Source organism: Amycolatopsis thailandensis (assembly GCF_002234405.1).
Lineage (GTDB): Bacteria > Actinomycetota > Actinomycetes > Mycobacteriales > Pseudonocardiaceae > Amycolatopsis > Amycolatopsis thailandensis.
In genome coordinates this window covers 1-85,524 of sequence record NZ_NMQT01000025.1, presented here as the reverse complement: position 1 = coordinate 85,524, position 85,524 = coordinate 1, and the positions used below count along the sequence as shown (strand labels likewise).

At 68.9% G+C, this 85,524-nt stretch carries 88 protein-coding genes and 1 pseudogene; 45 read left to right on the top strand and 44 right to left on the bottom strand.

Annotated features, from left to right (window positions below):
• The 3 genes from CFP71_RS08445 to CFP71_RS08435 all read left to right on the top strand — a co-directional run.
• Positions 1–1,598, top strand: a 1,598-nt coding sequence (locus CFP71_RS08445) for a TIGR03767 family metallophosphoesterase (protein WP_093933266.1), incomplete at its 5' end; no start/stop codon positions are given.
• Positions 1,599–1,725: 127 nt separating this feature from the next.
• Positions 1,726–2,988, top strand: coding sequence for a C39 family peptidase (locus CFP71_RS08440; RefSeq protein WP_208635908.1), 1,263 nt, complete (start codon positions 1,726–1,728; stop codon positions 2,986–2,988).
• Between the two features lie 97 nt (positions 2,989–3,085).
• Positions 3,086–3,733, top strand: a complete 648-nt coding sequence (locus tag CFP71_RS08435; RefSeq protein ID WP_093933265.1) for a gamma-glutamylcyclotransferase family protein — start codon at positions 3,086–3,088, stop codon at positions 3,731–3,733.
• Here the strand turns inward: CFP71_RS08435 and CFP71_RS08430 are convergent.
• Positions 3,711–5,330 carry an FAD-binding oxidoreductase gene (locus CFP71_RS08430; protein WP_208635907.1) on the bottom strand — a complete coding sequence of 540 codons (1,620 nt, stop codon included), beginning with the start codon at positions 5,328–5,330 and terminating at the stop codon, positions 3,711–3,713. The two genes, CFP71_RS08435 and CFP71_RS08430, sit on opposite strands and share 23 nt — an antisense overlap.
• A 97-nt stretch (positions 5,331–5,427) precedes the next feature.
• Between CFP71_RS08430 and CFP71_RS08425 the strand changes: the two genes are divergently transcribed.
• The 8 genes from CFP71_RS08425 to CFP71_RS08390 all read left to right on the top strand — a co-directional run bounded on the left by CFP71_RS08425 (position 5,428) and on the right by CFP71_RS08390 (position 11,249).
• Positions 5,428–5,991, top strand: coding sequence for a TetR/AcrR family transcriptional regulator (locus CFP71_RS08425; RefSeq protein ID WP_093933264.1), 564 nt, complete (start codon positions 5,428–5,430; stop codon positions 5,989–5,991).
• Positions 5,988–7,529 (top strand): glycerol-3-phosphate dehydrogenase/oxidase, encoded by a 1,542-nt coding sequence (locus CFP71_RS08420; protein ID WP_093933263.1) that lies wholly within the window; start codon positions 5,988–5,990, stop codon positions 7,527–7,529. Before CFP71_RS08425 ends, CFP71_RS08420 begins: the two co-directional genes overlap by 4 nt.
• A 119-nt stretch (positions 7,530–7,648) precedes the next feature.
• Positions 7,649–7,918 carry a helix-turn-helix transcriptional regulator gene (locus CFP71_RS08415; RefSeq protein ID WP_005155992.1) on the top strand — a complete coding sequence of 90 codons (270 nt, stop codon included), beginning with the start codon at positions 7,649–7,651 and terminating at the stop codon, positions 7,916–7,918.
• The gene (locus tag CFP71_RS08410; RefSeq protein WP_093933262.1) at positions 7,915–8,460 is read left to right on the top strand and encodes a hypothetical protein; all 546 of its coding nucleotides are present in this window, start codon (positions 7,915–7,917) and stop codon (positions 8,458–8,460) included. The genes CFP71_RS08415 and CFP71_RS08410 overlap by 4 nt, the downstream gene beginning before the upstream one ends.
• Positions 8,457–8,912 (top strand): hypothetical protein, encoded by a 456-nt coding sequence (locus tag CFP71_RS08405; RefSeq protein WP_093933261.1) that lies wholly within the window; start codon positions 8,457–8,459, stop codon positions 8,910–8,912. The genes CFP71_RS08410 and CFP71_RS08405 overlap by 4 nt, the downstream gene beginning before the upstream one ends.
• The gene (locus CFP71_RS08400) at positions 8,909–9,139 is read left to right on the top strand and encodes a hypothetical protein (RefSeq protein WP_093933260.1); all 231 of its coding nucleotides are present in this window, start codon (positions 8,909–8,911) and stop codon (positions 9,137–9,139) included. Before CFP71_RS08405 ends, CFP71_RS08400 begins: the two co-directional genes overlap by 4 nt.
• Positions 9,136–10,062, top strand: a complete 927-nt coding sequence (locus CFP71_RS08395; protein WP_093933259.1) for an ABC transporter ATP-binding protein — start codon at positions 9,136–9,138, stop codon at positions 10,060–10,062. Before CFP71_RS08400 ends, CFP71_RS08395 begins: the two co-directional genes overlap by 4 nt.
• Positions 10,059–11,249, top strand: a complete 1,191-nt coding sequence (locus CFP71_RS08390) for an ABC transporter permease (protein WP_093933258.1) — start codon at positions 10,059–10,061, stop codon at positions 11,247–11,249. Before CFP71_RS08395 ends, CFP71_RS08390 begins: the two co-directional genes overlap by 4 nt.
• Positions 11,250–11,303: 54 nt before the next feature.
• Here CFP71_RS08390 and CFP71_RS08385 read toward each other — a convergent pair whose 3' ends face one another.
• The 4 genes from CFP71_RS08385 to CFP71_RS08370 form a co-directional block, all read right to left on the bottom strand.
• Entirely contained in the window at positions 11,304–12,653 is a 1,350-nt protein-coding gene (locus CFP71_RS08385; protein ID WP_093933257.1) for a cryptochrome/photolyase family protein, read from the bottom strand.
• Between the two features lie 120 nt (positions 12,654–12,773).
• Positions 12,774–14,090 (bottom strand): citrate synthase, encoded by a 1,317-nt coding sequence (locus CFP71_RS08380; protein ID WP_093933256.1) that lies wholly within the window; start codon positions 14,088–14,090, stop codon positions 12,774–12,776.
• 192 nt (positions 14,091–14,282) lie between these two features.
• Positions 14,283–15,224: a carbohydrate kinase family protein gene (locus CFP71_RS08375; RefSeq protein ID WP_093933255.1), complete on the bottom strand. Its 942-nt coding sequence runs from the start codon at positions 15,222–15,224 to the stop codon at positions 14,283–14,285.
• A gap of 43 nt (positions 15,225–15,267) precedes the next feature.
• Entirely contained in the window at positions 15,268–15,870 is a 603-nt protein-coding gene (locus CFP71_RS08370; protein WP_093933254.1) for a TetR/AcrR family transcriptional regulator, read from the bottom strand.
• Between the two features lie 103 nt (positions 15,871–15,973).
• Here CFP71_RS08370 and CFP71_RS08365 point away from each other — a divergent pair, with 103 nt between their 5' ends.
• Positions 15,974–17,119, top strand: a complete 1,146-nt coding sequence (locus tag CFP71_RS08365) for an acyl-CoA dehydrogenase family protein (RefSeq protein WP_093933253.1) — start codon at positions 15,974–15,976, stop codon at positions 17,117–17,119.
• A 73-nt stretch (positions 17,120–17,192) separates the two neighbouring features.
• Positions 17,193–17,810, top strand: coding sequence for a Uma2 family endonuclease (locus tag CFP71_RS08360; RefSeq protein WP_093933252.1), 618 nt, complete (start codon positions 17,193–17,195; stop codon positions 17,808–17,810).
• Between the two features lie 177 nt (positions 17,811–17,987).
• Here CFP71_RS08360 and CFP71_RS08355 read toward each other — a convergent pair whose 3' ends face one another.
• The 3 genes from CFP71_RS08355 to CFP71_RS08345 are packed head-to-tail and all read right to left on the bottom strand — an operon-like array spanning position 17,988 to position 20,631.
• Positions 17,988–19,217 carry an amidohydrolase gene (locus tag CFP71_RS08355; RefSeq protein WP_093933251.1) on the bottom strand — a complete coding sequence of 410 codons (1,230 nt, stop codon included), beginning with the start codon at positions 19,215–19,217 and terminating at the stop codon, positions 17,988–17,990.
• Between the two features lie 11 nt (positions 19,218–19,228).
• Complete coding sequence (locus CFP71_RS08350) at positions 19,229–19,726, bottom strand: GNAT family N-acetyltransferase (RefSeq protein WP_093933272.1); 498 nt, start codon at positions 19,724–19,726, stop codon at positions 19,229–19,231.
• Entirely contained in the window at positions 19,726–20,631 is a 906-nt protein-coding gene (locus tag CFP71_RS08345) for an aldose 1-epimerase family protein (protein WP_093933250.1), read from the bottom strand. The genes CFP71_RS08350 and CFP71_RS08345 overlap by 1 nt, the downstream gene beginning before the upstream one ends.
• A 52-nt stretch (positions 20,632–20,683) precedes the next feature.
• Between CFP71_RS08345 and CFP71_RS08340 the strand changes: the two genes are divergently transcribed.
• A complete protein-coding gene (locus CFP71_RS08340; RefSeq protein ID WP_093933249.1) occupies positions 20,684–22,192 on the top strand; it encodes a fatty acyl-CoA synthetase in 1,509 nt (502 codons plus the stop codon).
• Between the two features lie 111 nt (positions 22,193–22,303).
• Here CFP71_RS08340 and CFP71_RS08335 read toward each other — a convergent pair whose 3' ends face one another.
• Positions 22,304–23,005, bottom strand: a complete 702-nt coding sequence (locus CFP71_RS08335) for a helix-turn-helix domain-containing protein (protein ID WP_093933248.1) — start codon at positions 23,003–23,005, stop codon at positions 22,304–22,306.
• Between the two features lie 123 nt (positions 23,006–23,128).
• Between CFP71_RS08335 and CFP71_RS08330 the strand changes: the two genes are divergently transcribed.
• From CFP71_RS08330 to CFP71_RS08320, 3 genes are read left to right on the top strand one after another with little or no spacing between them, the layout of a single operon-like run.
• Positions 23,129–23,692 (top strand): TetR/AcrR family transcriptional regulator, encoded by a 564-nt coding sequence (locus CFP71_RS08330; protein ID WP_093933247.1) that lies wholly within the window; start codon positions 23,129–23,131, stop codon positions 23,690–23,692.
• Positions 23,692–24,522, top strand: coding sequence for an MBL fold metallo-hydrolase (locus CFP71_RS08325; RefSeq protein WP_093933246.1), 831 nt, complete (start codon positions 23,692–23,694; stop codon positions 24,520–24,522). The genes CFP71_RS08330 and CFP71_RS08325 overlap by 1 nt, the downstream gene beginning before the upstream one ends.
• The gene (locus CFP71_RS08320) at positions 24,519–25,346 is read left to right on the top strand and encodes an MBL fold metallo-hydrolase (protein ID WP_093933245.1); all 828 of its coding nucleotides are present in this window, start codon (positions 24,519–24,521) and stop codon (positions 25,344–25,346) included. Before CFP71_RS08325 ends, CFP71_RS08320 begins: the two co-directional genes overlap by 4 nt.
• A 3-nt stretch (positions 25,347–25,349) precedes the next feature.
• Here CFP71_RS08320 and CFP71_RS08315 read toward each other — a convergent pair whose 3' ends face one another.
• The 5 genes from CFP71_RS08315 to CFP71_RS08295 form a co-directional block, all read right to left on the bottom strand.
• On the bottom strand, positions 25,350–26,735 hold the full coding sequence (locus tag CFP71_RS08315; RefSeq protein ID WP_093933244.1) for an APC family permease: 1,386 nt from the start codon (positions 26,733–26,735) through the stop codon (positions 25,350–25,352).
• A gap of 89 nt (positions 26,736–26,824) precedes the next feature.
• Positions 26,825–27,415, bottom strand: a complete 591-nt coding sequence (locus tag CFP71_RS08310) for a DUF3558 family protein (protein WP_093933243.1) — start codon at positions 27,413–27,415, stop codon at positions 26,825–26,827.
• A gap of 24 nt (positions 27,416–27,439) precedes the next feature.
• Positions 27,440–28,723: an MFS transporter gene (locus CFP71_RS08305; RefSeq protein ID WP_093933242.1), complete on the bottom strand. Its 1,284-nt coding sequence runs from the start codon at positions 28,721–28,723 to the stop codon at positions 27,440–27,442.
• A 403-nt stretch (positions 28,724–29,126) separates the two neighbouring features.
• Positions 29,127–29,813 carry a pyridoxamine 5'-phosphate oxidase gene (gene pdxH / locus CFP71_RS08300; RefSeq protein ID WP_093933241.1) on the bottom strand — a complete coding sequence of 229 codons (687 nt, stop codon included), beginning with the start codon at positions 29,811–29,813 and terminating at the stop codon, positions 29,127–29,129.
• A 582-nt stretch (positions 29,814–30,395) separates the two neighbouring features.
• A complete protein-coding gene (locus CFP71_RS08295; RefSeq protein WP_093933240.1) occupies positions 30,396–30,767 on the bottom strand; it encodes a hypothetical protein in 372 nt (123 codons plus the stop codon).
• A gap of 413 nt (positions 30,768–31,180) precedes the next feature.
• On the opposite strand from CFP71_RS08295, the gene CFP71_RS08290 reads away from it, so the two are divergent.
• From CFP71_RS08290 to CFP71_RS08260, 7 genes are read left to right on the top strand one after another with little or no spacing between them, the layout of a single operon-like run.
• Positions 31,181–32,161 carry an ABC transporter substrate-binding protein gene (locus CFP71_RS08290; protein WP_093933239.1) on the top strand — a complete coding sequence of 327 codons (981 nt, stop codon included), beginning with the start codon at positions 31,181–31,183 and terminating at the stop codon, positions 32,159–32,161.
• Positions 32,158–33,117 carry an ABC transporter permease gene (locus CFP71_RS08285; protein WP_093933238.1) on the top strand — a complete coding sequence of 320 codons (960 nt, stop codon included), beginning with the start codon at positions 32,158–32,160 and terminating at the stop codon, positions 33,115–33,117. Before CFP71_RS08290 ends, CFP71_RS08285 begins: the two co-directional genes overlap by 4 nt.
• Positions 33,114–33,902: an ABC transporter ATP-binding protein gene (locus tag CFP71_RS08280; RefSeq protein ID WP_093933271.1), complete on the top strand. Its 789-nt coding sequence runs from the start codon at positions 33,114–33,116 to the stop codon at positions 33,900–33,902. The genes CFP71_RS08285 and CFP71_RS08280 overlap by 4 nt, the downstream gene beginning before the upstream one ends.
• 2 nt (positions 33,903–33,904) lie before the next feature.
• Positions 33,905–36,589 (top strand): sensor histidine kinase, encoded by a 2,685-nt coding sequence (locus CFP71_RS08275; RefSeq protein WP_093933237.1) that lies wholly within the window; start codon positions 33,905–33,907, stop codon positions 36,587–36,589.
• Positions 36,586–37,011: a roadblock/LC7 domain-containing protein gene (locus CFP71_RS08270; RefSeq protein ID WP_005156032.1), complete on the top strand. Its 426-nt coding sequence runs from the start codon at positions 36,586–36,588 to the stop codon at positions 37,009–37,011. Before CFP71_RS08275 ends, CFP71_RS08270 begins: the two co-directional genes overlap by 4 nt.
• A gap of 19 nt (positions 37,012–37,030) precedes the next feature.
• Positions 37,031–37,411: a DUF742 domain-containing protein gene (locus tag CFP71_RS08265; protein WP_005156033.1), complete on the top strand. Its 381-nt coding sequence runs from the start codon at positions 37,031–37,033 to the stop codon at positions 37,409–37,411.
• Entirely contained in the window at positions 37,389–37,982 is a 594-nt protein-coding gene (locus tag CFP71_RS08260; RefSeq protein WP_093933236.1) for a GTP-binding protein, read from the top strand. Before CFP71_RS08265 ends, CFP71_RS08260 begins: the two co-directional genes overlap by 23 nt.
• Positions 37,983–38,049: 67 nt before the next feature.
• On the opposite strand, the gene CFP71_RS08255 is transcribed toward CFP71_RS08260, so the two are convergent.
• On the bottom strand, positions 38,050–38,670 hold the full coding sequence (locus CFP71_RS08255; protein ID WP_093933235.1) for a TetR/AcrR family transcriptional regulator: 621 nt from the start codon (positions 38,668–38,670) through the stop codon (positions 38,050–38,052).
• A gap of 91 nt (positions 38,671–38,761) precedes the next feature.
• Between CFP71_RS08255 and CFP71_RS08250 the strand changes: the two genes are divergently transcribed.
• The gene (locus CFP71_RS08250; protein WP_093933234.1) at positions 38,762–39,856 is read left to right on the top strand and encodes a lipase family protein; all 1,095 of its coding nucleotides are present in this window, start codon (positions 38,762–38,764) and stop codon (positions 39,854–39,856) included.
• A 68-nt stretch (positions 39,857–39,924) separates the two neighbouring features.
• Here CFP71_RS08250 and CFP71_RS08245 read toward each other — a convergent pair whose 3' ends face one another.
• From CFP71_RS08245 to CFP71_RS08220, 6 genes are read right to left on the bottom strand one after another with little or no spacing between them, the layout of a single operon-like run.
• Positions 39,925–40,638 carry an urease accessory protein UreD gene (locus tag CFP71_RS08245; protein WP_093933233.1) on the bottom strand — a complete coding sequence of 238 codons (714 nt, stop codon included), beginning with the start codon at positions 40,636–40,638 and terminating at the stop codon, positions 39,925–39,927.
• Positions 40,635–41,342: an urease accessory protein UreG gene (ureG, locus tag CFP71_RS08240; RefSeq protein ID WP_093933232.1), complete on the bottom strand. Its 708-nt coding sequence runs from the start codon at positions 41,340–41,342 to the stop codon at positions 40,635–40,637. The genes CFP71_RS08245 and ureG overlap by 4 nt, the downstream gene beginning before the upstream one ends.
• Positions 41,332–42,006, bottom strand: coding sequence for an urease accessory protein UreF (locus tag CFP71_RS08235; protein ID WP_093933231.1), 675 nt, complete (start codon positions 42,004–42,006; stop codon positions 41,332–41,334). The genes ureG and CFP71_RS08235 overlap by 11 nt, the downstream gene beginning before the upstream one ends.
• On the bottom strand, positions 42,006–43,727 hold the full coding sequence (locus CFP71_RS08230) for an urease subunit alpha (RefSeq protein WP_093933230.1): 1,722 nt from the start codon (positions 43,725–43,727) through the stop codon (positions 42,006–42,008). The genes CFP71_RS08235 and CFP71_RS08230 overlap by 1 nt, the downstream gene beginning before the upstream one ends.
• The gene (locus CFP71_RS08225; protein ID WP_093933229.1) at positions 43,727–44,020 is read right to left on the bottom strand and encodes an urease subunit beta; all 294 of its coding nucleotides are present in this window, start codon (positions 44,018–44,020) and stop codon (positions 43,727–43,729) included. Before CFP71_RS08225 ends, CFP71_RS08230 begins: the two co-directional genes overlap by 1 nt.
• A gap of 12 nt (positions 44,021–44,032) precedes the next feature.
• Positions 44,033–44,335, bottom strand: coding sequence for an urease subunit gamma (locus CFP71_RS08220; protein WP_093933228.1), 303 nt, complete (start codon positions 44,333–44,335; stop codon positions 44,033–44,035).
• Between the two features lie 291 nt (positions 44,336–44,626).
• Between CFP71_RS08220 and CFP71_RS08215 the strand changes: the two genes are divergently transcribed.
• A complete protein-coding gene (locus tag CFP71_RS08215; RefSeq protein ID WP_093933227.1) occupies positions 44,627–45,778 on the top strand; it encodes a citrate synthase 2 in 1,152 nt (383 codons plus the stop codon).
• A gap of 51 nt (positions 45,779–45,829) precedes the next feature.
• On the opposite strand, the gene CFP71_RS08210 is transcribed toward CFP71_RS08215, so the two are convergent.
• From CFP71_RS08210 to CFP71_RS08200, 3 genes are read right to left on the bottom strand one after another with little or no spacing between them, the layout of a single operon-like run.
• A complete protein-coding gene (locus tag CFP71_RS08210) occupies positions 45,830–46,420 on the bottom strand; it encodes a TetR/AcrR family transcriptional regulator (RefSeq protein WP_093933226.1) in 591 nt (196 codons plus the stop codon).
• Between the two features lie 23 nt (positions 46,421–46,443).
• On the bottom strand, positions 46,444–48,135 hold the full coding sequence (locus CFP71_RS08205) for an SDR family oxidoreductase (protein ID WP_093933225.1): 1,692 nt from the start codon (positions 48,133–48,135) through the stop codon (positions 46,444–46,446).
• A gap of 36 nt (positions 48,136–48,171) precedes the next feature.
• Positions 48,172–49,671 (bottom strand): MFS transporter, encoded by a 1,500-nt coding sequence (locus CFP71_RS08200; protein ID WP_093933224.1) that lies wholly within the window; start codon positions 49,669–49,671, stop codon positions 48,172–48,174.
• 254 nt (positions 49,672–49,925) lie between these two features.
• Between CFP71_RS08200 and CFP71_RS08195 the strand changes: the two genes are divergently transcribed.
• From CFP71_RS08195 to CFP71_RS08170, 6 genes are all read left to right on the top strand, one after another.
• Complete coding sequence (locus tag CFP71_RS08195) at positions 49,926–50,516, top strand: TetR/AcrR family transcriptional regulator (protein WP_093933223.1); 591 nt, start codon at positions 49,926–49,928, stop codon at positions 50,514–50,516.
• Positions 50,517–50,678: 162 nt separating this feature from the next.
• Positions 50,679–51,506: an ABC transporter ATP-binding protein gene (locus CFP71_RS08190; RefSeq protein ID WP_167406045.1), complete on the top strand. Its 828-nt coding sequence runs from the start codon at positions 50,679–50,681 to the stop codon at positions 51,504–51,506.
• Positions 51,503–52,336 (top strand): ABC transporter permease, encoded by an 834-nt coding sequence (locus CFP71_RS08185; RefSeq protein WP_244199599.1) that lies wholly within the window; start codon positions 51,503–51,505, stop codon positions 52,334–52,336. The genes CFP71_RS08190 and CFP71_RS08185 overlap by 4 nt, the downstream gene beginning before the upstream one ends.
• Positions 52,333–53,493, top strand: coding sequence for a sensor histidine kinase (locus CFP71_RS08180; RefSeq protein ID WP_093933221.1), 1,161 nt, complete (start codon positions 52,333–52,335; stop codon positions 53,491–53,493). Before CFP71_RS08185 ends, CFP71_RS08180 begins: the two co-directional genes overlap by 4 nt.
• On the top strand, positions 53,490–54,110 hold the full coding sequence (locus tag CFP71_RS08175; protein ID WP_005156061.1) for a response regulator: 621 nt from the start codon (positions 53,490–53,492) through the stop codon (positions 54,108–54,110). The genes CFP71_RS08180 and CFP71_RS08175 overlap by 4 nt, the downstream gene beginning before the upstream one ends.
• A gap of 14 nt (positions 54,111–54,124) precedes the next feature.
• Entirely contained in the window at positions 54,125–55,471 is a 1,347-nt protein-coding gene (locus tag CFP71_RS08170; protein WP_093933269.1) for a serine hydrolase domain-containing protein, read from the top strand.
• Here the strand turns inward: CFP71_RS08170 and CFP71_RS08165 are convergent.
• Complete coding sequence (locus CFP71_RS08165; RefSeq protein WP_093933220.1) at positions 55,468–55,977, bottom strand: hypothetical protein; 510 nt, start codon at positions 55,975–55,977, stop codon at positions 55,468–55,470. The genes CFP71_RS08170 and CFP71_RS08165 overlap by 4 nt on opposite strands.
• Positions 55,977–56,294 carry a hypothetical protein gene (locus tag CFP71_RS08160; RefSeq protein WP_093933219.1) on the bottom strand — a complete coding sequence of 106 codons (318 nt, stop codon included), beginning with the start codon at positions 56,292–56,294 and terminating at the stop codon, positions 55,977–55,979. The genes CFP71_RS08165 and CFP71_RS08160 overlap by 1 nt, the downstream gene beginning before the upstream one ends.
• Before the next feature lie 115 nt (positions 56,295–56,409).
• Between CFP71_RS08160 and serC the strand changes: the two genes are divergently transcribed.
• A complete protein-coding gene (gene serC / locus CFP71_RS08155) occupies positions 56,410–57,537 on the top strand; it encodes a phosphoserine transaminase (RefSeq protein WP_093933218.1) in 1,128 nt (375 codons plus the stop codon).
• Between the two features lies 1 nt (position 57,538).
• Here the strand turns inward: serC and CFP71_RS08150 are convergent, their stop codons facing one another.
• The 5 genes from CFP71_RS08150 to CFP71_RS08130 form a co-directional block, all read right to left on the bottom strand.
• Positions 57,539–58,738 (bottom strand): glycosyltransferase 87 family protein, encoded by a 1,200-nt coding sequence (locus tag CFP71_RS08150; RefSeq protein WP_093933217.1) that lies wholly within the window; start codon positions 58,736–58,738, stop codon positions 57,539–57,541.
• A gap of 92 nt (positions 58,739–58,830) precedes the next feature.
• Positions 58,831–60,045: an ABC transporter permease gene (locus tag CFP71_RS08145; protein ID WP_093933216.1), complete on the bottom strand. Its 1,215-nt coding sequence runs from the start codon at positions 60,043–60,045 to the stop codon at positions 58,831–58,833.
• Complete coding sequence (locus CFP71_RS08140; protein WP_093933215.1) at positions 60,042–60,728, bottom strand: ABC transporter ATP-binding protein; 687 nt, start codon at positions 60,726–60,728, stop codon at positions 60,042–60,044. The genes CFP71_RS08145 and CFP71_RS08140 overlap by 4 nt, the downstream gene beginning before the upstream one ends.
• On the bottom strand, positions 60,725–61,825 hold the full coding sequence (locus tag CFP71_RS08135; RefSeq protein WP_093933214.1) for a peptidoglycan-binding protein: 1,101 nt from the start codon (positions 61,823–61,825) through the stop codon (positions 60,725–60,727). The genes CFP71_RS08140 and CFP71_RS08135 overlap by 4 nt, the downstream gene beginning before the upstream one ends.
• Positions 61,822–62,373, bottom strand: coding sequence for a hypothetical protein (locus tag CFP71_RS08130; RefSeq protein ID WP_093933213.1), 552 nt, complete (start codon positions 62,371–62,373; stop codon positions 61,822–61,824). The genes CFP71_RS08135 and CFP71_RS08130 overlap by 4 nt, the downstream gene beginning before the upstream one ends.
• 673 nt (positions 62,374–63,046) lie before the next feature.
• Between CFP71_RS08130 and CFP71_RS08125 the strand changes: the two genes are divergently transcribed.
• The 3 genes from CFP71_RS08125 to sepH all read left to right on the top strand — a co-directional run bounded on the left by CFP71_RS08125 (position 63,047) and on the right by sepH (position 65,901).
• Complete coding sequence (locus CFP71_RS08125) at positions 63,047–63,706, top strand: response regulator transcription factor (RefSeq protein WP_093933212.1); 660 nt, start codon at positions 63,047–63,049, stop codon at positions 63,704–63,706.
• Positions 63,703–64,866: an ATP-binding protein gene (locus CFP71_RS08120; protein WP_093933211.1), complete on the top strand. Its 1,164-nt coding sequence runs from the start codon at positions 63,703–63,705 to the stop codon at positions 64,864–64,866. Before CFP71_RS08125 ends, CFP71_RS08120 begins: the two co-directional genes overlap by 4 nt.
• Positions 64,867–65,055: 189 nt before the next feature.
• Positions 65,056–65,901, top strand: coding sequence for a septation protein SepH (gene sepH, locus CFP71_RS08115; protein WP_093933210.1), 846 nt, complete (start codon positions 65,056–65,058; stop codon positions 65,899–65,901).
• 36 nt (positions 65,902–65,937) lie between these two features.
• Here the strand turns inward: sepH and CFP71_RS08110 are convergent, their stop codons facing one another.
• Positions 65,938–66,303 (bottom strand): MmcQ/YjbR family DNA-binding protein, encoded by a 366-nt coding sequence (locus tag CFP71_RS08110; RefSeq protein ID WP_093933209.1) that lies wholly within the window; start codon positions 66,301–66,303, stop codon positions 65,938–65,940.
• A gap of 33 nt (positions 66,304–66,336) precedes the next feature.
• Here CFP71_RS08110 and CFP71_RS08105 point away from each other — a divergent pair, with 33 nt between their 5' ends.
• Entirely contained in the window at positions 66,337–67,155 is an 819-nt protein-coding gene (locus CFP71_RS08105; protein WP_093933208.1) for a hypothetical protein, read from the top strand.
• Here the strand turns inward: CFP71_RS08105 and CFP71_RS08100 are convergent.
• Entirely contained in the window at positions 67,152–67,793 is a 642-nt protein-coding gene (locus tag CFP71_RS08100; RefSeq protein ID WP_093933207.1) for a DUF2537 domain-containing protein, read from the bottom strand. The two genes, CFP71_RS08105 and CFP71_RS08100, sit on opposite strands and share 4 nt — an antisense overlap.
• A gap of 27 nt (positions 67,794–67,820) precedes the next feature.
• Positions 67,821–68,636, bottom strand: coding sequence for a TrmH family RNA methyltransferase (locus tag CFP71_RS08095; RefSeq protein WP_093933206.1), 816 nt, complete (start codon positions 68,634–68,636; stop codon positions 67,821–67,823).
• Between the two features lie 217 nt (positions 68,637–68,853).
• Here CFP71_RS08095 and CFP71_RS08090 point away from each other — a divergent pair, with 217 nt between their 5' ends.
• The 3 genes from CFP71_RS08090 (at position 68,854) to CFP71_RS08080 (ending at position 71,712) form a co-directional block, all read left to right on the top strand.
• On the top strand, positions 68,854–70,353 hold the full coding sequence (locus CFP71_RS08090) for a glutamate-cysteine ligase family protein (RefSeq protein WP_093933205.1): 1,500 nt from the start codon (positions 68,854–68,856) through the stop codon (positions 70,351–70,353).
• A 23-nt stretch (positions 70,354–70,376) separates the two neighbouring features.
• A complete protein-coding gene (locus CFP71_RS08085; protein WP_093933204.1) occupies positions 70,377–70,970 on the top strand; it encodes a TetR/AcrR family transcriptional regulator in 594 nt (197 codons plus the stop codon).
• A gap of 73 nt (positions 70,971–71,043) precedes the next feature.
• Positions 71,044–71,712 (top strand): biliverdin-producing heme oxygenase, encoded by a 669-nt coding sequence (locus CFP71_RS08080; RefSeq protein ID WP_093933203.1) that lies wholly within the window; start codon positions 71,044–71,046, stop codon positions 71,710–71,712.
• 469 nt (positions 71,713–72,181) lie between these two features.
• On the opposite strand, the gene CFP71_RS08075 is transcribed toward CFP71_RS08080, so the two are convergent.
• Genes CFP71_RS08075 through CFP71_RS08055 form a run of 5 tightly spaced genes read right to left on the bottom strand, consistent with a single transcriptional unit; the run spans position 72,182 to position 77,834 of the window.
• Entirely contained in the window at positions 72,182–74,062 is a 1,881-nt protein-coding gene (locus CFP71_RS08075) for an HtaA domain-containing protein (RefSeq protein WP_167406042.1), read from the bottom strand.
• Between the two features lies 1 nt (position 74,063).
• The gene (locus CFP71_RS08070) at positions 74,064–74,888 is read right to left on the bottom strand and encodes a hypothetical protein (RefSeq protein ID WP_244199598.1); all 825 of its coding nucleotides are present in this window, start codon (positions 74,886–74,888) and stop codon (positions 74,064–74,066) included.
• Positions 74,885–75,715: a heme ABC transporter ATP-binding protein gene (locus CFP71_RS08065; protein WP_093933201.1), complete on the bottom strand. Its 831-nt coding sequence runs from the start codon at positions 75,713–75,715 to the stop codon at positions 74,885–74,887. Before CFP71_RS08065 ends, CFP71_RS08070 begins: the two co-directional genes overlap by 4 nt.
• Positions 75,712–76,746: a FecCD family ABC transporter permease gene (locus tag CFP71_RS08060; RefSeq protein WP_093933200.1), complete on the bottom strand. Its 1,035-nt coding sequence runs from the start codon at positions 76,744–76,746 to the stop codon at positions 75,712–75,714. Before CFP71_RS08060 ends, CFP71_RS08065 begins: the two co-directional genes overlap by 4 nt.
• Positions 76,743–77,834 carry a heme/hemin ABC transporter substrate-binding protein gene (locus CFP71_RS08055; protein ID WP_167406041.1) on the bottom strand — a complete coding sequence of 364 codons (1,092 nt, stop codon included), beginning with the start codon at positions 77,832–77,834 and terminating at the stop codon, positions 76,743–76,745. The genes CFP71_RS08060 and CFP71_RS08055 overlap by 4 nt, the downstream gene beginning before the upstream one ends.
• Before the next feature lie 83 nt (positions 77,835–77,917).
• Here CFP71_RS08055 and CFP71_RS08050 point away from each other — a divergent pair, with 83 nt between their 5' ends.
• The 4 genes from CFP71_RS08050 to CFP71_RS08035 all read left to right on the top strand — a co-directional run bounded on the left by CFP71_RS08050 (position 77,918) and on the right by CFP71_RS08035 (position 81,181).
• The gene (locus tag CFP71_RS08050; protein ID WP_093933198.1) at positions 77,918–78,430 is read left to right on the top strand and encodes a hypothetical protein; all 513 of its coding nucleotides are present in this window, start codon (positions 77,918–77,920) and stop codon (positions 78,428–78,430) included.
• A 225-nt stretch (positions 78,431–78,655) separates the two neighbouring features.
• Entirely contained in the window at positions 78,656–79,279 is a 624-nt protein-coding gene (locus CFP71_RS08045; RefSeq protein WP_093933197.1) for a superoxide dismutase, read from the top strand.
• Between the two features lie 86 nt (positions 79,280–79,365).
• Positions 79,366–80,124 (top strand): arylamine N-acetyltransferase family protein, encoded by a 759-nt coding sequence (locus tag CFP71_RS08040; RefSeq protein WP_093933196.1) that lies wholly within the window; start codon positions 79,366–79,368, stop codon positions 80,122–80,124.
• Positions 80,125–80,341: 217 nt separating this feature from the next.
• Entirely contained in the window at positions 80,342–81,181 is an 840-nt protein-coding gene (locus tag CFP71_RS08035) for an SDR family NAD(P)-dependent oxidoreductase (protein ID WP_093933195.1), read from the top strand.
• Positions 81,182–81,193: 12 nt separating this feature from the next.
• Here the strand turns inward: CFP71_RS08035 and CFP71_RS08030 are convergent, their stop codons facing one another.
• Positions 81,194–81,718 carry a hypothetical protein gene (locus tag CFP71_RS08030; RefSeq protein ID WP_244199597.1) on the bottom strand — a complete coding sequence of 175 codons (525 nt, stop codon included), beginning with the start codon at positions 81,716–81,718 and terminating at the stop codon, positions 81,194–81,196.
• A 210-nt stretch (positions 81,719–81,928) separates the two neighbouring features.
• Between CFP71_RS08030 and CFP71_RS08025 the strand changes: the two genes are divergently transcribed.
• The gene (locus CFP71_RS08025) at positions 81,929–82,945 is read left to right on the top strand and encodes a hypothetical protein (RefSeq protein WP_093933194.1); all 1,017 of its coding nucleotides are present in this window, start codon (positions 81,929–81,931) and stop codon (positions 82,943–82,945) included.
• Here the strand turns inward: CFP71_RS08025 and CFP71_RS08020 are convergent.
• The 4 genes and pseudogenes from CFP71_RS08020 to CFP71_RS08005 form a co-directional block, all read right to left on the bottom strand.
• Positions 82,942–83,379: a hypothetical protein gene (locus CFP71_RS08020; protein ID WP_093933193.1), complete on the bottom strand. Its 438-nt coding sequence runs from the start codon at positions 83,377–83,379 to the stop codon at positions 82,942–82,944. The two genes, CFP71_RS08025 and CFP71_RS08020, sit on opposite strands and share 4 nt — an antisense overlap.
• Complete coding sequence (locus CFP71_RS08015) at positions 83,376–84,635, bottom strand: MFS transporter (protein ID WP_093933192.1); 1,260 nt, start codon at positions 84,633–84,635, stop codon at positions 83,376–83,378. The genes CFP71_RS08020 and CFP71_RS08015 overlap by 4 nt, the downstream gene beginning before the upstream one ends.
• A 110-nt stretch (positions 84,636–84,745) precedes the next feature.
• Positions 84,746–85,177 carry a MarR family winged helix-turn-helix transcriptional regulator gene (locus tag CFP71_RS08010; protein ID WP_093933191.1) on the bottom strand — a complete coding sequence of 144 codons (432 nt, stop codon included), beginning with the start codon at positions 85,175–85,177 and terminating at the stop codon, positions 84,746–84,748.
• Positions 85,178–85,244: 67 nt separating this feature from the next.
• Positions 85,245–85,524 (bottom strand): annotated as a pseudogene (locus tag CFP71_RS08005) (NCS2 family permease); the annotation flags it as partial.

Sequence of the window (85,524 nt, the reverse complement as noted above, 5' to 3'; positions counted from 1 at the left end):
GCACCGCGGGCACCACGCTGGAATCCGCGGCGGCCCCGCTGAAGAGCGGTCCGAACTACACGCGGCTGACCGCGGGCCCCGGCTGGCCGCTCGTGGTCCGGGGCGATCTCGCCGCGCCGAAGTCCGGCCGCGACGACCGGCGCCGCGCGATGGCCTCGTTCGCGCAGTTCACCGACCTGCACTTCACCGACGCCGAAAGCCCGGCGCGGTTCGAGTACCTGCACCCGTTCGTCGGCTCGGCGCACCGGCCGCAGGAGACGCTCGGCCCGGTCGCGACGACGGCGCTGGTGGAGCGCGTGAACAGCCTCAAGGCGGGCCCGTTCACCGGACGGGCGATCGATTTCATGGTCACCACCGGCGACAACACCGACAACCACGAGCTGATCGAGCTCGAATGGTTCCTCAAGGTGCTCAACGGCGGCACGGTGAACCCCACGTCCGGCGACCCGAACACGCACGAAGGCGTCCAGACGTCCGGGTCTTCGCACTACTGGAATCCCGGCAAGCCGCTGGACGACGCGTACACGAAAAAGGGCTTCCCGCAGCTACCCGGCCTGCTCGGCGCGGCGTCGAACACCTTCACCTCGCCCGGTCTCGACGTCCCGTGGTTCTGCACCTTCGGCAACCACGACGACAGCATCGTCGGCACCGTGCCGGATCTGCCGGGGATGGACGCCTGGTACACCGGCCGCTTCAAGGTGATCGGCAAGGACGAGACGACGTCGCGGAAGCTCGCCAAGGCGATCGGCTCTGGCTCCGGCGTCCCGATCACGGAACTGTTCGGCGGTTCGGGCACGATCCGCGAGATCACCCCGGACGAGCGACGGCGGCCGTTCAGCACCGCGGAGTTCGTGCAGCATCACCTCGACACCGCCAACACCGGACCCGGCCCGGTCGGCCACGGGTTCAGCGGGAACAACGCCGACGGACGGAACGTGTACTACACCTTCCGCATCGCGCCGGGCGTCGTCGGCATCAGCCTCGACACCACGACGATGGCCGGTCTCGCCGACGGGTCGATCGGGCTCGGGCAGTTCACCTGGGTGGAGAACACGCTCAAGCGCAACAGCTCGACGTACTACGACTTCTTCGGGCGCAAGGTCACGAAGAACGTGACGGACGAGCTGTTCATCCTGTTCAGCCACCACACCAGCGACACCATGGGCAACGTCCTCCCGGACGCGCGGCACCCGCTGGAGCCGCGGCTCAACGGCGACACGTTCGTCTCGCTGCTGAACCGGTTCCCGAACGTGCTGGCGTGGGTCAACGGGCACACGCACCACAACAAGATCACCCCGCACCCGGGCAAGACGGCGAAGCAGGGCTTCTGGGAGATCAACACCGCGTCGCACATCGACTTCCCGCAGCACGCGCGGATCATCGAGGTCGCCGACAACGCCGACGGCACGCTTTCGCTGTTCACGACGCTGATCGAGGCGGAGGCACCGTACGAGGCGTCGTACTCGGACACCTCGACGCAAGCGCTTGCGTCGCTGTACCGGGAGTTCTCGTACAACGACATCCACGCCTCGCTCGGCGCCGTCGGTACCGCCCAAGACCAGAACACCGAACTCCTGCTGCCCCACCCCCTCGCCTGACACCCGGCGCCCCGCTGGTCGCGAAAGCGACACAAGCTCGGGCCGTCTTGCAGACAACTGTTTACATACCTCGCGCGACCGGCGAAAATCCCTTCCCTACTGGGTGGAACCGAGGGATGGAGCCGGGATGCGCATACGAGGGCTGGTCACGATGCTGACGATCGCGACGCTGACCGCGGTGACGGCACAGACGGCGGAGGCGGGCCCCGGCCGCGGAGACGACGAGTCGATCGACCACCACGAATGGTCCGGTCGACACGGTTTCCGTGACGGCAGACTGGAGGGGCTCGACCTCGACCGCGGCGCGCTGCGCATCGACCGCCCGATCGGCACCGTCGAGCACACGGAACCGGCACTCGGCACCACGAAAACCTACGAATACGGCCAATGGACGTCGAGGAGTCGCAAGCAGGGCTTCGACGCCTCCCAGCTGGTCGCGTCGTGGAACGCGAAGACACCGGCCAAGACCTGGATCAAGATCGAGGCGAAGGGCCGCACCGCGTCGGGCGCCGAAACCGCCTGGTACGTCATGGGGCGGTGGGCCGCCGGGGACGCCGACATCAAGCGCACCAGCGTCGACGGCCAGAGCGACGCCAACGCCGCGGTCGACGTCGACACGCTCGTCATGAAGGCGGGAGTCGCGCTCAGGTCGTATCAGCTGCGGGTGAGCCTTTATCGCGAGGCCGGTTCCCGCGCCACGCCGTCGGTGACGTCGGTCGGCGCCATGACGTCGCTGGTCCCGGACCGGTTCGAGGTCCGGGCGACGAAACCGGGCCGCGCCACCGGCATCGAGCTCAAGGTGCCCGCCTACGCCCAGAACCTCCACAAAGGACAGTTCCCGGAATACGGGGGCGGCGGGGAGAACTGGTGCAGCCCCACGTCCACCGAAATGGTGGCCGAGTACTGGGGCAAACGGCCCAAGGCCGAGGACATGGCGTGGATCCCGGAGGGTTACGTCGATCCGACAGTCGCGTACGCGGCCCGTTACACGTTCGACTACGCCTACGACGGAACCGGCAACTGGCCGTTCAACACCGCGTACGCCGCTTCACTCGGACTGCGTGGGCACATCACCCGTTTGCACTCCTTGAACGAACTCGAAAACTACATCGCGCGCGGCATCCCGGTGATCACGTCGCAGTCGTTCAAGGCCGAGGAACTCGACGGCGCGGGCTACGGCACCGCCGGGCACATCATGGTCGTCGTCGGCTTCACGAAGGACGGCGACGTGATCGCGAACGACCCGGCCGCCAGCAGCAACGACCGCGTCCGGAACGTCTACAAGCGACACCAGTTCGAGACGATCTGGCAGCGCACCAAGCGATACAACACCACGGGCGGCGTTTCCAGCGGCCCGGGAGGGGTCGCTTACATCATCACGCCCAACTGAATCGGTTCCCCACCCGAGCGGATCTCGCGGCCGGAGTCGATTCCGTGGCAAGCTACGGAGTCGACTACTCGGAGGTGGGTATGCCGTACGAGGTGACGTGGTGAAACTCTTCACCGACGCCGATTTCCCCGCCGACCCGTACCCGGGAGCGCGGCCAGGTCATTCGTTCGTCCACTTCGACGGCGCCGGGCACAGTCTCGACACCGCGCCGGAAGGCTGGCGCGAGCGCCAAGCCGTGCTGGCCTACGGCTCGAACGCGTGCCCGTCGAAGATCACCTGGCTGCGGGAGAACATGGGCCTGACGGGCCCGGTCGTCGTCTGTAACGCCCGCTGCACCGACCTGGCCGCGGTCTGGGCGTCCGGCCTGCGGTTCCGGGACGGGCAGCGGCCCGCCACGCTCGCCGCCGCCCCGGGCATCGTCGAGGAGCACGCCGTCTGGTTCGCGACCCCGGAGCAGATCGCCGTCCTCGACGAATGCGAGGGCAACGGGCAGCGCTACCGCCTGGTGCGGCTGACCGCACCGGCCATCACCCTCGACGACGGCACCGTGCTCGACGACGTGGTGGCCTACGTCGGCGCCGCGGACATCCGCCTGCCGATCCTGGTGGACGGCAGGCACATCCGCGTCGCCGACCTCGAACAGCGCCGGGCCGCGGCGCTGGAAGGAATCCCCGCCGAGACGCACGGCCTGGACTGCACGCTGGTCGAGGCCGGGACGCTGGTCAAAGAAGCTTCCCGGGATTGAGGATCCCGGCCGGATCCACGACCTTTTTCGCCGCCCGCAACACTTCGACGCCGATTTCACCGATCTCCGCCGACAGGTACCGCGCGTGGTCGACACCGACGGCGTGGTGGTGCGAAATGGTGCCGATCCCGGTGATCGCCTCCGACGCCGCCGCCTTCGCCCGCTGCCATTGGCCGATCGGATCGGCCTCGTCGCGCGCGGTGAGCACGGTGAAGTACAGCGAAGCGCCCGTTTCGTACGCGTGCGAGACGTGGCACATGATGACGGCCCGGCCGAGCGTGGCCGTGAGCGCGGCGCGGACGGCGTCGCGCAAGTCGCTCAGTTCCGCCCAGTACGCGGCGGTTTCCAGGGTTTCGACGCAGACACCGTTGTCCAGCAAGGCGTCCCGCTGCCGGGGTCCGGAAAACCGGCCGCGGCGCCAGGATTCGCCGAGCGCGGCGCCGATGCGGACGGCGCCGAACGGCTCCAGCACCCGCGTGGTCTCCTGGCGTCGCCGGGCGACCTCGCGTTTCGACGCGCCTTCCCAGCCGACGATCAGCAGGCAGGGCGCGTGGACTCCGCGCGCCTTGAGATACCGTCGCAGCGCCTTGGTCTTCCAGTTGTCGTTGAGCGCGAGCGAAACCTCGCTTTCGTCCACATCGGACAGTCGTGTGACGTCCGCGAGCACGTGCCGCTGGGCGAGTTCGCGGACCGCCGCCGTGCCGTTCTCCCAGCCGTCGAGGACGTAGCCCTCGTAGCGGCGGACTTCCGGGACGGGGCGGACGCGGAGGGCGACCTCGGTGATCACGCCGAGCGCGCCCTCGCTGCCGACGGCGAGGTGCCGCAGATCGGGTCCGGCGGCCGACGCCGGCGCGACGCCGAGTTTCCATTCGCCGCGCGGGGTCGCGAGCCGGACGCCCTTGACCATGTCCTCGAACCGGCCGTAACCCGAAGAGGCCTGCCCGGCGGACCGGGTCGCGGCGTAGCCGCCGATCGTGGCGCGTTCGTAGGACTGGGGCACGTGCCCGAGGGTGAAACCGTGCCCGGCGAGCAGCCGATCGGCCTCCGGGCCGGTGACCCCCGCCTGCAGGACCGCGATCCGGGAGACCGGGTCGACGGAGACCAGGCCGTCGAGCCTGGTGAGGTCGAGCGCGATCACCGCGCTCTTGTCCCCGCGCAGCGCCGAGACCCCGCCGACCACCGACGTCCCGCCGCCGAACGGGACGACGCCGACGTCGTGCCGTGCGCAGATTTCCAGCACCGACTGGACTTCGCCGGGATTGCCCGGCAGGACGACGGCGTCCGGCACCGGAAAATCACCGAACCCGCGGCGCCGCACCAAGTCCAGATAGGACAGGCCGCTCGCCCGCGCGAGCCGTTCCCCCGGCGTCGCCAGAACGTGTTCGGCGCCGACGAGGTCTTCGAGGTCTCGCTTCGGCTGTTCGTCCAGTCGCGGTTCGGGAACGGACAGCGCCGATTCGGGTGCGAACGGCGCCGCGGCGGCCAGCGGGCCGATACGCTGGACGAGCCACCGCAGCGCCTTCGCCGGAAGGTGTGCCGCGTCACCCGCCTCGGGCGTCCAGGATCGTCTTAACCGGTGGTCAATAAGCTCGGTCACGACTACAGTGTTACATATGGACGTAAAACGTCACTCACCTGCGGAAACAGGCGTCTCGGCACTGGCGGACACCCGATCCCGCCAGGCCTCGACACGCGTGTCCGACGACGTTCTGCTCGACGCGGCGAAGAAGTGCGTGCTCGCCGTCGGCGTGCGGCGAACCACGCTCGCCGAGATAGCGCGGACGGCGAAGGTCAGCCGGATGACCGTCTACCGCCGGTTCCCGGACGTGCGCAGCGTGCTCGCCACCCTCATGACCCGGGAATTCGGCGGCCTGCTGCAAGGCGCCGCCGAACCGGAGGTCGAACCGGCCCACTTCCGCGAGAAGCTCGTCCAGAGTTCGACGGCCGCCGTCGCCGCGCTGTCGGGCGACCCGTTGTTCCGCACGCTGCTGGACCTCGACCCCGAGCTGGTCCTGCCCTACATCGTCGAGCGGCTCGGGAAGACCCAGCGCTTCGCCGAGGGCGTGATCCTGCACCTGCTGCGAGGCGGCCACGAAGACGGCTCGATCCGCAAGGGCGACCTGCCCTCGCAGGCGCGCACCCTGTTGCTGCTCATCCAGTCCTTCACGTTCTCCTACCGGCCCGCCACCGCGGACGTGAACGAGAAAGCCCTGATGGCGGAGTTCGCCCACGTGCTCGACGCGGCGTTGCGACCGTGACGCCGGGCTCGCTGAACGCTCTGCGACGTGAGCGGGAGCTCGCGGCGCTGGCCGGCGGCGAGCGGGTCGACCTGGTGGTGGTCGGCGGCGGTGTCACCGGCACGGGGATCGCGCTGGACGCGGCCGCGCGCGGGCTCTCGGTGGCGCTGATCGAGGCGTACGACCTGGCGTACGGCACGTCGCGCTGGTCCAGCAAGCTGGTCCACGGCGGGCTTCGGTACCTCGCCAAGGGCGATCTGGCGCTGGCGCACGAAAGCGCGGTCGAACGCGGGATCCTGATGACCCGCACCGCCCCGCATCTCACCCGGGCGATCCCGCAGCTGTTCCCGCTGTATCCCGAGACTTCCCGCGGTCAGCAGGCGTTCATCATGACCGGCCTCGTCGCCGGTGACGGGCTCCGCCGGGCGGCCAGGACCCCGGCGTCGGTGCTGCCCCGGCCGCGGTCGATCCCGGCCGCGGAGGCGCTCGCGCTCACGCCCGGCCTGTCGCCCCAAGGCCTGCGCGGCGCGCTGCTGGCCTACGACGGCGCGCTGACCGACGACGCGCGGCTCGTGGTGAGCCTGGCGCGCACGGCGGCGTCACGCGGCGCGAAGATCCTCACGCGGGTCGAAGCCCTCCGGCTCGACGCCGATTCCGTGCTGGCCCGCGACCGGCTCACCGGGCAGGAGATCGAGATCCGCGCCGGTCAGGTCGTCAACGCGACGGGCGTCTGGGCGGGCGAGCTGGCGGAGTCGGTGCGGCTTCGGCCGTCCCGCGGTTCCCATCTCATCCTGGCTTCGGGGGCGGCACGGATCGGCGCGACGTCGGTCAACGTCCCCGTCCCCGGTGAGAACAACCGGTTCGTCTTCCTGCTGCCGCAACCCGACGGCCGCGTGTTCGTCGGGGTCACCGACGAACCGACGGACGGCCCGGTCCCGCGCGTGCCGATCGTGCCGGAGTCCGATGTGGACTTCCTGCTCGAAGTGGCGTCGAAGGCGTTCACCCGCCCGCTGACCCGCGCCGACGTCGCGGGCTCGTTCGCCGGACTGCGGCCACTGGTCGAAGGCGGCGGCGGACGCAGCGCGGATCTCTCGCGCAAACACGCGGTGGTGACCGGCTCCGACGGCGTGCTCACCGTCGTCGGCGGCAAGCTGACGACGTACCGGAAGATGGCCGAGGACGCCGTCGATGCGGCGTTGAAGCGGTCCGGGCTGCGTGCCGGGCCGTCGACCACGCCCCGGCTCCCTTTGCTCGGCGCGACTCCGCGCCATCGTCTGTCCTCTGTGGACGCACCGGCCCGGCTGGTCGCCAAGTACGGCACCGAAGCGCCGCGTGTCGCGGCGCTCGGCGAGGTCGATCCGGAACTGGGCCTGCCGCTGTCCGCCGGCACCGAGATCAGCGCGGCGGAGGTCGTCTGGGCCGTGCGGCACGAGGGCGCGCTCGACGTCGAGGACGTCCTGGAGCGCCGCACCCGGCTCAGCCTGGTCACCTCCGACGCCGAGGCCGCCCGCGCCCGCGTCCAGGAACTCGTCGACAAGTCGCTCGCCGGCCTCGCCTGACTGCGTTTCGTCCTCTGAATGCGGTACTTGCGTGCGCAACTACCGCATTTAGTCCTCTAGATGCGGTGAAGCGCGCCCTCAACTTGACGAGTCGTTGGGTTTTTGCAACAGTATGTTCCATGAGCCCGGTCAGACGCGGCAAAGAGCTGCCGATCTACAACCGGCTTCCCGTACTTCGCGCCGAGCGCGGACTGAGCCGGGCCGCCCTCGCGACGGCGGTCGAGGTCAATCCGCAGACCATCGGCGCACTCGAACGAGGCGACCACTACCCGAGCCTCGACCTGGCGTTTCGCATCTGCGCGGTGTTCGACCTCCCGGTCGAGGCCGTATTCAGCCGCGAACCGTTCACGCCACTGTCCACTCAGGTCTACCGGGAGGGGGGAACATGAGTGAGGAACGAGGCCGTCTCGCGACGTACTGGGAGCGCCAGCAGGAGCGCTGGGAGGCACTGGAACGCAAGCGAGCCCAGCGGCTTCCGTCCTGGCGGACGAGGAAACGGCGGCGGACGTTGAGCGTGTTCGTGGTGGCGGGCAACCTGGTGCTCATCACCGGCGCCGCCCTGTTCCACAAGGCGCCCGAAGTGGTCTTCTTCGTGTGCTGGTTCGGCGGCAGCATCGTCGCGGGCGGCGCGCACTACCTGCTGCGGATCCTGACCGGCAAGATGAGCAATGGCTTCTCCATCCGGCTCGACGAGCGCGAGCGGGAATGGCGCCACCGTGCCACGTTCATCAGCTACCAGGTCCTGGTCGCGCTGATGATCGTCGCGGTGTTCTACGGCCTGCTCGTCTCCGGCACCGAGGACGGCGGCGCGCGCGGCGCGATGATGGGCTGCGCGCTCCTGGTCGCCGGCACCACGCTGTCCGGCGTCATCCTGGGCTGGTCGCTGCCGGACGACGATCCCGAGGACTTCGAGGAGGTGACCCCCGCATGACCGTCACCAGGACCCGTTCGGATCGGCGGCGGCTCGCCGTCGCCGCGGTGATCGGTCACCTCGTGGTCATCGCCGGAGCCGCGTTGCTGCGCGAACCGACGTTGTGGTTCGCCGTCGGCATGATGGGCCCCGGGCTGTGCCTGTGCGTCGGCGCCGCGGCCGTGTTGCGCCGTTCGGTCGGCAGACCCGGCTCCGCGGCGAAGGACCTCGACGAGCGCGAACTGCTGCTGCGCGACCGCGCGCACTACGCGGCGTTCCAAGGGATCTGCCTGCTGATGCTGGTGGACCTCGCCTACGGGCTCTACGCGGCCGAGCAGCCGGATTCAGGCTCGTTGCTTTCTTCGATGACAGCGGCGTTGTTCGTCTTCGGTACGTCGCTGCCGGCGCTCTGGCTCGCCTGGAAGCTGCCGGACGACGATCCAGAGGACTTCGACGAGGGGATTCCGGCATGACCGGCCACAAGCGGCGCCACAAGGTGTCGATCGGGGTGATCGCCGTCGCTTTGGTGGCGGGCGGGGTGTTCGGCGGCGCGGTCAGGGCCGTATTGGTTTACCGGGCCACTTCGGTGGTGAGCAACGTCAAGCTGGACGGCTTGATCCAGCGCAACCGCACGGTTTCCGGCGTCCATCGGGGGATCACGGCGCTCGTGCGGTATTTGGAGGAGGGCAAGTGGAAATGACCGAGGGGAAACTGGAGATCGACCGGATCTCCAAGAAGTACGGCGCGAAGGTCGCGCTGGACGAGGTGAGCTTCGAGGTCCAGCCCGGTGAGCTGTTCGGGTTCGTCGGCAGCAACGGCGCGGGCAAGACCACCACGATGCGGATCGTCCTCGGGGTGCTGGCGGCCGACTCCGGCCAGGTGCGCCTCGGCGGCGCGCCGATCACCCACGAGACCCGCACGCACATCGGGTACATGCCGGAGGAACGCGGCCTGTACCCGAAGATGAAGGTGCTGGAGCAGCTGGTCTACCTCGCCGAACTGCACGGGATGTCGGCCAACGACGCCCACCGCAGCGCCGAGAACTGGATCGCCCGGCTCGGGCTGACCGAGCGTAAGAAGGACGAGGTCCAGAAGCTGAGCCTCGGCAACCAGCAGCGCGTGCAGCTCGCGGCCGCGCTGGTGCACGATCCGCGCGTCCTCGTGCTGGACGAGCCTTTCTCCGGCCTCGATCCGCTGGCCGTGGACGTGATGAGCGGTGTGCTGCGCGAGAAGGCGGCGACCGGGGTGCCGGTGGTGTTCTCCAGTCACCAGCTGGATCTGGTCGAGCGGTTGTGCGACCGGGTCGGCATCATCCGAAGTGGACGGATGGTCGCCTCGGGCACCGTCGGCGAGCTGACCGCGGGCGCGGGCAACGGCCTCGTCGTCACAGCGCCCAATGCCGCGCCTGGCTGGGCTTCGGCCGTTCCCGGTGTCCGGTCCGTCGAGCAGAACGGCCCGACGTCGATCCTCGAACTCGAGGCGGGAGCCGACGATCAGGCCGTGCTCGCCGCGGCGCTGGCCACCGGGCCGGTCACCGAATTCACCAAGCGCAGGCGATCGCTGACCGAGCTGTTCCGCGACGCCGTCGCCGAGAAGCCCGCCGCACAGGGAGTTTCCGCATGAAAACCGTTTCCTCATGGCGCGCGGTCTGGCTCATCGCCAAACGTGAACTGAACACCCGGCTGCGCACGCGGTCCTTCGTGGTCGGCACCGCCGTGCTGCTGGTCATCCTGATGGGCTACGTCCTGCTGCAGTCGACGCTGGCCGACAACCAGGACAAGAGCAAGATCGGGCTCACCGGGCAGACCGCCGGGATCGCGCAGCAGCTCCAGAAGGCGGGTGAGGCGATCGGCGAAAAGATCGAGACCGTCACCGTCGCCGATCCGGCGCAGGGCAAGACGCAGGTCGAGAGCGGCGATCTCGACGCGTTGCTGTCCGGCAACGCCACCGAGCTGAAGGTGCTCGTCAAGTCCGAATTGGACACCAAGCTGCGCACCGTGCTGAACGGCGTGTCCCAGCAGGAAGTGCTGAACGGCATCCTTTCCGAGGCCCAGAAGTCCCCCGACGAGGTGATGCGCACGGTCGGGCAGACGCAGGTCGAGGTCGACTCGATCAAGCCGCCGGATCCGGAGAAGTCCCAGCGGATGGTGATCGGGCTGATCGTGGCCGTGCTGCTCTACATGAGCATCGTGACCTACGGGACGCTGGTCGCGCAGGGTGTGGTCGAGGAGAAGTCCAGCCGGGTCGTCGAGATCCTGCTCTCCACCGTCCGGCCGTGGCATCTGTTGCTGGGCAAGGTGATCGGGCTCGGCCTGGTCGGGCTGACGCAGCTGGTCATCATCGGCGGCGCGGGGTTGATCGTCGCCTCGGCGACCAACGTCCTGACGCTGTCCGGGGTCGCGACGGGCGCGCTGCTGTGGGGTGTGGTCTGGTACCTGCTCGGGTTTCTGCTGTACGCCACCGTCTACGGCGCGATGGGTTCGCTGGTCTCCCGGCAGGAGGACACCCAGTCGGTCATCGGCCCGGTCAACATCGTGCTGATCCTCGGCTTCGTCGTCGGGTTCAACCTGCTGGCGCAGTCCCCCGAGGGCACGGGGACGAAGATCCTGTCCCTGGTGCCGTTGCTCTCGCCGGTGCTGATGCCCGCGCGGATCGCGGCCGGGACCGTCGAGGTGTGGGAAGTCGCGCTGTCGCTGGGCCTGACCGTGGGCGCCATCGCCCTGTTCACCTGGCTGGGCGCGCGGATCTACCAGAACAGCGTCCTGCGGGTCGGCAGCCGGATCAAGCTTTCCGAGGCCCTGAAGGGCTGACCCCCAAGTACGTGAAGGCCCCCTTCATCGCGCCTAGGTACATGAAGGGGGCCTTCACGTACCTTTGATGGCGCCGTAGCGCTCCAGGGCGACCTGGCGTTCGTGGGCGTGGTCGACCATCGGCGCCGGATAGTCCTTGACGCCCTGCGGCTTGTGCACCGCTTTCCCTTGCACGGAGCGGAGTTCGGGGACGTAACGGCGGACGTACTCGCCCGAGGGGTCGAACTTCTCCCCCTGCGTGGTCGGGTTGAAGATCCGGAAGTACGGCGCGGCGTCGGTGCCGCTGCCCGCCACCCACTGCCAGTTCAGCTGATTCGACGCGAGGTCGCCGTCGACGAGGTGCCGCATGAAGTGCCGGGCGCCCAGCCACCACGGCAAGTGCAGGTCCTTGACCAGGAAACTCGCGACGATCATCCGGACGCGGTTGTGCATCCAGCCCTCGGCGAGCAGCTGCCGCATCCCCGCGTCGACGATCGGGAATCCGGTGCGCCCCTCGCACCAGCGTTTGAAGCCCTCGTCGTCGCTCTCGTGTTCCATGGCGTCGAAGCGGGAGTCGTAGTTCTTGCGCGCGGTTTCGGGGCGGTGCCACAGGACGTCGGCGTGGAACTCGCGCCAGGCGAACTCGCCGCGCAGCGATTTCGCGCCGGATCCCTCGTTCCCGGCGAGGTCGGCCAGCAAGGTGCGCGGGTGGACGCAACCCCAGCGCAGATACGGCGAAAGCCTTGTCGTACCGGGGCGATCCGGGCGGTCGCGGTCCTCGTCGTAGGTCTCCAGGCCGTCGTCGAGGAACTCGTGCCAGCGCTCCAGCGCGGCCTTCTCGCCGGGCTCCGGCAGCTCCATTCCCTTGAGCGACGGGGATTTGGGGAGCTTGACCGACCGCGGTGGTTCCACCCAGTCCACTATGGACTTTCCGGTGTCCGCCGGGCGCGGCCAGCCGTGGCGCACCCAGGCGCGGTAGAACGGGGTGAAGACGCGGTAGGGGTCGCCGTCCGGTTTGGTGATCCTGCCGGGGGTGATCGCGTACGAGGACCCTGTCTCGGTCCAGGCGATGTCGTGCTCCGCCAAGGCCTTCTTGACCTCGTCGTCGCGGCGGCGGCCGTACGGGCCGGTGTCCGAGCTGACGTGCACGGCCGCGGCGCCGATCTCCCGCGCGGCTTTCACGACCTCCTTGACCGGGTCGCCCTTGACGAGCATCAGCCGTCCGCCGAGCTGGTCGTCCAACGCCTTGAGGCAGCCGTGCAGGAACGCGACGCGCGGGGCGCCGGAGGGCTTGAGGAGCGCGTCGTCGAGGACGTACAGCGCGAGGACGTGCTTGCTGTGCTTCGAGGCTTCCAGCAGGGCGGCGTGGTCGCCGAGGCGCAGGTCGCGGCGGAACCACAGCACTACGGGGGCTTCTTTGGTCACCCGGGAACCCTAAGCGGTACCGGCGGTGAGCGCAGTCCGGCCCCCGGATGTCATGAGGGGTCCCCATGGGACGTTTTTCGCCCTATGGGGACCCCTTATGACACTTGCGAGACCGGAGGGTCAGCGCTCCGAGATCGGCGCGTAGTCCCGCTCGGCGGAGCCGGTGTAGATCTGCCGCGGGCGGCCGATCTTGGTGGCCGGGTCCTGGATCATCTCGCGCCAGTGCGCGATCCAGCCCGGCAGACGGCCCAGCGCGAAGAGCACGGTGAAGTACTTCGTCGGGAAGCCGAGCGCCCGGTAGATCAGACCGGTGTAGAAGTCGACGTTCGGGTACAGCTTCCGCTCGATGAAGTAGTCGTCCGAGAGCGCGGTCTCTTCCAGCTTCTTCGCGATGTCGAGCAGCTGGTCGCCGCCCTTGAGCTTGGAGAGGATCTCGTCCGCGGTGTTCTTGATGATCTTCGCGCGCGGGTCGTAGTTCTTGTAGACCCGGTGCCCGAAGCCCATCAGGCGGACACCCTTTTCCTTGTTCTTCACGCGCCGGACGAAGTCCGCGACGTCGCCGCCATCGGCCTGGATGCCCTCGAGCATGTCCAGGACTGCGCTGTTGGCGCCACCGTGCAGCGGGCCGAACAGGGCGTTGATGCCCGCCGAGATCGAGGCGAACAGGTTCGCCTCGGAGGAGCCGACGAGCCGCACTGTCGAGGTCGAGCAGTTCTGCTCGTGGTCGGCGTGCAGGATGAACAGCAGGTCGAGCGCCTTGGCGACGTCCGGGTCGACCTCGTAGGGCTCGGCCGGGAAGCCGAAGGTCATCCGCAGGAAGTTCTCGACCAGGCCGAGCGAGTTGTCCGGGTACAGCAGCGGCTGGCCGACGGACTTCTTGTACGCGTACGCGGCCAGGGTCGGGACCTTGGCCAGCAGGCGGATGGTGGACAGCTCCACGTTCGCTTCGTCGAACGGGTTGAGCGAGTCCTGGTAGAAGGTCGACAGCGCCGATACCGCGCTGGAGAGCACCGGCATCGGGTGCGCGTCGCGCGGGAAGCCGCTGAAGAAGGCCTTGAGGTCTTCGTGCAGCAGGGTGTGACGTTGGATCTTGCCGGTGAACTCGTCCAGCTGGGCCTGGGTGGGCAGCTCGCCGTAGATGAGCAGGTACGAGACCTCGATGAAGGTCGACTTCCCGGCCAGCTGCTCGATCGGGTACCCGCGGTAGCGCAGGATGCCGGCGTCACCGTCGATGTAGGTGATGGCCGACGACGCGGCACCGGTGTTCACGAACCCCGGGTCGTGGGTGATGTACCCGGTCGTCGCCAGCAGCTTCCCCAGCTCGATCCCAGGCGCACCCTCGACCGGGTGGATCACCTTGAACTCGTGCTCGCCGTTGGGCAGGCGCAGCGTCGCGGTCTCGCCGGACTGCCCCGCAGCCGTCGTCGCGTCGGACATGTAAGTCCCTCTCACGTTCAGCACGGGCCGGCGGCGCCTGTAGGTTCCACAGGTACGCCCTCTTTCACGCGCGTGACCCACGGCCTCGCTGCACACCGCCCCGCTGGGGTATGAATTCCCCTCCACGCTAGTCGAGAATGGGGTCAACGCGCAGCGGGTGAGTTGCTCACAACAGCCCCTTTGGGACCAGGTTCACACGGCGGATGCCATATCGTCGGCCGTCGGCGGTTCCGCCCCACTCCGAGAGACCGTGATCGACGCCGCTTTCGCCGCGAATTCGAGCGCCGTGCGCCAGCCGTCGGCGTCGAGAGTGGACACGTCGCGCACCCCGTTCGAGTACAGCCACGCCAGGAGCGCGCCCTGCACGGTGTCCCCCGCGCCGATGGTGTCGACGACGGCGACTCGGCGTGACGGGACCTGCGCGATTTCCCCCGCCCGTGTGATGACGGACAACCCCTGCGCGCCACGGGTGAGCACCACGGCGTCGACTCCGCGAGAGGTCCAGACCTTTGCCGCCTCGACCGGATCGGCGCCTTCGGCGAGCCATTCCGTGTCGTCGTCGGAGATCTTGAGCAGGCGGATGTGCGGCAGCCAGGACTCGAACCGCGCCCGGTAAGCCGCCGGATCGGTGATCAGCGCCGCGCGGATGTTCGGGTCGAGGACGGTCAGCACGCCTCGGGCGGATTCACGGCGCAACACGGTTTCGTACGTGCTCGCGCCCGGCTCCAGGACCATGCCGAGAGTGCCGAGCGAGAGCGCCGTCACACCGTCCGGCAGCGGGCCGGGGTCGCCGACGAGCCTGTCCGCGGTGCCCTCGGTATAGAAGGTGTACCGCGCGGAACCCTTTTCGTCGAGCGCGACCACGGCGAGTGTCGTCGGCTCGTTTCCCCGCTGCAGCAAGGCGGTGTCGACGCCGGAGGCGTGCAGCCGGTCCACCAGCGCGACCCCGAAACGGTCGTTCGAGACGCGCGAAAGGAAGCCCGTCGGGACGCCGAGCCGACCCGCGGCGAGCGCGACGTTGTACGGACCACCACCCATCCGGGGCAGCAGGGCGCGCAGCCCACCGTCCACAGTGGAATCCAACGGTTCACCAGGAACGAGGTCGACCAGCGCCTCTCCACCCACCACGATCACGGGCGCGATGCTAGCCGAGAGGGCGGCGAAACCACCATGATTGTCAGTTCAGGACATTTTTTGTCGCGATCCCGCCAAGCAAAAGCTCCGACAAAGCGGTGAAGGCTTCGGCGTCGGTCACACCCGCGCGCTGACCGACCACGCCGGTCTGGATTCCCTCGATGATCAGCCCCGCCATTTCCGCGATCAGCCGCGCGTGCACCTCGCGGAAAACACCGTCGGTGACGCCGCGGTCGATGAACGACCGGATCCGCTGGGCCGCGGCGCGGCTGTTGAGCTGATACGCGTCCCGCGCCGGCGCGAATTCGGCGATGTCGGTCATGAAAGCGGCCGAAGCGCGATTCAGGTATTCGGAGATCCCGGCGAGGTACTCCCCGAGGATCTTGCGGGCGTCGTCGATACCGCCGATCCGCTCCTCCAGGAGCTCGGCGGCGCCCTTGAAAAAGTGCGCGACCACCTTGACCGCGAGCTGCTCCTTGCTGGGCGCGAGCGCGTAGAGGGTCGACTTCGAGCAGTGGAGCCGGGCGGCGAGGTCGTCCAGCGTGAACTGCGAGAACCCCTCGGAGAGGAAGAGGGCTTCGAGTTCCGAGAGCAGTGCTCGCTGACGCGCGGTGGGCTGACGGCGCGGGGCCCTGCTCTCGGTCATCGGATCACTATCCCTTACGCGGACGGTGTCCCCCCAGCGCCATCTACTGTACGCTGAATCAGCCCACAGTACTGTTTTGAGTACAGTTCAGCGCGGAGGAATCATGCCGGCGGACCGTCTGCTGCCCAGCACCGAGGCTCAGGATCTGATCGATCTGGCCAAGGAGATCGCACGCGAGGAACTCGCCCCGATCGCGAGCAAGTACGAAGAGACCGCGCACTTCCCGCGCGAGCAGTTCCGCCTGCTCGGCCAGGCCGGGCTGCTCGGGCTGCCGTACGCGGAGCGATGGGGTGGCGGCGAGCTGCCGTACGAGGTCTACCTGCAGGTTCTCGAGGAGATCGCGGCCGCGTGGATGTCGGTCGGCGTCGGGCTGTCGGTGCACACGATGTCCTGCTTCGCGCTGGCGCACCACGGCAGCGACGAGCAGCGCGACCGCTGGCTGCCCGCGATGCTGGAAGGCGGTCTGCTGGGCGCGTACGCCCTCTCGGAGACCCACGCCGGCTCCGACGCGGCCGCCCTCTCGACCCGCGCGCGGCGCGACGGCGAGCAGTACGTCGTGAACGGCACGAAGGCGTGGATCACCCATGCGGGTGAGGCCGACTTCTACACGACCATGGTGCGCACCAGCGACGACGGCGGCCAGGGCATCAGCTGCCTGCTCGTCGATGCGGCGACGCCGGGTCTCTCGGCCGCGCCGCCCGAGCGGAAAATGGGCCTCACCGGGTCGACCACCGCGCAGATGCTGTTCGAGGACGCCGCCGTCGACGCCGACCGGCGGATCGGCGAGGAGGGCGAGGGGCTGAAGATCGCGCTGTCCTCGCTCAGCTCCGGACGCCTCGGCATCGCCGCCTGCGCCGTCGGCCTCGCGCAGGCCGCGCTGGACGAGGCCCTCGAATACGCGAAGGGCCGCACGCAGTTCGGGCGGCCGATCATCGAGTTCCAGGGCCTGGAGTTCCTGCTGGCCGACATGGCCGCCACCGTCGAGACGTCGCGCGCGATGTACCTCGACGCCGCCCGGCGCCGCGACCGCGGACTGCCGTTCCAGCGGCAGGCGTCGATCGCGAAGCTCGTCGCGACCGACGGCGCGATGAAGGTGACCACCGACGCGGTGCAGGTCCTCGGCGGCGCCGGCTACACCAAGGACTTCCCGGTGGAGCGGTACATGCGGGAGGCGAAGGTGCCGCAGATCTTCGAGGGCACGAACCAGATCCAGCGCATGGTGATCGCCCGGGAACTCCGGAAGGCCTGACTCTCCGCGCTGATATGATCACCAGTGGTCACTCGGCAGCCATGAGACACTGTGGAAGACGTGAGGAGACGCTGTGACAGCCCTTCCCTTTTCCACAACGGGGTCGCACGGTGAGTCAGGGTGGGCCATCCCGGAGCACCTGCTGTCCGTCGCGGAGTACGCGGCGCTCGGTGAGCCCGATTCGGGATTCACCGAGCTCGTGGAAGGCCGCCTCGTCATGTCACCGAGCCCCAAAAGGCGGCACAACAAGGCGCTGTACGCCTTGGCGAGACAGCTGGAATCGCAGCTGCCCGATCACCTCGAGTTCGTCCAGGACATCGACGTCGACCTAGGGCTGGTTCCACCTGGTGAGCCGGGCTTCGCCAGGCGTCCGGACCTGATCATCGCCCTTCGTGAAGCAGGCGAGCGGATCGACGAAGAAGACACGATGTATCACGCGGACGACGTCGTCGTGGTGGTCGAGATCGTGTCGCCGGGCTCGAAACGCACCGACTACGTGACCAAGCACGGCGAGTACGCCGACGCGGGGATTCCGCATTACTGGATCGTCGATCTCAGCGAGCCCGTCTCGCTTGTCGCCTGCCATCAAGCGGGTGAACTCGGCTATCAGGATGCTCCCGCCATGACCGGTGAATTCACCGCCACCGAGCCGTTTCCGGTGAAATTGGACCTCGACCGGCTGCTTTCCTGAGCACGGAACTGCTTCACTACCGACCTCGTGAGTGGCAAGGACGGCCTGTCGTCCGTCTGATCACGCGAGTTACGCCTTCCGGCCCGGCGACCAGGCCGGTCCAGGTGCTCGTGAGTGGTAAGTGCCGTTAGAACGACACTTACCACTCACGACCCACGTGACCGAACGGCCGCATGCTCAGCCTTCGCGGTAACGCCTGTCTTCGGTGACGCCGACCCCGGCTTCCTCGTCGAAGTGGTAGACCTCGCGCCCGCGCACGAACACCCGCATCGCGCGGTTCATCACGTCCAGCGGGTCGCCCGACCAGATGGCCACGTCCGCGTCGAGGCCCGGCTTCAGCGCGCCGACCTGGTCGTCGAGGCCCAGCATCGCGGCCGGGTTGACGGTCAGCGCCTTCAGCGCGGTCTCCGGGTCGAGGCCGTCCTTCACCGACAGCGCCGCCTGGTACACCAGGAAGTTGATCGGCACGACCGGGTGGTCCGTGGTGATCGCGATCCGCACGCCCGCCCTGGCGAGGATGCCGGGCGCGCGCAGGGTGCGGTTGCGCAGCTCCACTTTGGACTTGGTGGTGAACAGCGGGCCGAGGATCACCGGCACGTCGCGCTCGGCGAGCAGGTCCGCGATCAGGTGGCCTTCGGTGCCGTGGTTGATCACCAGTTTGTAGCCGAACTCGTCCGCCAGCCGGATCGCGGTGACCATGTCGTCGGCGCGGTGGACGTGCTGGTCCCAGTACAGCTCGCCGTCGAGGACCTTGGCCAGCGTCTCCTTGGTCAGGTCGACGTCGAACGGCTTGCCCTCGCCGACGGCGTGGTCGCGCTGGGCGGCGTAGTTGCGCGCGGCGGTGAACGCGTCGCGGATGGTCGACGCGACGCCGAGCCTGGTCGACGGCGTCTGCTTCCTGTCGCCGTAAACCCGCTTCGGGTTCTCGCCGAGCGCGCTCTTCACGCTGACACCCTCGGCGAAGATCATGTCGAGCACTGTCCGGCCCCAGGTCTTGACGCCGATCGTCTGCCCGCCGATCGGGTTCCCCGAGCCGGGCTTAATGACGACGCTGGTGACACCGCCCGCGAGCGCGTCGTCGAAGCCGGGCTCGTACGGGTCGATCCCGTCGATCGCCCGGAACCGCGCGCCGTTGGGGTCGGTCATCTCGTTGGTGTCGTTGCCCGACCAGCCTTCGCCGTCCTCGTGGACGCCGAGGTGGGCGTGCGCGTCGATGAACCCGGGCAGCACCCAGCTGCCCGCGGCGTCGATCAGTTCCGCGTCGTCGGGGACGTCGACGTCGGCGTCCGTGCCGACCGCGACGATCTTTCCGTTCTCGATGAGGACCGTGCCGCCGTCGATGGGTTCACCGTCGACAGGGACGACGTAACCACCGACGATGGCCTTGACCTGTGCTTTGTCAGACATACTTTGACACGCTAACGAACTGTGCCGTCCGTCCGCACGCGGGGCTTTTCGAAGTGGACGAGCTCGTAGTGTTCCTCGGGCGTGCGGTGCGTCTCGACGTAGCCGAGCTTCCGGTACATCCGGAGCGGACCGGCGCTGCGCTCGCCGGTGAACAGCCGGAACACGGTCACGGACGGCGGCATGGCCGCTTCGGCGGCGAGAAGCAGCGCGCTGCCGAGCCCGTGTCCCTGCCTGTCCGGGGCCACGATGAGCCTGCCGACGAGACCGGCGCCGCCGTCCACGACGATCCGGACGCTCGCCACCAGCCGTCCGGATTCCCTGACGCCCCAGGCGAAACACGCGGGATCGCCCAGGGCCTCCTTGGTCTGTTCGAAGGTCTCCAGCAGCGGCGGGAGGTCGATGTCCTCGTGCGCCCTCGCCTCCGGGACGTACGCCGCGCGCTGCAGCGTGAGCACTTCGCCCGCGTCCACGGGCCCCAGCCGAAGCGGCGGCGACGGCAGTGATGCCATCAGCGCACCCTGATTCCCCAGCTCCCGGTCCACGAGGACGCGGGCTCCAGCTCGATCAGGTCGGTGCCGGTGTTGAGCGCGTCGGCGGGGCAGGTCATCGGCTCGATCGCCACCGCCCGGCCGCGGCCGACCAGGTCGTCCGGCGTGAACACCTGCGCCCAGTGGAAGTCCGGCCCGGCCCAGACCACCAGCTCCCGCTCGCCGTGCGAGAGGACGAACTGGTGGTTGCCGTCGTCCGCGACGCTCAGCCCGCCGAACGCCGTGTCGAGGTCGACGCCTTCAAGGAGCTTGCCGGACCGGAAGTCGTACTCGGTCCCCTCGACGTCCTGCTCCTCGGCGTACGGCATCTGCTCGTCGCCGAGGTACGGCCGGACCCGGCTCGCGGGCAGCGTCAGGGTCAGCTCGTCGGTGGGCACGTCACCGACGCGGAAGTACGGGTGTGTGCCGAGCCCGACGCCGATCGGGCTCTCGCCCTCGTTGCGGATCTCGTGCGTGACGACCAGTTCGCGCGGCGAGATCTCGTAGGTGATCGTCGCGCGCAACGGCACCGGCCAGCCCTGCTGCGCCGGGACGTCGACGGCCAGGGTGATCGACGACTCCGCGTGCTCCAGCAGCTCCCACTCTTCGTGCCGGGTCAGGCCGTGGATCGCGTTGCCGCGCGCCTCCTCGGTGATCGGGAGCTGCTGCTTCTCGCCCTGGTGGACCCACTGGCCGCCCTTGGTGCGGTTCGGCCAGGGCAGCAGCACCTGTCCGGCACCCTTCGGCGGCTTCTCGTCCTCGGCGAACGCCTCGACGTACGGCACACCGCCGACCTCGAACGCGCGCAACCCGGCACCGATCTCGGTGACGACGGCGCGCGCGTTGCCGCGGGTGATCTCGAACTGCTCTCCGGTGGGATTGGCCATGCCGACGAGGTTACTGTGAGAATGCCCCGCCCGGACGAAGGAGACCGCCGCGATGACCGTTCCCGGCTACCCCAGCACCGTCGGCCGTGTCCTGGAGCGGAGCGCGCGCCGCGTCCCGGGCAGGGTCGCGCTCACGTTCGCCGATCGCGTGTGGACGTACGCGGAGCTCGACCGCGCGGCGGGCCGGGTCGCGGCGAAGCTGCTCGAAAGCGGACTCGTCCACGGTGACCGCGTCGCGGCGTTCGGAAAGAACTCCGACGCGTACCTGTTGCTGTACCTCGGTTGCGCGCGGGCCGGGCTGGTGCACGTGCCGGTGAACTTCAACGCTCGCGGCGAAGAACTCGAGTACCTGCTCACCCAGTCCGAACCCGCTGTCGCCTTCGTCGATCCCGCGCTGGCCGAGCACGTGACGTCCGACCATAAGTCCACTTCGGACATTCTCGGCTGGGCGCTCGACGAGACCGTCGTCCCGCACGAGGAGTCCGGTGTCGCGGACGACGATCTCGTACAGCTGCTCTACACCTCCGGGACGACCTCCCGGCCGAAGGGCGCGATGCTCACCCATCGCGCGCTGGTGCACGAATACTCGTCCTGCATCGCCGCGCTCGACCTGAGCGACCGCGACGTGCCGCTGCACGCGCTGCCGCTGTACCACTCGGCGCAGATGCACGTGTTCCTCATGCCGGGTCTGGCCGTCGGCGCGACGAACCATCTCGTCGAGGCGCCCGATCTCGGCGACATCCTCGCGCGGATCCCGCGCCAGGGCGTCACTTCCCTCTTCTTCCCGCCGACCGTCTGGGTGGGACTCGCGAATCACCCCGGCCTCGCGGACGCGGATCTGAGCGGTCTCACCAAGGCGTACTACGGCGCGTCGATCATGCCCGTGCCGGTGCTGGACAAACTCCGCGGACAGCTGCCGGGGGTCGGTTTCTACAACTGCTTCGGCCAGTCGGAGATCGGTCCACTCGCGACAGTGCTGCGCCCCGAAGAGCACGACGCGCGACCGGATTCCATCGGCCGCCCGGTCTTGTTCGTCGAGACGCGCGTGGTGGACGCCGATATGAACGACCTCCCGCCGGGCGAACTCGGCGAGGTCGTGTACCGCTCTCCCCAGCTATGCACGGGTTACTGGGGCAAGCCCGAGGAGTCGGTGGAGGCTTTCACGGGTGGCTGGTTCCACTCCGGCGATCTGGTGCGCCAGGACGAGGAGGGTTACCTGTTCGTGGTCGACCGGATCAAGGACGTCGTCAACACCGGCGGCGTGCTCGTCGCGTCGCGCGAGGTGGAGGACGCGCTGTACGCACACCCCGCCGTCGCCGAGGTCGCCGTCGTCGGCCTGCCGCACGAACGCTGGATCGAGGCGATCGCCGCGGTGGTCGTGGCGAAGGAGTCCGTCGAGGAAGCGGAGTTGATCGAGTTCGCCAAGAAGTCACTGGCGGCGCACAAGGTGCCGAAGTCGGTGCACTTCCTCGGCGAACTGCCGAAGAACGCTTCCGGGAAACTTCTCAAACGCGAGCTGCGGCAACAGTTCGGCGGTTCAGCGTCCGCGATCGGCGTCTAGCGCCTCGGCGTACGCGGCACCGAGGATCTCGCGGACGAAGGCGACGAAACCGGTGATGTCCCCAATGCCACATTGGAGACATTGAGCGTCCCCAATGCCACATTGGGGACATCACCGGCTTACTGTAAGGGTGAGAAGTTGTTGCGCCGCAAGGACAGAGCGCTCATCCCCGGCATCGAGCAGATCCGCCGCGACGGCCGCCGGGATCGCGTAGCCGTCCGATCCCGGCGGACGAAGAACTCCAGACAGGGCCGGAACGCGGATCACCGCGTTGGGCTCCGCACTGTCCAGTCGAAGCCGTCGTGACCGCGCGAGGTCCTCGAAACGGGCGGCGTCCACGTAGAACTCCTCGTCCGCGCCCCCCGCCATCAAATCGGCACCGTAATGACCAGCGGCGGCCGGGCCGCTGACGACAGCATGCGGGTCCTCCCGCAGCCGTGCGAGCGGGCCCGCCAGCATCCGGACGCGGTACACGCGCGCACGGCCGGAGAGCAGGCGCGGCCATTGAGCGGGCTCGCGTTCCTGCGCGTAGCGCTTGAGCCGGACCCGCTCGGACGGCGAGATCCACGACGGGTGACAGCCGCTCAGCGACCACAAGAATCCCCAGGCCATCCGCGCGGAAAGCGGGCGGCCGGCAGCGGGCTTCACCACGCTCTTCCGATGCTCGACCGATCGGGCATCGATCAGCAGTTCGCGGCCGATCCGAATCGCGTCGAGCCTGCCGCCGTGCACGAGTTCGCGGACGCGCTCTCGTGAAATGTCCAGAACCTGCGCCGCCCGCGCGACCGGGAGCAACTGGGCCGAGTCGACCATGTCCGCTCCCTTCGGCCGCCGGTCGGTTCACTGCCCAGTTTACACAAACATTCGTAAAACAGAGGGTTTGTGTAAACCAGTCTTACTAGACCGGTCGTCATAGTTTGAGCTACAGTCGGTCGCATGGTCCGCCGCACCGACACCCGGCAGCGCATGCTCGACTCCGCCGCCGAGCTCTTCCACCAGCAGGGTTATCACGCCACCGGTCTCAACCAGCTCGTCGCCGCCGTCGGCGCGCCCAAGGGATCGCTCTACTTCCACTTCCCCGGCGGCAAGGAACAGCTGGCCGCCGAGGCCATCCGCCAGTCCGCCGATCGGCTCTGCGACCAGCTGCGCACGATCGTCGCGAGCTCGCCCGACGTGATCACGGGCATCGAGAACGTCGTCGACGCGCTCGCGAAGTCCTTGGAGGAGTCGAATTTCCAGCGAGGTTGCCCGCTCGCGACGGTCGCGCTCGACGCGTCGGGTGACAGCGAGGAGATCCGCCGGGCCTGCGCCGACGGTTACACCTCCTGGCACACCCTGATCGCCGAAGCGCTGAACACCGACAAGGCGGCTCACCTGGCGACAGTCGTCCTCGCCGCCGTCGAGGGCGGCTTGCTGCTGGCCAAGACGTTGCACGACACCGCGCCGCTGCGCGCGATCGCCCCTCACCTTCGCACCACACTCGAACGGGAGCTGCCCTGATGCGCGTCCACCATCTCAACTGCGGGACCATGCGGCCACTCGGCGGCAAACTCGTCGACGGCAAACCCGGCCTGTTCCGCCGCGCGGAACTGATCTGCCACTGCCTTCTACTGGAGACCGACACCGGGCTCGTGCTCATCGAGACCGGCGTCGGGACCCCGACAGTCACCCGGCCGGCCGAATGGCTCGGCGCCGGTTTCGTCCGGCTGGTCCACCCCGACAGCGACGACGACCTCAGCGCCACCACGCAGATCCGCGAACTCGGCTTCGACCCGGCCGACGTGCGCGACATCGTGCTCACCCACCTCGACCTCGATCACGCGGGCGGGCTCGTCGACTTCCCGCGGGCGCGGGTCCACGTGCACGCCCGCGAGCTCCAGGCGCTCGAAAAGCCGGTCGACCGCAAGGAGGCCGGCCGCTACCGGAAGGTCCAGTTCAGCCACGGCCCGATCTGGAAGTCGTACCGCGCCGACGGCGAGCCCTGGTTCGGTTTCGACGCCGTCCGCGAGCTCGAAGGGGTTCCGGACGTGCTGATCATCCCCCTCGCCGGGCACACCCGCGGCCACGCCGGCGTCGCTGTCGACACGGGTGACGGCTGGCTCCTCAACGCCGGTGACGCCGTCTTCCACGGCGGCGAACTGGCGGAAAAGCCGCACATCCCCTTCGCACTCGGCTTCTTCGAGTCGTACATGCAGACGGAGAAAACCGCACGACTGGACAACCAGCGCCGGCTGCGCGAACTTGTCAGTAACAACGGTGACGAAGTGACGGTCTTCGCCGCGCACGACGCCACCGCATTCGAACGGCTCAGCCAGAGGAGCAGGCTATGAAGGTCCACCATCTGAACTGCGGCACGATGCGGGCGCCGGGAGGCAAGTTCCTCGACGGCCAGCCCGGTCTGCTGCGCCGCTCGGAGCTGGTGGCGCACTGCCTTCTGATCGAGACCGGCGACGGGCTCGTGCTGGTGGACACCGGTTTCGGCCGCAAGGGTGTCGCGAATCCCGGCGCGTGGCTCGGCACGCCGTTCACGATCATGGTCGGCGCGAAGCCGGTCGAGGTGGAAACGGCCGCCCACCAGATCGAAGCGCTCGGCCACAAGCCGGAGGACGTGCGGCACATCGTCTGCACCCACCTCGACGTCGATCACGCGGGCGGGCTCGCGGACTTCCCGAACGCGGTCGTGCACGTCCGCACCTCGGAGCACGACGCGGCGACCTCACCCGCGAACGCGAGCGAGAAGTTCCGGTTCCGCGCCAACCAGTTCGCCCACCGTCCCTTGTGGAGCACCTACGACGAGGCCGGTGACGAGTGGTTCGGCTTCCAGGCCGTCCGCGAGCTCAAGGGCCTGCCGCCGGAGATCCTGCTGGTGCCGCTCGCGGGACACACCAAGGGCCACACCGGGGTCGCGGTCGACACCGGCGACGGCTGGCTGCTGCACGCGGGTGACGCGTACTTCTTCCACGGTCAGATGGATCCGGTGAAACCGCACTGCCCGCCGGGGATGACCGCGTTCCAGAACATGGTGCAGACGCTGCGCAAGCCGCGTCTGGAGAACGTCGAACGGCTGCGGGAGCTGAGCCCAGAACACGCCGACGAGATCACCGTGTTCTCGGCCCACAGCCCAGTGGAGTACCAGGCCCTCAGCCGCGGATAGGGGTCAGCCGACCGGCGGCTCGATGGGCTGCCGGTCCTCCTCGCTGTGCGTCGCCCGCATGACGAGCCAGTTGATCCCCCACAGCACGACACCGACACCGAGCAGGATCGCGGCGACCTTGTAGTCACGCGCGGGCCGCCCGGACAACGGGGTCACCAGGTAGACGCAGAAGATCGCGGCCAGCACCGGGACGATGGTCGGCGCACGGAAATGCTTGTGCGCCGACTTTTCCTTGCGCAGCACCAGCACGGCGACGTTGACGATGGCGAAGACGGCCAGCAGCAGCAACGCCGTCGTACCGCCGAGCACGCTGATGTCCACAAAGGACACGAGACCGATGGCGATGACGCTGGTGAACACGATCGCCACCCACGGGCTGCGGCGGAACGGGTGCACGGTGCCGAGCTGCTTCGGGATGATCCGCTGGTTCGCCATGCCGTAGAGCAGGCGGCTGGCCATCAGCATGTTGATCAGCGCCGAGTTGATGACCGCGAAGAGACCGATCGCGGAGAAGACCTCGCGCGGGAACCCGGGCGCCCCGACGTCGAGCACCTTCAGCAGCGCGCTGCTCTTGGCTGCCTCCAGCTCGTCGGCGGGCACCAGCAGCGAAGAGGTCACGGAGACCAGGATGTAGATGGTCGCGGCGATGACCATGCCCCACAGCATCGCCTTCGGGAAGATCCGGATCGGGTCCTTGCACTCCTCGGCCATGTTGACCGAGTCCTCGAAACCGACCATCGCGAAGAACGCCAGCGACGTCGCCGAGGTGATCGCCACCAGCATCGTCTGGTTCTCGGTGTCGAACTCGACCAGCCGCGAGGCGTCCCCGTTGCCGTTGAGCACCGCCCAGACGCCGACCCCGATGATGATCAGCAGACCGCCGATCTCGATGCAGGTCAGCACCACGTTGGTCTTCACCGATTCGGAGACCCCGCGGAAGTTGATCAGCGCGAGCCCGATCACGAACAGGATCGCCACCAGTGGCATCGGCGCGGTGATGAACTCGGCGAGATAGGTGTCCCCGAAGGCCTTCGCCGCGGACGAGGCCGACGTGATCCCCGAACACATCACCGCGAACGCCACCATGAAGGTGAGGAAGCGGATCTTGAACGCCTTGTGCGTGTACAGCGCGGCCCCCGCCGCCTGCGGGTACTTCCCGACCAGTTCCAGGTAGCTGAACGCGGTCATGATCGCGACCACGAAGGCGATCAGGAACGGCAGCCACAGCGCGCCGCCAACCCGTCCCGCCACTTGCCCGGTGAGCGCGTAGACGCCCGTCCCGATGATGTCCCCCACCACGAAGAACAGCAGGAGCTTGGAACCCATGACCCGTTTGAGGCTCGGCTGACCGGCAGGGCCGGCCTGTTCCGTTGTCGTCGTGTCCGCCATGCGGCAAGAGTGTGCCGCATCACGTCTGTGGCCGACAGTCCGATTTGGTCAGTTCTTCGTCACGGGTTGACGGAGACCGATTCGGGGTATCAGTTCGCGTCGACCGCGGTCTTCACCAGCGGTGCCATCATCTCCTGCGTCATCTTCACCGGTCCGGTGTAGTTGACCAGCACCGGGACGTTGTTCACGAGTTCGGCGGCCGCCAGCGTCGCGGTCTTGTTCTCGTCGGTGTAGTAGATGGCGCCCTCACCGACTCCCGGGACGTCCTTCGCGTTCGCCTTCGCCTTCTTCAGCGCCGCGATCATCTCGGCGGACTTGATCTTGTTGCCTTCGAAGCGGGTCACGGCGAGCGCGCCGATCTGCTTGCCGGCGGCGGAGTAGACGCAGCTCTTGGCCTTGCCGCCGTTGGCGGCGTTGTCCTGCACCGGGCCCGGCGCCGAGGTCACGCCCTGGATGTTGATCGCCTTCGAGACGGCCTCGGCGGGGAGCAGCGCGCACGGCTCCTTCGCACCGGCGCCACCGGTGGGGGCGGCCGAAGAACTCGGCGCGGCGGAGGAGGACGGAGCGGGCGCCTGGCTCGACGGCTTCGCCGCGTTGTCCGACTTCCCGTCCCCGGAAGAACAGGCGGAAAGGGTCGCGATGACAGCGGCGAATCCGACGATCGCTCGTGAAATACGCATGGGCCCGACGATAGCCCCGGCGAATCAGTCCACCGGGGCCCGGTACCGCCAGAAGGACGGGATCAGCAGCGCGGCGGCGACGACCAGCACGATGACCAGCACCCCGCCGCCCGAGGCGGCGGCCGCGGTGCCGACACCGGCGGCAGCCCAGCCGTGGGTGAGGTCGGCGATCCGCGGACCGCCCGCGACGACGACGGTGAACACGCCCTGGAGCCGTCCGCGCATCTCGTCGGTGGTGGCGACCTGCAGGATCGACATCCGGTAGATCGCGCTGACCATGTCGGCGGCCCCGGCGAGCGCCATGAAGAAGACCGCGAGCCACAGCGAGTTCGCGAGTCCGAAGCCGACGATGGCGGCGCCCCAGACGCAGACCGAGATGATCACGCCGGCACCTTGTTTGCCGATCTTGGTCAGCCAGCCGGAGAAGAGCCCGATCAGCATCGCGCCCGCCGGGAGCGCGGCGTACAGCCAGCCCAGCGCCGGTCCGCCGCCGGGCGGGTCGCCGAAGGTGCGTTCCGCCATCTCCGGGATCAGCGCCCGCGGCATGCCCGCGACCATCGCGATGATGTCGACGAGGAAGGACGCCAGCAGGATCTTCTGGGTCGCCAGGTATTTGAAGCCGTCGATGATGTCGCGGATCCCGGCGCGGCGCGCGATCTCGCCGAGCGGCGGGATCGGGGGCAGCTTCCAGACGGCGATGAGGGTCAGGGTCAGCGCGACGACGTCGATCAGGTACAGCGTCGAGAGGCCGAGGATCGGGATCAGCGACCCGGCGAGCAGTGGGCCGAAGACCGCCCCGAAGGTGGCCATCGTGCTGCTCAGCGCGGTCGCGGGCGCGATCAGGTTGTCCGGCACCAGCCGGGCGACGACGGCGCTGCGGGTCGGCATGTTGACCGCGAAGAACGCCTGGTTGGCCGCGAGCAGGGCCAGGACGAGCCAGACGGAGCCGATGTTCACGAACGCCTGAAGCCACAGGACCGCCGAAGTGACGGTGACCCCGACGTTGGTGACGAGCAGGAGCTTGCGGCGGTCGACGGCGTCCGCGATGGCGCCGCCCCAGAGGCCGAAGACGAGCAGGGGGATCAGCGCGACGAGGCCGGTCAGGCCGACGTACGCCGACGAGCCGGTGAGGTCGAAGACCTGTTTGGGGACCGCGACGGCGGTGAGCTGGCTGCCGATGGCGGTGACCGCGGTGGACAGCCAGAGGCGGCGGAACGCGGGGATCTTGAGCGGCCGGGTGTCCACGACGATCGAGCCGAACAGCTTGCGGACACCTTTGCGCTGCTCAACCCCCACGTCATCACTCACAACCAGACAGCTTAGCCGCGCTAACTAACCAACCGCGCGCGATTTATGTCACCCACCACCCGAAGGGAACTTTCCCCACGTCAGACGCGGCGAAGGGCGCTTTCACCTCATGAGATGCGGCGAAAGTCCCCTTCACCACGTCTCATGAGGTAAAGGGCCCCTTCAGCCCACGGCTGTCAGCCGCACCGAGGCCCGGTGACCCGACGCTGTCGCGCCCCAGTCTCCGTGACCCCACGCGTCTCCCGGAAGCGCGTCAGCGCGACGGGAGACTTCACCGCCGCGCGCCCTCTTTTGGGCCGAAGGCCCACGAAAACGCGATGAAGGGGCGCCCTCCGCACCCAACGCGAGTTGCGTACGGCCCGGCGCCCCTTCGGCGCGCTTTTCGTAAGCGCGCCGGCCAAAATTACGGCGCGACGCGCTCTACCTGCCAGCCGTCGTCGGTGCGGACGTAGCGGAGCCTGTCGTGCATGCGGTCCTCGCGGCCCTGCCAGAACTCGACGACGTCGGGCCGGATGCGCCACCCGCCCCAGTGCGGCGGGAAGGGGATGTTCTCGACGTCGGCGAAGCGGCGCTCGATGCCGTGCAGCGCGGTCTCGAGGGCGCGGCGGCCGTCGACGACGCGGGACTGCGGCGACGCCCAGGCTCCGAGCTGTGAACCCCGCGGCCGGGAGGCCCAGTACTCGGCGGTCTCGGCGACGTTGACCTTCTCCACCTCGCCGCGCACGTGCACCTGGCGCTGGAGGGCGTACCAGGGGAAGGTGATCGACGCGTAGCGCGTCGCGGTGAGGTCGTGGCTCTTGGTCGACGTGTAGTTCGTGTAGAACACGACGCCGCGCTCGTCGAGGCCCTTGCACAGGACGGTCCTGGAGGACGGCCTGCCCTCCGGGTCGGCCGTGGCGAGCACCATCGCGTTCGGTTCGGCGACCCCGGCGGAGACGGCCTGGTTCAGCCAGTCCTGGAGCTGGGTGGTCCAGGTCTCCGCCAGCGCGGACTCGTCGAAAGCGGCCCCTTCGTAGGCCACCCGCATCCCGGGCAGGCGAACGACGGCGTCGCCGTTGTCGGCAGCGCCTTCCTTGATCTCCGGCATCATCCGCCAAACCTCCGTACCCGGTCGGGGCATCTGTGACTGCGGCTTCGCCGCCGACGGTATTGCCTCCGACGCGGCGGCGAAACCCACTGAACGGTGACACCCGCCACCCCCGTCCGATCATCTGTGCGTAACCGCTGGACCGCAAGCCGTTACCTCCCGGTTACCTGCCCGGTCCTGATCGATCCAGCACGGGACGCCCGTCGCACCGCTTTGTTCCGAATCGCCCCGGCGACCCGCGGAATCGCGCTCGCCGCCGCGGAGGCGGACCGGCCCGTCTTTATCCGGCGCGGGAATTGCCTGGACAGACCGGGTCCGCGCAGATCGACAAGGAATCGTCCGCCAATGAAAAAGGCCCCCACTTCTCTTTTCTTCGCCGACCATTCCGGCGCCCGCGAACAATTCTTCCGGCCATTCGAGTCCGGCCCGCGCGGGCGACCGGTCCGCCGTCCCGTTAATTCTGTCGATTGACAGAAATTACCCGGCCGGGAAACCTCCGCGACACATCCGGGCAAGATGTGTCAGAAGACCGGCCCGGGACGGCAATTCGTCCCGAAACCGGCCTTCACTTCTCCTGTCCGGCTGTCAGTTCGTGACAGTGAACTCCGCGCGGACAATCCAGCCCCAGCAGTCGTACGACGCCGTGTACCGGCCGGGCACCGTCCCCACTGGACCGTCGCCCCGGAGCGCGACGCCGATGCCCCCGGTGCCGCCGTCTCCCACCACCCGCAAGGGAATCGGCGCGGCGAGACCGTCCGCGACGAGCGTCGTCGCGAGCTCGCCCGCACCGGACGGGCGCAGGCAATAGATGTCCGCGGTGACCGTCCCACCTGCGACGACGGCGCCAGGGCTCAACACCAGACTGGACGGTCTGGTCGCGTTCGCCTGACCCGCTCCGGCCAAGGTGGACACGATCGCCGCCCCCGCGACGCACATCGCGGCCGAACGAAATTTCATCCTCTGCTCCCTCCCGGAAGACGGGCGAGGTTTTCACCCGCCACCCGATCGACGTACCTCGACCGGCCGGGGTTGCCCATCAGGCGAGACTCTTCCCCTTGGGGCGAACGGCCGGATTTAGCAGAATGTGACAGCAAATCGAGCAAGAGCTGACGATCACACTAGGTAGACCTTGCGCCACTCGATAGGATCGCCGCCGAGAGCAACGGGGTGATCACCTCTATCCAGAGTGTTCAGAGGTTTCGGATGGGACTGCCGGGTGTGCGGCTGATCCATCCGCTATTGCCGGCCGGGCTTCCACGAGGAGCCCGACACCGGTCGATCAGTCCTGCGCTCGAACCGCCGGAACTTTCCACGCCCGAGTTACTCCCCTTCCCCAGGAGTGCGTTGTGATTTCCCGTTACCGCCGTCTCATGACGGCGTTGTTGTGCGCCATTTCGCTCGCGGGCGTGACCGCCCTTTCGGCATGTTCCGACAGCACGGCGGCCTCCGGCACCAAGGTCACCATCGGTTACAGCGCCTGGCCGGGCTGGTTCCCGTGGGCCGTGGCCCAGGAGAAGGGCCTCTTCGAGAAGAACGGCGTGACCGTCGACCTGAAGTGGTTCGACAGCTACACCGAGAGCATCAACGCGCTCTCCTCCGGCGCGATCGACGCGAACAGCCAGACCCTGAACGACACCCTCGCGTCGGTCAGCGGTGGCGCGAAACTGTCGGTCGTCCTGGTCAACGACAACTCGACCGGCAACGACAAGATCATCGCCCGCCAGGGGATCACCGGCGTCGCCGACCTCAAGGGCAAGAAGATCGCCGTCGAACAGGGCACCGTCGACCACTACCTCCTGCTGCTCGCGCTGCAGGAGGCGAAGCTGACCGAAAAGGACGTCGAGCTGGTCCCGCTGCTGACCGACGCCGCCGCGGCCGCGTTCGTCGGCGAGCAGGTCGACGCCGTCGCCGCCTTCGCCCCCTTCACCACGAAGGCGCTGGAGCGCCCCGGCAGCCGCGCGATCGCGACGTCCGCCGAGTTCCCCGGTGCCATCCCCGACCACCTTGTCGTCTCCGAGCAGATGTCGAAGGAGCGCAAAAAGGAGGTCCAGGCGCTGGTGAACACCTGGTTCGAGACGGTCGAGTGGATCAAGCAGAACCGGGACGAGGCCGTGAAGATCATGGCCAAACGCGGCGCCGTGTCGATCGACGAGTACAAGACCTACGACGCCGGCACCACGATCTTCACCAAGCAGCAGAACCTCGACGCCTTCACCCCCGGCGTGACCCCGGCCCACCTCAACTTCCAGGCGGGCAAGATCGTCGAATTCATCCTCTCCAACGGGCTCGCGCAGAACCGGCCCGACATCGACGGGCTGTTCGACGACCAGTACGTCAAGGCGGTGAAGTGAGCACCACCGACGCGGCGAAGCCCGCCTCTCAGCGGACGGACGCCGCTGACGAGGCCGAAGCGCGGCGTCTCGACGACGAGCAGCGGCTCGCCGAAGCGCAAGAAGACCGTCGCCGGGGTGGCGCGCGACCGGACTGGTCGCCGCTGCCCCGCCGGGCGGGTCTCAAGCCGAACGCGTCCCCGCTGTTCTCGCTCCGGACACCGATCCCCGCGCGCTGGCGGTGGACGCTGGCGGTGGCCTCGTTCGCGATCCCGCTGCTGATCTGGGTGACGCTGAACGCACTGGGCACCATCAAGCCCACGTTCCTGCCGACGCCGGTCGCGGTGTTCGACGCGCTGCTGAAGATGATCGAGTCCGGCGAACTGTTCAGCGATCTCTGGGCCACGACCCAGCGGGTGCTGCTCGGCTTCGGGCTCGCGGTGCTCGTCTCGGTCCCGCTCGGCATCGTGATGGGGACGTTCAACGCGGGATTGGCGCTGTTCGAACCGGTCATCGCGATGCTGCGGTACCTGCCGGCGAGCGCGTTCATCCCGCTGCTGATGATCTGGCTCGGCCTCGGCGAGCCGTCGAAGGTCGCGGTCCTGTTCCTCGGCACGGTCTTCTTCAACACGCTGATGACCGCCGACGCCGTGCGCGGGGTGCCGCGTTCGCTGATCGACGTGTCCTACACGCTCGGCGCGCGACGCGGTGAGGTCCTGCGCAAGGTGATCGTCCCGCACGCGCTGCCCGGCATGATCGACGCGACCCGCGTCAACGCCGCCGCCGCGTGGAACTTCGTGGTGGTCGCCGAACTGATCAACGCCACCGCCGGACTCGGCCTGCGGATCATGCGGGCGCAGCGGTTCACCCAGACCGACCGGATCTTCGCGCTGCTGATCGTGATCGGCCTGCTCGGGCTGGTCATCGACATCGCGCTGCGGCTCCTGCGGGCCCGGGTCGGGAGGTGGGCGGCGTGACGCTCCAGCTGAAAGCCGTCGCGAAGGACTACACCGTCCGCGGCAAGACAACCCGCGCGCTCGACGGGATCGACCTCGACGTCGCGCGCGGCGACTTCGTCTGCGTGGTCGGCGCGAGCGGGTCCGGCAAGTCGACCCTGCTCTCGCTGATCGCCGGCCTGACCGAGCCGTCCGAAGGTCTCATCACCCTCGACGGCGACGCCGTGACCGGGCCCGGCCCGGATCGCGGCCTGGTGTTCCAGCACGGCGCGCTGTACCCGTGGCGCACGGTGGAGAGCAATGTCGCGTTCGGACTCGAACTGCTCAGCCTCGACAAGGCCGAACGCGCGCGCCGGGTCGACTGGTATCTCGAAGAGACCGGGCTCGCCCAGCTGCGGAAGTCGTTGCCCAAACAGCTTTCCGGCGGGCAGAAGCAGCGCGTCGCGATCGCGCGGGCGCTGGCGGGCGAGCCCGACGTCCTGCTGCTGGACGAACCTTTCGGCGCGCTGGACGTCCAGACCAAAGAGGACATGCAGGTCCTGATCCGCCGGATCTGGACCGACACCGGCACCACCGTGCTGATGGTGACCCACGACGTCGAAGAGGCCGTGTTCCTCGGAAGACGCGTCGTGGTGCTCGCCTCGGATCCGGGCCGGGTGGCCGCCGACATCGTGGTCGACCTGCCCGAAGACCGCGAGCTCGCGGTCAAACGCGCGCCGGAGTTCGTCGCGCTGCGCGCGTCCATCGAAGATCTCGTCCGGGAACAGCACCGCGGACATCTCGGGCGGAGCCGAGAAGAAAGGTGACCATGAGGCACGGGAAGACCCGGCCGGAACGCACCCCGCGTTCCGGACTGCTCGGCAGACTCGGCATCCGGGGCAAGCTCAACCTGCTCCTGATGCTGCCGCTGACCGCCGTGGTCCTGGTGTCGGTGCCTTACGTCGCCGGTGAAGTCGACGACGCCCGGTCCGCCCGCACCACCGCCGACGTCGCGTCGCAGGCCCGTGCCCTCGGCACGCTGGCGTGGGAACTGCAACGGGAGCGGCTGCTGACGGCGCACTACATCGCGTCGTCGTCGGCGAGCAGCTCGGCGATGCTGAAGCAGCAGGGCGTCGTCTCGGACACGGTGAACCAGGTGCGCGCGCAGCTGCCCGCCGACGCTCCGGAAGAGCTCGCGGCGGCGCTGGTGCGGATCGGGTCGCTGAACGAGATCCGGGAGAACGCGCTCCGGCGCGGCGCCTCGCTCGACAGCGTGGCGCGGACGTATCACGCGGTGATCGACGCGGTCATCAACTCGCTCCGTCTCGTCCCGCAGCAGACCAGTGACGCGGAGGGCACCCGTCAGCTGACAGCGCTCGACGCGCTGCTGCGCGCGAACGAGGAGAACTCGTTGCGCGGTATGGCGTTGATCATCGTGCTGGTCACCCCCGATTCCGGGCGGCCGGTGCTGGACGACGCGAAACAGCAGTCGTCGCTGTTCCTCGAACGGTTCGTGCAGCAGGCCGACGTCACCCAGGCGACCCAGGTCGTCGCGGTCGAGCAGGGCGAGACGGGCCGCCGGGTCGACGCGCTGGAAGGCAAGATCGCGGAAACCCGCGGCTCGCAGGCCGTGCAGAGCCTGCTGCCGGACATCCTCGGCGCCGTCGACGCCCAGTCCAACCAGCGGCGGCTCGCCCAGGACGCGGTCACCACCGGCATCACCGACACCGCGACCGCGCGCGCGGACGCCGCACAGAACCTGGCGTGGACGATCGGTGTCGGCGCCGGTGTGCTGTTCCTGCTGGTCGGTGGTCTCGCGATCGCGGTCAGCCGGTCGATCGCCGATCCGCTGCGGAAGCTGACCACGGCGGCGACGTCGGTCGCCGACCTCGCGAGCACCGAACTGGTGCGCGTCACCGACACCGAGCAGGCGGAAGAACTCGCGCCGCGGCTCGCCACGATCGACGTGTCCTCCCAGGACGAACTCGGCAAGCTGGCCGAAGCGTTCAACCGGGTCCAGGCGACCGCGGCCGAACTGGTGGAACGGCAGGCCGTCACGCGGCGCAACGTCGGCCTCATGTTCGCCAACGTCGCGAAGCGGACGCAGAACCTGGTGGGCAGGCAGCTGGCGCTGGTCGACGAACTGGAGCGCAACGAACAGGACGTCGCGCTGCTGGCGAGCCTCTACCGGCTCGACCACCTCTCCACCCGGTTGCGCCGGAACGCGGACAACCTCCTCGTCGTTTCGGGAAACCGCGACGAGGCAAGGATTTCCGGGCCGATCGAGCTTTCGACGGCGTTGCGCTCAGCGCTCGCGGAGATCGAGGACTACCAGCGGGTCCGGCTCGGTTCGATGGGCGACCTCCTGCTGTCGTCGCCGTTCGGTTCGGATCTCGTGCTGATCTTCGCCGAGCTGCTGGAGAACGCGACGTCGTTCTCGCCGCCGGAGTCCTTTGTGGACGTCGGAACGAAGATCCTGCCCGACGGCTCGTGCCTGATCGTGATCGTGGACCAGGGCATCGGCATGACCGCCGAACGGCTGGCCGAGGAGAACCGGCGGCTGGTCGAACGCGAGCGGCTCGAACTGGCGCCGACCAGTGTGCTCGGGCTGTTCGTGGTCGGACGGCTCGCGCGGCGGCACGGGCTCAAGGTCGAGCTGACCGAAACCGAGCCGGGCGAGGGCATCACCGCGCGCATCATCGTCCCGTCGGATCTGCTGACCTACCGGGCGCCGGTGCCGAAGTCGGTCCCGGCGCCGCCGGCGTGGCCGACGGTGGAACCGGGCGACGAACCCGCCCCGCAGCCACCCCGGGCCCAGCCTCGGGAGAAGGCGCCCGCGCACGAGCCGCCGACACTGGCGATCGCCGGGATGATCCCGCGCGACGGTCTGCCACCCCGGGACTTCCGCTGGTTCCGCAAGACCGACGGCGAGATCGCGGAGCCGATGCCGGAACCCGCACCGCTTCCCGTGTCACCGCCCGTGTCCCTGCCCGCGTTCGAGGCGCCCAAGCCGACGCTGACCGCCGACTCCGGGGAGACCCGCGGCGGTCTGCGGCGGCGGGTCAAGGGCGCTCAGCTTCCCGGTGCCCCCGACGCGCCGTCGCGGCAGAAGTCCAGGCATGATCCAGAAGCGGCCAAAGCGGCCTTCGACGGGTTCGAGGCCGGACTCGCGAAGGCCACCACAGGATCCCCTCAAGATCCGGTACCGCCGCAAGCACCTCCGCCCCCGGTGAGCCCGCCGGCGGGCAACCCGATGCCGATGCCGACCCCGACACCGGTGCCCGCCGCCTCGCGCGGCGGTCTCACCCGGCGGGTCCCCGGCGCCCAGTTGGCGCCGGGACTGGCGAAAGGGCCGGCCGCGCGACACCAGACCGCGCGGGCGGCGCTGAACACCACCAAGCCCAAGGGCATGCGTGACCCCGAGGCCGAGCGTGCCGCGTTCGACGCCTTCAGTGACGGGTTGGAGAAAGCCGTCAACCCGGAGATGGAACAGAGAGAGAAGAGCAAGAGATGACGACCGGAGTCAGCGTCGAAGCCCGGAACTTCAACTGGTTGGTGACGCGCTTCGCACAGAACACGGCGAGCGCGATGGGCGCGATCGCCGTCTCGGCCGACGGCCTGCTGATCGCGATGTCGTCCGAACTGGAACGCGCCAACGCCGACCGGCTGGCCGCGATCTGCTCGGCGATGCTCGGACTGGCGCACGGCGTCTCCGAGAGCCACCCGCTCGGGTCGCCCGACAAGATCATCATCGAACTGGAGCAGGGCTACCTGCTGGTCTGCACGATCAGCATCGGTTGTTCGCTCGGCGTGCTCGCCACCAAGCAGGCCAGCCTCGGCACGATCGCCTACGAGATGGCGATGTTCGCCAACCGGGCCACCGAGGTGCTCACCCCCGCGCTGATCGAGGAACTCAAGAAGAGCGTCGGCAGCTAACTGACGAGGGGACAAGGGAATGAGCGACGATCAGGTACCTCAGCCGAGAGGCGCCGAACAGGGCATCTCACCGCTGCGCCCGTATCTGCTCACCGCCGGCCGCGCGCAGCCGGTGGACGGCACGCTCGAAATCGAGGCACAGGTGCTCACGAGCAGGCTCGGAGCGGCGTCACAGGCGAGGCTGACCTTCGAACGACGGGAGATCGTTTCCCTTTGCCGGGAAACGAAATCCGTCGCCGAAGTGGCCGCGATGCTCGGCCTGCACATCGGCGTGGCCAGGGTGCTCGTGGCGGATCTCGCCGCGCTCGGCTACGTCGTGCTGCGCCGCCCTGCCGGAGCTTTCACCCAGGACCTCGGCATGATCGAAAGGGTCATTCGTGGACTCGAAGCAATTCGCTGAACCGGTGTCGGCCAGGCCGCCGACACCGGTCAAGATCGTCATCGCGGGCGGGTTCGGGGTCGGCAAGACCACCACCGTCGGCGCGATCTCGGAGATCAAACCGCTGACCACCGAGGCAGCCATGACCTCGGCGGGCGCGGCCGTCGACGGCCCGGGCGGGGAGGTGCCGTCGAAGACCACCACCACGGTGGCGCTGGACTTCGGCTGCATCACCATCGACGAAGAGGTGAAGCTGTACCTCTTCGGCACCCCGGGGCAGGACCGGTTCGGGTTCATGTGGCACGACCTCGTGCTCGGGGCGCTGGGCGCGCTCGTCATCGTCGACACCCGGCGCCTCGACGACTGCTACCCGGCGGTCGACTACTTCGAGAAGGCCGGGCTGCCGTTCGTGGTCGGGGTGAACGTCTTCGACGGCTCCCTCAAACACGATCTCGAAGACGTGCGCTGGGCGCTCGCGGTGAGCGAGGACGTCCCGCTGATCACCTTCGACGCACGAGCTCGGCTTTCGGTGCGGGACGCGCTGCTCGCGGTGCTGCACAACACCTTCCGGCGGGCCTCCGCCGCCTCCTGACGCATTTCGTCCTCTGGATGCGGTACTTGCGCGTGCATCTACCGCATTCAGAGGACGAAACGCGGGGTCAGGCCGGGCGGGTGATCGCGGCCAGCATCAGGGCCCGGAGCTCGGCGGCGACGTCGGCGACCGGCAACGGCGGAGTATGCGCCTGCCACTCGCGCAGCAGCCCGGTCGCCGCGCCGACGAGCGCGATCGCCGTCAGGTGGTAGTCGCGATCCGGCGCCACGCCGTGCGCGGCGGCGTGCCGGGCCTCGGCTTCGATGAACGCGGCCCACCGGTCGACCCATTCCTGGTGCTGCGCCTCCAAAGCGGCGCTGACACCGACCGCTTCGACGTAGTTCAGCCGCGGCATCCGCGGATCCGAGGTGACGGTGCCGACGAAGACGTCCAGTAGCGTCCCGATCCGGGTGACCGCGTCGGCGTCCTCCAGCCGTTCCAGCGTGCCGGTGACGTGCTCCAGCGCGAGGGCGTTGATGCGCTCGTGCAGGGTCAGCAGCACCTTCTCCTTGCTCTCGAACTCCTCGTAGAAGTTCCGCGTGGAGACGCCTGCCCGGGTACACAACTCGGTGATCTTCGCCTGGCGGTAGCCCGTCGAGGTGAACAGGTCCAGGGCCGCCACGAGCAGGCGCTCACGCCGTTCGGCGCGCCGCTGCTCCGGTGCGACCCCGCCGTACGTGCGGGCCACTCGTCCTCCCCCGATTCGGTAACAGGGATTGCCAGATGCTACCAACACCGCCTACATTGCGAAAATCTCGATTACCAAACTGGAGACGGCAATGACGCTTCGGACAGTTCTGGTCTCAGCCCTCGCAGCCACCCTCATCGGCGCGCCCGCCGCGCAAGCCGCGCCAAGCGCGCCAGGGGACCTAGTCGACTACAAACCGGTCGTCGCCACCGCTCCGGCGAAGGCCTGGAAACTCAACTACCGCTCGACCTCGGCGACAGGGAAGCCGAACACGGTGTCGGGCATCCTGCTGGTGCCGCCCACCCCGTGGACGAAAGGGCCGCGCCCGCTGATCAGCTACGCCGTCGGCACCCACGGCCTCGGCGACCGGTGCGCGCCGTCGAAGCGGCTGACGAACGGGTCCGAGAACGAAGTCCTCCTGATGAGCCAAGCGCTTTCGCGCGGCTGGGCGGTCGTCGTGACCGACTACGAAGGCCTCGGCACCTCGGGCACGCACACCTACGCCGTCGGTCAGTCGGAAGGCCGGGCCGTCCTCGACGCCGCCCGCGCCGCCGCCCGGGTCCCCGAAGCGGGACTGTCGAAGACCGGCCCGGTCGGCGTTTTCGGCTACTCACAAGGAGGTCAGGCCGCGGCGTTCGCCGGCGAACTGCAACCGTCCTACGCTCCCGACGTCAACCTGGTCGGCGTCGCGGAAGGCGGTGTCCCGGCGGATCTGAACGCGGTCCTGAAGTTCAACGACGGCGGACCGGCGTTCGGTCTCGTGCTCGGCGCGGCTGTCGGCTACGCGGCCGCGTACCCGGAACTGCCGTTCGACAACGTGCTCAACGCGAAGGGCGAGAAGGCCGTCGCGAAGGTCAAGGAAGCCTGCACCGTCGAACTCGGCGCGGCGGCGCCTTTCGCGCGTCTCAACGACTTCACGACCGTGCCGAACGTTTCCTCGGACCCGCGCTGGCAGGCCCGCCTCGGCGAGAACCTGGCGGGTAAGACCAAACCGGGCGCGCCGGTCTACCTCTACCACGCGTCACTGGACGAACTGATCCCGCTGTCGGTCGGCAAAGGCCTGCGCGACCGCTACCGCGCCCTCGGTGCCGACGTCACCTGGCAGGAGTTCCCGCTGCTGGAACACATCGGCGGCGTCTCGGCGGGCGGCCCGGTCGCGATGACCTGGCTGGGCACCAAGTTCTGACGGGGAGTCGGTCCGTGAGCGTGTCATGAGGGGTCCCCTTAAGACGAATTTTGTCTTAAGGGGACCCCTCATGACACCTGGGCGCCGTCGAAAACCCGGAGCGCGGTCACGGCATCCGGCGCCAACGACGTCGTGAGTATCCCTCCGGCGGCAAGCGAGGTGCGAGACCACCAGTCGCCGCAAGCTTCAGGAACCGAAGGGCCACCGACGACCAGATCGGTCGCCAGCACCCGCCGTCCGGCCAGATGCGCCAGACTGGAGTCCAAAATGGAGTCCCCGATCTCCAGCGTCTGCCGAAGTACCGGTACTTCACCCCGCGTCACGTGCTGCGTGGTCACCAGAGACCCGGGCTGCTCACCCGCCCGGCCGAGTACGAGCACCTCCCGCGTGTGCAGACAGGCATCCTCCGCCAAAGCGGCCCGAAGCACAGCAGAGTGCCGGGCCCGGGCGGTCACGACGGTCGGCTCCGGCAGATACTCCAGCGAGCCACCCGCCTCCACGACGACGTCCACAAGGGACGAGCTGCCCTCACCGTGCAACCCGGGGAGCGCGATGGTCGCCGCGACACCGGAAATCCGCAGCGAAGCACCGGGGCCGACGCGGATGGTCAGCTTCAGCTCGTCGCCACCCAACGGCGAGGTCGCCGAGTTGACCAGGTGCACCACCGCCGACGCACCGGTGCCCCGCTTGGGGAGCAGTGTGAGCGGCGCCATCGAGCGCAGCTCACGCAGAACGGTCCGGCCGCCCTCGAAGCAGGCGGTCAGCCGCGCGTGCGCCTTCACCCCGCGTTGACCGGGAGCAGCGAGCGCACCCAGTCCGCGACCGCGGGCGCGTTCGGAGTGTCCACAAGGGACTGCGTGATCACGGGGAGTTCGCCTCGCATCCGGTGCGCGTCCGAGGTCATCACGTCCATGTCCGCGCCGACCAGATGCGCGATGTCGATCTTGTTGATCACCAGCAGATCCGCCGTCGTCACGCCCGGCCCGCCCTTGCGCGGCACCTTGTCGCCGCCCGCGACGTCGACCACGAAGACCTGACTGTCGGCGAGCCCCCGGCTGAACACCGCGGTGAGGTTGTCCCCGCCGCTTTCGATGATCACCAGATCCAGCCCGGGGAACCGCTCCTCCAGCCGTTCGACGGCGTCGAGGTTCGCGGTGATGTCGTCGCGGATCGCGGTGTGCGGGCACGCGCCGGTCTGCACGGCCTCGATCCGCTCCGGGTCGAGCACCCCGGCCTTGCGCAGGAAATCGGCGTCCTCGGTGGTGTAGATGTCGTTGGTGACGACGGCGAGGTTCACCTCGTCGCCGAGCGCCCGGCACAGCGCCGCGGTGAGCGCGGTCTTCCCGCTGCCCACCGGCCCGCCGATGCCGATCCGGTACGCGCGGCCCGCGGTCGGCGCCGGGTCGTAGTGATCGGGCTCCGCGGCGGTCGGGTCGAAGTTGACCGGGTGGACGTGACCGTGTCCATGACCATGCTCAGCTGGCAAAGAGACGCACCTCTTCCTTGTGGTGCCGGGCGTGTGCCTCGGCGAACAGATCGAGCGCCGGAGACCCCGGCGCCGGGAGTTCCGCCGGGTCGTCCCCCGCGACCTCGGCCGCGCGCGAGGAGACGTCCCGGACCTCGTGCGAAAGCCGGGCCACGACGGCGTTGACGGCGAACGGATCGAGCCCGAGCAGCCGCACCGCCGCGCTCGCCGGACCGCTGATCGCGAGGTACGCGACCGCCATCGCCGCGTCGAAGGGCACCCCGATCAGCGCACCGACGATCACCGGATGGTGCGGTCGCGGGGTTTCCTCCAGCAGCCGGGAAAGCACCGGCGACGGCCACGCCGCCTTGCCCGCCCTCGCCGTTCCCCGCCCCTGCGCACGGGACGCCTCCCGCTGCGCGAGCGACGGCGTTCTGGCGTCGAGTTCGAGGTCGAGCCGTCGCCAATGTCCACTTCGGACGTTTCGCGCGGCAGCGTGCGCCGACGCGGCGGCGAACACGGCGGCCAGCGCACCCGCCGTGCGCAGGCGGCCGGAGAGGAACCCCGGCAGGTCGCGTTCGTGCGTGATCAGCTTCCGGGTGACGGCTTCTTCGAGCCCGCCGGAATGGACGTGCCCGCCCCCGGGGAAGCGGGAGTCGGCGAGGATGAGCGCGGAGAGGTCCATCAAAACAAAAAGTACCTTTGCGCCATGGGCAGTTCGGTCACCGGTTTCGGTTCGATGAGCTCGCCGTCGACGTGCACGGCGAAACTGTCCGGCTCCACCCGGATGTCCGGTGTGGCGTCGTTGAGCACCATGTCCGCCTTGCCGCGCGAGCGGGTGTTCGCGATCGGCACGAGTTTCCGCGCGATGCCGAACCGTTCCGCCACCCCGTTTTCCAGCGCTTCCGGCGCGACGAAATGGAAGCTGCTCGCGGCCGCGACCCCCGGGTCCGCACCGAACATCGGCCGCGCCAGCACCGGTTGCGGCGTCGGGATGGACGCGTTCGCGTCGCCCATCGCCGCCCACGCGGGGAATCCGCCTTTGAGCACGACATGCGGCCGGACGCCGAAGAACTTCGGTTCCCACAGCACGAGATCCGCGAGTTTCCCGACCTCCACCGAGCCGATCTCGCGGTCCATGCCGTGCGCGATCGCGGGGTTGATGGTGTATTTGGCGACATAGCGACGAGCCCGCAGGTTGTCGGCGGCACCGTCGCCCGGCAATGCGCCGCGCCGCCGTTTCATCACGTGCGCGGTCTGCCAGGTCCGGATGATCACCTCGCCGATCCGGCCCATCGCCTGCGAATCCGAGCTCATCATCGAAATCGCGCCGAGGTCGTGCAGGACGTCCTCGGCCGCGATGGTCGTCGGCCGGATCCGGCTTTCGGCGAACGCCAGGTCCTCGGGTACGGACGGGTTCAGGTGATGGCAGACGACGAGCATGTCGAGATGCTCGTCGAGGGTGTTCGCGGTGTGCGGGCGCGTCGGATTCGTCGACGACGGCAGGATGTTGGGCAGCCCGGCGACCTGGATGATGTCCGGCGCGTGCCCGCCGCCCGCGCCTTCGGTGTGGTACGCGTTGATCGACCGGCCGCCGATGGCGTCCACAGTGGACTCCAGGAAGCCTGCCTCGTTCAGCGTGTCGGTGTGGATCGCCACCTGGACGCCGGATTCGTCGGCGACGGTGAGGCAGGCGTCGATCGCGGCGGGGGTGCTGCCCCAGTCCTCGTGCAGTTTGAACCCGCCCGCGCCGGCGGCGAGCTGTTCGCGCAGTGCCTCGTGCCGGACGGTGTTCCCCTTGCCCAGCAACAGGACGTTGACCGGCTGGCCGTCCATCGCCCGCAGCATCCGGCCGAGGTTCCACGCACCGGGCGTGACGGTGGTGGCCTTGCTGCCCTCGACCGGCCCGGTCCCGCCGCCGACCAGCGTGGTGAGCCCGGACGCGAGAGCGGTGTCGGTCAGCTGTGGGCAGATGAAGTGGACGTGGCAGTCGATCCCGCCCGCGGTCAGGATCTTCCCGTTGCCGGACAGCACCTCCGTGGACGGGCCGACGACCAGCGCCGGATCCACCCCGTCCATCGTGTCCGGGTTGCCTGCCTTGCCGATGCCGACGATCCGGCCGTCCCGGACGCCGACGTCGGCCTTGACGATCCCCCAGTGGTCCAGGATCACCGCGCCGGTGATGATCAGGTCCGGCGCGCCCTCGGCCCGGGTCGCCATCCCCTGGCCCATGGATTCGCGGATCACCTTGCCGCCGCCGAACAGCACCTCGTCGCCGCTGCCGGACGGGCCCATACTGCGGTCCTCGGTGACCTCGATGAGCAGATCCGTGTCCGCGAGACGGATTTTGTCGCCGGTGGTCGGGCCGAAGAGTTCGGCGTAGCGCTCGCGATCGATCGACGGCATCAGGACTCCTTGCGCAATCCGGGCACCGCGCGGTCCCCGGCCAGCGGGACGAGGTCGACTTCGCGTTCGACGCCCGGTTCGAAACGCACCGAAGTTCCCGCGGGCACGTCGAGCCGATGCCCTCGCGCGGCCCCCCGGTCGAATTCGAGTCCGGGATTGACCGCCGCGAAATGGTAGTGCGAGCCGACCTGCACGGGCCGGTCGCCGAGGTTCCGCACGAGCAGCCGGACCCGCGGCCTGCCGGGGTTCAGTTCGACCGGCCCGTCGCCGGTGATGATCTCTCCTGGTCGCACTCGCGGCCCTTTCTAGACGATCGGGTCGTGCACGGTGACGAGCTTCGTGCCGTCCGGGAAGGTGGCTTCGACCTGCACGGAGTCGACCATCTCGGGAATGCCGTCCAGTACCTGCGCCCGCGAGAGGACCGAACGCCCGCTCGCGACGAGTTCGCTCACCGTCCGGCCGTCACGGGCGCCTTCGAGGACGTGGTCGGTGATCAGCGCGACCGCCTCGGGGTAGTTCAGCAGCACCCCCCGCTCCAGGCGTTTGCGAGCTACGTCCGCGGCGACGTGGATGAGCAGTTTGTCCCGCTCCTGGGGGCTCAGGTGCATGAGAAAGGTGTATCACCGGAAACCGGTCGGCGCCGGTTCCCGAAACACAGGATTTACCTCGGCGGCCGGTACACGCAAAGTGAACGCCGCCGTAACTCTTCGCGTACGAGGGTCGTTTTCACTGAATCGTTCTCGTAATCGTGACCGAAAGCACCACATCTTTCGATTGCCCCTGGACCCGACGTGGAGCAAAGTTTGTCCATCCGTGCGATGAGGCGCGCCTTCGCTGCGTGTATCCCGTCCACGCATGAACACAAAGCCGGGGAATGCGCATCGAAAGGTTTCACCACAGTGAGTACCTCCACGATCAGCACCAATCAGCCGTCCGACCAGGTCGACGACGGTTTCCGACCGGGTCTCGAAGGCGTCGTCGCCTTCAAGACCGAAATCGCCGAGCCCGACCGTGACGGTGGCGCGCTGCGCTATCGCGGTGTCGACATCGAGGATCTCGCCGGCAAGGTGACCTTCGGTGACGTCTGGGGTCTTCTCGTCGACAGCCGGTTCGGCCACGGGCTACCGCCCGCCGAACCGTTCCCGCTGCCGGTGCACACCGGTGACGTCCGGGTCGACGTCCAGGCCGCGCTGGCCATGCTCGCCCCCATCTGGGGTTACCGGCCGCTGCTCGACATCAGCGACGACGAGGCCCGCGACCAGCTGGCCCGCGCGTCGGTGATGGCGCTTTCCTACGTCGCCCAGTCCGCGCGCGGCATCGGGCAGCCCGCAGTCCCGCAGACGCGGGTCGACGAGGCCGCGTCGATCACCGAGCGGTTCATGGTCCGCTGGCGCGGCGAGCCCGACCCCGCCCACGTCAAGGCCATCGACGCCTACTGGGTCTCGGCCGCCGAGCACGGTCTCAACGCCTCCACCTTCACCGCCCGCGTCATCGCCTCGACCGGCGCCGACGTCGCCGCGGCCCTGTCCGGCGCGATCGGCGCCATGTCCGGCCCGCTGCACGGTGGTGCGCCGGCGCGGGTGCTGCCGATGATCGAAGAGGTCGAGAAGACCGGTGACGCGGTCGGCCTGGTCAAGGGCATCCTGGACCGCAAGGAACGGATGATGGGCTTCGGGCACCGCGTGTACCGCGCGGAGGACCCGCGGGCGCGCGTGCTGCGCCGCACCTGCCAGGAGCTCGGCGCGTCGCGCTACGAAGCGGCCGCGGAGCTGGAGCAGGTGGCGCTGAAGGAGCTGCGCGAGCGGCGTCCGGACCACCCGATCGAGACCAACGTCGAGTTCTGGGCGGCCGTGATCCTGGACTTCGCCCAGGTTCCGCCGCACATGATGCCCGCGATGTTCAGCTCGGCGCGCACCGCCGGCTGGGCCGCGCACATCCTGGAGCAGAAGAAGACCGGCCGTCTCGTGCGGCCTTCGGCCAAGTACGTCGGGCCGGAGCCGCGTAAGCCGGAAGACGTCGAAGGCTGGGACCTGGTCGCGAAGCAGGCCTGACAAGCGCAATGAAGGGGCCTTTCATAGCAAATTTTGCTATGAAAGGCCCCTTCATTGCAGTCGCGGGACCGAGGAGTCGTGCCCAGCGGTGGTCGCCAGCATCGCCGTCAGCTGGTCGACCAGCCAGCTGTCGAGCACCTCGCGCGGCACAGCGCGTTCCTGAAGCCAGCTCAGCAGAGCGCCCTCGACCACGGCGGTCCAGCAGCGCAAGGTCAGCAGGAGCATCGGCGAAGGTTCCGGCACGCCCAGCGCGCCGAGAATGAGCTCGACGGCGCGGTTGCGCACCTCGTCGATCGCCGCGTCCGTCTCCGACGTCGCGATCACCGAACCGCTGCGCAGCAGTGCGACGTACCCCGCGCGGTAATGGTCGGCCACGTCGATCAGCCCGCGGACGGCGGCCCGCAGCCGCGTTTCGGGCGGCCCTTCCTCCAGCCCGGCCAGGCCGTCGATGAGCCCTTCGGTGACCGTTTTCAGCGCCTCGACCTGCAGTTCCCGCAGGCTTGAGAAGTACCGGTAGAACAGCGGCCGCGAAACCTCGGCGCGGGCGATGATGTCGTCCACCGTGACGAGTTCGGGCGCGCGTGAGCCGAACAGGGCCAGCGCGGCGCGGATCAGGTCCTCCCGGCGCGCCTGCGGCGACATCCGGCGAGGGCGTCTGGCGGAGGTCACGGGGTGACGTCCAGCTTCGCCGCGGCCCGCAGCAGTCCGGGTGTGAGCCGGGAGAGGACGAGCGCGGCCTTGGCCTCCGGTGTCGACGGCTGGATCGCCTTGTCCTTCTCGACCGCGCGCAGAATGTCGCGTGCGACCTTCTCCGGTCCGAAGCCGCGTTTCGCGTACAGCTTGCTGCTCGACTTCTGACGCCGCTTCTGCTCGATGTCGTCGACGCCGACGAACCGGGTGGTGCTGGTGATGTTCGTGTTCACGATGCCGGGGCAGATCGCGGTCACGCCGATGTTCTCGGCGGCGAGCTCCGCCCGCAGGCAGATGCTCAGGGTGAGCACGGCGGATTTCGTGGTGGCGTAGGCGGAAAGGATCTTCGACGGGAGATAGGCGGCGGCCGAAGCGACGTTGACGATCTGGCCGCCTTCGGCCCGCTCGCGCATCTGCTCGGCGAAGACGCGGCAGCCGTGGATGACGCCCCACAGGTTCACGTCGATGAGGCGTTCCCAGTCCTTGACCGTCGTGTCGAGGAACGGACCGGACATGCCGATCCCCGCGTTGTTGACGACGATGTCCGGGACACCGAACTCTTCCTTGACCTGCTGCGCGAACTTCTCGACGGCTTCGGCGTCGGAGGAGTCCACTGTGTACTCGCCGACGGTGACACCCTTGTCCCGCAGGAGTTTCGCGGTGTCCGCGGCGGCGGAACCGTTGATATCGGTGATGACGAGGTCGGCACCCCGGTCCGCGAACGCGAGCGCCGTCGCGCGGCCGATCCCGCTGCCCGCGCCGGTGATCAGGACGAGCTTGTGCGCGAAACCGCCCGTGCGGGCTTGCTTGAGCGCACGGCTTTCCTCACCACCTTCGACGTGGTCGATCAGCTCGGCGGTGGCGTCGGCGATCACCTGAGGCTTCTCGCGGACCACCCAGTGCGTCCCGACGATCCGGCGGACGGACAGGTCCGGCGCCCAGCGCTCGATCTCGGTCTGCAACGGCGTCGTGACGAACTTGTCGCCAGTGGGCGCGAGCACCTGCACCGGGATCTCGGCACTGCGCGGCTTCGGCCGGGAGAGCCGGGTGAACATGTTGGCGCGGTAGAGATTGAGCCCGAACAGGCCGTCCGAAGTGGACGGCGCGGCCGCCGCCGGATCCATCCGGCCGATCAGCGCGCCCATCGCCCCGGTGCGCCACAGCAGCTGCGGGATCAGGGGGATCTGGAAGCCGAGGATGTAGGTCGAGTGCGCCCACTGGACGAGCGCGTTCTTGAGCCGTTTCGGGCTCGGGCGCACCTGCGCGCGGAACCACGCGCCCGCGTGGTCGAGGCTCGGCCCGGAGATCGACGTGAACGACGCGAGCCGCCCGCGCAGCCTGTCGCCGGTGACCGAATGCCAGGTCTGGATGGAGCCCCAGTCGTGCGCGAGCAGATGGACCTTGCCCTCGGGCTGGACCGCGTCGACGACCGCGGCGAGGTCCTCGGACAGCTGGTCCAGCTTGTAGGACGCGCGTCCCGAAGGCTTGTCCGAGCGGCCCGCGCCGCGGACGTCGTAGACGACGACCCGGTAGCGGCGTTCCAGCAGGGCGGCGATGCCGTCCCACATGGAGCCGTTGTCCGGGTAACCGTGGACGAGCACCACCGTGGGCGCGTCGTCGACACCGGTCACCCGGACCGAGAGGCGGACACCGTCGCTGGCCGTCACCCACGTATGAGACATATTGTCATGTTAGACAACATGTCAATAAGGCCGTTTCTTGAGCAGCGCGCGGCCGACCGTCCACACGGTGTCGATCACCAGGACGAAGGTCCAGATCCGGCCGAGGTTCAACAGCCAGTGACCGCTCGAGTTCCAATACCAGCCCGCGTCGTGCGCTTCGCCGAACAAGGCTTCGACGGGCCAGCTGTAGCCGGCCATCGCCAGTGCCGCCTGCGCGAGGACGTACACCGCGACATGGATCGCCCAGTTCCGGAGCGGGTTCGCCCGCTTGTTCGCCTCCTCCGTCACCGGTTCGGGCTCTTGTGGACTTTCCTCGATCATGCGGGGAGCCGGGTTTTCCTTTTGTGACACCGTTTTTCGGTGTTCCACGGGAAACTCCGCAACTCCGACACGCCGTACGGCGCCACGAACCACGAACGATCCGAAGATCAGGAGCGCCGCCGCGCCGAAGCAGGCGACGCGCCAGCCGACGTCCGAGCCGTAGAGTTGCCCCGCCAGGAAGGTCCCGATCGTCGCTCCGAGTAGCGTCGCGCTTTCGTAGATTCCCATGGCCCGGCCGAGGCTCAGCCCTGCCGCCTCGGCGACCACCGCCTGCTCGACGGGGATGGCCGCGGCGAACGCGGCCGCCGACAGGACCCACATGACGGCGAGCACCGCCGGGCTCGGCGCGAAGGACAGACCGGCGGCGAAGACCGCGCTCGCCAGCATCGCCAGCGAGAGCACCCGCGTCCGGCCGACCTTGCGGACGAAACCGTGCAGGTAGTCCGGCAGCAGGCTGTACACGATGAAGCCGGGGATGAACACCGCCGCGATCTCGCCGAGCTCCAGCCGGTGCCCGCGTTGCAGATGCATCAGGAGCAGCAGCGCGACCCCGGCCTCGGCCATCGCGGTCAACGCGACGAGCGCGAGCATCGGGCGCATCCGTTTGCCCAGTTGCAGGAGCCGTGGCGCTCCTTCCTCGCGCACCGGCGCGGATTTCGCGTTCAGCAAGACCACCGCGGCCACGACGCAGGCCGCCGCGCCGAGCCAGAACACCCCCCGGTAGTCGATCCAGGCGATCGCGGTCAGCGCGACCACGAACGCGATCCACGTGCCGCCGCCCTCGGCCGCGAACAGCTTGCTGAACGCGCCGTCGTCCCGCGCGAGCCCCTCCCCCACACGGGCCCGCAACGCGACCCAGAACAGGGCGCCACCCGCGCCGCCGAGAACCGCGGCCAGGTACGCGACACCGATCCCCGGCGTCACAGCGTAGACCACAAAGGACAGTCCATAGAGGACCGCACCGACAGCCGCGATCCGGCCCCGGTCGAACCGGTCCGCCAGCGAGCCCGCGATCGGCCGGACCACGAACGACACCAGTGTCTCCAGCGCGGTCAGCGCCCCGACCTCGGCGGCCGACGCGCCGAGCTGGCTTCCCACCCACAACGGCAGGAGGAAATCGAGGACCTCCGCCGGCCCCTTGGTCAGCGCGGCGGCGAGCTGATTCTCCTCCGACCGCCTTTTCTGTGCTGTCTCATCCACCCCAGTACCCCCCTTTTTTCGGATACGACTGTATTCTAAAGAGGCTTGCTGGGCAAGCGATAGGACCCCTTCACCCCCTGCCGGCTGCGAGGTTGCGGGCGGAAGGTGCCCCCAATGTGGCATTGGGGACACTGAGCGTCTCCAATGCCACATTGGGGGCACCGATCACGAGGCTGCCGCGCGTGGATCGGGGTGCCCGTTCGCGGAGTGGTCGCGGTCGACCCGACCGGGTCGGCGGAGAGGAAGATGCGAACGTGCCGAAGATCGTGGACCGGACCGAACGCCGCCGGGAGATCGCCGGCGCCCTCCTGCGGATCGTCGCGCGTGAAGGCGTCGAGGCCGTGAGCGTGCGCTCGGTCGCCGCGGAAGCGGGCGTATCCGGTGGCGCGGTGCAGAAGTACTTCTCCACCAAGGAAGATCTGTTCCGCTTCGCCCTCGACATGACGAGCGAGTTCCTGGAGCAGCGCTGGAACACCCTCGACCAGTCCGGGAACCTGCTGGACCTGCTGCTGCGGCTGCTCGTCGAGGCGATGCCGCTCGACGAACAGCGCCGCGCGGAGGTGATCGTCATCAACGCCTTCACCGCCCGCGCCGCCGTCCTGCCGTCGTGGGCCGAGTTCATCCGCACCGGCTACGACGAACTCGCGGAGATAACGGCGCAGTACATCTCGAAGGCCCAGTCGGCAGGCGATGTCCGGGACGACCTCGTGGCCTCCGACCTGGCCGACGCCGTCCTGGCCCTGTCGGACGGCTTCGCGAACCGGATGCTCACTTCGACCGACCCGGCCGCACTACTGCCGTCCCTCGAAACCTCCGTCCGCACCCTGCTCACCCCCCGCGTTTAGTCCTCTGGATGCAGCACTCCAACAAGCATGTACCGCATCCAGAGGACTAAAAGCGGGAGGAGGAGACACCGGTGTCCACCGATCGGTTGACAGCCGGGTTCAGTCCTGCGGACGTCCCGGGGCACCCGGCGCCCCAAGCACGATCGACGTATGAAAACAGCGGTGAAAACGCGGGGCCTGCGCAAGGAGTACCCGGGCCACACGGCCGTCGGGGGCATCGACCTCGACATCGAACAAGGCGAGGTGTTCGCGCTGCTCGGCCCCAACGGCGCGGGCAAGACGACGACGGTCGAGATCCTGGAAGGCCACCGCGAGCGGACGTCCGGTGACGTCGACGTCCTCGGCGAGGACCCCGGGACCGCGAGCCGGGCCTGGCGGGCGCGGCTGGGGATCGTCTTGCAGACGGCCAACGACGCCGCCGAGCTCACCGTCGCCGAGACCGTCCGGCACTACGCCCGCTACTACCCGAATCCGCGTGACGCCGAAGAAGTGATCGAGAAGGTCGGCCTGACCGAGAAGGCGGGCGCCCGCGTCAAGAGCCTTTCCGGCGGGCAGCGGCGTCGCGTGGACGTCGCGCTCGGGATCATCGGGCGGCCCGAGCTGGTCTTCCTCGACGAGCCCACGACCGGATTCGACCCGGCGGCCCGGCGCCAGTTCTGGGACCTGATCAGGAGTCTCGCCCACGAGGGCACCACGATCCTGCTCACCACCCACTATCTCGACGAGGCCGAGGCGCTGGCGGACCGCGTCGCCGTCATCACGCGCGGCGCGATCGTCGCCGAGGGGACGCCGCAGACGCTGGGTGGCCGGGCGACGGCGGAGGCCACCGTCCGCTGGGCCGACGAACGCGGCAGTCACCAGGAGCGCACCCACTTCCCCGCCAAGCTCATCCGCGAGCTCTCCGCCGACGGCCGCGAGCCCTCGGAGCTGACGGTCCACCGGCCCACCCTCGAAGAGACGTACCTCGACCTGATCGGAGAAGCCCGGTGACCACACAGTCCACGCTGACCCACCCGGGCACCCTCCCCGGCACCCTGTCGCTGGGTCTCATCCGGGGCTCCGCCGAACTCAAGCAGTTCTTCCGCATCCGGGAGCAGGTGATCTTCACCTTCGCCTTCCCGTCCCTGCTGATGGTCCTGCTCGGTTCGATGCTGAACTCCTCGATGCCCGGCATGGCGATCACCACCGGCCAGGTTCTGGCCGCGGGCATGATCGGCTCCGGCATCGTGTCGACGTCGTTCAACAGCATCGGCATCGGCCTCGCGTCGGACCGGGAGGCCGGGGCACTCAAACGGCTGCGCGGCACGCCGATGCCCGCCGCGTCCTACTTCATCGGCAAAATCATCCTGGTCGGCTTCACCAGCATCGCCCAGGTCGCGCTGATGTCGGTCGTCGGCAGCCTGCTGTTCGACCTCGAACTGCCCACCGACCCGATGAAGCTGCTGACCGCGCTGTGGGTCTTCCTTCTCGGCGTCACCAGCTGCACGCTGCTGGGCATCGCGCTCAGCTCGGTGACGAAGTCGGTCAGCGGCGCGGTCGCGGTGACCAACCTGATCTACATCGCGCTCCAGTTCATCTCGGGCGTGTTCGTCACGCCGATCAGCAATCTGCCGAAGGTTATGGTCACCATCGCCTCCTTCTTCCCGGTGAAGTGGATCTGCCAGGGCTTCCGCTCGGTGTTCCTGCCGGCCGAAGCGGCGACACAGGAAATGGCGGGGACATGGGAACTTCCGATGGTGGCGCTGGTGCTGACGGCGTGGTGCGTGGCGGGGCTGCTGCTGGCGAAGCTGACGTTCCGCTGGTCGAACGAAGGCAGGTGAACGCCTGGGAGCGGCTGTTCTGGCTCTGGGAGGTCCTCTTCGGGATCACCTTCGTCGCCACGACGGCACTGATCCTCATCGGGGACGACGCCACCGTCGACAAGACGATCGCGATCCTGTGCCTGGTCGGCGTCGGCGTCGCCTACCTGGTCCGGGGCCGCGGCCTCATCAAGGGCCCGGACTACGAGGACACGCCGTGGCTGTTCGTCGGGATCCTGATGCTCCTGCTGACCGCCGCCACCTTCGCCACCACCACCTCGAGTTTCATCCTGTTCTTCGCCTGCCCCGTGCTCTACATGACGTTGCCGACGAAGACGGCGTCGATCCTCACCACGATCGCGGTACTGCTGGGGCCGCTGTCGTCGATCGTCCGGGGCGGCCTCGATCAGCCCGCGTTGCGCATCCTGGTGCCGATGACGGCGATCCTGATCATCTTCAGCCTGCTGGCCGGGCGCTACACCACGCAGATCATCGAACAGAGCAAGGCTCGGGCCGCGTTGATCGAGCAGCTGAAGGCCAGTCAGGCGGAGGTGTCCCGGCTCTCCAGGGAGGCTGGGACCGCCGCCGAACGCGAGCGCATGGCCCGGGAAATCCACGACACGCTCGCGCAGGGTTTCACCAGCATCGTCACGCTGACCCAGGCCATCGAGTCCGAAATGGACACCGATCCGAAGGCGGCCCGGCGCCACCTCGAACTGGCGGCGCGGACGGCGCGGGAGAACCTGGCCGAGGCACGGGCGATGGTCGCGGCGCAGGGGCCGTCCGCGCTCGCCGCCGACTCACTGGAAGAGGCCTTGCGCCGGCAGGTCGAACGGCTGACCGAGGAGGCCGGGATCGAGGCGTCGATCGAGGTCGACGGCCCGTTGCCCGCACTGCCGATGGCCACCGAGGTCGTCGTGCTGCGCGGGGCACAGGAGGCCTTGAGCAACATCCGCAAGCATTCGCGCGCCACCGAGGTGTCGCTCCGGCTGTCCGTTGTGGACGGACGCGTCCGGCTCGGCGTGACCGACGACGGCGCCGGATTCGACCCCGCCGCGCCCACCGGCGGCTTCGGCCTGGCGGGGATGCGGACGCGGGCGGAACAGGTCGGTGGCATCGTGACGCTGAAAAGCGAACCCGGTGCGGGGACGAAGCTGGAACTGGAGGTGCCCGCGTGATCACGATCATGCTGGTCGACGATCACCCCGTGGTGCGGGAAGGCCTGCGCGGCATGCTGGAGGCCGAACCGGACCTCAGCGTCATCGGGGAAGCGGGTTCCGGGGACGAAGCCGTGGCCTTGAGCCGGGTCAAGCAGCCGGACGTGATCCTGATGGATCTGCGGATGCCCGGTCTCGACGGCGTCGGCGCGACCCGGAAGATCCTCGCGGACCGGCCCGGCCAGCGGGTCGTCGTGCTCACCACCTACGAGACGGACGCGGACATCCTGCGCGCGGTCGAGGCGGGAGCCTCCGGCTACCTGCTGAAGGACGCTTCGCGCACGGAGCTGGCCGGAGCGATCAGGGCGGCGTCACGCGGCGAGACGGTCTTGGCCCCTTCGGTCGCCGGGAAGCTGGTGAACCGGGTGCGCAACCCGACGGCGTCGCCGTTGTCGGCGCGCGAGATCGAAGTGCTCCGGCTGGTGGCGCAGGGCAGCACGAACGCCGACATCGGGCGAACGCTCCACATCAGCGAGGCGACCGTCAAGACCCACCTGCTCCGGACGTTCGGAAAACTGGACGTTTCGGACCGCACGGCGGCTGTGACCACCGCTATGCGACTGGGCCTGCTCGGGTAGGCAGAATGCGTCTCATGCTTGCCACGACCGAAATGGCGCTGCTACGCCGCCTCGCGCACGAGCAATCCTCGTGCCGCGCCCCGTCCATCGTCGCCGCCGTCGTCCGCGACGGAGAACTCGTCTGGTCAGGAGGACGCGGACGCGTCGACGGCGCGACGCCGGGCGCCGACACCCAGTACCGGCTCGGATCGATCACCAAGACGCTCGTCGCGACGGCCGTCATGCGCCTGCGCGACGAAGGCAAGCTCGACCTCAACGACCCGCTCGAACAGCATCTGCCGGGTACCGCGTTCGGCTCGGCCACCATCGCGCAGCTGCTCTCGCACACCTCGGGCCTGACAGCGGAATCGCCCGGCTCCTGGTGGGAGCGCACGGTCGGCGCCGACTGGGACGCGCTAGTCGAAAGCCTCAAAGACGGCGCGACGCGGCTGCGGCCGGGCAGCAAGTTCCACTACAGCAACGTCGGCTACGGCGTGCTCGGCGAGCTGGTCGCCCGGCACCGCGGGCAGTCCTGGCTCGACGTCGTCCGCGCCGAGATCCTCGGCCCGCTCGGCATGACCCGGACCTCGCCGCATCCGGAAGGCGCGCACGCGAACGGATTCGCCGTGCACCCCTTCGCCGACCTGCTCATGCCGGAGCCGTCGCCGGACGCGGGCGCGATGGCGCCGGCCGGGCAGCTGTGGTCCACGATCACCGACCTCGCCCGCTGGACGGCGTTCCTCGGCGGCCACACCGGTGGCGTGCTGAGCGAGCAGACCGTCGCGGAGATGCGCGAAATGGTCACCGTGGACGACGGCGACACCTGGTCCACCGGCTTCGGCCTCGGCGTCATGCTGGTCCGCACGGAGGGCAGGCGCCTGGCCGGGCACACCGGATCGATGCCGGGCTTCCTCGCCTGCTCGCTGGTCGACGCGAACGCCGGCCTCGGCGCGCTGGTGCTGACGAACTCGACGGCGGGCGTCGGCATCACGCAGCTGTGCCTCGACCTGATGAACCTGACCGAACAGCACGAACCGTCGATGCCCAAGGAATGGGTTCCGTCCACTGTGGACCCGAAGCTGCTGGAGCTGACCGGGCTGTGGCACTGGGGCCCGACGCCGTACCACCTGCGGCTGCTCCCGGACGGCCTGTTCTCGCTCGCGCCGTCCGACGGGCCCGGCCGCGCGTCGCGGTTCGCACCGGTCGGCGAGGACACCTGGGTCGGCCTCGACGCCTACTACGCGGGCGAGACGCTGCGGGTCGGGCGGGACTCGGCGGGGAAGCCGAACCACCTCGACCTCGCGACGTTCATCTTCTCGCGGACGCCGTTCGACCCGGCCGCGCCCATCCCGGGCGGCGTCGACCCCGACGGCTGGCGCTAGCGGAAGCGGAAGGCGGCGGTCGTGAACTCGCGACCGCCGCCCGCGCACACCAGGACGTCGCTGTAGTCGGGGTCACCGACGACCCACATCCGGCGCGGGCCGCGCAGCGACTCGGCGAGTTCGCCGGGGCATCTCTCGATGACGAACTTCGCCGGGCGGCCGTCGAGGACGGCCCACCCGCGCGCGGTGTCCGCGTCCGGATCCAGTGTGGCGGTGGCCAGCGCCCAGGGGCCGAACACGACGTCGAGGACACCTTCACGACGCCGGATGGTGAACCGCAGCGCCGTCCACCACTGGCGGGTCTTCGGCGAAGAGATCTCGTCCGGCCCGTCTCCGTACACCCAGCGCGGCAGGCCGGGGACGAACACGAGCACGAGCGCCCCCGCGAAACCGAGCGGTGCGGCGATGGCCGTCGTCTCGTCCCACTCGCCGAAGACCCAGTGGATCACGAACACGAGGAAGTACAGGAACAGGAAACTCCATCTGGGTCTCCACGGATCGGGCATCAGGCAGCCGGGGTGTGCCCGACGGCCGTCCCCACCGCCGCGATGAACTTGCGGGCGATGCGCTTGCCTTCGCCCCAGTCGACGAAACCGAACTTCAGGCTCGTCTGGATCGCCAGCCCCGAGCCCTCCGGCGTCCGCTCGACCTTCACCGTGACCGTCTGCCCGTAGCTGAACAGGCCCATGCTGGTCGAGAAGGTGACGTAACCCGCGGCCGAGTCGTAGTAGGGGTTCTTCCCCTTGACCGCGGTGACCCCGCTCTGGAGGGCCTGCCACAACGCCTCAGGGGGCAGGGGGAATCGTTCGTGCACTGTCGCCATGAGGCGAGAAGCTACCCGGCGGTCGGCGACGGCGGGAGGGAGTTCGCTGATCCCACATACCGGACAGGCGGCACCGACTGTCAGCAGGCCCGTCCCGACCTGAGAGACTGGGCACATGACCGACGCACCTGAGTTGACCCTCCCCGCGGACCTGAAGCCTGCCGATGGCCGCTTCGGCTGCGGACCGTCCAAGGTCCGTGACGAGCAGCTCGCCAACCTGGCGAAATCCGGTGCCACCTACCTCGGCACCTCGCACCGGCAGAAGCCCGTGAAGTCCCTTGTCGGCCGCGTGCGCGCCGGTCTGTCTGAATTGTTCTCCCTGCCCGAAGGCTACGAAGTGGTCCTCGGCAACGGCGGGACGACCGCATTCTGGGACGCCGCGGCGTTCGGCCTCGTGCGGGAACGCTCGCAGCACTTCACCTACGGCGAGTTCTCCTCGAAGTTCGCCACGGTGACCAAGGGCGCCCCGTTCCTCGCCGACCCGATCGTCGTCAAGGCCGACCCGGGCAGCGCGCCCGAGATCGCCTACGAGGCCGGTGCCGACCTGGTCGGCTGGGCACACAACGAGACCTCGACCGGTGTCGCGGTGCCCGTCCGCCGCCCCGAAAACAGTGACGGCGCGCTCGTCGCCATCGACGCCACCTCCGGCGCGGGCGGCCTGCCGGTCAAGGCCGAGGACTTCGACGTCTACTACTTCGCGCCCCAGAAGTCCTTCGCCTCCGACGGTGGCCTCTGGATCGCGCTGGCCTCGCCCGCCGCGGTCGAGCGCATCGGCGAGATCGGCGCGAGCGACCGGTGGATCCCCGAGTTCCTGTCGCTGACCACCGCGCTCGACAACTCCCGCAAGGACCAGACGTACAACACCCCGGCGGTGTCGACGCTGTTCCTGCTGGCCGACCAGATCGAGTGGATGAACTCGAACGGCGGCCTGGAGTGGACGACCGCGCGCACGCGCGACTCGTCGACCCGGCTCTACGAGTGGGCCGAGAAGACCTCGTACACGACGCCGTTCGTCAGCGACCCGTCGCTGCGTTCGCAGGTCGTCGGCACCATCGACTTCGCCGACGAGGTGGACGCCGCCGCGGTGGCGAAGGTGCTGCGCGCCAACGGGATCGTCGACACCGAGCCGTACCGGAAGCTCGGCCGCAACCAGCTGCGTGTCGGCCTGTTCCCGGCCATCGACCCGGACGACATCACGAAGCTGACCCAGAGCATCGAGTACGTCGTCGAGCGCCTGGGCTGAGCTAGCTTTCCGTGAAGGCCCCCTTCATTGCGCCAGGCGCAATGAAGGGGGCCTTCACGTACTTGGGGAAGACTGCGGCCAGCACTAGGAGCAACAAGCCGTAGAGGACGAAGGATTCCGTCGCCAGCCACCAGCCGAAGCTCCCGGCGGGCCGCGGCGCGAGCCACATCGGCGCGATCACGAACAGCGCCGCCGTCACGGCGGCGAGCACGTACGAAACCGCCGATCGCAGCCACACCAGCAGCACGAGGATCGGCACGCACCAGATCCAGTGGTGCGTCCAGGTCACGGGCGAGACCAGCAGGCCGCCGATCGCGCAGGCGGTCAGCGCGAACACCGGTTCCACGACGCGCGCGATCACGAACGCGGTCAGCGCGACCACCACGACAGCGGCCAGCACCCAGACGATCTCTTCCGCCGAGCCGAACCCGAATCGCGCCAGCATCCCGCGCAGCGACTGGTTGCCGACGTAGCCGCGATCGCCGATGCGGCTGGTGTCGAAGAGGACGTCCGTCCAGAACTTCGCCGACGCGCCGGGCGCGAACGCGAACATCAGCAGCCCGGCGCCGAGGAACCCGGCGACGACCCGGGCGGCGGAGCGGAAGTCCTTGCGGAACAAGAAGAACAGGATGAAGAACGCCGGGGTAAGCTTGATCGCGGCGGCGACGCCGATCAGCAGTCCCTTCGTACGCGCGCGGCCCGGCAGCAGGGCGTCGAGCACGACCATCAGCATCAGCAGGGTGTTGATCTGGCCGAAGCCGAGCGTCGACCGGACCGGCTCCATGATCCCGCCGACGGCCTGCGCCCCGATCGCGGCCAGGACGGCGATGGCGCGACCCCGGACGTTCGCGCGGTCGGTGAGCGAGCCGTTGAGCGTCGCGACGAAGAGGTACACGACGATCCCGCCCGCGATGATCGACGCGAGCCCGACCAGCCTCGTCGCGATCGCCGTGGACAGCAGCGTGCCGGGTACGAACACCGCCGCCGCGAACGGCGTGTACGTGAAGGGCAGCCAGCCGCCGTGCGTCTGGACCCAGGTGCCGTACAGGTCTCCCGAATCGAGGAGCAGCCGGGAACCGCCGACGTAGACCTCGAGGTCCTGGCCGTCGAAAACCTTCATGGTGAACAGCACGCCGACCACGACGACTTCGAGCGCGAGCAGCGCCCCCGCGAGTTTCCGCCCCGACAATCCCACCAGCACCCGGCGAGATTACCCACCGCCACCACGCAGTTAGTCCTCTGGATGCGGTAGTTGGCAGTGCGAACCACCGCATCCAGAGGACGAAACGCCAGCTAGGCGAGGGCCTGGGTCGGCGGCAGCCGCGCCGCGCGCATCGCCGGATAGGCACCCGCGACGGCACCGACGAGCGCCGAGACCCCGACCCCGCCGAGCAGGGCGCCGACCGGAAGCACCGCCGGCCAGCCCTGGCTCAGCGCGTACCCGGACGTCACGAGGACGCCGACCAGCACCCCGGCGATCCCGCCGAGCCCGGACAACAGCACCGACTCGGCCAAGAACTGGCCTCTCACCTGCCGTTTCGTCGCGCCGAGCGCGCGGCGCAGGCCGATCTCCCGGCGCCGCTCCAGCACCGAGATCACCATCGTGTTGGCCACCCCGACGCCGCCGACCAGCAACGCCACCCCGCCGAGCCCGAGGAACAGCGCGCTGTAGGTGTTCTCCGTCAGCTTCTGCGCCTCCAGCGCCTCCGACGGGCGACGCACCTCGACCTCGTTCGGCGCCTCCGGGTTCATCGTGTGCGCGAGCACCGAGCGGACGTTCTCGACCTGCGAATCCTTCGCCCGCACGTACACGGTGGTCGGATGCCCCTTGAAGCCGAGGAGCCGCACCGCCGCGTCCCAGCCGACCAGCGCCGACCGCTCGATCTCGGGCGCCAGCGGCGTCGGCCCGAGGATCCCGCCCACGGTGAACCACTTCCCGTCGATGAACACCTTCGGCGGGGCGGCCTGGTCGATGTGGTCGATCCCGAGCCGCGCGGCCGCGACCGAGCCCAGCACGACGACCGGGTAGTCGCGGGTCGCGTCACGGAGGAACCGGCCGTCGCGAACGGAACCACCGATGACGTCGAGCAGTTCCGGCGTCGCCGCGAAGACGGACAGGCCGGACGTCTCGTCCTTGTCGATCTTGTCCGTCCGCCGGACCGACGCGCCGGTGCCGCCGGTCGCGGACGCCGCCGTCACCGGGGCGATCCGCTTCGCCATCGGCACAGCGCTGTCCGGCAACGTCGCGTCGCCGCCGAACATCGTCTTGCCCGGTCCCGCGGTGAGCAGGTTGGTGCCGAGCGCGGACAGCTGGTCTTGCAGTGCCTTCGCGCCCGACGCCGGGATCGCGAGCACCGCCACCATCGCGGCGATCCCGATCCCGATGCCGAGCGCGGACAGCACCGCGCGCATCGGCCGCGTCCGCATCCCGTGCGCGCCGAGGTTCAGCACGTCACGTGGGCCGAGCCGGGCCGGATCCGGCGTCTTGTCGAGCACCGGCGCGCTCACACCGGCACCCCCGTCCCGGTGTCGAGCCGGATCCGGCCGTCCCGCAGCTCGATCCGCCGCGGGATACCCGCCGCGATCTCCCGGTCGTGGGTGATGATCACGACCGTCGTCCCCTGCGAACTCAACGTGGCGAGCAGGTTGAGGATCGCCGCGCCGTTGCCCGTGTCGAGGTTCCCGGTCGGCTCGTCGGCCAGCAGGATCGACGGCGAGTTGACGACCGCCCGCGCGATCGCCACCCGCTGCCGTTCCCCTCCGGAGAGCTCGTTCGGGAAATGACCCGCACGGTGCGCGAGACCGACCCGGTCGAGCGCCGCCAGCGCCCGCTCGCGCCGTTTCCGCCGCGGCACCCCTGCGTACAGCAGCCCCGTCGCGACGTTGTCGACCGCGCTCACCCCCTCACTGAGGAAGAACTGCTGGAACACGAAACCGATCCACCGTGACCGCAGCGCGGAAAGCTTGCGGTCGGGCAACTTCGCGACGTCGTGCCCGCGCAGTTCGATGACGCCGCTGGTGGGCCGGTCGAGTGTGCCCATCAGCTGCAAGAGCGTCGACTTGCCGGAACCGGACGGCCCGAGGATCGCGACCATCTCCCTGTCCTCGATGGACAGTGTCACCTCGTGCAGGGCGCGCACGCCGCCGGGATAGGTGCGCGAGGCGTCGCGCACGGCCAGCACCGGGGTCATGACGTCGTCACCACCCGCATCCCGGCGGCGAGGCCGGTGCCGGTGATCTCGACGCGGCCGCCGGAGAACAGGCCGGTCTTCACCGCGATGAGCCGTCGCTTGCCGCCTTCGTCGACCTCGACGGCGTAGCCGCCCTCGGCGAGCGCGAGCAGGGCGCCGACCGGGACCGCCAGCACTCCACTGTGGACTTCCTTGGTGAACCGCACCGAGACCGGCGTCGAATCGAGAGACCCCGCGGCGGCCGGATCGTCCAGCTTGATCTTGACCTTGATCTTCGGCTTGCCGTCGTCCTGCCCGGCGCCGTCCTTGCCGTTCTCCGCGACCTTGCCGACCTCGGTGATCACGCCGTCGGTCGTCTTGCCGCCGGTGATTTCGACCCCGACCTTGTCCCCCTCCTTCGCGATGGCCTGCTTGGCGGCGTCGAGTTTGACCTCGACGATCCGCTCGGTGCCGGTGTACTTCAGCAGTTCGCCGCCGCCGGGACCGCCGAGCTGCGCGGCGAGCTGCGAAACCCGGATCTCGCCGGCCGCGAGGACGACGTCGCCCTGCCCGAAGGCGCCGGTCTGCTCGACCCCCAGCGACTTCTGCCACTTCTTGATCGCGGCGGCGGTGGCCGAGGTGAACTTCTTGTCGGGCGTGCCGAAACCGCCGAAACCGAGCGCCTTCAGGTTCTCTTCCAGCTGCTTGACGTCCGGGCCGTCCGCCGCCCCGTCTGCGAGGTCACGGAAGAACGGCAGCGTGCCGTAGAACAACGGGACCGGCTTGGCGTCGACGCCGTAGACGGCCTTGCCGCGGGTGAGCACGGCGCCCGCGTCCGGAAGGGACGTGATGGTGCCCTGTTTCCGGCCGGCGAGGGAGCTTTCCTCGCCGTAGCCCAGCTTTCCGCTCGCTTCTTCCTCCTCCTGCAAGTCGGTCTTCTCCACCTTCGCGGTTTCGACCGGTGGCGGCGCCTGCCCGACCTGCTGGGCCTCCGACGTCACCCTGGTCAGCACGACCACCGACGTCGTCCCGACCACGACGGCGAGGACCGCCGCGATGATGAACCAGCGCGCCCGGCGCGAACGCCGAGCGCCGCCGGGACCTTCGTGTTCGCTCATTTCGCCGGAGCCGCCCTCATGGTCATGCCGAGACCGCAGGCCTTCGCCGCTTCTTCGAACTTCTTCGGGTCACCGTTCGCGTCGCCCAGCGCGATGGCGGCGCCGCCCTTGCCCGCGGGCTCGGGGTCCGGGAAGTCGATGCCGTGGTCGCGCATGCACTTGGCTTCCTTGCGCATCTTGTCGAGCTCTTCCGGCGTGGGCGGTTTGATCTCGCCGCCGTTCGGCAGGAGCTTGCGGCACGCCTCGTCCGCCGCCTTCATCTTGTTCTCGTCGAATCCACCCTCGACCGCCTCGAAGGTGACCGTGTCCTGGCCGTTGGCGTCCCTCTTGGGATCGGGCATGTCGACCCCGTGCTCGCGCATGCACTTCGCGAAGTTGCGCCTCTTGTCCTCGTCGGACACGTTGTCGGCCTGCTGTCCGTCACCGGCGCCGGCGCTCGGCGGCGATGAGATCGAGGCGACCTTGTCGCCGCCGTCCCCGCCGCCGCAGCCGGCCACCAGCGCGAAGACCGCTCCGGCGATCAGTGCCGCCATCGGTCGTTTCCGCATCGCTGCTCCTTCGGTCGTCTTGGCGACCCGATTTCTACGGAGGCGGCGATTCCGGCGCGGTAAGCGAAGTCGCTTATGTCGCGCTTACGCTCCCACTGGTCCGGCCCGCGGCAGGTGCACCCAGCCGTAACTCGCGTGCTTGACGCCGTAACTCGTGTGCTTGAAGCCGGATCACGCGAGTTACGGCTCCAAGCACATGAGTTCGGCCTCCAAGCACGTGAGTCACGGCTCCGATCACGCGAGTTCGGCCGGGGCCACCTGGCCGGCTGAGCCAAGCCGTCCGCAGGTACCGGCTCTGTCTCGGCAGAACGCGTTGTGAAAGCCACTTTCGCAACCTTCAACGTTGCGAAAGTGGCTTTCGCGACACCGGGCCGAGGTGGGCCGAGGCCGGACCGGTCCGTTCGCGTGACCGAGTGGACGACACGTGTGATCAGACGGACGACACTCGTGGCCAGACGGACGACATTCGGCGACGGCCGAGTCCCCACCGCGTGCCGTCCGCCCAATCACGCGTGTCGTCCGTCTGATCACGGGTGTCGTCCCACCGGTCACGCGAAACCGTCCGACCGCAGGTACCCAAGACACGATGCCTCCAACCCGACCGGGCCACACCACCCGGCCGGACGACCCGCGCTTATCTCGCGCTTACCCCCATCCGGGGCAGACTGACCTGGTGAGAGTGCTGGTGGTGGAAGACGAGCGGCTCCTGGCGGACACGATCGCCGAGGGCCTGCGACGGTTCTCCATGGCCGTCGACGTCTGCTACGACGGCGGCCAGGCCCTGGACCGGGTGGGGGTGCACGGCTACGACGTCGTAGTGCTCGACAGGGACCTTCCCGTCGTGCACGGCGACGAGGTCTGCGCGGCGGTGCTGAAGACCGGCGGCGAGGCGCGCGTCCTCATGCTGACGGCCGCCACCGACGTCGACGACCGGGTCGCCGGGCTGGGCCTCGGCGCCGACGACTACCTGACGAAACCGTTCGCGTTCGCCGAACTGGTCGCGCGGGTGCAGGCGTTGTCGCGGCGCGCGCGGCCGGCGCTGCCGCCGGTATTGGAACGCGGCGGCGTCGTCCTCGACCTGCCCCGGCACCAGGCGTCCCGCGACGGCCGGTTCCTTCCCTTGTCCCCCAAGGAATTCGCGGTACTGGAGGTGCTGATGCGCGCCGAAGGGACCGTGGTCAGCGCGGAGGACCTGCTGGAGAAGGCGTGGGACGAGCACGCCGACCCGTTCACGAACGCCGTCCGCGTGGCGATGATGACGTTGCGGCGCAAGCTCGGCGAGCCGCCGCTGATCGAAACCGTGCCCGGCGCCGGTTACCGGTTCGGGTCGTGAAACCGCTCCGGCTCTCCGTCCGCACCAAGCTGACGGCGCTCTACGGCGGGGCGTTCCTGATCGTCGGGCTCGCGCTGCTGATCGTCAACTACCTGCTGGTGAGTTCGAAGCTGCCGGACACGGCCGCCTTCGCCGACACCGCCGCGGGCATCTCGGTCCAGCGCGCCCAGGCGTACCCGATGGACACGGCGACCATCATGCCCGTCGAGCGCGCCCAGGCCACGCAGCTGGTCGCGACCTCGATCACCGAATACCGCTCGGACGTCCTCTCGACACTGCTGTGGCAATCGCTGGTGGCACTGGCGATCGCCGGCGCGCTCGCGGTGCTGCTCGGCTGGCTGATGGCGAGCCGGGTGCTGCGGCCGCTGCACGCGATCACTTCCACCGCGCGGAAACTCGAGGTCGAGAACCTCGACAGGCGGATCGACCTCGACGGCCCCGACGACGAACTCAAGGAGCTCGCCGACACCTTCGACGGCATGCTCGACAGGCTCGCCGTGTCGTTCGACAGCCAGAAACGCTTCGTCGCCAACGCGTCCCACGAACTGCGGACCCCACTGGCCGTGCAGCGCACGCTGGTCGAGGTGGCGATGGCCGACCCCGACGTCAGCCCGGAGGTCCGGAAACTCGGCGAGCACCTGATCTACACCAACGAACGCAGCGAACGGATGATCGAGGGCCTGCTCGTGCTCGCCCGCAGCGATCGCGGCCTGGCCGCGCGCGGCCCCGTCCGCCTGGACGAGGTCGCGGCGACGGTCATCCGGTCGGCGGCGGCCATGGCCGAGGAAGCGGGCGTCACCGTGGAGTCGCGGCTGCGGCCGCGGACCGTGTCCGGCGACCCCGTGCTGCTGGAACGGCTGGTCACGAACCTCGTGCACAACGCCATCACCTACAACCGCAAGGGCGGCTGGATCCACGTCGACATCGGCGGCGACCCGGCGCTGGTGGTGCGCAACACCGGCCCTCAGGTGCCGTTGGACGCCGTACCCGCGCTGTTCGAACCGTTCCGGCGGCTGTCGGTCGACCGGACCGGCGACTCGCGCAACGCCGGGCTCGGCCTGTCGATCGTCCGGTCCATCGCCCAGGCGCACGGCGGGACCGCGGGCGCGGAACCGGGCGGACGCGGCGGCGGACTGGTCGTCCGGATCCGGCTGCCGTAGATTCCCCCGATCGTGACTGTGTGTGTCCAGCGCGTCACGCGGCGAGCCGTGGATTACTCCAGCAGAATGCACTTGCGGTCATGAACAAAATAGTGAGCAGGACACATGACATCGGCGCGCCTCACACGTCAAGGCGACGCGCCGTTTTAACGTGGACACCCACAAAGGTGAAGAATCGGGGAGGCGAGAATGCGAGCGCTACGGGTGGTCGGGCTGCACGAGGACGGTAAGTCCATCGTGTGCGAAGACCCGGCGAGCCGCACGCGCTTCCTGCTCCCCGCGGACGAGAGGTTGCGAGCGGCGGCGAGGGGTGACATCACCCGCCTCGGCCAGATCGAAATCGAGTTGGAGAGCCAAATGCGGCCACGCGAGATCCAGGCACGAATCCGGGCCGGTGAGTCCGTGGAGCAGGTCGCGAGCAGCGCCGGCGTGACCGTGCAGCGCGTCGAGCGGTTCGCGTACCCGGTCCTGCTCGAACGATCCCGCACCGCCGAACTGGCCCAGCGCGCGCACCCGATCCGCGAAGACGGCCCCGACGTGCAGACCCTCGGTGAGGTCGTCGCGCACTCCTTCGGGCAGCGCGGCCACGACTACAGCCAGGCGACCTGGGACTCCTGGCGCGGCGACGACGGCAAGTGGGTCGTCGTGCTGAGCTGGAAGGCAGGCCGCTCGGACAACCGCGCGCACTGGGCGTTCGCGCCCGGCGCGCACGGCGGCACCGTGCAGGCGCTCGACGAAAACGCCGAAGTCCTGCTCAATCCCAACGCCTACCGCGCCCCGCGCACGGTCCGGGCGCTGGACCCCGCCAAGGAACCAGCCGTCCAGCCCACTCTCGATTCGGCTCCGGACGAACCGGTCGCGAAGGTGATCGACGCGCCGCTCGCGGAGCCCGACGAAGATGTCGAGCCACCACTCCCGGCTGACGAGCCGGAGGAAGTGGCCGAACCCGCTCCACGGGCGAAGGGGAAGAAGAACCACCCCATCGTTCCATCCTGGGAAGACGTCCTGTTGGGCGTCCGATCGCAACGAGGTTGACTTCGCACGTAATGGCCCCTTCCGGTGGAGGGGCCATTACGTGCGTCCGGGGACCTGCGCGATCAGGGATTTCGGCGCCACGAGGCAATAGGCGTCGGTGACGATCCGCTCGATCTCGGCCCAGTCGACGTCGACGTCCACCCGGACCCCGATCCAGCCGCTGTGCCCGACGTAGGGCGGCCGGAAGAACCGTTCCGGCTCGGCGCCCACCAGTTCTTCCTGCGCGCCGGGCGGCGCCGGGCACCAGAACGCGACCTTGTCGTCGTGATGACGGTCGGCGTATTTGACGAACGACTTCTTGCCGCGCACGAACCACGCCGGCTCGCCGTGGCTGAGGCGCTCGGAGGTCTCCGGCAGCGCGAGGCAGAGCCGTCTGAGTGAAACGAGCGGGTCACCGGCCATGGATCTCAGTATCCTCGTGCGAGGGGGATACTCATGCACGATTGGTACATCAGCACCGTCCGGTTGCGGTACGAGGTGTTCACCGGGGCGCCGTACTCCCACGTGTCACCGCTGGAATGGCGGCTCGACCCTGACAACGTCCGCGGGATCGCGCGCGAACGCGGCTACCTGGAGATCCCGCCGATGTACCAGGGCTGCCTCAGTTTCCAGTACGCGCCACAGCACGTGCCGCCGGTTCCCTGGTTCGACGGTCCCGACCGGCCGGACAAGGACCGGGAACGCTGGCTGCTCAACCGGATCAGCGGTTCGGACCAGGTCTGGATCAGCCTCAAGCACGCGAACCTCTCCGCCCGGCGTGTCGCGGAGGTCGCCGAGACGGAGGGTTTGCGGGTCGCGGCGGATTTCGGCGATCCGGACGACCGGATCCTCCTGCTCGGCCGCGACCCGTCACCACCGCGGCTTCCCTTGCCCGCGCCGCCGGGGCCCGGGTTCCGCCCCGTGTGGCTGAACGGCATCGTGCCCGTCACGATCGCCGTCCTGCTCGTCGTGGCGCTGATTTCCGCCGGAGCGTCGGACGAATCCGAGGACCCGCTGGCCAACCTGCTGTTCTTGGCCGCTTTCGCCGGAATCATCCCGACCGCCTTCGTCACCTGTGTGTTCCCGCGCACCTCCCGCCTCGGGTGGCTCGCGCGGGAATTCGACGGGCGGCCCCACGTGCAGATCGCGATGCGCGCCTACCGGATCTCCCCGGCGCTGGTCGTGCAGATCGCCGGATACCGCGGTTACACGCTGAGCGGGCAAAGGACGACGCAGGCGGGCGGGCAGATCCTGATGTTCTCCAAACGCGTCTAGAAGACGACGACCAGCACGCCGATCCACGCGATCACGATCCCCGCGGCCGCGCCGAACGACGCCCACCGCACGATCGGCACCCGGCGCGCCAGCCACAGCGACGGAGCGATCCCGGCGGTCACGACGGCGGACGCGAGCAGCGCGAGCCAGCCGCTGGTCTCACGCGCCAGGGTGTTCGCCAGCGCCAGCATCGCCACGACGACCACGGCCGCGACGAACGCGGAGATGGTCAGCCCGGTCAGCCACGGGGTCGGTTCCCCGGCGGGGTCCGGCGTGCCGAAGAGGCGGCGCGCGAGTTCGCTGCGGGGTGCCGGAGTGGGCGGGTCGACGATGACGCCTTCGCCGGAGACGGGATCGACGAACCGCACCGAGGTGCCCATCGTGGCGGCGACCCGCTGGGCGAGCTGACGACCTCGCTGGGAGACCACGGAAACGGCTTCGGTGCCGGTGTCGCCGGAGTCGGGGTCACCGGAGTCGCCGGGGCGGGCGGCGCCGACGGCCGACGCGACACGCGCCCACTCGTGCAGCGCCTGGGCGAGGTCCGAACCGATCGCGAGTGAGTGCGGGTCCACCTCGCGCGCGCTTCCGCCGTCCGGCCCGGCCAGCACCGCGCGTCCCTCACGGATCCGCAATTCCATGGGTTCTCCTCGTGATCGCTCGGATGCTCACGATAGCGGTGGACGCGTCTCGTAGAACGCGATCGCGCCCGCGGTCGCGACATTCAGCGAATCGACGCCGTCGGGCATCGGGATCCGCACCGCGACGTCGGCGGCGGCGATGGCCTCGTCGGTCAGGCCGGGGCCCTCCGCACCCAGCATCAACGCGACCTTCTCCGGTGTTTGATCCCGTAACTGGCGCAGCGAAACGGAATCCGCACGAGGAGTGAGGGCCGCGATACGGAAACCGCGTTCCCGCAGCATTTCCAGGTCGCCGGGCCAGGAACCGAACGTGGCGAACGGGACGCGCAGCACGTGCCCCATCGAAACGCGGACGCTGCGCCGGTACAACGGGTCCGAACAACCGGCTCCGAGCAGGACGCCGTCGACACCGAGCGCGGCCGCGTTGCGGAACAGCGAGCCGAGATTCTCGTGGTCACCGACGCCTTCGAGCACCGCGAGCACCCGCGCGCCGTCGATGACGCTTTCGACCGTCGGCGGCGGGACGGGCCGGTCCGCGACGGCCAGGATCCCGCGGTTCAGATGGAATCCGACCGCCTCGGCCATCGTCTCGGCCGAGGTCACGTAGCCGGGGACGTCGACGCCGTCCAGTTCGCCGCTCAATTCGTGGAATCGCCGCTCCACGCCGAGGAGGGCGCGGACCGGATATCGGGATTTGAGCAGCCGTTCGACCACGACGGTGCCCTCGGCGATCACGAAGCCACGCCCGCCCGGCCGATCGGGCCGCCGATCGGCCGTGGACAAGTCGCGGAAATCGTCGAGCCGGGGGTCGCCGGAGTCGTCGATGGTGATCAGTTCAGCCACCGGGAGAGTGTGTCATCACCCTCACCGCACGCCGTTCGCGTCCGAACGTTCCGGACGAGGTGGTACGAACGGGCGTATTTTGCTGTAAGTTAACCCCTAGTGACAGAGAGCACCAGTTTGGCCGCTAGCCGGGCGAAGGCGATGCGTGAAACCGTTGGGCCGCCTGGCAGTCCCGCCTGGATCCCGCGGAGCGTGGCCAATGAGGAGCTCGACGAACATGGGTAAGAATCTTTCGGCGGACCCCTGTGAACCGCAAGATCGCGGACGTTACCGCCGAAAGGTCCAGCGTTGTCTCGACACTTTGGCCCGAATGCTCACCGACGGGAGTTTTTCCTTCCCTCGCAAGAACATCGGGCTCGAGGTCGAACTCAATCTCGTGGACGCCGAGCTGCGCCCGTCGATGACGAACACGACGGTGCTCGAGGCGCTGAACGATCCGTCGTTCACCACCGAACTCGGCCAGCACAACCTGGAGCTCAACGTGCCGCCGCGGCCGCTGGCCGGCGAGTCCGCGCTCCAGCTGGAGGACGATCTCCGCGCGTATCTGGGCGCCGCCGCGCGCACGGCCGAGGAATCCGGCGCCTCGCTGGCGATGATCGGCATCCTCCCGACGCTGCGGCACGAGCACTTCGACCAGAAGTGGCTCACCAACAACGCGCGGTATTCGCTGCTCAACGACCGGATCTTCGCCGCGCGCGGCGAGCGGACGGTGCTTTCGATGGAGGGCGCGCCACTGCCCGGCAGACAACCCGAGCGCCTGCGCAGCTACTCCGAGTCGATCCTGCCCGAGGCAGCCTGCACCTCGGTCCAGCTGCATCTCCAGGTCGCGCCGGAGGAGTTCGCGGCGCATTGGAACGCGGCACAGGCGCTGGCCGGGGTCCAGATCGCGGTCGGCGCGAATTCGCCGTTCCTGCTCGGCAAGACGCTCTGGCACGAGACGCGGATCCCGCTGTTCCTGCAGGCCACGGACACCCGGCCGGAGGAGCTGAAGAACCAGGGCGTGCGGCCGAGGGTCTGGTTCGGTGAGCGGTGGATCACGTCGATCTTCGACCTGTTCGAGGAGAACGTCCGGTATTTCCCCGGCCTGCTGCCCGAGACCGACCGGGAAGACCCGATCGAAGCGCTCGACTCCGGCCAGGCGCCGAAACTCACCGAACTGCGGATGCACAACGGCACCGTCTGGCGCTGGAACCGGCCGGTCTACGACGTCGTCGACGGCATGCCGCATCTCCGGGTGGAGAACCGGGTGCTGCCCTCGGGCCCGACCGTCGTCGACATGGTCGCGAACGCGGCCTTCTTCTACGGCGCCCAGCGGGCTCTCGCCGAGGCCGACCGTCCAGTGTGGACACAGATGTCGTTCCAGGCGGCCGAGGAGAACATGTACGCGGGGGCGCGACGGGGTTTCGACGCGCAGTTGTACTGGCCCGGCATCGGCTGGATCCCGCCGGACGAGCTGGTGCTGCGGGTCCTGCTGCCGCTGGCGCACGAGGGATTACGCCGATCGGATGTTTCGGACGCGGCGAGAGAGCGCTATCTGGGCGTCATCGAGCAGCGCTGCCTCACCAGGCGGACCGGCGCGGCGTGGCAGCGGGAGTTCGTCCTGCGCGCGGAGGAGCGCGGGGCCGAGCGCGAGACCGCGCTGAACCGGATGCTGGGCCGGTACCTGGAGCTGTCCGCGACCGACACGCCGGTGCACACCTGGCCCCTGGAGGCCTAAGGTCTCCTTCCAGGAGGTGGCTCGTGCCCAAGATCATCGGCCGGTCGCTGGAGGAGCACCGGCGCGAGGTCCGCAGCAGGGTGTTCGACGTCCTGCGCGGGCAGCTGTACGAGCGCGGATTCGACGCGGTCACGCTCGCGGGGGTCGCGGCCGAAGCCGGTCTCGGCCGGACGGCGATGTACAACCACTTCCCCGACAAGGAAAGCCTGCTGGTCGCCTTCGTCGAGGACGAGGCGACACGGTACGTCGAGCGGCTGACGGCGGCCGTCGCGACCGCCGACACCCCGGTCGCGAAGCTTTCGACGTTCGTCCGGCTGCAACTGCGGGTGCTGGCGGAGTACCACCTGCCGCCGGGGACGGCGCTCGCGTCGGCGCTGGCGCCCGCCGCGTACCGGCGGATCAGCGCGCACGCGGATCCCATCACCGGCCAGCTGCGGGAGATCCTCGCCGAGGGAGTGCCGGAAGAGGATCCGGACGTGCTGATCCCGATGATCACCGCCGCGCTGGGCAGCCGTCAGGTGGTCGACGTGCCACCCGAACGGCTGGACGACGCGATCGAGGGAGCGGTCCGATTCGTGCTCAGAGCGGTCGGCATGACGGAGAAACCTAAAGATTAGGGTAGCCTAACTCGCGGTTGTGCCTTACGCTCTTTCTGACAGCATGTCAGATCGATGCTTGGAGGCTGTGTCCATGCCGGTGACCACCGACGTCGAATCCGGGCCGTTCTCCGCGAACCTTCGCGCCTCCACCATGGCCGCCCACGAGCGGGCCAACCACTCCGAGTACATGAACGCGCTGCTCGGCGGCGAGCTCTCGCTGGAGGGCTACACCCGGCTGGCCATCCAGTACTACTTCATCTACCAGGCCATCGAGCGCGCCGCCGACAAGCTGGCCGCGGACCCGGTGGCGGGCAAGTTCGTCTTCGAGGAACTGCGGCGGCTGCCGAGCCTCGAACGCGACCTCGAACACCTCGTCGGCCCGGACTGGCGGGAGACCGTCCGCCCGCTGGCCTCGACGGAGCGTTACGCGCGGCGCGTGGCCGAGGCATCGGACTGGTCCGGCGGGTTCGTCGCCCACCACTACACCCGCTACCTCGGCGACATCGCCGGCGGCCAGGTCATCCGGCGACTGCTGGAGCGCGAGTACGAGGTGCGCGACGCGGGGTCGCTGTTCTACCACTTCGACCAGCTGGGCAGCGCGCCCAAGTTCCGGGACGGCTACCGCGAGCGGCTGAACTCGGCGCCGTGGAGCGAGGACGAGCGCGCGCGGCTGATCGAGGAGGCGATCGTGGCCTTCGAGTGCAACATCGCGGTGTTCGACGAGCTGGCGAGCGAGCTGGACTCGTACCGGGCGGCCTGACCTCGGTCCCGTGTGTCATGAGGGGTCCCCATGGGACGAATTCCGTCCCATGGGGACCCCTCATGACATCGCTTACGCGGTCCGGCGACGCACCACCAGCACCAGAAGCAGTCCGGCGCCCAGTAGATCGCGACTTCGGCCGTCCACATGAGACACCTATGCCAGCCGGAACGCCCGTTTTGGGAACTTTGCCTGGCTTTGCGAAGGGGTCGTGAGTGATAAAGAGGGTTCTAACCCTCCTTATCACTCACGACCCTGCACAGAACATCCCATACGGGCACAAATCGGACGCTCAATCGCCGCTAAGTGTCCCCTGTGGAGACTCGGGCCCTGACCGGTCCGAACCCTGCCCTCAAGGCAGCGAAGAAGGCCTGCTTCGATCCCGGCACACGCGGAAACGCCACTCTCACGCAGGTCACGCGTGGGTAGGTTGCCGGTCCGCTCTAACCGTCCTAGCCACTCACGACCGTTACACGGTCCGGCGACGCACCACCAGCACCAGAAGCAGTCCGGCGCCCAGCAGCACCAGTCCCCCGAGCAGCCAGACGCCGCTCTCGACACCGGTGGAGGCCAGGGCCGAGTCCGGCCGGTACTTCACGTCCGGCACCAGATCATCGGAGCCGGAGCCCGAGCCGGCACCGGGACCCGAGCCGGGCCCGGAACCGCCCGGCAGGTTCGCGCACGAGGCACCGAGCGTCACCGCGGCCTCGTCGAGCACCTCGCCGACCGTGTAGAACTTCGCGAAAGCCTCCGCGTTGCCCAGGGTGACCTTGATCCCGGCGACACTCAGCACGCCCGCGCCCTCGGTGGTCTTCGCCGCCGCAAGGTCCAGCGACGCGAGTTCCACACCAGGCTGATTGATGGGCGGCGACGGCGCCCCGCTGGTCGTCTTCAGTTCCACGTCGGCGTAGAGCGTGCCCTTCCCCTGCGCCACGACCACCTTCGGCCGCCCGATCGACAATTCGAACGAGTGACTCGGATAGGCGAAGGTCACCTTGCCCCGGAACTGCGTCGTGAACTCGCTCGCCGACTGGTACCGCACGCTGTCGAAGCCCCACCGGTAGGCCCCGCTCAGCGGCCCCGTCCCGTCGATCTTGTCGATATCGGTGACCTCGACACCGTCCGAAGCGGTGATAGACGTGCCCGAACCGGTCGCGACATAGCGGCGGAAGCTCTGTTTGAAGCCCCACAACAGGTTTCCCTGCTTCGCGGAGTCCGGGGTCAGCACACACGCCGAGGACGTCGTCGAGGCGGGAGTCGAGGTCGGAGTCGAGGTCGGAACCGAACTCGTGGGCACCGAACTGGTGGGCTGACTCGAAGTGGGCGCGGGGCCGCTCTTGCCGGGGAAGGCGATCTGGCCCGTGTCGAGAGCGTCGCCCTCCTTGTAGAAGTCGGCGAACGCCTCGGCACCCTCCTTGGTCAGTTTCGCCGACTCGATGTCGACGACGACGCCGTCACCCACCTGCTGTGGCGCCTTGAGCTTGAGGTCGGCGAACACGACGTCGGACGGCGTCCGCACCTTCTGGGGCGCGGTCTTGGTCCCGTAGAAGGAATACCCGATCTTCGCGGTGAGCTTCCCGGTGCCGTCACCGGCGATGGCGATCCGGGGATCGGCGATGGTGAAGTCCCAGATCGTGTGCGCCTCGAACGTGTAGGTGACCTGCCCGGCGTAGGAGACCGTGCCCTTGCCGGAGTCCCATGTGGACGATCCGTACTTCCATCGGTACGGGAACGGCTCGACGTTCGGCGCCGAGGAATCCAGTGTCGCCCCGTTCGACGGTGTCACCGTGCCGCCGCGGGTGATGTAGCTCCGCCAGGACTGCCTCACGCCCCAGCCGACCCCGGCCGCGGTGTCCCCCGGACCGGGATCGGGGTCACCGATTCCGGTGAACTTCACCGGCGTCGTGCTGTCCCAGGTGAGCACCGGGGTGTCCCAGCCGAAGACGAAGACACTGAACGGCTGCGTCTTCGCGCTGTAGGTCGTGCCGCTCGCGACGTACTCGGCCTTGACCGTGACCGCGTATTCCCAGTTCCCGTCGTCGCCGAGCGGGATCTGGGTGCCGACGGCGCCCTTCTTGATCAGGCGGCTGACCTGGAAATCCTTACCGGCGCGGTCCCGGACGTCGGGCTTCGCCGGGCCCACGCGCAGGCCGAAGCCCTTGCCGTCGTTGGCGGCCGGGTCGAACCCGGTGCCCTTGACGACGATCTTCGTCCCCGCCGGATCGAGTCCGGTGCTCGGTGTCACGGTCACCTTCGGCGTGAACGGATCGGCGGCGAGCGCCGGGGTGACGGCGATTCCGGCCACCAGGGCAGCACCCGCCAGCGCGGCGCCCCATCTTCGCAAGGACACTTCATTCACCTTCCGCGTTTCGGGTCCGTTTGCGGGCCCGGATCAGGGGGACGGCGAGCGCGGCGATCAGCACCACGCCCGCCACGACGGCGATCCACCACCACGAACCGGATTCCCCGCTCTGCGCGGCAGGCTGCACGGCCTGAGCCGGAGTCGCCGCGGGCGTGGATTCCACAGTGGACATAGGTGGCGCCGAAGAGGACGCCGGCGCCGCGCCGGAGGAGGGCTGCGGCGCCGACGAAGCCGGAGGGGGTGGTGGCGCGGCGGCCTGCGTCGTGGGCGCCTTCGGCACCGCGAACGTCACCGGAGTGAAAGTCTCGTTGGTGGCGTTGACCACGCCGTGCGCGCCGACCGTGATCAGTCCACATCGGACTTTGAGACAATCGACGTCGACGACCTTCCCGGACCGGTCGGCCGCCTTGAACCGGGCGCCGGGGATCACCAGTTTCGTCGACCAGGTCCCGTTCGCGGCGAGCTCGCCGTTGGCCGCGGACGCGGTGTCGCTGCCGGGGAAGGCCAGGAATCGCTGGAAGCCGTTGTTGTCCTTGGTTTCCTTGTCCTTGACGTACCGGTAGGTCTCGCCTGCCGCGCCGCCCTGGCTCGGCTGCCACGCGCCGTCGGCGACCCAGCCGAACAGCAGGTAGATCCCGCCGTACCCCTTGGGCACGGACTGGAACCCTGTTCCCTTGACCTGCAAGGAGGTCGCGTAGTCCGGGTCCGCGGCACCGGGTGAGAACGTCACGGCCGCGCCCGCCGCCGAGGCGGGCACGGGTGCGGCGATCATGAGCAGCCCGGCTGCGACGGCCACTCTCATCAGCTGTTTCATCGGCGCTCCTCGGCCGCTCGGTGGGGCAGGACGATCGGTTTCCCGGTGCGGGGATGGGTGAGGACTTCCACGGGATGCCGGTAGACCTCGCTGAGCAGCGACTCGGTCAGCACCTCGGCGGGCGTGCCTTCGGCGGCGAGTTCCCCGTCCGACAGCACCGCGACCCGGTCCGCGTACGCGGCGGCGAGGCCGAGGTCGTGCAGGACGACGAGCACCGCATCCCCGGCCTCGGCCCGCCGTGTCGCGAGCGTGAGGATCTCCTCGCTGTGCCGCAGATCCAGGGCGGCGGTGGGCTCGTCGAGCAGCAGGAGTCCCGCCCGCTGCGCGAGCACCCGCGAGAGCGCGGCCCTCGCCTGCTCGCCGCCGGACAGCGTGGTGAACCGGCGTCCGGCGAACCCGGTCATCCCGGTCGCCTTCAGCGCGGCCGCGATCTCGGTCTCGTCGAAGTCCTCGGCTTCCGTTCCCTCCCAAGGGGTTCTGCCCATCCGCACGACTTCCTCGACGGTGAACGGGAAGGTCACGGTGTTCTGCTGCGGCAGTACCGCCCGCAACCGCGCGAGTTCGATCCCGCTCCAGCCACCCAGCTCCGTCCCGGCCACGAGGACGCGCCCCGAATCCGGGCGGAGATCCCCGGCGAGCAGCCCGAGCGTCGTGGACTTGCCCGCGCCGTTCGGGCCGACGACGGCGAGGACCTCGCCCGCGCGCACTCTCAGCGAGACCTCACGCAGCAGCGTTTTCCCGTCGACCGCATAGGAGACGCGATCGAGTTCGGCACCGCGTCCGGCGTGCCGGGGCAAGGTGTTTTCACGCCGGGAGAAGAACTTCACGCCCAGCCTCCCGAACGCCGCCTGGTGCGCAGCAGGAGCCAGAAGAAGAACGGCCCGCCGACGAGCGCGGTCAGCATGCCGATCGGCAGATCCGCGTAGGTGAAAAGGGTTCTGGCGCCGAGATCCGCCGCGGCGAGCAGCAGCGCGCCACCGAAGAGGCTCGCCGGGATCAGCACGCGGTGCCCGGGACCGAGCAGCATCCGCAGCCCGTGCGGCACGATCAGCCCGACGAACCCGATGATCCCCGAGTACGAAACGGCCGCGGCCGCCATCAGCGCGACGATCACGACAGCGCCGAGGCGCAGTCTTTCGACGTCCACGCCGAGATGCCGGGCCTGCCGCTCCCCGAGCGCGAGAAGGTCGAGCTTCCGGGAAAGCGCGATCGACACCGCGACCCCGACGGCGACCAGCGGCAGCACGGTCACGACGTACGGCCAGCGCGAACCGGCCAGGGAACCCAGCTGCCAGAACACGATCTGCTCACGGGCGGCCTGGTCGGCGGAAAACATCAGGAACGAGATGATCGCCATCGTGACCGCGTTGACCGCGACGCCGGTCAGGATCAGCGTCACCACCTCGGAGCGCCCGCGAGACCGCGAAAGCGCGTAGACGAGCAGCGTCGTGACGAGCCCACCGGCGAAACCCAAGGCCGGTGTGGTGAAAGCGCCGAAGAACGTCCAACCGGCCACAATGGACAGACTGGCCCCCACGGCCGCGCCGGAGGAGACACCGACCACGGCCGGTTCGGCGAGCGGGTTGCCGAACACGCCCTGCATCACCGCGCCGCAGACCCCGAGCACCCCACCGACCAGCAACGTCATCACCACGCGCGGGAACCGGACCTGCCACAGCGCGCCCTCGGCGAACGGATCGAGCCGCGTTTCCGTGAGCCCGAGCCGGTGCAGCACCGAATCGAAGACCTGCGACAGCGGGACGCCGAACTGCCCGCTGCCCGCGGAAACGAGGGAAACCGCGACGACACCGGCGACGAGCGCGGCGAACACGGCGGTCACCTTGACGCCGCGGTTCATCCGGCGTCGTCCGGCGCGTAGAGGGCCCGTGCCAGCGCGTCGAGCACGCCGGCGGTGAGCGGTCCGAAGCTCAGGATCTGCGAGTCCGCCATGTCGACGACGCGGCGGTGCTGCCCGGCGGGCGTCTGCGCCACCCCGGGCACCTGGAGCGCGCCGTCGATCCCGCCGACGGATTCGAGACCTTTCGTCATCATGAGGATCACGTCGGGCTTGGCCTTGGCCAGCGCCTCCGGGTTGACCGGGCGCATCCCCTCGATCCCCGCCTGGGTGGCGACGTCGACCGCGCCGAGCGCGCCGATCAGCGAATCGGCGCCGGATCCCTTGCCGAACAGGTGATACACGCCGGCTTGTCCGCGCATGTAGAGGAAGACGACGCGGAGTTTGCGGGCCGGATCGGCGGGAGCGAGCTTCGCGATCTCCGCCTTTTTGGCGTCGACGTCGGCCGCGAGCCTGGTGGCGAGGCTTTCGCCCGCTTCGGGAACGCCCAGCGCGGCGGCGACCTGACGGACGATGTCACCGACGTTGTCCATCGAACGCTTCGCGTCGACGACGACCACGGGCACCCCGGACGCGCGCAACTGGAGCACGACGTCCCAGGGGCCCAGCGTCGTGTCGGTGATCACCACGGTCGGGCGCAACGCCAGGATCGCCTCGGCGTTGAGCCGGTGGCCGTTCACGGTGACCAGCGGCAGGTCCCTGGCCGACGGGAAGCCGGTGGAGACGTCCCGTCCGACGACGTTGCCGCCGAGGCCGAGGCCGAACACGGTCGCGGCGAGCGTGCCGGACATGTCGAAGGCGAGGATCCGGCTGGTGTCGGTCACCGTGACCGGCGTGCCCTGGTGATCCGTGATCGCCGCCGGGAGGTGCTGGACCGCCGGTTTCCCGCCGGTGATGTCCGCCTGCGCGAGCCTCGCGGTACTCGGGCCGACCTGGTTCTTCGGCTCCGACAGGGGCTTGACCTGTGAAAGCGGCTGCAGGTCAGCTCCGGTTTCGGCCGCTTTCGTGGTCGCCAACGGCGGTGACGAGCAACCGCTGACAACGATGGCGAGGAGCACGGCGACCGTGGACAGCAACCCCCTTGACAACATTAGGCAAGGCTAACCATATTCACTCCCTGATAGGTAAGCCTTGCCTAAGGCTGTGACCTCCTTGTGATCGAAGGGAACCTCCCATGTCGAAGAGATCGGTCCTGCTCCGCGCCGCACTCGTCACGACCGCCGCGACCGCGGCCGTCACCGCGCTCGCCGCCCCCGCCTCGGCCGCGCCGGGCAGTGCGACCCACAACGGCAAGACCCTCTCCGCCTCCAACGCCACCGGTCTCGCCGCCGCCGGCGAGACCATCACCGTCACGGGCAGCGGTTTCAACTCCGCGGAGGGCTACTACGTCGCGCTGTGCGCCGTGCCCGAGGACTACAGCTACGGCACCAAGCCGAGCCCGTGCGCGGGCGGCGACGGCCAGGGCGGCACCGGCGTCGGCCCGTCCGCCTGGGTCACCAACTTCCCCGGCGGCTCCTCGCCCATCGCCTCGAACGGCACCTTCACGACGCAGATCCGGATCGCCGAAGTCAACAGCGGCCTCGACTGCTCCAACCCCTCGGTGACGTGCGCGATCATCTCGCGGCGCGATCACTTCGCCTCGAACGACCGGAACTCGGACGTCTTCATCCCGGTCTCCTTCTCCTGAGCCGAAGAGTCATCGGCCCTCCTTCGATGACCGGCGTCACATCGCCTTGACCTCCAGCTAACTGGAGCTAGCAGGGTGAGTTTCAGGCAGTGGCCCCACCGGGTACTGCCGGTAAGAACGAGTCGTTCCACCTGGGGAGAAACGCGGCGCCCCCGGTCGCCGCAAACGGGTGAAGACGACTAAGTTCGTCCTTGGAAACTCGTGTCGAAGACAGAAGGAGGGCCGATGGCCCGCTACGTGCTCCCCGATCTCGACTATGACTACAGCGCTCTTGCGCCGCACATCTCGGGCGAGATCAACGAGCTGCACCACAGCAAGCACCACGCGACCTACGTCAAGGGCGCGAACGACACGCTCGACAAGATCGCCGAAGCCCGCGACGCCGGCAACTTCGGTGACATCGTCGGCCTCCAGACCACGCTGGCGTTCCACCTGGCCGGGCACGCCAACCACGTCGTGTGGTGGAAGATCCTCTCCCCGGAAGGCGGCGACAAGCCGACCGGCGAGCTGGCCTCCGCGATCGACGAGGCGTTCGGCTCCTTCGACAAGTTCAAGGCGCAGTTCACCGCGGTCGCCACCACGATCCAGGGCAACGGCTGGGCCGCGCTCTCCTGGGACCCGATCGGCAAGACGCTGATCACCCAGCAGCTGCGCGACCACCACAACAACCTGATCCTGCCGACCACGCCGATCCTGCTGGTCGACGTCTGGGAGCACGCGTTCTACCTGGACTACAAGAACGTGAAGCCGAAGTACGTCGAGGCCCTGTGGAACATCTTCAACTGGGCCGAGATCTCCAAGCGGTTCGACAACGCCGTCGCCGGTGGCAACGGCCTGCTGCTCGGCTGACCTCTCGCCACGAAACGGGGCTCTCCTCCGGGAGGGCCCTTTTTCGTGCTTGACCTCCAGCGAAGTCGAGGTGTCAAGGTGGTCGCATGGACGTCGCCGCATACCTCGATCGCCTCGGCCTGGAGCGCCCCGCCGCCGTGGACGTCGCCGCGCTGCGGGTACTGCAGGAGCGCCACCTCGCGGTGGTCCCGTTCGAGAACCTGAGCATCCACCTCGGCGAACCGATCGTCCTGGACACCGAGGCGCTGTTCGACAAGATCGTGCGACGGCGGCGTGGCGGCTTCTGCTACGAACTCAACGGCCTCTTCGCCGCCCTGCTGCGTGAACTGGGTTTCGACGCCGATCTGAAGGCCGCGAAGGTGTTCCGGGCGGACGGCACCCTCGGGCCACCGTTCGACCACGCCGTCGTGCGCGTCGAACTGGACGAACCATGGCTGGCCGACGTCGGTTTCGGCCGGTTCAGCCGGTTCCCGCTGCGGCTGTCCGCCACCGAGCCGCAGGCCGACCCGGACGGCGAGTTCCTGTTCCTCGACGCGCCCCACGGCGACATCGACGTCCTCTTGGACGGCAAGCCCCAGTACCGGATCGAGCCGCGGACGCGGGCGCTGGACGAGTTCGTCCCGACGGCGTTCTGGCAGGCGACGTCACCGGACTCGCATTTCACGCGGGGGCCGACCTGTTCGCTGCCGAGCACCCACGGCCGGGTCACCCTGACGGGTGACAGGCTGATCGTCACGACCCACGGCGTCCGCGAGGAGACCAGGCTTTCGAGTGATCAGGAGGTCCTGGACGCCTACCGGAAGGAGTTCGGGATCGAACTCACCCGAGTGCCGGAACACCCTTGACCGGATCGACGCCGGTCATCGACCATGAACCCCCGGAATGAACGAAGCCCCGCCTCCGGGGGTGACCCGGTTGCGGGGCTTCGTCCGTTCCCGAACTGACTGCCGCTCCCACCACGAAGCGGACATGTATGAGGTTAGCCTAACCTCATCTACCCCGGCAAGGGGTTCGCCTGAGAGACGCCGATCTCACCCGTCCGAGTGACTACACACTGGTCTCATGAGCCATCTGAGCGGTAAAGCCGTGGTGATCACCGGAGCCGGGCAGGGTCTGGGCAGGGCTTTCGCGCTGCACGCGGCTTCACACGGGGCCGCCGTCGTCGTCAACGATGTGGACGGTGACCTCGCACGGGAGGTCACCGGGGAGATCCGGTCGCTCGGCGGACGCGCCGTCGCCAACGACCGCTCGATCGCCGAAGCCGCTTCGGCCGCCGGGCTGATCGACCAGTGCGTCACCGAATTCGGCTCGCTCGACGGACTGGTCAACAACGCCGGCGTCAACTACCGCGCCGATCCGTGGGCCGACGATCCGGCCAAGATGCGCGAGGTGGTCGAGGTCAACGTGCTGGGCCCGCTGTTCTGCGGGACCGCCGCGGCCGCGGTCATGTGCGAGCGGGGCGGCGGCGTGATCGTGAACGTGGGCTCCGGTTCGATGATCGGCCAGCGGCGCGCGGCCGCGTACTCGGCCTCGAAGGGCGCCGTCGCCTCCATGACCGCCTCCTGGGCGGCCGACCTGGCCGAACACGGCATCCGGGTCAACGCCGTCGCGCCGGTGGCCTGGACTCGGATGGCCTGGAAGGACCCGAGCGTCGTCCAGACCCCGGAGCACACGCCGGAGCGGGTGGCCCCGCTGGTGACCTACCTGCTCAGCGAACTCTCGGCGGGCATCACCGGGCAGATCCTGCGGTTCCGGGGCGACATCCTGTGCGTGCTCCGGCAGACCGCGATCAAGGACCCTGTCCTCGAACGGGAGACGTGGACCGTGGAAGACGTCGCGGACGAGGTAGGCGGCGATCTGCGGGAGGCGCTGGAACCGCCTCCGTCCGCCAGGTGGAAGTGATCGTTCGGCGCTTCAGACCTTGATCGACGCCTGGGCGCGACGCCGGTGATAGTGCCACGTCACGACGGCGAGCAGCGGACCCCAGAGCAACAGCGGCACGTAGACGATGGCGATCAGCCAGTCCGCCCAGGGCTCGCCCGCCATGTCGGCGTTGAAGGTCGTGTAGACGAACAGCCCGGCGTAGATCGTCGTGGCCAGCACACCGAGCGAGGACGTGATCACGACCTTGCGGGCGGAGACGGATTTGCCGCCCACGAAAGGGATCCAGCGTGGCCAGACCTCGCCCCACGGCTGGACGAGACCGAGAGCCAGGAAAGCGACGGCTTCGGAGAACACGGCGAGGAACACCAGGTAGAGCGATCCCCAGCCGGGTGTCTTCATGGCGTCCATTTCGGACTGTGCCAGGCCGAACGGGATCCCCACGGCCAGCCCGAGCCGCCAGATTCCGGACGGGACGTTCACCAGGGCGACGGTGTGCGCCGACCACTTCGCCCATCTGGGCACTCCTGCGACGCTGCGGAACGCTGTGCTGGTCATGCCTTGAAGCATCGTCGGACGCGCTTCGGGCCGGTTCCCTCCGGCGACCCTTCCGCCTCCCTCTTGCGAGTGGTCGGCTCTCCCGCCCCCAATGTGGCATTGGGGACATTGAGCGTCCCCAATGCCACATTGGGGGCAAGCATGGTGCCAGTGGCGCGGCGGGTTGGCGTTTCGCCGGACAGCGAGCCCCCGAGCGGCTAGCTTGACCCCGTGGCCACCCCGAACGACTACCGCGCCATCGCCCGCAAGACCGACCGTCCGATGTGGATCTGGGCGGGCTGCGCGCTGACCAGCGTCCTGCTGCTGTTCGGCGTGGGCATCTTCGTCGCGATCACCCTGCTGAACAAGGGTGGCACCAGCGCGGAGGGCGAACTTCCCGAAACCTGGCCGTCCAAGCCGGAGAACGCGCTCCGCCCGGTCCTGATGCCGACGGGCGAGATGGTGGCCGCGCTGACGAGTGAGACCGGCGCGCAGGTGCTGTGCCAGGCGATCCCGGAGCAGCGCTGGGAGGAGATCCTCGGCGGCCGCACGCTCCGGGAGGCGAGCGGGTCCTGCCACGCTGTCACCGCGCAGTTCGACGTCACCGCCCAGATGATCCCGGCGCTGCCCGAGAGCACGAGCCGCGGGCTGCCGACCAGGACCACCGTCGCGGGCAAGCTCGCGGTCATCGCCACCGAGATGGGCACCATCAGTCTGAGCGTCGAACTGATCGAGGTCGCGCCACACAAAGGCGCGTCGCCGGTATTGAACGTCGCCGTCCGCAGCCGGGCCGTCAAGACGCCCGAGGCCGAGGGCAAGGCGAAGGCACTCGCCGAGGCGCTGATCGCGGGAGCGATGCCGCCCGGGCCGCGGTTGCCGAAAATCGGCGAAGACGGCGAGATCGCGCCGCAACCGGTCGAAGCCGGGCCACTCAAGGACAAACCACTCCCGGTGATGTCCTGGCTGTTGTGCGGGGAACTCGGCCGAGCGCTCGGAGTCCCCGCGGACAAGGCGAAACCGACCTTCTTCGCGTCGTGCGAGCTGAACGGCACGACCGCGGACTACAGCGCGCTGTCCTCGGTGGTCAAACCGACCACGACGATCGCCGGACGGCCCGCCCAGGTCAACGGGCGAGGCGTCGTCGTGCAGCTCACCGAAGATCCGGTCGGGCAGACGCTGAAGTTCAAGGGCGCCGGCGATCTGCAGGCGCTCGCCGAGAAGATGGTGCCGCCGCTGCTCGGGCCCTAGGCGCGGTAGTTCGACAGGAGGTCGCGGAGAAGGGTCTCGTACGCCTTCCGATCGAAAAGGGCTCCGGTGAACTTGTACTCGTCCGGGTCATCGAAGGGTTCGTAGTCGGTCTGCCAGCCGAAGTTCCGCCACTCGACCACGTCGTCACCGAAGACGACCTCGACGCTGTAAGCACCGCAGCCGAGGTCGCCGCACAGCGGGCAGAAATCCAGTGCGACCCGGCCGTCGTCGAAATCGCCCGGCAAGTCGCCCAGCAGCCGGGACAGCGTCGCGACGGCGGTCTCGCGCCACCCGTCGTCGTCCAGGAACAACGGCGTTTGATTCTGCGTGGGAACCAGGTCGCGCAGGGCGGCGCCGTCGATCGTCCAGCCGAGGAACCGGGCCTCGCCGCCGTCCCACCGGGTCACCGACGGTTCGACGCCGAGTCTGTTCACACTCGCTCCCTCTTCAGCACGCGCAGCCCGTTGCCGAACCGCCGCACCGGCAGGCTCACCCCGCCGCGCCGGATCAGCACGACGGCACAGGCTATCGCGGCGATCGCCGAGATCGCGCCGCCGATGTAGAACGGCGAGCGGCCGCCGAAGGCGTCGGCCATCCAGCCGGTCATCGGGCCACCGATGGGGTTCCCGCCGATCAGCACCAGCACGTACAGGCCCATCACGCGGCCGCGCATCTCCGGGCTGACCGCGGTCTGCACCAGCGCGTTCGCCGTGTTGAGGAAGGTGATCGTGGCGAAGCCGAGCGGGATCAGCGCGAGACCGAAGGTCAGGTACGTCGGCATGAACGCGGTGATCACTTCGAACGCGCCGAGCAGGAACGCCGAGATCAGCAGCAGCCGCACACGAGGACCACCGCGGGTGTTGCGGCGGGCCGACATCAGCGCGCCGGTGAAGGTGCCGACGGCGACCAGCGTCGACAGCAGGCCGTAGCCGTCGGCGTTGGTGTGGAAGACGTTCGCGGCGACGATCGGCAGCGAGGTGAAGTACGTGATGCCGAACGTGCTCACGAAGAACACCAGCACCATCACGGTCATCAGGTCACTGCGCCGCCGGACGTACCGCAGCCCCTCGACGAGCTGCCCCTTCTCGCGCGGGATGGCCGGGCCGCGGAAGAGCTTGTCCGGGTTCATCATCACCAGCGCGGCGATGACGGCGCCGGTGCTCACCGCGTTCGCCATGAACAGCCAGCCGGTGCCGACCCAGGTGATCGCGAACCCCGCGATGGCCGGGCCGACGATGCGCGCCATGTTGAAGATCGAGGAGTTGAGCGCGACGGCGTTGGTGACCTTGTCCCTGCCGACCATCTCGGCGACGAACGACTGCCGCGCGGGCACTTCCAGCGAAGCCGTGCAGCCCAGCGTGAAGCAGAGGAGATAGACGTGCCAGAGCGCCGCGATCCCGCTCAGGTCCAGGGCGCCGAGGACGACCGCCTGCGCCAGCACGGCGATCTGGATCCCGATCAGCAGCCGCCGCTTGTCGACGCGGTCGGCCAGCACCCCGGCCCACAGCGAGAGGAACAGTGTCGGCGCGAACTGCAGCGCGACCGCGATGCCGAGGGCGATCGGGTCGTTGCCGCTGAGGGTGAACACCAGCCAGTCCTGCGCGATGCGCTGCATCCAGGTGCCGATGTTCGAGATGACCTGGCCGGTGAAGAAGAGCCGGTAGTTGCGGACCTTCAGCGAAGAGAACATGCTCCCGCGCGGCTTCTCGCGCGCGGGAGGTGGCGGCGGTGGAGCGGGTTCCCGGGTAACGGTGGTCTTGGAAGGACACTCAGTTTCGTTACCCGTGGTCGTCACCGCTGTTAGTTCCCCGCCATCCTGTCGATGATCTCGGCGGCGCGAGAGAGCACTTCGCGTTCCTCGGCGCTCAACTCCGCCAATTGCTTGTCCAGCCAGATCTCCCGCGCGGTGATCTGCTCGACCACGTAGGCCCGGCCGCGGCCGGACAACTCGACGATGGCCTGGCGGCCGTCCGTCGGATGCGGCCTGCGCTCGACGTAGTCCATCTCCTCGAGCGCGGCGATCACCCTCGTCATCGAGGGCGGCTGGACGCCTTCCTTCGCGGCGAGCTGGCCAGGGGTCAGCGCACCGCATTTGTGCAACGTCGACAACGCCGAAACCTGGGTCAGCGAGATGCCGTCACCGGCCCGCTGGGCCCGTAGCCGTCGATTGAGCCGCACCACCGCGAGACGCAGGCGGCTCGCCAGTGAGCGCTCGTGCGTGTCTCCGGACATATAGTTAGCATACCTCACGATCGGATCGCCGGCCCGTGAGATCGCCCACGGATGACATAACCGCTGGTCAGTTGAACGCCGCCTGGATGGGGCCGACGGCGAAGTAGGCCACGAACATGGCGGCGATGGCCCACATCAGCGGGTGGATGCCCTTCGCCTTGCCGGAGACGGCGCGGAGCACGACGTAGCTGACGAAGCCGGCGCCGATGCCGTTCGCGATCGAGTAGGTGAACGGCATGACCACGATGGTCAGGAACGCGGGCAGCGCGATGGTGAAGTCGGAGAAGTCGATCTCCTTCACCTGGCTCATCATCAGCGCGCCGACGACGACCAGCGCCGGGGCCGCG

Coding starts and splice junctions, on each gene's coding strand:
- CFP71_RS08365 (WP_093933253.1), top strand. CDS start 15,974: ATGCCGGCGGACCGTCTGCTGCCCAGCACCGAGGCTCAGGATCTGATC.
- CFP71_RS08035 (WP_093933195.1), top strand. CDS start 80,342: ATGAGCCATCTGAGCGGTAAAGCCGTGGTGATCACCGGAGCCGGGCAG.
- CFP71_RS08315 (WP_093933244.1), bottom strand. CDS start 26,735: ATGGCGGACACGACGACAACGGAACAGGCCGGCCCTGCCGGTCAGCCG.
- CFP71_RS08100 (WP_093933207.1), bottom strand. CDS start 67,793: ATGGAATTGCGGATCCGTGAGGGACGCGCGGTGCTGGCCGGGCCGGAC.
- CFP71_RS08390 (WP_093933258.1), top strand. CDS start 10,059: ATGAAAACCGTTTCCTCATGGCGCGCGGTCTGGCTCATCGCCAAACGT.
- CFP71_RS08330 (WP_093933247.1), top strand. CDS start 23,129: ATGGTCCGCCGCACCGACACCCGGCAGCGCATGCTCGACTCCGCCGCC.
- CFP71_RS08410 (WP_093933262.1), top strand. CDS start 7,915: ATGAGTGAGGAACGAGGCCGTCTCGCGACGTACTGGGAGCGCCAGCAG.
- CFP71_RS08160 (WP_093933219.1), bottom strand. CDS start 56,294: ATGGCGACAGTGCACGAACGATTCCCCCTGCCCCCTGAGGCGTTGTGG.
- CFP71_RS08265 (WP_005156033.1), top strand. CDS start 37,031: ATGAGCGACGATCAGGTACCTCAGCCGAGAGGCGCCGAACAGGGCATC.
- CFP71_RS08290 (WP_093933239.1), top strand. CDS start 31,181: ATGACGGCGTTGTTGTGCGCCATTTCGCTCGCGGGCGTGACCGCCCTT.
- CFP71_RS08070 (WP_244199598.1), bottom strand. CDS start 74,888: ATGAAACAGCTGATGAGAGTGGCCGTCGCAGCCGGGCTGCTCATGATC.
- sepH (WP_093933210.1), top strand. CDS start 65,056: ATGCGAGCGCTACGGGTGGTCGGGCTGCACGAGGACGGTAAGTCCATC.
- CFP71_RS08370 (WP_093933254.1), bottom strand. CDS start 15,870: ATGACCGAGAGCAGGGCCCCGCGCCGTCAGCCCACCGCGCGTCAGCGA.
- CFP71_RS08415 (WP_005155992.1), top strand. CDS start 7,649: ATGAGCCCGGTCAGACGCGGCAAAGAGCTGCCGATCTACAACCGGCTT.
- CFP71_RS08030 (WP_244199597.1), bottom strand. CDS start 81,718: ATGACCAGCACAGCGTTCCGCAGCGTCGCAGGAGTGCCCAGATGGGCG.
- CFP71_RS08320 (WP_093933245.1), top strand. CDS start 24,519: ATGAAGGTCCACCATCTGAACTGCGGCACGATGCGGGCGCCGGGAGGC.
- CFP71_RS08110 (WP_093933209.1), bottom strand. CDS start 66,303: ATGGCCGGTGACCCGCTCGTTTCACTCAGACGGCTCTGCCTCGCGCTG.
- CFP71_RS08090 (WP_093933205.1), top strand. CDS start 68,854: ATGGGTAAGAATCTTTCGGCGGACCCCTGTGAACCGCAAGATCGCGGA.
- CFP71_RS08335 (WP_093933248.1), bottom strand. CDS start 23,005: ATGGTCGACTCGGCCCAGTTGCTCCCGGTCGCGCGGGCGGCGCAGGTT.
- pdxH (WP_093933241.1), bottom strand. CDS start 29,813: ATGATGCCGGAGATCAAGGAAGGCGCTGCCGACAACGGCGACGCCGTC.
- CFP71_RS08235 (WP_093933231.1), bottom strand. CDS start 42,006: ATGGACCTCTCCGCGCTCATCCTCGCCGACTCCCGCTTCCCCGGGGGC.
- CFP71_RS08045 (WP_093933197.1), top strand. CDS start 78,656: ATGGCCCGCTACGTGCTCCCCGATCTCGACTATGACTACAGCGCTCTT.
- CFP71_RS08405 (WP_093933261.1), top strand. CDS start 8,457: ATGACCGTCACCAGGACCCGTTCGGATCGGCGGCGGCTCGCCGTCGCC.
- CFP71_RS08010 (WP_093933191.1), bottom strand. CDS start 85,177: ATGTCCGGAGACACGCACGAGCGCTCACTGGCGAGCCGCCTGCGTCTC.
- CFP71_RS08130 (WP_093933213.1), bottom strand. CDS start 62,373: ATGCGGAAACGACCGATGGCGGCACTGATCGCCGGAGCGGTCTTCGCG.
- CFP71_RS08345 (WP_093933250.1), bottom strand. CDS start 20,631: ATGGCCAATCCCACCGGAGAGCAGTTCGAGATCACCCGCGGCAACGCG.
- CFP71_RS08080 (WP_093933203.1), top strand. CDS start 71,044: ATGCCGGTGACCACCGACGTCGAATCCGGGCCGTTCTCCGCGAACCTT.
- CFP71_RS08170 (WP_093933269.1), top strand. CDS start 54,125: ATGCTTGCCACGACCGAAATGGCGCTGCTACGCCGCCTCGCGCACGAG.
- CFP71_RS08140 (WP_093933215.1), bottom strand. CDS start 60,728: ATGACCCCGGTGCTGGCCGTGCGCGACGCCTCGCGCACCTATCCCGGC.
- CFP71_RS08050 (WP_093933198.1), top strand. CDS start 77,918: ATGTCGAAGAGATCGGTCCTGCTCCGCGCCGCACTCGTCACGACCGCC.
- CFP71_RS08395 (WP_093933259.1), top strand. CDS start 9,136: ATGACCGAGGGGAAACTGGAGATCGACCGGATCTCCAAGAAGTACGGC.
- CFP71_RS08015 (WP_093933192.1), bottom strand. CDS start 84,635: ATGTTCTCTTCGCTGAAGGTCCGCAACTACCGGCTCTTCTTCACCGGC.
- CFP71_RS08350 (WP_093933272.1), bottom strand. CDS start 19,726: ATGGCATCACTGCCGTCGCCGCCGCTTCGGCTGGGGCCCGTGGACGCG.
- CFP71_RS08060 (WP_093933200.1), bottom strand. CDS start 76,746: ATGAACCGCGGCGTCAAGGTGACCGCCGTGTTCGCCGCGCTCGTCGCC.
- CFP71_RS08040 (WP_093933196.1), top strand. CDS start 79,366: ATGGACGTCGCCGCATACCTCGATCGCCTCGGCCTGGAGCGCCCCGCC.
- CFP71_RS08325 (WP_093933246.1), top strand. CDS start 23,692: ATGCGCGTCCACCATCTCAACTGCGGGACCATGCGGCCACTCGGCGGC.
- CFP71_RS08275 (WP_093933237.1), top strand. CDS start 33,905: ATGAGGCACGGGAAGACCCGGCCGGAACGCACCCCGCGTTCCGGACTG.
- CFP71_RS08105 (WP_093933208.1), top strand. CDS start 66,337: ATGCACGATTGGTACATCAGCACCGTCCGGTTGCGGTACGAGGTGTTC.
- CFP71_RS08295 (WP_093933240.1), bottom strand. CDS start 30,767: ATGAAATTTCGTTCGGCCGCGATGTGCGTCGCGGGGGCGGCGATCGTG.
- CFP71_RS08165 (WP_093933220.1), bottom strand. CDS start 55,977: ATGCCCGATCCGTGGAGACCCAGATGGAGTTTCCTGTTCCTGTACTTC.
- CFP71_RS08340 (WP_093933249.1), top strand. CDS start 20,684: ATGACCGTTCCCGGCTACCCCAGCACCGTCGGCCGTGTCCTGGAGCGG.
- CFP71_RS08055 (WP_167406041.1), bottom strand. CDS start 77,834: ATGTTGTCAAGGGGGTTGCTGTCCACGGTCGCCGTGCTCCTCGCCATC.
- CFP71_RS08310 (WP_093933243.1), bottom strand. CDS start 27,415: ATGCGTATTTCACGAGCGATCGTCGGATTCGCCGCTGTCATCGCGACC.
- CFP71_RS08380 (WP_093933256.1), bottom strand. CDS start 14,090: ATGTCCGACGCGACGACGGCTGCGGGGCAGTCCGGCGAGACCGCGACG.
- CFP71_RS08230 (WP_093933230.1), bottom strand. CDS start 43,727: ATGCCGTCGATCGATCGCGAGCGCTACGCCGAACTCTTCGGCCCGACC.
- CFP71_RS08440 (WP_208635908.1), top strand. CDS start 1,726: ATGCGCATACGAGGGCTGGTCACGATGCTGACGATCGCGACGCTGACC.
- CFP71_RS08220 (WP_093933228.1), bottom strand. CDS start 44,335: ATGCACCTGAGCCCCCAGGAGCGGGACAAACTGCTCATCCACGTCGCC.
- CFP71_RS08270 (WP_005156032.1), top strand. CDS start 36,586: ATGACGACCGGAGTCAGCGTCGAAGCCCGGAACTTCAACTGGTTGGTG.
- CFP71_RS08400 (WP_093933260.1), top strand. CDS start 8,909: ATGACCGGCCACAAGCGGCGCCACAAGGTGTCGATCGGGGTGATCGCC.
- CFP71_RS08250 (WP_093933234.1), top strand. CDS start 38,762: ATGACGCTTCGGACAGTTCTGGTCTCAGCCCTCGCAGCCACCCTCATC.
- serC (WP_093933218.1), top strand. CDS start 56,410: ATGACCGACGCACCTGAGTTGACCCTCCCCGCGGACCTGAAGCCTGCC.
- CFP71_RS08355 (WP_093933251.1), bottom strand. CDS start 19,217: ATGTCTGACAAAGCACAGGTCAAGGCCATCGTCGGTGGTTACGTCGTC.
- CFP71_RS08135 (WP_093933214.1), bottom strand. CDS start 61,825: ATGAGCGAACACGAAGGTCCCGGCGGCGCTCGGCGTTCGCGCCGGGCG.
- CFP71_RS08210 (WP_093933226.1), bottom strand. CDS start 46,420: ATGTCGCCGCAGGCGCGCCGGGAGGACCTGATCCGCGCCGCGCTGGCC.